Source organism: Serratia sp. M24T3 (assembly GCF_000257645.1).
In the GTDB taxonomy this organism is placed as follows: domain Bacteria; phylum Pseudomonadota; class Gammaproteobacteria; order Enterobacterales; family Enterobacteriaceae; genus Rouxiella.
In genome coordinates, this window is record NZ_AJHJ01000012.1 from 1 (window position 1) to 114,718 (window position 114,718).

The 114,718-nt window shown below is 50.0% G+C and carries 111 protein-coding genes and 1 other RNA gene (1 of these 112 cut by a window edge); 56 read left to right on the forward strand and 56 right to left on the reverse strand.

Annotation, left to right across the window (positions count from 1 at the left end; all coding sequences use genetic code 11):
• Positions 1-269 precede the first annotated feature (269 nt).
• Complete coding sequence (locus tag SPM24T3_RS11585) at positions 270-1,568, forward strand: MFS family transporter (protein ID WP_009636937.1); 1,299 nt, start codon at positions 270-272, stop codon at positions 1,566-1,568.
• 77 nt (positions 1,569-1,645) lie between these two features.
• Here the strand turns inward: SPM24T3_RS11585 and pssA are convergent, their stop codons facing one another.
• From pssA to trxC, 4 genes are all read right to left on the reverse strand, one after another.
• Positions 1,646-3,001: a CDP-diacylglycerol--serine O-phosphatidyltransferase gene (gene pssA, locus SPM24T3_RS11590; RefSeq protein WP_037378319.1), complete on the reverse strand. Its 1,356-nt coding sequence runs from the start codon at positions 2,999-3,001 to the stop codon at positions 1,646-1,648.
• Between the two features lie 127 nt (positions 3,002-3,128).
• Positions 3,129-5,777, reverse strand: a complete 2,649-nt coding sequence (locus SPM24T3_RS11595; RefSeq protein WP_009636939.1) for a bifunctional acetate--CoA ligase family protein/GNAT family N-acetyltransferase — start codon at positions 5,775-5,777, stop codon at positions 3,129-3,131.
• Between the two features lie 30 nt (positions 5,778-5,807).
• Positions 5,808-6,512: a tRNA-uridine aminocarboxypropyltransferase gene (locus SPM24T3_RS11600; RefSeq protein WP_009636940.1), complete on the reverse strand. Its 705-nt coding sequence runs from the start codon at positions 6,510-6,512 to the stop codon at positions 5,808-5,810.
• A 158-nt stretch (positions 6,513-6,670) separates the two neighbouring features.
• Positions 6,671-7,090: a thioredoxin TrxC gene (trxC, locus tag SPM24T3_RS11605; protein ID WP_037378341.1), complete on the reverse strand. Its 420-nt coding sequence runs from the start codon at positions 7,088-7,090 to the stop codon at positions 6,671-6,673.
• Positions 7,091-7,313: 223 nt separating this feature from the next.
• On the opposite strand from trxC, the gene SPM24T3_RS11610 reads away from it, so the two are divergent.
• Together SPM24T3_RS11610 and SPM24T3_RS25895 are read left to right on the forward strand one after the other, a co-directional pair.
• Entirely contained in the window at positions 7,314-8,450 is a 1,137-nt protein-coding gene (locus SPM24T3_RS11610) for a tRNA/rRNA methyltransferase (protein ID WP_009636942.1), read from the forward strand.
• Positions 8,451-8,610: 160 nt separating this feature from the next.
• Entirely contained in the window at positions 8,611-8,760 is a 150-nt protein-coding gene (locus tag SPM24T3_RS25895) for a hypothetical protein (protein ID WP_237713036.1), read from the forward strand.
• 57 nt (positions 8,761-8,817) lie between these two features.
• Here SPM24T3_RS25895 and emrB read toward each other — a convergent pair whose 3' ends face one another.
• From emrB to SPM24T3_RS11635, 5 genes are all read right to left on the reverse strand, one after another.
• Positions 8,818-10,356, reverse strand: a complete 1,539-nt coding sequence (gene emrB, locus SPM24T3_RS11615) for a multidrug efflux MFS transporter permease subunit EmrB (protein ID WP_009636943.1) — start codon at positions 10,354-10,356, stop codon at positions 8,818-8,820.
• A 17-nt stretch (positions 10,357-10,373) separates the two neighbouring features.
• Positions 10,374-11,552 carry a multidrug efflux MFS transporter periplasmic adaptor subunit EmrA gene (gene emrA / locus SPM24T3_RS11620; RefSeq protein WP_009636944.1) on the reverse strand — a complete coding sequence of 393 codons (1,179 nt, stop codon included), beginning with the start codon at positions 11,550-11,552 and terminating at the stop codon, positions 10,374-10,376.
• 26 nt (positions 11,553-11,578) lie between these two features.
• The gene (locus SPM24T3_RS11625) at positions 11,579-13,033 is read right to left on the reverse strand and encodes an efflux transporter outer membrane subunit (RefSeq protein ID WP_009636945.1); all 1,455 of its coding nucleotides are present in this window, start codon (positions 13,031-13,033) and stop codon (positions 11,579-11,581) included.
• A gap of 27 nt (positions 13,034-13,060) precedes the next feature.
• Positions 13,061-13,576 carry a transcriptional repressor MprA gene (gene mprA, locus SPM24T3_RS11630; RefSeq protein ID WP_009636946.1) on the reverse strand — a complete coding sequence of 172 codons (516 nt, stop codon included), beginning with the start codon at positions 13,574-13,576 and terminating at the stop codon, positions 13,061-13,063.
• A 566-nt stretch (positions 13,577-14,142) separates the two neighbouring features.
• A complete protein-coding gene (locus SPM24T3_RS11635; protein WP_009636947.1) occupies positions 14,143-15,345 on the reverse strand; it encodes an MFS transporter in 1,203 nt (400 codons plus the stop codon).
• A 124-nt stretch (positions 15,346-15,469) separates the two neighbouring features.
• On the opposite strand from SPM24T3_RS11635, the gene SPM24T3_RS11640 reads away from it, so the two are divergent.
• Positions 15,470-16,354, forward strand: a complete 885-nt coding sequence (locus tag SPM24T3_RS11640; protein WP_009636948.1) for a LysR family transcriptional regulator — start codon at positions 15,470-15,472, stop codon at positions 16,352-16,354.
• Between the two features lie 63 nt (positions 16,355-16,417).
• Here SPM24T3_RS11640 and proX (SPM24T3_RS11645) read toward each other — a convergent pair whose 3' ends face one another.
• From proX (SPM24T3_RS11645) to SPM24T3_RS11670, 6 genes are all read right to left on the reverse strand, one after another.
• Positions 16,418-17,413, reverse strand: coding sequence for a glycine betaine/L-proline ABC transporter substrate-binding protein ProX (gene proX / locus SPM24T3_RS11645; RefSeq protein ID WP_009636949.1), 996 nt, complete (start codon positions 17,411-17,413; stop codon positions 16,418-16,420).
• 90 nt (positions 17,414-17,503) lie between these two features.
• The gene (gene proX / locus SPM24T3_RS11650) at positions 17,504-18,520 is read right to left on the reverse strand and encodes a glycine betaine/L-proline ABC transporter substrate-binding protein ProX (protein ID WP_009636950.1); all 1,017 of its coding nucleotides are present in this window, start codon (positions 18,518-18,520) and stop codon (positions 17,504-17,506) included.
• An 11-nt stretch (positions 18,521-18,531) separates the two neighbouring features.
• Positions 18,532-19,725 carry a glycine betaine/L-proline ABC transporter permease ProW gene (proW, locus tag SPM24T3_RS11655; RefSeq protein ID WP_009636951.1) on the reverse strand — a complete coding sequence of 398 codons (1,194 nt, stop codon included), beginning with the start codon at positions 19,723-19,725 and terminating at the stop codon, positions 18,532-18,534.
• Positions 19,722-20,921, reverse strand: coding sequence for a glycine betaine/L-proline ABC transporter ATP-binding protein ProV (proV, locus tag SPM24T3_RS11660; RefSeq protein ID WP_009636952.1), 1,200 nt, complete (start codon positions 20,919-20,921; stop codon positions 19,722-19,724). The genes proW and proV overlap by 4 nt, the downstream gene beginning before the upstream one ends.
• Before the next feature lie 521 nt (positions 20,922-21,442).
• Positions 21,443-22,156, reverse strand: a complete 714-nt coding sequence (locus SPM24T3_RS11665) for a response regulator (RefSeq protein ID WP_009636953.1) — start codon at positions 22,154-22,156, stop codon at positions 21,443-21,445.
• Positions 22,149-23,807 carry a sensor histidine kinase gene (locus SPM24T3_RS11670; protein WP_009636954.1) on the reverse strand — a complete coding sequence of 553 codons (1,659 nt, stop codon included), beginning with the start codon at positions 23,805-23,807 and terminating at the stop codon, positions 22,149-22,151. Before SPM24T3_RS11670 ends, SPM24T3_RS11665 begins: the two co-directional genes overlap by 8 nt.
• Before the next feature lie 205 nt (positions 23,808-24,012).
• Here SPM24T3_RS11670 and SPM24T3_RS11675 point away from each other — a divergent pair, with 205 nt between their 5' ends.
• A complete protein-coding gene (locus tag SPM24T3_RS11675; protein ID WP_009636955.1) occupies positions 24,013-25,404 on the forward strand; it encodes a 2-hydroxycarboxylate transporter family protein in 1,392 nt (463 codons plus the stop codon).
• 74 nt (positions 25,405-25,478) lie between these two features.
• Here SPM24T3_RS11675 and nrdF read toward each other — a convergent pair whose 3' ends face one another.
• From nrdF to SPM24T3_RS11700, 5 genes are all read right to left on the reverse strand, one after another.
• Positions 25,479-26,462: a class 1b ribonucleoside-diphosphate reductase subunit beta gene (nrdF, locus tag SPM24T3_RS11680; protein ID WP_009636956.1), complete on the reverse strand. Its 984-nt coding sequence runs from the start codon at positions 26,460-26,462 to the stop codon at positions 25,479-25,481.
• Positions 26,463-26,488: 26 nt separating this feature from the next.
• On the reverse strand, positions 26,489-28,639 hold the full coding sequence (gene nrdE, locus SPM24T3_RS11685; RefSeq protein ID WP_037378324.1) for a class 1b ribonucleoside-diphosphate reductase subunit alpha: 2,151 nt from the start codon (positions 28,637-28,639) through the stop codon (positions 26,489-26,491).
• Positions 28,621-29,025, reverse strand: coding sequence for a class Ib ribonucleoside-diphosphate reductase assembly flavoprotein NrdI (nrdI, locus tag SPM24T3_RS11690; RefSeq protein ID WP_009636958.1), 405 nt, complete (start codon positions 29,023-29,025; stop codon positions 28,621-28,623). Before nrdI ends, nrdE begins: the two co-directional genes overlap by 19 nt.
• A 7-nt stretch (positions 29,026-29,032) precedes the next feature.
• Positions 29,033-29,272, reverse strand: a complete 240-nt coding sequence (nrdH, locus tag SPM24T3_RS11695) for a glutaredoxin-like protein NrdH (protein ID WP_009636959.1) — start codon at positions 29,270-29,272, stop codon at positions 29,033-29,035.
• 458 nt (positions 29,273-29,730) lie between these two features.
• Positions 29,731-30,042, reverse strand: coding sequence for a DUF883 family protein (locus SPM24T3_RS11700; protein WP_009636960.1), 312 nt, complete (start codon positions 30,040-30,042; stop codon positions 29,731-29,733).
• A 358-nt stretch (positions 30,043-30,400) separates the two neighbouring features.
• Here SPM24T3_RS11700 and SPM24T3_RS11705 point away from each other — a divergent pair, with 358 nt between their 5' ends.
• Both SPM24T3_RS11705 and SPM24T3_RS11710 read left to right on the forward strand, forming a co-directional pair.
• Positions 30,401-31,597: an MFS transporter gene (locus SPM24T3_RS11705; protein WP_009636961.1), complete on the forward strand. Its 1,197-nt coding sequence runs from the start codon at positions 30,401-30,403 to the stop codon at positions 31,595-31,597.
• Between the two features lie 141 nt (positions 31,598-31,738).
• A complete protein-coding gene (locus tag SPM24T3_RS11710) occupies positions 31,739-32,074 on the forward strand; it encodes a DUF2002 family protein (protein ID WP_009636962.1) in 336 nt (111 codons plus the stop codon).
• A 67-nt stretch (positions 32,075-32,141) separates the two neighbouring features.
• Here the strand turns inward: SPM24T3_RS11710 and SPM24T3_RS11715 are convergent, their stop codons facing one another.
• Positions 32,142-32,585 (reverse strand): DUF1198 domain-containing protein, encoded by a 444-nt coding sequence (locus SPM24T3_RS11715; protein WP_009636963.1) that lies wholly within the window; start codon positions 32,583-32,585, stop codon positions 32,142-32,144.
• Between the two features lie 147 nt (positions 32,586-32,732).
• Between SPM24T3_RS11715 and SPM24T3_RS11720 the strand changes: the two genes are divergently transcribed.
• Together SPM24T3_RS11720 and SPM24T3_RS11725 are read left to right on the forward strand one after the other, a co-directional pair.
• Positions 32,733-33,260, forward strand: coding sequence for a class IV adenylate cyclase (locus SPM24T3_RS11720; RefSeq protein ID WP_009636964.1), 528 nt, complete (start codon positions 32,733-32,735; stop codon positions 33,258-33,260).
• 71 nt (positions 33,261-33,331) lie between these two features.
• Positions 33,332-34,216 carry a PhzF family phenazine biosynthesis protein gene (locus SPM24T3_RS11725; protein WP_009636965.1) on the forward strand — a complete coding sequence of 295 codons (885 nt, stop codon included), beginning with the start codon at positions 33,332-33,334 and terminating at the stop codon, positions 34,214-34,216.
• A 1-nt stretch (position 34,217) separates the two neighbouring features.
• Here SPM24T3_RS11725 and SPM24T3_RS11730 read toward each other — a convergent pair whose 3' ends face one another.
• Positions 34,218-35,495, reverse strand: coding sequence for a lysine N(6)-hydroxylase/L-ornithine N(5)-oxygenase family protein (locus tag SPM24T3_RS11730; protein WP_009636966.1), 1,278 nt, complete (start codon positions 35,493-35,495; stop codon positions 34,218-34,220).
• 66 nt (positions 35,496-35,561) lie between these two features.
• On the reverse strand, positions 35,562-36,416 hold the full coding sequence (locus tag SPM24T3_RS11735) for a LysR family transcriptional regulator (RefSeq protein ID WP_009636967.1): 855 nt from the start codon (positions 36,414-36,416) through the stop codon (positions 35,562-35,564).
• A gap of 188 nt (positions 36,417-36,604) precedes the next feature.
• Between SPM24T3_RS11735 and SPM24T3_RS11740 the strand changes: the two genes are divergently transcribed.
• The 3 genes from SPM24T3_RS11740 (at position 36,605) to SPM24T3_RS11750 (ending at position 40,346) form a co-directional block, all read left to right on the forward strand.
• Complete coding sequence (locus SPM24T3_RS11740) at positions 36,605-37,792, forward strand: M20 family metallopeptidase (protein WP_009636969.1); 1,188 nt, start codon at positions 36,605-36,607, stop codon at positions 37,790-37,792.
• A 62-nt stretch (positions 37,793-37,854) separates the two neighbouring features.
• Complete coding sequence (locus SPM24T3_RS11745; RefSeq protein ID WP_037378346.1) at positions 37,855-38,652, forward strand: transporter substrate-binding domain-containing protein; 798 nt, start codon at positions 37,855-37,857, stop codon at positions 38,650-38,652.
• Positions 38,652-40,346, forward strand: coding sequence for a M28 family peptidase (locus tag SPM24T3_RS11750; RefSeq protein ID WP_009636971.1), 1,695 nt, complete (start codon positions 38,652-38,654; stop codon positions 40,344-40,346). The genes SPM24T3_RS11745 and SPM24T3_RS11750 overlap by 1 nt, the downstream gene beginning before the upstream one ends.
• A gap of 6 nt (positions 40,347-40,352) precedes the next feature.
• On the opposite strand, the gene SPM24T3_RS11755 is transcribed toward SPM24T3_RS11750, so the two are convergent.
• Both SPM24T3_RS11755 and SPM24T3_RS11760 read right to left on the reverse strand, forming a co-directional pair.
• Positions 40,353-40,823 (reverse strand): GNAT family N-acetyltransferase, encoded by a 471-nt coding sequence (locus tag SPM24T3_RS11755; RefSeq protein ID WP_009636972.1) that lies wholly within the window; start codon positions 40,821-40,823, stop codon positions 40,353-40,355.
• A 9-nt stretch (positions 40,824-40,832) separates the two neighbouring features.
• On the reverse strand, positions 40,833-41,387 hold the full coding sequence (locus SPM24T3_RS11760; RefSeq protein WP_009636973.1) for a helix-turn-helix domain-containing protein: 555 nt from the start codon (positions 41,385-41,387) through the stop codon (positions 40,833-40,835).
• Between the two features lie 74 nt (positions 41,388-41,461).
• Here SPM24T3_RS11760 and SPM24T3_RS11765 point away from each other — a divergent pair, with 74 nt between their 5' ends.
• Both SPM24T3_RS11765 and ada read left to right on the forward strand, forming a co-directional pair.
• On the forward strand, positions 41,462-41,983 hold the full coding sequence (locus SPM24T3_RS11765) for a GNAT family N-acetyltransferase (RefSeq protein ID WP_009636974.1): 522 nt from the start codon (positions 41,462-41,464) through the stop codon (positions 41,981-41,983).
• A 76-nt stretch (positions 41,984-42,059) separates the two neighbouring features.
• A complete protein-coding gene (gene ada, locus SPM24T3_RS11770) occupies positions 42,060-43,154 on the forward strand; it encodes a bifunctional DNA-binding transcriptional regulator/O6-methylguanine-DNA methyltransferase Ada (RefSeq protein WP_009636975.1) in 1,095 nt (364 codons plus the stop codon).
• Between the two features lie 59 nt (positions 43,155-43,213).
• On the opposite strand, the gene SPM24T3_RS11775 is transcribed toward ada, so the two are convergent.
• Positions 43,214-43,927 (reverse strand): GNAT family N-acetyltransferase, encoded by a 714-nt coding sequence (locus SPM24T3_RS11775; RefSeq protein ID WP_009636976.1) that lies wholly within the window; start codon positions 43,925-43,927, stop codon positions 43,214-43,216.
• A gap of 151 nt (positions 43,928-44,078) precedes the next feature.
• Between SPM24T3_RS11775 and SPM24T3_RS11780 the strand changes: the two genes are divergently transcribed.
• Complete coding sequence (locus SPM24T3_RS11780) at positions 44,079-44,858, forward strand: 2OG-Fe(II) oxygenase (RefSeq protein ID WP_009636977.1); 780 nt, start codon at positions 44,079-44,081, stop codon at positions 44,856-44,858.
• A 54-nt stretch (positions 44,859-44,912) separates the two neighbouring features.
• Here SPM24T3_RS11780 and SPM24T3_RS11785 read toward each other — a convergent pair whose 3' ends face one another.
• Together SPM24T3_RS11785 and SPM24T3_RS11790 are read right to left on the reverse strand one after the other, a co-directional pair.
• A complete protein-coding gene (locus tag SPM24T3_RS11785) occupies positions 44,913-46,016 on the reverse strand; it encodes a DUF2817 domain-containing protein (protein ID WP_009636978.1) in 1,104 nt (367 codons plus the stop codon).
• A gap of 59 nt (positions 46,017-46,075) precedes the next feature.
• Positions 46,076-46,855, reverse strand: coding sequence for an ABC transporter substrate-binding protein (locus SPM24T3_RS11790; RefSeq protein ID WP_009636979.1), 780 nt, complete (start codon positions 46,853-46,855; stop codon positions 46,076-46,078).
• Between the two features lie 210 nt (positions 46,856-47,065).
• Between SPM24T3_RS11790 and SPM24T3_RS11795 the strand changes: the two genes are divergently transcribed.
• On the forward strand, positions 47,066-47,542 hold the full coding sequence (locus SPM24T3_RS11795) for a GNAT family N-acetyltransferase (protein WP_009636980.1): 477 nt from the start codon (positions 47,066-47,068) through the stop codon (positions 47,540-47,542).
• A gap of 41 nt (positions 47,543-47,583) precedes the next feature.
• On the opposite strand, the gene SPM24T3_RS11800 is transcribed toward SPM24T3_RS11795, so the two are convergent.
• From SPM24T3_RS11800 to SPM24T3_RS24675, 5 genes are all read right to left on the reverse strand, one after another.
• Entirely contained in the window at positions 47,584-48,924 is a 1,341-nt protein-coding gene (locus tag SPM24T3_RS11800) for a histidine-type phosphatase (RefSeq protein ID WP_009636981.1), read from the reverse strand.
• 61 nt (positions 48,925-48,985) lie between these two features.
• Positions 48,986-49,420 (reverse strand): GNAT family N-acetyltransferase, encoded by a 435-nt coding sequence (locus SPM24T3_RS11805; RefSeq protein WP_009636982.1) that lies wholly within the window; start codon positions 49,418-49,420, stop codon positions 48,986-48,988.
• 388 nt (positions 49,421-49,808) lie between these two features.
• Entirely contained in the window at positions 49,809-50,573 is a 765-nt protein-coding gene (locus SPM24T3_RS11810; RefSeq protein ID WP_009636983.1) for an isocitrate lyase/phosphoenolpyruvate mutase family protein, read from the reverse strand.
• Positions 50,557-51,648: a bifunctional transcriptional activator/DNA repair enzyme AdaA gene (locus tag SPM24T3_RS11815; protein ID WP_009636984.1), complete on the reverse strand. Its 1,092-nt coding sequence runs from the start codon at positions 51,646-51,648 to the stop codon at positions 50,557-50,559. The genes SPM24T3_RS11810 and SPM24T3_RS11815 overlap by 17 nt, the downstream gene beginning before the upstream one ends.
• 214 nt (positions 51,649-51,862) lie before the next feature.
• The gene (locus tag SPM24T3_RS24675) at positions 51,863-52,111 is read right to left on the reverse strand and encodes a hypothetical protein (protein WP_071988427.1); all 249 of its coding nucleotides are present in this window, start codon (positions 52,109-52,111) and stop codon (positions 51,863-51,865) included.
• Positions 52,112-52,724: 613 nt separating this feature from the next.
• Here SPM24T3_RS24675 and SPM24T3_RS11820 point away from each other — a divergent pair.
• Entirely contained in the window at positions 52,725-52,985 is a 261-nt protein-coding gene (locus SPM24T3_RS11820; RefSeq protein ID WP_009636985.1) for a DUF1471 domain-containing protein, read from the forward strand.
• Between the two features lie 492 nt (positions 52,986-53,477).
• On the opposite strand, the gene ssrA is transcribed toward SPM24T3_RS11820, so the two are convergent.
• Positions 53,478-53,858, reverse strand: a transfer-messenger RNA (tmRNA) gene (gene ssrA / locus SPM24T3_RS24680).
• Positions 53,859-53,907: 49 nt separating this feature from the next.
• Positions 53,908-54,390 carry an SsrA-binding protein SmpB gene (smpB, locus tag SPM24T3_RS11825; RefSeq protein WP_009636986.1) on the reverse strand — a complete coding sequence of 161 codons (483 nt, stop codon included), beginning with the start codon at positions 54,388-54,390 and terminating at the stop codon, positions 53,908-53,910.
• 156 nt (positions 54,391-54,546) lie between these two features.
• Here smpB and SPM24T3_RS11830 point away from each other — a divergent pair, with 156 nt between their 5' ends.
• Complete coding sequence (locus tag SPM24T3_RS11830) at positions 54,547-54,981, forward strand: type II toxin-antitoxin system RatA family toxin (RefSeq protein WP_009636987.1); 435 nt, start codon at positions 54,547-54,549, stop codon at positions 54,979-54,981.
• Positions 54,974-55,258, forward strand: coding sequence for an RnfH family protein (locus tag SPM24T3_RS11835; protein WP_009636988.1), 285 nt, complete (start codon positions 54,974-54,976; stop codon positions 55,256-55,258). Before SPM24T3_RS11830 ends, SPM24T3_RS11835 begins: the two co-directional genes overlap by 8 nt.
• Before the next feature lie 81 nt (positions 55,259-55,339).
• On the opposite strand, the gene bamE is transcribed toward SPM24T3_RS11835, so the two are convergent.
• The 3 genes from bamE to nadK form a co-directional block, all read right to left on the reverse strand.
• Positions 55,340-55,681 carry an outer membrane protein assembly factor BamE gene (gene bamE / locus SPM24T3_RS11840; RefSeq protein WP_009636989.1) on the reverse strand — a complete coding sequence of 114 codons (342 nt, stop codon included), beginning with the start codon at positions 55,679-55,681 and terminating at the stop codon, positions 55,340-55,342.
• A gap of 112 nt (positions 55,682-55,793) precedes the next feature.
• Positions 55,794-57,455: a DNA repair protein RecN gene (gene recN / locus SPM24T3_RS11845; protein WP_009636990.1), complete on the reverse strand. Its 1,662-nt coding sequence runs from the start codon at positions 57,453-57,455 to the stop codon at positions 55,794-55,796.
• 98 nt (positions 57,456-57,553) lie between these two features.
• Complete coding sequence (nadK, locus tag SPM24T3_RS11850; protein ID WP_009636991.1) at positions 57,554-58,432, reverse strand: NAD(+) kinase; 879 nt, start codon at positions 58,430-58,432, stop codon at positions 57,554-57,556.
• Between the two features lie 137 nt (positions 58,433-58,569).
• On the opposite strand from nadK, the gene grpE reads away from it, so the two are divergent.
• Positions 58,570-59,157, forward strand: coding sequence for a nucleotide exchange factor GrpE (gene grpE, locus SPM24T3_RS11855; RefSeq protein ID WP_009636992.1), 588 nt, complete (start codon positions 58,570-58,572; stop codon positions 59,155-59,157).
• A gap of 90 nt (positions 59,158-59,247) precedes the next feature.
• Here the strand turns inward: grpE and ung are convergent, their stop codons facing one another.
• Positions 59,248-59,928: a uracil-DNA glycosylase gene (ung, locus tag SPM24T3_RS11860; RefSeq protein ID WP_009636993.1), complete on the reverse strand. Its 681-nt coding sequence runs from the start codon at positions 59,926-59,928 to the stop codon at positions 59,248-59,250.
• 441 nt (positions 59,929-60,369) lie between these two features.
• On the reverse strand, positions 60,370-61,686 hold the full coding sequence (gene srmB / locus SPM24T3_RS11865) for an ATP-dependent RNA helicase SrmB (protein ID WP_009636994.1): 1,317 nt from the start codon (positions 61,684-61,686) through the stop codon (positions 60,370-60,372).
• 160 nt (positions 61,687-61,846) lie between these two features.
• On the opposite strand from srmB, the gene SPM24T3_RS11870 reads away from it, so the two are divergent.
• Positions 61,847-62,590 carry a tRNA1(Val) (adenine(37)-N6)-methyltransferase gene (locus tag SPM24T3_RS11870; RefSeq protein WP_009636995.1) on the forward strand — a complete coding sequence of 248 codons (744 nt, stop codon included), beginning with the start codon at positions 61,847-61,849 and terminating at the stop codon, positions 62,588-62,590.
• On the opposite strand, the gene nadB is transcribed toward SPM24T3_RS11870, so the two are convergent.
• Positions 62,584-64,218 (reverse strand): L-aspartate oxidase, encoded by a 1,635-nt coding sequence (gene nadB, locus SPM24T3_RS11875; RefSeq protein ID WP_009636996.1) that lies wholly within the window; start codon positions 64,216-64,218, stop codon positions 62,584-62,586. The genes SPM24T3_RS11870 and nadB overlap by 7 nt on opposite strands.
• Positions 64,219-64,432: 214 nt before the next feature.
• On the opposite strand from nadB, the gene rpoE reads away from it, so the two are divergent.
• Genes rpoE through rseC form a run of 4 tightly spaced genes read left to right on the forward strand, consistent with a single transcriptional unit; the run spans position 64,433 to position 67,143 of the window.
• Positions 64,433-65,008 (forward strand): RNA polymerase sigma factor RpoE, encoded by a 576-nt coding sequence (gene rpoE, locus SPM24T3_RS11880; protein ID WP_009636997.1) that lies wholly within the window; start codon positions 64,433-64,435, stop codon positions 65,006-65,008.
• 30 nt (positions 65,009-65,038) lie between these two features.
• Complete coding sequence (gene rseA, locus SPM24T3_RS11885; RefSeq protein WP_009636998.1) at positions 65,039-65,686, forward strand: anti-sigma-E factor RseA; 648 nt, start codon at positions 65,039-65,041, stop codon at positions 65,684-65,686.
• Positions 65,686-66,642, forward strand: coding sequence for a sigma-E factor regulatory protein RseB (gene rseB, locus SPM24T3_RS11890; RefSeq protein ID WP_009636999.1), 957 nt, complete (start codon positions 65,686-65,688; stop codon positions 66,640-66,642). The genes rseA and rseB overlap by 1 nt, the downstream gene beginning before the upstream one ends.
• A 21-nt stretch (positions 66,643-66,663) precedes the next feature.
• Entirely contained in the window at positions 66,664-67,143 is a 480-nt protein-coding gene (gene rseC, locus SPM24T3_RS11895; RefSeq protein ID WP_009637000.1) for a SoxR-reducing system protein RseC, read from the forward strand.
• A 156-nt stretch (positions 67,144-67,299) separates the two neighbouring features.
• On the opposite strand, the gene SPM24T3_RS11900 is transcribed toward rseC, so the two are convergent.
• Positions 67,300-68,121 carry a DUF6585 family protein gene (locus tag SPM24T3_RS11900; RefSeq protein ID WP_009637001.1) on the reverse strand — a complete coding sequence of 274 codons (822 nt, stop codon included), beginning with the start codon at positions 68,119-68,121 and terminating at the stop codon, positions 67,300-67,302.
• 217 nt (positions 68,122-68,338) lie between these two features.
• Positions 68,339-68,725, reverse strand: coding sequence for a carboxymuconolactone decarboxylase family protein (locus SPM24T3_RS11905; RefSeq protein ID WP_009637002.1), 387 nt, complete (start codon positions 68,723-68,725; stop codon positions 68,339-68,341).
• 114 nt (positions 68,726-68,839) lie between these two features.
• On the opposite strand from SPM24T3_RS11905, the gene SPM24T3_RS11910 reads away from it, so the two are divergent.
• From SPM24T3_RS11910 to acpS, 8 genes are all read left to right on the forward strand, one after another.
• A complete protein-coding gene (locus SPM24T3_RS11910; protein ID WP_009637003.1) occupies positions 68,840-69,739 on the forward strand; it encodes a LysR family transcriptional regulator in 900 nt (299 codons plus the stop codon).
• A gap of 137 nt (positions 69,740-69,876) precedes the next feature.
• Positions 69,877-71,676, forward strand: a complete 1,800-nt coding sequence (gene lepA, locus SPM24T3_RS11915; RefSeq protein ID WP_009637004.1) for a translation elongation factor 4 — start codon at positions 69,877-69,879, stop codon at positions 71,674-71,676.
• Between the two features lie 30 nt (positions 71,677-71,706).
• The gene (gene lepB, locus SPM24T3_RS11920; RefSeq protein ID WP_009637005.1) at positions 71,707-72,684 is read left to right on the forward strand and encodes a signal peptidase I; all 978 of its coding nucleotides are present in this window, start codon (positions 71,707-71,709) and stop codon (positions 72,682-72,684) included.
• A gap of 212 nt (positions 72,685-72,896) precedes the next feature.
• On the forward strand, positions 72,897-73,577 hold the full coding sequence (gene rnc / locus SPM24T3_RS11925; protein WP_009637006.1) for a ribonuclease III: 681 nt from the start codon (positions 72,897-72,899) through the stop codon (positions 73,575-73,577).
• Positions 73,574-74,479 carry a GTPase Era gene (gene era / locus SPM24T3_RS11930; RefSeq protein WP_009637007.1) on the forward strand — a complete coding sequence of 302 codons (906 nt, stop codon included), beginning with the start codon at positions 73,574-73,576 and terminating at the stop codon, positions 74,477-74,479. The genes rnc and era overlap by 4 nt, the downstream gene beginning before the upstream one ends.
• Positions 74,480-74,490: 11 nt before the next feature.
• Positions 74,491-75,228 (forward strand): DNA repair protein RecO, encoded by a 738-nt coding sequence (gene recO, locus SPM24T3_RS11935; protein ID WP_009637008.1) that lies wholly within the window; start codon positions 74,491-74,493, stop codon positions 75,226-75,228.
• 100 nt (positions 75,229-75,328) lie between these two features.
• Positions 75,329-76,060: a pyridoxine 5'-phosphate synthase gene (gene pdxJ, locus SPM24T3_RS11940; RefSeq protein WP_009637009.1), complete on the forward strand. Its 732-nt coding sequence runs from the start codon at positions 75,329-75,331 to the stop codon at positions 76,058-76,060.
• Positions 76,060-76,440, forward strand: coding sequence for a holo-ACP synthase (gene acpS / locus SPM24T3_RS11945; RefSeq protein ID WP_009637010.1), 381 nt, complete (start codon positions 76,060-76,062; stop codon positions 76,438-76,440). The genes pdxJ and acpS overlap by 1 nt, the downstream gene beginning before the upstream one ends.
• A gap of 39 nt (positions 76,441-76,479) precedes the next feature.
• Here acpS and SPM24T3_RS11950 read toward each other — a convergent pair whose 3' ends face one another.
• The 3 genes from SPM24T3_RS11950 to SPM24T3_RS11960 all read right to left on the reverse strand — a co-directional run bounded on the left by SPM24T3_RS11950 (position 76,480) and on the right by SPM24T3_RS11960 (position 79,846).
• Positions 76,480-76,740: a YfhL family 4Fe-4S dicluster ferredoxin gene (locus tag SPM24T3_RS11950; RefSeq protein ID WP_009637011.1), complete on the reverse strand. Its 261-nt coding sequence runs from the start codon at positions 76,738-76,740 to the stop codon at positions 76,480-76,482.
• A gap of 125 nt (positions 76,741-76,865) precedes the next feature.
• Positions 76,866-78,845, reverse strand: coding sequence for an acyltransferase family protein (locus SPM24T3_RS11955; RefSeq protein WP_009637012.1), 1,980 nt, complete (start codon positions 78,843-78,845; stop codon positions 76,866-76,868).
• Positions 78,846-78,997: 152 nt separating this feature from the next.
• Positions 78,998-79,846: a MurR/RpiR family transcriptional regulator gene (locus SPM24T3_RS11960; RefSeq protein ID WP_009637013.1), complete on the reverse strand. Its 849-nt coding sequence runs from the start codon at positions 79,844-79,846 to the stop codon at positions 78,998-79,000.
• 123 nt (positions 79,847-79,969) lie between these two features.
• On the opposite strand from SPM24T3_RS11960, the gene murQ reads away from it, so the two are divergent.
• From murQ to tadA, 4 genes are all read left to right on the forward strand, one after another.
• The gene (murQ, locus tag SPM24T3_RS11965) at positions 79,970-80,863 is read left to right on the forward strand and encodes an N-acetylmuramic acid 6-phosphate etherase (RefSeq protein ID WP_009637014.1); all 894 of its coding nucleotides are present in this window, start codon (positions 79,970-79,972) and stop codon (positions 80,861-80,863) included.
• A gap of 21 nt (positions 80,864-80,884) precedes the next feature.
• Entirely contained in the window at positions 80,885-82,324 is a 1,440-nt protein-coding gene (locus tag SPM24T3_RS11970) for a PTS transporter subunit EIIC (RefSeq protein ID WP_009637015.1), read from the forward strand.
• Between the two features lie 4 nt (positions 82,325-82,328).
• Entirely contained in the window at positions 82,329-82,967 is a 639-nt protein-coding gene (yfhb, locus tag SPM24T3_RS11975) for a phosphatidylglycerophosphatase C (protein WP_009637016.1), read from the forward strand.
• 81 nt (positions 82,968-83,048) lie between these two features.
• Positions 83,049-83,630 (forward strand): tRNA adenosine(34) deaminase TadA, encoded by a 582-nt coding sequence (gene tadA, locus SPM24T3_RS11980; RefSeq protein ID WP_009637017.1) that lies wholly within the window; start codon positions 83,049-83,051, stop codon positions 83,628-83,630.
• Positions 83,631-83,651: 21 nt separating this feature from the next.
• On the opposite strand, the gene mltF is transcribed toward tadA, so the two are convergent.
• Positions 83,652-85,118: a membrane-bound lytic murein transglycosylase MltF gene (gene mltF, locus SPM24T3_RS11985; RefSeq protein ID WP_009637018.1), complete on the reverse strand. Its 1,467-nt coding sequence runs from the start codon at positions 85,116-85,118 to the stop codon at positions 83,652-83,654.
• A 281-nt stretch (positions 85,119-85,399) separates the two neighbouring features.
• Here mltF and purL point away from each other — a divergent pair, with 281 nt between their 5' ends.
• Complete coding sequence (purL, locus tag SPM24T3_RS11990; RefSeq protein ID WP_009637019.1) at positions 85,400-89,290, forward strand: phosphoribosylformylglycinamidine synthase; 3,891 nt, start codon at positions 85,400-85,402, stop codon at positions 89,288-89,290.
• A gap of 20 nt (positions 89,291-89,310) precedes the next feature.
• Here purL and SPM24T3_RS11995 read toward each other — a convergent pair whose 3' ends face one another.
• Positions 89,311-90,225, reverse strand: coding sequence for a hypothetical protein (locus tag SPM24T3_RS11995; protein ID WP_009637020.1), 915 nt, complete (start codon positions 90,223-90,225; stop codon positions 89,311-89,313).
• A gap of 160 nt (positions 90,226-90,385) precedes the next feature.
• Here SPM24T3_RS11995 and SPM24T3_RS12000 point away from each other — a divergent pair, with 160 nt between their 5' ends.
• The 4 genes from SPM24T3_RS12000 to agp all read left to right on the forward strand — a co-directional run bounded on the left by SPM24T3_RS12000 (position 90,386) and on the right by agp (position 94,466).
• Positions 90,386-91,342, forward strand: coding sequence for an extracellular solute-binding protein (locus tag SPM24T3_RS12000; RefSeq protein WP_009637021.1), 957 nt, complete (start codon positions 90,386-90,388; stop codon positions 91,340-91,342).
• Positions 91,343-91,373: 31 nt separating this feature from the next.
• Positions 91,374-92,141, forward strand: coding sequence for a molybdenum ABC transporter permease (locus SPM24T3_RS12005; protein ID WP_009637022.1), 768 nt, complete (start codon positions 91,374-91,376; stop codon positions 92,139-92,141).
• Positions 92,142-92,409: 268 nt separating this feature from the next.
• Complete coding sequence (gene pagP, locus SPM24T3_RS12010) at positions 92,410-93,018, forward strand: lipid IV(A) palmitoyltransferase PagP (protein ID WP_009637023.1); 609 nt, start codon at positions 92,410-92,412, stop codon at positions 93,016-93,018.
• A gap of 140 nt (positions 93,019-93,158) precedes the next feature.
• The gene (gene agp, locus SPM24T3_RS12015) at positions 93,159-94,466 is read left to right on the forward strand and encodes a bifunctional glucose-1-phosphatase/inositol phosphatase (protein WP_009637024.1); all 1,308 of its coding nucleotides are present in this window, start codon (positions 93,159-93,161) and stop codon (positions 94,464-94,466) included.
• A gap of 24 nt (positions 94,467-94,490) precedes the next feature.
• On the opposite strand, the gene SPM24T3_RS12020 is transcribed toward agp, so the two are convergent.
• From SPM24T3_RS12020 to SPM24T3_RS12035, 4 genes are all read right to left on the reverse strand, one after another.
• Positions 94,491-94,751 carry a hypothetical protein gene (locus SPM24T3_RS12020; protein WP_009637025.1) on the reverse strand — a complete coding sequence of 87 codons (261 nt, stop codon included), beginning with the start codon at positions 94,749-94,751 and terminating at the stop codon, positions 94,491-94,493.
• A 27-nt stretch (positions 94,752-94,778) separates the two neighbouring features.
• On the reverse strand, positions 94,779-95,618 hold the full coding sequence (gene sseA, locus SPM24T3_RS12025; protein ID WP_009637026.1) for a 3-mercaptopyruvate sulfurtransferase: 840 nt from the start codon (positions 95,616-95,618) through the stop codon (positions 94,779-94,781).
• A 33-nt stretch (positions 95,619-95,651) separates the two neighbouring features.
• Positions 95,652-96,215: a GNAT family N-acetyltransferase gene (locus SPM24T3_RS12030; RefSeq protein WP_009637027.1), complete on the reverse strand. Its 564-nt coding sequence runs from the start codon at positions 96,213-96,215 to the stop codon at positions 95,652-95,654.
• A gap of 67 nt (positions 96,216-96,282) precedes the next feature.
• Positions 96,283-97,110 carry a helix-turn-helix transcriptional regulator gene (locus SPM24T3_RS12035; RefSeq protein WP_009637028.1) on the reverse strand — a complete coding sequence of 276 codons (828 nt, stop codon included), beginning with the start codon at positions 97,108-97,110 and terminating at the stop codon, positions 96,283-96,285.
• 123 nt (positions 97,111-97,233) lie between these two features.
• On the opposite strand from SPM24T3_RS12035, the gene SPM24T3_RS12040 reads away from it, so the two are divergent.
• Entirely contained in the window at positions 97,234-98,004 is a 771-nt protein-coding gene (locus SPM24T3_RS12040) for a class I SAM-dependent methyltransferase (protein ID WP_009637029.1), read from the forward strand.
• A 95-nt stretch (positions 98,005-98,099) separates the two neighbouring features.
• Here SPM24T3_RS12040 and SPM24T3_RS12045 read toward each other — a convergent pair whose 3' ends face one another.
• Positions 98,100-99,023, reverse strand: a complete 924-nt coding sequence (locus SPM24T3_RS12045) for a DUF808 domain-containing protein (protein WP_009637030.1) — start codon at positions 99,021-99,023, stop codon at positions 98,100-98,102.
• Positions 99,024-99,395: 372 nt separating this feature from the next.
• On the opposite strand from SPM24T3_RS12045, the gene SPM24T3_RS12050 reads away from it, so the two are divergent.
• From SPM24T3_RS12050 to ppnP, 9 genes are all read left to right on the forward strand, one after another.
• Positions 99,396-99,671, forward strand: a complete 276-nt coding sequence (locus SPM24T3_RS12050) for a DUF1471 domain-containing protein (protein ID WP_009637031.1) — start codon at positions 99,396-99,398, stop codon at positions 99,669-99,671.
• A gap of 415 nt (positions 99,672-100,086) precedes the next feature.
• A complete protein-coding gene (locus SPM24T3_RS12055) occupies positions 100,087-100,665 on the forward strand; it encodes a class I SAM-dependent methyltransferase (protein WP_037378332.1) in 579 nt (192 codons plus the stop codon).
• A 122-nt stretch (positions 100,666-100,787) separates the two neighbouring features.
• Positions 100,788-101,312 carry a shikimate kinase AroL gene (gene aroL / locus SPM24T3_RS12060; protein WP_009637033.1) on the forward strand — a complete coding sequence of 175 codons (525 nt, stop codon included), beginning with the start codon at positions 100,788-100,790 and terminating at the stop codon, positions 101,310-101,312.
• A 105-nt stretch (positions 101,313-101,417) separates the two neighbouring features.
• Positions 101,418-101,609, forward strand: coding sequence for a YaiA family protein (locus tag SPM24T3_RS12065; protein WP_009637034.1), 192 nt, complete (start codon positions 101,418-101,420; stop codon positions 101,607-101,609).
• 338 nt (positions 101,610-101,947) lie between these two features.
• The gene (locus SPM24T3_RS12070; protein WP_009637035.1) at positions 101,948-102,712 is read left to right on the forward strand and encodes an IclR family transcriptional regulator; all 765 of its coding nucleotides are present in this window, start codon (positions 101,948-101,950) and stop codon (positions 102,710-102,712) included.
• 119 nt (positions 102,713-102,831) lie between these two features.
• Positions 102,832-104,427 (forward strand): OPT/YSL family transporter, encoded by a 1,596-nt coding sequence (locus tag SPM24T3_RS12075; RefSeq protein ID WP_009637036.1) that lies wholly within the window; start codon positions 102,832-102,834, stop codon positions 104,425-104,427.
• Positions 104,428-104,564: 137 nt separating this feature from the next.
• Entirely contained in the window at positions 104,565-105,494 is a 930-nt protein-coding gene (locus tag SPM24T3_RS12080; protein WP_009637037.1) for a DUF1177 domain-containing protein, read from the forward strand.
• Between the two features lie 4 nt (positions 105,495-105,498).
• Positions 105,499-106,176, forward strand: coding sequence for an AroM family protein (locus SPM24T3_RS12085; protein ID WP_037378336.1), 678 nt, complete (start codon positions 105,499-105,501; stop codon positions 106,174-106,176).
• A gap of 213 nt (positions 106,177-106,389) precedes the next feature.
• Entirely contained in the window at positions 106,390-106,680 is a 291-nt protein-coding gene (gene ppnP, locus SPM24T3_RS12090; RefSeq protein ID WP_009637039.1) for a pyrimidine/purine nucleoside phosphorylase, read from the forward strand.
• A gap of 160 nt (positions 106,681-106,840) precedes the next feature.
• Here ppnP and rdgC read toward each other — a convergent pair whose 3' ends face one another.
• The gene (rdgC, locus tag SPM24T3_RS12095) at positions 106,841-107,755 is read right to left on the reverse strand and encodes a recombination-associated protein RdgC (RefSeq protein ID WP_009637040.1); all 915 of its coding nucleotides are present in this window, start codon (positions 107,753-107,755) and stop codon (positions 106,841-106,843) included.
• A gap of 197 nt (positions 107,756-107,952) precedes the next feature.
• On the opposite strand from rdgC, the gene mak reads away from it, so the two are divergent.
• Complete coding sequence (mak, locus tag SPM24T3_RS12100) at positions 107,953-108,873, forward strand: fructokinase (RefSeq protein ID WP_009637041.1); 921 nt, start codon at positions 107,953-107,955, stop codon at positions 108,871-108,873.
• Between the two features lie 80 nt (positions 108,874-108,953).
• Here mak and eat read toward each other — a convergent pair whose 3' ends face one another.
• Together eat and SPM24T3_RS12110 are read right to left on the reverse strand one after the other, a co-directional pair.
• A complete protein-coding gene (eat, locus tag SPM24T3_RS12105) occupies positions 108,954-110,318 on the reverse strand; it encodes an ethanolamine permease (protein ID WP_009637042.1) in 1,365 nt (454 codons plus the stop codon).
• 113 nt (positions 110,319-110,431) lie between these two features.
• Entirely contained in the window at positions 110,432-111,745 is a 1,314-nt protein-coding gene (locus SPM24T3_RS12110; RefSeq protein WP_009637043.1) for an aspartate aminotransferase family protein, read from the reverse strand.
• Positions 111,746-112,015: 270 nt separating this feature from the next.
• Here SPM24T3_RS12110 and SPM24T3_RS12115 point away from each other — a divergent pair, with 270 nt between their 5' ends.
• From SPM24T3_RS12115 to SPM24T3_RS12125, 3 genes are all read left to right on the forward strand, one after another.
• Positions 112,016-113,026, forward strand: a complete 1,011-nt coding sequence (locus tag SPM24T3_RS12115) for a phosphotransferase enzyme family protein (RefSeq protein WP_009637044.1) — start codon at positions 112,016-112,018, stop codon at positions 113,024-113,026.
• Positions 113,027-113,271: 245 nt separating this feature from the next.
• On the forward strand, positions 113,272-114,309 hold the full coding sequence (locus SPM24T3_RS12120; protein WP_037378370.1) for an AraC family transcriptional regulator: 1,038 nt from the start codon (positions 113,272-113,274) through the stop codon (positions 114,307-114,309).
• Between the two features lie 328 nt (positions 114,310-114,637).
• A protein-coding gene (locus tag SPM24T3_RS12125) for an O-antigen ligase (RefSeq protein WP_237713037.1) crosses the window boundary here: on the forward strand, positions 114,638-114,718 show its start. Its footprint extends 984 nt past the window's final position; the window shows 81 of its 1,065 coding nt (coding positions 1-81); its start codon is at positions 114,638-114,640; its stop codon lies beyond the right edge, outside the window.

The window sequence follows — 114,718 nt, forward strand, 5'->3', positions numbered from 1 at the left end:
ATCGATGATGTAAGAAAAAAAGCGCGAGGGCGGGTCAAGAGCCGGTCATGAACGCAAAAAAAGAGGGCCCCTGTCTGACGACAGCGGCCCTTTTGCTGTTGCAATTTACGCCAAGATTGCTCACAAAACAGCTATTTAATCTAATAAATAGGCAATAATTCTCGCCTTTACCCCCTGTTTCCTGCTTAACTAGATACTCATATTGCATAAAAAATCATATAAAGAAGTCCTTTTATCCTTTGGACTGAGAAAAGCAGGAGATAATAATAATGACCGAAATTACACGTTCAACATCGCAGGAGTTAGCAGATAAGGATAAGAAAAGCCGAATATTTGCCATCGTCGGAGCCTCATCCGGCAACCTGGTAGAATGGTTCGACTTTTATGTTTATTCATTTTGTTCAATTTACTTTGCCGCATCATTCTTCCCAAGCGGAAATAGCACTACACAGTTGCTACAAACGGCAGGCGTATTTGCCGCTGGTTTTTTTATGCGCCCAATAGGCGGCTGGTTATTTGGTTATATTGCCGATAAACACGGCCGTAAAAGCTCTATGCTGATCTCCGTATGCATGATGTGTGCTGGATCGCTGGTGATCGCTTGCCTGCCAACCTACGAGGCGATTGGTGCCTGGGCTCCGGCCTTGTTGCTGTTTGCTCGACTGTTCCAGGGGCTGTCGGTTGGTGGCGAGTACGGCACCAGTGCAACCTATATGAGTGAAGTTGCCATCAAAGGACGCCGCGGTTTTTATGCCTCATTCCAGTACGTCACACTAATAGGCGGTCAATTACTGGCGTTAGTGGTACTGGTCGGCCTGCAACAGTTACTCTCCGGTGACGAGCTGAGAGCCTGGGGATGGCGTATACCTTTTGCTCTTGGCGCGCTACTGGCCGTCGTTGCACTATTTTTACGCCGTTCACTTAATGAAACGTCTGATGAAAAAACCCGAGCCCACAAAGACGCAGGCAGTTTAAAGGGCCTATGGAAACACAAGAAAGCCTTCCTGATGGTGTTGGGTTTCACCGCTGGCGGATCGCTGAGCTTCTATACTTTCACCACATATATGCAGAAATATCTGGTGAATACTGCTGGAATGAATGCAAAGACTGCCAGCGGGTTAATGACTTTGGCACTGTTCGTCTTTATGTTATTGCAGCCGATTGTCGGGGGATTATCCGATAAAATAGGTCGCAAGAACTCAATGTTAATATTTTCTGGCTTTGCAACGTTGCTGACAATTCCTATTCTATATACTCTGCAAAGTGTCACTAACCCTTATTTAGCGTTTACACTCATTGTTATTGCGCTGGCAATTGTGACCTTCTATACCTCTATTAGTGGCTTATTAAAGGCTGAGATGTTTCCTGCAGAAGTACGAGCATTGGGAGTCGGATTATCTTACGCGGTTGCGAATGCTGTATTTGGAGGTTCGGCCGAGTTTGTTGCACTAAGCCTAAAGTCATGGAATATCGAAGAAGTCTTTTTCTGGTATGTTTCTGGCATGAGCCTGATTGCGTTTATCGTATCGATGCGCCTGAATGCCAAAGGTAAAGAGATTCAGTTATAGTGCGTTAACTATATGATATAAAAGTATTTATAAAAAGGGCCTCTTTGCAGGCCCTTTTTAAATTGGAGACGGTTTTATTACAAAATACGGCTGATTAAGCGGTCAATACGGATACGACGCAGTCGACGAATCAACTTACGCACCTTAACCGGATAATTTGGAATACTCTCAAGCTCCATATAATGTGAAACAATCTCAGTATGTTCACGGATATTATCTAGTTCTTTCTGGCGTTGGACTCGCATCTCTTTATTAGGATCGTGGATTAAAATCGCATTTTCCAGATCGAGACGCCAGGCGCGCGGATTAAGGTTATTACCTGTAATAAGCTGCCAGCGGTCGTCCACCCATAGACCTTTAAGATGATAACTATTGTCGCCATCTTTCCACAGTCTGACAATTAATTGGCCGCTGTCGATAAAGCGTTGCAGTCGACTCAAGAAGCGGCGAAGGTTTATTTCATAAAGATAAGGCAGGGCACCAATAATCTTGAACGGCTGATCCTGAGGTATATAAAAATCATTAGCGGTTTTATCGCCGACGATAATTTCCACCTGCTTACCGCGACGCAGTAGGCCCATAATATTGCGAGCCAGCAAGGCGGGCATATTGAAGTAAGGCGTACAGAGCGTCAGTTTCTCGTCAGTACTGGCCATCAGATGAAAAATAGTCTGGTTAAGATTATTTTGTTTGCCTAAGCCTACCATCGGCGTGACTGCCAATTCATTCTCTGAGGCAGCATCTTTGAAATGATAGCTGCAATCGCGCAGATTTTGACGGAACTGGCGAGTCTCATTTTTGATCTCCGGACTTTTCGGACGATCTTCACGATCCAGTCGCTGCACAGCATTGTCGCTAAGTAATGACTTCTTGATATAGTCGACCATGCTGTTTGCCAGCTGCGGATTGGTCAGCAGGTGATAGCGGTCAAAACGGTATTTATCATGCCGATGAAGATAAACGTCATTCATACTCGCGCCGCTGTAAACCACGCAATCATCAACGATATTGCCTTTTAAATGCAGTACGCCCAGCGCTTCACGGGTATTGACCGGTACACCATAAACCGGAACGGATACGTCAGGATTTTCCTGCGCCATACGGCAATACCAGTCAGCATTGGTATTGGTTGCAGCCGCGCCGATACGGCCACGCTGGGCGCGATGCCAGTCAACCAGAATGCAGACCTCCAGCTCGGGACGCTGACGTTTTGCTTCATAAACTGCTGATAACACATCTCGCCCGCCGTCATCGTTCTCCAGATACAGAGCAACCAGATAAATCCGTTGGGTAGCGTTGGCGATGACCTCAAGCAGCGTCGTACGGAAATCTGTGGCACTGTACAGTGTTTTTACAGCATCAATCGATTGGGGGAGTTTGGGTAATTGAGCAAGATGTTGTTGATGTTTGTTTCGTTTAAATTTAGACAACATCACAGTGCGCTTCTTCTCTCTTAATGAATGGCAATTGCGGTGCAAAATTGATAAAACTGACCGCACAATCGGTCGATAATACCATTAGTCTCCACCGATGTGCGCAAGTTTTGCCTGCAACGCCGTCTTAAATCTGTAACGGAAGGGAAAGACTCACGATCCCCTCAGATAACTGGACGTCCACTTCAAAGCCTAATTTTCGGGCCAGCGCCAGCATGCCGCGGTTGTTTGGCATAGTGATTCCAGCTAAACGTTGGATTCCGTGCTCGGTGGTATAGGCAATCATTTTCGACAGCAGTCGACCGCCAAGACCCAGACCTTTTAAGTCGGAACGGACCAGTACAGAAAACTCGGCATCAATATTGTCGGGATCAGAGATGGCGCGCGTGACGCCAATAATCTCGATTTCGTGAGTCTGTCCGCGAACCGCAACAAACGCCATTTCACGATCGTAGTCGATTTGCGTCATATTCGCTAAATCTTCGTGGGTAAACTCATTGATTTCGCTAAAGTAGCGATAATAAAGATCCTCTTTGGTAACCTTCTGGATAAACGCTTTCAGCAGCGGCTCATCTTCCGGCAGAATCGGGCGGAACAGACAGGTCGAACCGTCTTTCAGCTCGACTCTTTCCTCAAGACGCTGCGGATAAGGTCGAATTGCCAGCCGCGACTGCTGGCGGTCGGTGTCCGGGCTGAGTTGCAGAGCCACATCAAGAAGAGTCAGTTCATTACCCGAGGCCAACAGAGGATGAATAGTCAATTCGGTGATTTGCGGGCAGTCGATAATCAGATTGGAAACCTGCACCAATAAACGGCTAAGTGCAGGAATATCCAAGGGACGCAGGGCGTTACGCTCGCGGATTTTGCCGCTTTTTAGCCCTTGAAGGACAAGATAACTTGCTAACGCCATATTGAGCGGCGGCAGCGCAACAACTGCGTGCTGTTCAGGAAGCCATTCGATGCCGCCTTCACCCAGCATAATTAGCGGGCCGAACACGGCATCATACTGCACAACAATTCTCAGCTCTTGAGCACCGGGCCTGTTAGCCATAGTTTGTACTAACAAACCATTGATACGTGCCTGCGGAAAAGCCCGCCTGGCCCGGTCAAATATGGCGTCTGCAGCCTGGCTAACCTCTTCAGGCGTACGCAGATAAAGCATGACGCCCTGCACCTCGGAATTGTGGTCAATATCCGGCGATCGCAGCTTCAGCGCTACCGGATAGCCCACGCGCCCGGCAATTTCTACCGCTTCGCTGCTGTCGCTGGCAATCCATGTCGGCAATACCGACATGCCATAATCTTTGAATATTGCCCGCACTTCGTGGGTATCAAGTCTGTTAGCGCCGTCTCGCAATGCCTGATCAATCAGCCTATGCGCGCCATCGGTGTTCTTATTAAGGTCCAGTGGCAGAGAAGGGGTCTCTTTTAACTGTTTCTGGTTGCGGCGATATTCAACCATGTGCATAAACGCCGTCACCGCGCCCTCGGGGGTGCGATAAGTTGGCAGACCGGCCTCGGTAAAAAGCTTACGGGCTTCGATGGAAGAAAACTCGCCACACCAGTTGGTCAACAGAGTGACCCGTTTACCGCGAGGATGCTGATTAATCGTCTCGATAGCTTTTTCGGCAGTGATCGTGCCCGGAGATGCCGCACTTGGGGCATGAATTACCAGCAGTGCGTCATAATCCTGGGAATCTAGAAGCGTAGTAAGCACTAACTGATAAAGCGCAGGGCTGGCGTCATCGCGCAGGTCTAGGGGATTCCCAACCACAATATTATCGGGTAACAGACTGTGCAGCCGTTGCACGGTTTCATCGTCAAGAGTCGCCAGCTTGCCGTGATTGCTTAACAGCTGGTCTAACGCCATTGCAGCCGGAGCAGCTCCGTTACTAAGGATAAGCAAGCGCTCACCTCGCAGCGGGCGCATGTGACTCAGCGTCTCTACTGCGGAGAACAGCTCATGTGTGTCTTGCACGCGCAGCAGGCCCGCACGTTGGATGGCCGCGTCGTAGGCGGCATCAAGGCTTAACGGGCTGTTCAATAGTTGTTGCGCCTGGGCGCTGCGCCCGCTTTTGATCACCAGAATCGGTTTATTGCGAGATGCGCTGCGGGAAGCCGAAAGAAATCGCCGCGCATCGCTGACATGTTCGACATAAAGCAGGATAGCGCTGGTTTTGCTGTCTCGGGCGAGAAAATCCAGCAGGTCGTCGACGTCGATATCCAGACTATCGCCGAGAGAAATAAAGTAGGAGAAGCCGACTGAACGCTGCTGTGCCCAGTCCAGAATAGTATTCGCCACCGCGGCTGACTGGGAAATAAACGCCAGTTTGCCGGGTAAAATCGGCACCGGTGAGAAGCTGGCATTAAGCCCCAGCCACGGTGCCAAAATGCCCAGACTGTTAGGCCCCAGCAGGCGCATTGAATAACGCTGAGCGGTGCTTTTCAGCTCGGCAAACTGCTGTTGATGGGAGGAAAGGACGATGACTGTCTTGCAACCGCGTTCGCCGAGTTGTTCGAGCAATGGCAAGTTTCTATCGGCGCGGGTACAAATCACTGCCAAATCGGGAGTCATCGGCAAACTGGCGACATCGGGATAGGCCAGCACGCCGCAAACCGCCTGCCATGAGGGAGTGACTGGCAACACCGGTCCTTTGAATCCTCCCGCCAGCAGGTTTCGCATCATCAGATAACCGGCGCGCCCGGGTTTATCCGATGCCCCCAGTACTGCAATCGATTTTGGTCGTAATAAAGCTTCTAACCCGCGCTGGCTCATCCTACCTCCTGTTAAAAATATAATGGGATTCTAGAGGCTTTCTTCGCAATTTGCTGTGAGTTGATGCACCGGATGATGAGGTTTTCCGGCTAAATATTTAGTCCTAAACAGTTCGAATAGCGCTGACATGCTCTCAGAGGCCTGAATATCACCGGATTTTTCCAGTAAAGCTGCTGCGACCTCTACCGTACAATGCTGATCTGCGCGCGGCGATTCGCGCAATACATAGTTAGATTTTGCGCTGACATCGAGTGAAAACACCGGTAAGCCGTCCAAATATGGACTTTTGCGAAACATTTTTCTCGCCTCGTTCCAGGTTCCATCAAGCATGATAAATAGCGGTGGCTTGCTGTTCTGAGGCAGTTCGGTAAATACCTGGCGTGGTGCTTCGACAAAAGAGGCCGGGAATACCACATAAGGCTGCCGCGCAGGATCGGCAATGGCCGCCAGCAAAGCCGGATCGGTTTCCATCCGTGACCACATAAATGCCTGAGTATTCGGCAGAATATCAGCAATCAAGCGCCCGGTATTGCTCGGTTTAAGCGGCTCGGTATCGAACATCACCAGACAAAAGCGGCTTTTCGCCTGCTGAGGTGCGATTGTGCCGCACAGGCAGTTGCGCATCGGAAGCAAACACGATTGACAGCGGATCACGCGTGAGCCACGGGCCAAATAGGGGCGAGTTGATTTTGCGAGGCGCTGGGCGCGCAAGCGCAGTACGGCATTGTCCGGCATTGAAGATCCTGCAGCGGTAAATCGGACTATTGTAATCGGATGTGGGGTTGACCGGTAGTGTCTGGCGACTTGGATGATAAAAATGCGAGGCTTCGCGGAGGATGGGGATAAAAAATGGCCCCGGCAGACAATGCAGGGGCCGAGCAGGTCGTTATGCGTTACAATGATTCATTGAGCCATTGGTTAAACGGCGCTTTAGGCATCGCACCGCTTAACTGATCAACCATTTTACCCTGGTTGAACACCATAATGGTCGGAATGCTGCGAATACGAAAACGCGCGCCAAGTTCAGGTTCGGCTTCAGTATTAATTTTGATAAAGCGCACTTTACCTGCACGTTCGCCTGCAACATCTTCAAAGATGGGCGCGAAGTTAACGCAAGGACCACACCACGGTGCCCAGAAATCAATAACTACCGGCAAATCATCTTGCAGGTATTTATCCAGAGTTGCCGCCGTGGCATGGACCACTTCACCTTCAAACAGCGGGTGACCACAACGGCCACATTTGGCACCGTCGTCAATGCGTTCTTCAGACAAGCGGTTAGTCGCCTGGCATGATGAGCAAATCGTATTAATAGTCATAGTTAAGCCTCTGTCATTGAGACCGTATCCTGTCACCAAAAAGCTTGGTTGATGTCTAAGATACGAAAATATTCTGATAATTATGCGGTTTGCCTGCAATGTGAACAATGCGATTTACCCAATGAATACGATAGTTTTAAGCTTTTGGTCCAAAGCAGGTGGCTTACCACTCAGACATCAGGTAATCTTCGCGCCCAGCGCGTAGGTGGAGAGAAAAATGAACGATTCATTCAGTGGAAAGAACGGCAAAGTCAAAGTGATGTACGTCCGCAGTGACGACGACGGCGATAACCGAAATAAAGATCAACGTCCTTCGAATAATAAAGGACGTCCAGGTGATAAAGCTCGCCCGGGTTCCCGTCCCTTTGAAGGTCGCAACAATGAACGTCGCGGCAGTGACTCACGCGGTGAATCGCGCGGTCCTGATGCACGTCGCAGTGACTCGCGTCCGAGTCGCCCGGCAAGCCGACCAGGCCGTGATACTGAAGGCTCAGGTTCATCTTCCCCGTGGGAAAATTCCTCACCGTGGAAAACCGTTTCTCGTGCACCTGATGATGAGTCAGTGCCGGATCACGGTGGCATCAGCGGTAAAAGCTTTATAGATCCTGAGCAGCTGCGTCGTCAGCGTCAGGAAGAAACCCGTGTCTATGGCGAAAACGCCTGTCAGGCACTGTTTGCAAGCCGTCCGGACTCAATCGTTCGCGCCTGGTTTGTGCAATCGGTCACGCCGCGCTTTCGTGAAGCCCTGCGTTGGATGGCGGCTAACCGCAAAGCGTATCACGTGGTTGAAGACGACGAGCTGGCAAAAGCATCAGGCACCGAGCACCACGGTGGCGTATGTTTCTTGATCAAAAAGCGTCAGGGTCTGGATGCAGAGACTTATCTGCAAACCGCACCGGCCAAAGACTGTGTGCTGGCGTTGGAAAACGTCGGTAACCCGCATAACCTCGGCGGTATCATGCGTACCTGTGCGCACTTTGGTATCAACGGAATGCTGGTTCAGGACCCTGCTCAGCTGGAGTCCGGTGCTGCAGTGCGTACCGCCGAAGGCGGCGCAGAACACGTTAAAGCGATTGTTGCAGACAACTTTATTGATGTGCTGGACAGCTTCCGTAAAGCCGGTTACACCATCGTAACCACTTCCAGCCACAAAGGGACTGCACTCGGTAAAGCCGAATTGCCGGCCAAAATGGTGTTGGTATTAGGTGAAGAGAGCGACGGTTTGTCTGATAGCGCATGGCAGCAGGGTGACCTGAACGTCGCTATCGGCGGCACTGGTAAGGTCGAAAGCCTTAACGTTTCGGTTGCGACCGGCATTTTGCTGGCCGAATGGTGGCGTCAGAATCAGGGCTGATTTTTCAATGGCCTGACTTAAAACCTCTCATCGTTTGATAGTGGCGAGGTAAATAGAATGGACGCCCTGTGCGTCCATTTTTGTTTTCTGCTCATGAGCTATTCTTGTTCTATGGCACTGACTGGCAATTTTAGGCCGAGCTGTTGGCGATATTCCCCCGGTGTTATTCCAGTCACTGCCTTGCAGTGAACGGCAAAAGACTATCTCGACATTCCTGCCTCAGTTGCCAAGCTTTGAAGATTCGCTAGAAGCCTGGCGCTATTTCGACAGTCGCCAGCAAACGGGCAAGGTAGTTATTTCGATTAATTAAAGCCAATAAAAAACGGACGCATCGCGCGTCCGTTTGTCGTTAATGCACAGAGAAAGATTAATGTGCGCCGCCGCCGTCGCCGCCTGCGGTAAAGGGTGCTCGGGCAAACCATACCAGAATCAGCAACAGCAGGAATACGCCGCCAGCCGCCCAGAAAACCTCATTGGCGGAAATAATCAGCCCCTGATTGGTTATCTGCCTGGCGATATAACCTGATGCTTGCTGGTGGCTCATACCTATGCCCTCTAGCTGGCTGTAAGCCTGCTGGGTTGCCGGATCAAACGGCGTAATGCTTTCCGTCAGATGCGAATGGTGCAGCGATTCGCGATTACTCCACATGGTGGTGGTGATCGAGGTGCCAATCGAACCCGCCAGCGTACGGGTAAAGTTCGACAGGCTCGACGCCGCCGCCATTCGTGAGGGCGGTAGTCCTGATAATATTATGGTTATCAGTGGCATAAAGAAACAACCTACCGCAAAGCCCTGAACAAACTGTGGCAAGGCCGAGGCAGCAAAGTCCATTCCTGGTTCAAACGTATAGGCGCGCCAGTAGAAGCACACTGCATACATAATGAAACTGAATGTCACCAGCCAGCGCATATCCAGCCGATGGGCAAAGCGGCCAATAATCGGTGACATCAATACCGGCAGGATCCCCACCGGTGCCGACGCCAGACCCGCCCAGGTTGCGGTATAGCCAAATACCTCCTGCAATAGCTGCGGCAAAAGCACAATCGAGCCAAAGTAGAGCATGTAGGCAAGGCTGATACACAATGTACCGATGGTAAAGTTGCGCGATTTGAATAACGATAAATCGACTATCGGGTTGTCGTCAGTCAGTTCCCAGACAATCAGGAACGCTATGCACACCACGGCGACAATGGTTAGGGTAATGATCTCCGGCGAGTTGAACCAGTCCAACTCTTTGCCTCGGTCGAGCATCACCTGCAAACAGCCGATCCCCAGCACCAGCAGGACCAGTCCCACACTGTCGATTGGCCTGATTTGAGTCTCGGTTTCGCGCCCCTTCAGCGTTCTCAGCGTCAGCAGCACCACCACAATACCGATCGGGATGTTGATAAAGAAGATCCATCCCCAGTGATAGTTATCGCTGATGTAGCCGCCAAGGATCGGACCGCAAATTGGCGCAACGATGACCGTCATCGACCATAGCGCCAGCGCGGTACTTCGCTTGGCGGGGGGGTAATTGTTTAACAGCAGACTCTGCGACAGCGGGATCAGCGGACCCGCCACCAGCCCCTGAATCACACGGAAGAAGATCAGCATTTCCAGGCTGTTGGACACGCCGCACAGCCAGGATGCAAGGGCAAAAAGCCCCGTCGCCCACAGGAAAAGCCTGACTTCACCGATACGTTTGGCCAGCCAACCGGTGATCGGAATCGAAATGGCGTTGGCCACCCCGAACGAGGTAATAACCCAGGTGCCCTGCGAGTTGGATGCCCCGAGGTTACCGGCAATGGTCGGGATCGCTACGTTGGCAATGGTCGAGTCCAGTACTTGCATGAAGGTGGCCATAGCCAGCGCCACCGTCATCCAGGCGAGTGGCGCGCCCTCCAGCGGTTTTCTAACAGCCATGAAGACCTCCGGACAGCTTAGCCCGCATTGGCATTGATAACGTCATTAATAATGGCGTTAACCGGTGCCAGATTTAATGTCAGGGCCGATGTCTGATACAGCGGTTCAGAACGCACTTTATCCTCCAGGACCAGGCCATCAAGATTCTGCGTGTCAACGGTTACCAGTGTGGATAATCCAATGCGCAGCGGATGCTTTTTCACTTCGTTGTTATCGAGTTCGATACGTACCGGCAGGCGCTGAACCACTTTGATCCAGTTACCGGTAGCATTCTGGGCTGGCAGCAGCGAGAACGCGCCACCGGTACCCATGTCCATGCCGACCACTTTACCGTGATAAGTCACGTCATCACCGTAGATATCGCTGACCACGGTTGCCGATTGGCCAATACGCATATTTGCCAGCTGAGTTTCTTTAAAGTTGGCATCGACCCAGATGTGATCGGCTGGCACCACGGCCATCAGTGCGACCGATGGGTTAATCTGCTGGCCGACCTGAACAGTACGGCGTGAAACATAGCCATCAACCGGGCTGACAATTTTAGTTCGTTGCAGTGCCAACCAGGCATCACGCACCTGCGCGGCGGCCTGCATCACCTGCGGCTGTTGGGCAACCGGCGTGTTCAGCACCATTGCCTGATTGGCATTAAGTTGCTGAATAGCAACGTCAAGCTGCGCCTTGGCGCTGTCTACCGCGTCATGGGCGTGTTGCAGATCTTCACGACCAATCGCATCGACTTTGCCCAGAATAACTCGGCGTTTCAGGTCGGCCTGCACCTGACTAAGCTGGGTCTGACGCAGCACCACATTGGCCTGATACTGTTTGCTATTGATCATCAGCTGATGTGTCTGGCGCACGCTGCTTGCCAACGCTGTTTTAGATCGTTCAAAAGCCTGCTCGGCATCGGTAGGATCAAGCTGAACCAGCGTATCGCCTTTTTTGACGAAGTCGGTGCTGTCGAAATTAACGTCGGTAACGCTGCCAGAAACCTGCGCCATCACTTGTACCTGATTGCCAGAAACGTAGGCATCATCGGTATCCTGGAAGTGACGCAGCACTAAAAACCAGTAGATCAGGTAAGCAATCGCAATGATCACAAAGATCCCGGTCAGAAGCAGCAAGGCAACTTTACGAGATTTCTTTTTCTTGTTCACTGGTGGCGGGGTAGGTTGTTGAACTTCCGCATTCGCGCTCATGTTTTTCTCCACGCTGGGTCTTGTTATTATGCTTTTGTGTCCGCAGCAGGGGCTTGATAACCACCACCTAACGCACGGATTAAACTGATTTTCGCCTGCAGTACGTTGCTCGATGCCGTCAGTGCAGCCTGCTGTTGTTGCAGTAGTGCAGCCTGACTGGTGAGCAACTGGTCGCGTCCGATGGTGCCAGCGGAATAACGAGCGTTGGCAACGCGATACACTTCTTGCAGGGATTTCTCAGCGGATAAAGACTGTTGAAGCTGTTGGGCAGAGCTTTTCTGCACCGTAAGAGCATCGGCAGTTTGCTGAATTGCGTTCAACAATGTCTGGTTATAGGACTCGACAGACTGGTCGTATAACGCAGACTCTTCACCCAGCTTGCTGCGCAATGCGCCCGCGTGGAAAATAGGCAGCGAAATAGCCGGGGCGAGGTTCCACGCCTGGCTTGCTGCTTCAAACAGATTGGGGCTGGTGCTGCCATAGTTGACCGTGCTCAAGCCTGCGAAAGCGCTAATCGACAGGCTTGGATAAAAATCTTTTTTCGCTGCGGCAATGCGCTGAGAGTAAGACTCGACCAGCTCGCGTTGCGCGACGATGTCTGGGCGTTTACCCAGTAAATCAATGGTTAAATCACCCTTCGGTGCCAGAATATCGTCACCTGGCAGCGCGACGGCGTGCAAATTGTTCATCGCATCCGGGCCTTTGCCTGCCAGTGCGGCCAACTGGTGTTTCTGCTGGTCGATCTGCGACTGTAGCTCAATAATTTGCTGCTTGGCTCCGTCGGCCTGTGCCTGAGTTTGTTGCGGAATATCTACGCCATAAACTCCTGCCTCATATTGCGCCTTGCGCAAATCAGCTAAATGTTGATTGTTGTCGACTTCTTGCTGCAGAACCTTTTGCACCGCAAAATTGGCCTGCAGCTGGTAATAGGTTGATGCCACCGAGCTGGACAGCGTCAGAGCTGCCTGCGCCTGTTCCGCACGTGCCGAATCGACCTGGGCCTTGGCGGCGTTGACCTGATTGCGATATTTACCCCACCAGTCAAACTCATAGCTCAGGTTGAGGCCCAAAGTATTGGTGGTCTCATACACCGGATTGCCAGGATACCCGTTGAGGAAAGGCTGGTAGGTATTCTGCGAAATTTTCTGGCGATTGCTTGAAGCGTTAAGATCAACGTAAGGGCCGTTAGCCGCATTGGCTTCACCCATCACGCTTTGAGCTTCGCGTACGCGCGCAGCTGCCTGACGTAAAGAGGGTGAATTTTGCAGAGTTTCAGTCATTAGGTTGTCGAGTTGCGAGTCTTGAAGACCACGCCACCACTGAGGGCTGATTGCTAATGAGCTGACTTGTTGCTGTTTCAGTTTAAGCTGTTGATTATTCAGCAGCGTAGACTGAGGGGCAATATTATTGCTGGAGGCGCAACCCGCCAGCAACAAGACTGCAAACAGCGGAGTAAATCTCCAGCTGAGTGGAAGAAACATGGGTAAATTACCTGAACAATTATTCGATTATAATGTTGAGGTTGCATCCATCTGGTCAAGGCGTGTCAGCAGTTTGCGGGTTAGTGTTTCCAGCTCTTTCTGTTCTTCTACATCCAGTGTGGACCAGAGGAAATGCAAACTTTTATGTTGAGGCGGCAAAAGCTTCTGAATAAAGGCTTCACCGTCCGCCGTCAGGTGTAAATGCAGGCAGCGACGATCGTTGTCGCTCTCACGCCTTTCAATCCATCCGCGCTTTTCTAACTCATCGGCAATACGGGTCGCGTTGGTACGAGATGACCCTAACGCAGCGCTTAGCTCTGAAGGTTGAATGCTATGCGATTCCCGAGCATCCAGCGTAATCAACGCCATAAACAGTGTCTCGTTGATCCCTTGCGCTTTCAGCATCTTGTTTCGATTTTCCAGCAACTTGCTATGCATGTGCATACATAGGCGAGTGAGCAGTATCTCCTGGTAAGGGAAATCTTTTTGCTTTTTCGCTCGGAAATTCAACATGTGTTCAATAGGTGCGAATGAACTTTCCATCGTAAGAAACCTCATTAGTTACATTTGAGATAGTAACCAGTGTAATTAATAATGTAAATGTCATAAGCCAGCAAATAGTTAGCTATTCGTGTGGTCCTATAACGGTTGCAGGTGTGAAATCTTTTTTATTGGCGGACAAGGTAACTGCCCGCTGGATAAAGCAAAGTTTTGCAGCCCAATCGATTGCGCAAAAAAACGCAAAAAGTTAGGCATGGGGATGGGTCATGTAGGGAAAAAGCAGTGGTTACGAAGGTAAAATTCGAGTTTTACCGCACCTGGCCGGAAGGTATAAGTGGCAGGTGGGGTGCCAATCACTGTTGGCATAGTTTTAAATGCAGCCGGGGCAAGATCTGCCCCAACGGCGACTAAAAAGTTTTCTAACAATGTGCGGCTGTGCATAAGAATTTTGTTGCTGAATAAAAGCAATATGTTTCGTTAGCGTATAATTTATGGAAAAAATAATATCAGACTGTTAGTAATCTTTATACCCTTTGGTTCAAATAAATTTCTCTCATAACTATTTGCACGCTAATTAGACGCGTTATCATCACGCCGGAAACACTTTCTCAGCCTATTCTGTGCTTGTGTCCAAAAAGCCAAACTAACAAGTTGATTGCACAGAAAATAGCCCCGGCTGTACAAACGCCATACCATCCGGCCATCTGAAAAGCCGACGCTGATACCACTGAGCCAATAGCACCGCCTATAAAATAGCTGGTCATATAACCGGCCGTAAGGCGGTTGCGCGCCTCGGGCATCGATTTGTAGATAACACTCTGATTAGTGATATGTACGCCCTGAACACAGAGATCCAGCACAATAATTCCCAGAATAAGTGCAATAATCGAGTGCTGGCCATAGGCGACAGGGAGCCACGAAAGTAGCAGCAGGATTAGCCCGCAGGTAGTCACTAAATGTGCCTTGCCTTTATCGGCAAGATGTCCCGCGCGGGTTGCAGCCAAAGCTCCGGCAGCACCAACCAGACCAAATAACCCAATCACGCCTTCGGAATAATGGTAGTTAGGGCCAGCCAGCAGGAATGCCATTGAGGTCCAGAGTGCGCTGAAGTTAGCAAAGATAAACATGCCTATTAGCGCACGAGTTCGCAGTACCGGGGTTGAGAAGAACAGGGTGAAAATTGATTTCATTAATTGCAGATAGTTGAGATGCGTTTCCTGCTTGTGACGAGGAAGCACACGCCACATTACCAGCGCCATTAATACCATCAGTACGCTGGCCACCCAATATACCGTGCGCCAACCGCCCAGCGAGGCGAGCAGCCCCGACACTGTTCGTGCCAGCAAAATACCCAGCAGCAGTCCCGACATGATCATGCCGACAATTTTCCCTCGGCGTGCCGGTTCGGCAAGCGTTGCAGCCAGAGGAACCAACACTTGTGCCACCACTGAGAACAAACCTGTCAGCGCGGTGCCGACCAGCATCATTGAAATTGAGGTCGAGTTGGCGGTGATAAGCAAACCTGCAGCCGCGAGCAGTGTCATCACCACAATCATGGTGCGACGTTCAAACATATCACCGAGTGGCACCAGGAACAGCAGCCCCATGGCGTAGCCCAACTGGGCGGTTGTCACAATAAACCCGGCCTGATTCACCGACAGGTGGAAGGCTCTGGCGATGGTTTCCAGCAATGGCTGGGCATAATAGTTACTGGCAGCAGCCAGTCCTGTTGCAATTGCCATTAACAGGATCAGGCCCGGACTGAGTACCGGATGCGACTTTTTATCAGAAGATATTGTTGAGGTTGTCATAAGATTCATTTTTATAAATTAAAGGATTTGATTTAAGTAAGTACTCAGGGGGAGTATCTGTTAATTAAAAGTTATAAACCAATGTATAATTAGCATCCCACCTATCTCATTTTGAGATGATTAAATGAATTTAAAGCAGATCCGTTTTGCTTTGGCAGTTGCGCATGAAAAGAATTTTACTCGAGCGGCCAGGCGTTGCCATACCGTGCAATCCGCCTTAAGTCACCAGATAGCAAGGCTTGAAGAAGAGCTCGGCAATCAGTTGTTCGAGCGCACATCCAGACAGGTGCAACTTACCGCCGCCGGAAGGGCATTTCTGGCACCTGCAGAACAGTTGCTGGCTGCGCATAACCACTTGCTTGATACCATGGAAGCATTGAAAGGTGAGATTGGCGGTACCCTGACGGTGGGGACGATATCAACACTGAAAACGATAGATCTTATCGGACAACTTGCACGATTCAATCAACGCTATCCGCTGGTAAATATTCGTTTATACGTGGCGATGAGCGAAAAATTGCTCGAGGATGTTCAGCAATCGCGGACCGATGTAGCATTTGTCGGACTTTGGCCCGGCGACAGAGCATCATTAAGCATGCCGTATAAATTATTGACCGATGAGCCTTTGGTTGCGTTAGTCAGTCGCGATCATCCTTTTGCCGGGCGTGAACGCCTGCGATTATCTGAATTGTCACAAGTGCCTTTGGTCGATTTTTACCAAGGTTCAGGAGCCAGGAGACAAACGGATAAAGCTTTTCTGGCCGAAGGCGTGACACGTCATGTCAGCTTTGAAATCGATCACGTTGAATGGCTGGAAAATATCGTGCGTAAATCGCTGGCGGCGGGAATAGTGCCGCTATCGACCGCCGAGCAGGCCAAAGGATTGGTGTCAATTCCGTTAGAAAGCGGCATTCGGCGTCAGGTGTTTTGCGTTTGGCAACATAGTCTGTCAACCGTGGCGGAGCGATTTATGGCTTTTTCGCAGGAAGAGCTGCGGGCGATTCCCTAACCCATAAAAAAGGGGCAATAAAAATATATTGCCCCTTGTTCGAGTCATTCAGCGCGGTGAATATTATTTCGCAGCCGCTGCCGCTTCATTCACCCAGCCATCGAAGGTTGCCTGATGTGCCTTGATCCAGCCGTCGGTCTGCGTATTAATATCCGCTTCCGAGCTTTGATTGTTGTGCATTGCGGCATTCTGCGCGTTGATGTCGGCCAGTGGCAGTTGCATGATGGCAAACAGCTTGGCAGCGGCAGGGTTGGCCTGCGCCCATTTCAGGTTGGCGACAATGTGCATGGTGCTTATCGGGAATCCAAAGTTTTTGCCGTCGGAAAGCTGGGTATTGGCATTCTTGTCGCCAGGCACTACCGAGAACGGCACCTGTAGCCACACGGTATCTTTGCCCGGAACCAGCACGTTGCTGACCCAGTAAGGCGTCCACGTGTAATAGAAGATCGGTTTGCCTTCCTTGTAGCGCGTGATGGTGTCAGCAATCATCGCCGAATAGTTACCCTGATTGTGTTCGACTGTATCTGACAGGCCATAAGCTTTAATCTGCTCGTTCAACGCAGCTTCACAACCCCAGCCCGGCGTACATCCTGTCAGATCCGCCTTGCCGTCGTTATTGGTATCAAAAAGTTTGGCGATTTTAGGATCTTTCAATTGCGCTATGTTGGTGATGTGATATTTGACGGCAGTTTTTTTGTCGATGAGGTAACCCTGGGCAGCACCGGTAACATAGGTACCTTGACGATAAAACACTTTATCGCCACCGGCAGCGGCGTACATGCTGTCATGCAGTGGTTGCCAGTTGGCGGCCATAAACGTGCCATCGCCTTCGGCAATGGTGGTGTACCCGACGTTGTAATCGACTTCACGAATGGGTTGCACGTTGTAACCCAGCTTTTCCAAAGCTTTATCAACCAGCAGGGTCTGGAAAGTTTCTTCGCTGATAGTGCTTTGAATGGGGGTAACAGTAACGCCTTTGCCCGGTAAGTCAGCGGCGAATGCAGAGGTAGAACCCAGAGTAGCCAGGGCGGTTAATGCCCAAATTGAAGTCTTGTTCATCATCATTATTATCCTTTTGATCCCCTCTCGAAACTCAGGCAGCCAGTTTTTCAGCCACACAAAATCGAAAGGGGATGAATTACTTTTTTATTATTTTTTCGCTGCGGCTTTCGCAGCATCGATCCAGCCGTTATAGGTGTCTTGATGCGCCTTGATCCAGCCACTGACCTGATCCTGAATATCTTGTGCCGAAGATTCGCCGTTGTGCATGCTCAGGTTCTGGGCATTGACGTCGTTCAATGGCAGCTTCATGAGCGCAAACAGTTTTGCAGCAGCCGGGTTAGCGGCGGCCCACTGTTTGTTGGCCACGATATGCTCGTCGTTAAGCGGGAAACCATAGTTCTTGCCATCAGGCAGTTTGGTATCAAGATCCTTTTGTGAGCCGCTATTGGCGGAGAACGGCACCGTCAGCCAAATCACATCTCGACCCGGCTTGAGCACATTGCTGACCCAGTAAGGCGTCCAGGTGTAATACAACACCGGTTTACCTTCTTGGAAGCGCGTCATGGTGTCTGCCATGATCGCCGCATAGTTGCCGGCGTTCTGCTGAACCGTGTTACTCAGGCCGTAAGCTTTGATCTGTGCGCTAATCACTTCACCGCAGCCCCAGCCCGGATCGCAGCTGACCATATCCGCCTTGCCGTCGCCGTTAGAATCAAACAGCCTGGCAAGTTTTGGATCCTTTAACTGCGACAGGTCGTGAATGTGATATTTGTCGGCAGTTTTCTTGTCGATCAAATAACCCTGAGTTGCGCCGCTGATGTAGGTGCCTTGACGATAAAACTTCTTGTTGCCACCGGCAGCGTTGTACATATCGGTTTGCAGCGGGTCCCAGTTAACGGCCATGTAGGTCGAGTCACCGCTGGCAATAGTGGTGTAGGCCACGTTGTAATCTACCTCGGCGGTAGGCTGCACGTCGTAGCCCAAATCTTTCAGCGCACGGTTTACCAGCTCGGTCTGAAACGTCTCTTCGGCCAGCGTACTTTGTGCTGGTTTGACCACCACGCCTTTACCTGGAAGATCTGCAGCCATCGCCTGAGCGCCCATGAGGGGGCTCAGAGTAAGAGCCAGCAGGCCAGCGCGGCATAATTTTTTTGAATTTGTCATCGGCGCGCTCCTCAGGCTTTTTTAATGAAAGGTTTGGTTAACAGACCCACAGGGCCGTGCGCGTACCAGTGCTGTACGCCTTTGCTACGGCGGTCGCGGCCTAAAGCCTGGGTCAGGCGGTCGAGAATGATCGCCAGAATAACGATACCGACACCGCCGATAGAGGCGAGGCCCATATCCAGTCGACCAATCCCGCGCAGCACCATCTGGCCCAAACCGCCTACGGCGATCATCGAGGCAATAACTACCATCGACAGCGCCAGCATCAGCGTCTGGTTAATACCGGCCATGATGGTCGGCATTGCCAGCGGCAGCTGAACTTTAAACAGCATCTGGCTCGGGCTTGAACCAAACGACTCAGCCGCTTCAATCAAATCTTCCGGTACCTGGTTGATACCCAGAATAGTCAGACGCACGATGGGGGGCAGGGCAAAGATGATGGTGACCACGACGCCCGGTACGTTACCGATGCCAAACAGCATCACGATAGGCACCAGATAGACAAACGCAGGAGTGGTCTGCATCGCATCCAGCAGCGGGCGAATAATTTTCGCCGCGCCTTTGCTGCGCGCCAGCCATATTCCCAAGGGGAGACCTATCAATACGCAGAAGAACAGCGACGTTAATACCAGTGCCAATGTCACCATGGCCTGCGACCAGGCACCGATTGCACCGATAATTACCAGCGAAACCAGCGTGGTGACACCCATGCCGAAGCCAGCCATCTGCCAGGCGATTAACGCGAAAATAATGATAGCCAGCGGAGCAGGCAGGGACTCAAGGCCGTGTTGGAAGCCGCTTAATATAAAATCGACGGGCACGCGGATCCCCTGAAATACCGGGCGGAAATGCGTAACCAGCCAATCGATCCCTTCAGTAACCCAGCGGTCAAGCGGGATCAGGGTATTGTGAAACGGATCGAGAATATCGAAATGCCGATGCTGCTCAGGCGCGATGTGCAGCCAGCTATCACCGGTCTGTGCTGCGGCCTGATGGCTGGCATCTGGCGTGCTGGTGGCGTAACTATTGTTGGCTGCGGTCCACGGATCGGTGGTTGCATTGTTGGTTGCCGAGTCGGCTGAAGCCGCAGCCTGGTTGGCAACATCGCTGCTGCCAGCGGCCCAGGGATCGCTCGCCGCATCGGTTTGTGCCGCCTGCGCATGTTGAATAATATCGTGTGCTGCATTCATTAACTGCTGAGTCATTCTGTCGCCCCTTCTTTATCCAACGCCTGCAACAGCATGGCCTTGGAGATAATTCCGATATAGTTGTTCTCTTCGCTGACGACCGGCACCGCGCACGGAGCGGCGGCTACCTGAGAAATCAGTTCGCTGAGTGGCATATCTGCCGGTACCGGAGCCGGTAACTCAAGCAGGGCACTTTCCAACGGCTGATTTTCTTTCAACGCGCGTTTCAGTGAATCGGCAGACACTACGCCGATAAACTTTTGACCACGCTCGAGGACATAACCATATTCGCGGTCTTCGTCTTCGAGCAGCTTCAGCGCGGCACGAGGACCAAAACCAGGGGTCTTGCGGATTAACGTCACCGGACGACGACGGGCAATATCTTTGGCGCTGAATACCTGACTGATATCCACGCCGCGGAAGAAAGTGCGCACATAGTCGTTGGCCGGATTATTCAGGATCTCCTCCGGCGTGCCGACCTGCACCACTTCACCGCCTTGCATAATGGCGATGCGATCGCCGATGCGCATGGCTTCGTCCAAATCGTGGGAAATAAACACGATAGTGCGCTGATGCCGGGATTGCAGTCTTACCAATTCGTCCTGCATTTCGGTGCGGATTAGCGGATCGAGGGCGGAGAATGCTTCATCCATCAGCAGAATATCGGGGTTATTAGCCATTGCGCGAGCAAGGCCGACGCGCTGACGCATACCACCGGACAGCTCATCGGGATAAGAATTGGCATAGTTTTCAAGGCCAACCTGGCGCAGTGCATCCAGCGCATTTTCTTTACGCTCGTTGGCGGGCACACCGGCCAGCTCCATTCCGAACGCGGTATTATTCAATACAGTAAGATGCGGCATCAGGGCGAAGGACTGAAAAACCATGCTGATTTTGCTTCTGCGCACCTGGCGCAGCTTGGAGGCAGAGATTTTGGCAATGTCTTCGCCATCAATCAGCACTTCGCCACGGGTTGGTTCTATCAGACGATTGAGAAGGCGTACCATGGTGGATTTTCCGGAACCGGAAAGCCCCATGATGACAAAAATCTCGCCTTCTTCAATGGCCAGACTGGCGTTCTTCACACCAAGTGACAGACCCGTTTTCTCGAAAATCTCTTCTTTACCCTTGCCGGAATCAATCAGCTTAAAGGCTCGCTCTGGATGCTCACCGAATACTTTATATAAGTTCTTAACTTCGATTTTAATTGCCATGCAATTTTTCGTTTCCTTGGTCGTATTTTAAATACTGTTATTTGAATGGGGACTATAAATTTTTCCTGTCGACGGAATATCAAGCGGCCTATACCCTAACACACTCAGAATCTGAGACAAGTCTCACGCCATAAGGCTTGTAATTAGGAGGGGTCCGATTATTATCGCAAATTTTCACGCTGAGCCCTTGTGGCTTAAGGGATATTTACACTCTGGTTGAGATAATTATTATTTGTCATATTTATATGAAAATAAGAACTTATTATAATAATTTTAACGGGTTTTAAATAATATTTCTCACCATTTAAATTATTGATTTTAAATAACTTATTGGTGGGTTTATTGCTCGTGATACATTCAGTGTAAACATTCATGACGAAGCTATTTTAAGACGATGGTGATTTTTAGGAATTTAACACTAAAATAATCATTATCAATGAAGATGTGACAGCGGGGAATTGAGCTGTGAGTAGGTGAAAAATAGCCAGTTGGCACGGTGCCGCGAGCGGAAAAATACGCCGCTATTCGGCGGCGTTTTTTGATGGATTAGCTTTGCGATACAAGCGGCGTGGATGGCCAATATTGCCGTACTGCATCTCGACCATAATGAAGGCGCTTTCGACGCAATATTCCAGATAACGGCGGCCGGTAGTTTTGCTGATCCCGACCTGCTCCACCACCTGATCCACGGACCAGTTACGCTCGGGGTGGTTAATAAAAACCTGCTTTACCAGCTCCAGCGTATTCGGCTCTATTCCCTTGGCTAGCGGAGCTTCGGGCTGTTCACTGCCAGGCAGATTAAACAGTTTGTCGAGACTCTGCTGGTCGATGGTTTTTACGTGGCGCAGCGTTTGGGCAAGTTGTAAAAACCGGGTCAAAGAACTTTGTAACCGTTGGAAGGAAACGGGTTTGATAATGTAGTCAAAAGCCCCGGCGCGCATCGCCTGGCTGCAGGTGCTCATATCGCTGGCGGCGGTAATGAAAATCACTGAGCAATCGATGCTCTTGAGCAACGAAGAGTTGATAAGCTCGATGCCCTGGCCGTCAGGCAGAAAATTATCCAACAACACCAGCCGAGGTTGGTACGCCTCCAGCAGTTTTTTCGCCTGTGCCAAGGTTGGGGCAATACCCACCACGCGCAGGTTAAAGTTTTGCTCGATAAATTCGCGGTGTAACTGCGCAAGATGACTTTCATCTTCGACGATCAGCACGTCCATCGCGATGGGATTATTCATTTACAGACTCCACGGTGTTCTGGGACGATGACGCTGACTGATAGGGAATAAACACAGAGAACACCGCGCCCGCAGGGCGGTTATCGGATATTTCTATCATCCCCTGCGCCTGACGGACATAACTCGCTACCACATAAAGGCCGATGCCATGTTCGCTGCCAGTGTGCTCAGAATGGCGGACAGGCTTGCTGCTGACGCCTTGCTCAAACAGCTGCGGGCGTATTTCAGCGTCGATCCCCGCGCCGCAGTCGGCAACCTCAATAATCAGCTGGTCGCTGGTCTGGGTCAAATACAGTTCCACCGGCGCGTGCGGCGCATCAAGTTTCAGCGTTGCTTCCACCGCGTTATCCAGCAAATTACCGACAATCGACATCAACTCGTTTTCGCCCAATCGTTCAGGTAGATAGGTCAACTGGCAGGCGGGATCAAAGCATAGCTCGATGCCTTTCTCGCGTGCGCTGACGTATTTGCCAAGCAGCAAACCGCACAGCGCCGGGGAATGAAAACGCCCGGAAACAAAATCCAGCACCGCCTGTGCGCCCGCCGACTGCGCCTGAATATATTCCAGCGCCTCGTCGTAACGCTGCATTTGCAACATTCCGGCCAGCGTCGCAGTCCAGTTAAGCTGTTCGTGACGCATTATACGAAGATTGTCGGCATAGCGTGTCACCTGGCTGAGCTGGCTGCTGAGAGTGTTGATATCATTTTTATCGCGAAAGCTATACACCCAGCCGTGCAATGCCGGAGCAGGCAGTCCAATAGGCACGCGGTTGACGATCACCTGTCGCTGATTGAACTGCGCGATTTCATCGTGATGTTCGTGCTGCACGTTATCAGAATTGAAAAAATCATCTTGAGTTACAATGACGTGATTAATCTGCTGGCCGATAAGCTGCTGCTCCGGCTGAGTCAGCCCTAGCAACTCGCGCGCGGCGCGGTTGATGGTTAAAATCTTCAGCCGATCGTCAATGGCGATCACCCCTTCATAAATCGCCTCCATCAGCGCTTTTTGCTGCCGCACCAGCAGTGCGATTTCGCGCGGCTCAAGCCAGAACATCTGCTTCTTGAGATTTTTACTGAACAGCCAGGAAAAGCCGAATAGCGCCAGCAGCAGCAAGACGCCAAACAACAGTGCCTGCGCCAGCTGGTCCAGCGTGATGTCATTAATATAAGAGGTGAGGTAGCCGACGGAAACAATACCGATCACTTTGCCGCTGGCGTCTAGTATCGGCGCCTTACTGCGTAGAGAAACGCCAATCCCGCCCTTTCGCTCGGAAATAATGGTTTTACCGGCGAGAACCTCGGCGTTATCGCCACCGATCATTGGATGATCAACGCTTTGCGGCTGGCTCGAATGGTAAAGGTGAATTTCGTGGCTGTCGCCAATGACGATATAGCTGGCATCGCTGTGATGGCTGAGCGGGTTGATTAGCCGGGCGATTGCGGCGGTGTCGCGGGTCGCGACCAGCGGCGGCAGGTCGGGGATTAGTGCGATTTCACTGGCCTGAACTTTGGCGCGATTGCCCAAATCATGGTGCAACTGCCTGTCGACAATGTGATAAACCAGGCCGCCCAATACGGCTAGAAGCACGCAGGAAAAGGCCACCAGGCAGAGGAATAATTTTATCTGGAAGCTAAGTTTTCTCTTCATTCATCTGACCTGATTTTTTCCATGGTTATTACCTATTTTTACTAAAAAACGCTAAAAATTATACGATTATTAACATTAACTCCATAAAAACCATTACAACCTTTAACACTGCGGTTTTAATTTGAATGCTGTCACAGCTCGGCGGCCCCTCGATTCATATCCTCTATCTCCATCAAGACCTACAACAAAAAAAGAGGACGAGGCTATGAGCACAACCGATGATTCCTACATTGTCGTAAAAGAGAAAGATCCTGCGGCAAAGGAGCTCGCTGCTGCCCGTCAAATCGCCGCTAAAACCGCCATGCGTGATAAATGGTGGCGCGTCTTGGACAACTACAAAGTCGGCATTATCCCGCTGCCGTTCTTTATTTTGGCCGGAGTATTGATTCTGCTGGACTGCCTCGGCGGCAAACTGCCCAGCGACATCGTGGTGATGGTGGCAACGTTGGCGTTCTTCGGATTTGCCTGCGGTGAGTTTGGTAAACGACTGCCGCTGCTCGGCAAACTCGGCGCGGCGGCGATTTGCGCCACTTTTATTCCTTCTGCCATGGTGCATTACGGCCTGCTGCCTGACGTTGTTGTCGAATCGACGACCAAGTTCTACAAGTCAACCAACATCCTTTACCTTTATATCTGCTGCATTATCGTCGGCAGCATCATGAGCATGAACCGACAGGCGCTAATCCAGGGTTTTCTGCGAATTTTCGTTCCGATGCTGTGTGGTGAAATTGTCGGCATGCTGGTGGGAATGGGCGTAGGCATGGCGATGGGTCTGCCGCCGTTTCAGATTTTCTTCTTCCTGATCTTGCCGATCATGGCGGGTGGCGTTGGTGAAGGCGCGATCCCACTGTCGATGGGTTACGCGGCTATCCTGCACATGGAACAGGGCGTGGCATTGGGCAAGATCCTGCCGATCGTGATGCTGGGTGGGCTAACGGCGATAGTACTGGCGGGTATCCTTAACCAGTTAGGCAAACGCTTCCCGCATTTGACCGGTGAAGGCTCTTTGATGCCGGCTAAAAAGGGCGCGATTGCCAACGGTAACGATGAGTTTGAAGGAACGCCGGGTGTGAATGCTTTGGCCTGTGGCGCGCTGCTGGCGATCCTGCTTTATATGGTCGGCATGCTTGGGCAACGACTCATTGGCCTGCCTGCTCCGGTTGGGATGTTGTTCGCCGCAGTGGCGGTCAAGCTGGTGCACGGAGTCTCTCCGACTATTCAGCACGGTTCAATGGCGGTGTATAAATTCTTCCGTACCGCTGTGACTTATCCAATCCTGTTTGCCGTCGGTGTGGCGATCACGCCGTGGCAGGAGTTGATGGACGCTTTTACTATTCAGAATTTGGTCGTGATCGTCTCGACAGTTTGCGCGCTGGTAGGGACTGGCTTTATTGTCGGCAAGAAAATTGGCATGCATCCTATCGACGTGGCGATTGTCTCCTGCTGCCAGAGCGGGCAGGGTGGAACCGGTGATGTTGCTATTCTGACCTCGGGTAACCGCATGACTTTGATGCCGTTTGCGCAAATTGCGACGCGCATTGGCGGGGCAATCAACGTTTCAGTCGGGCTATTGGTGCTGGCGAAATTCTTCTCCTGATCCTGACTTTAGGCAATAAAAAAACCGCCGCTCTGTGTTAATAGGGCGGCGGTTTTTTTTAAGGCGAGGAATAGTTAGAAATCCCAGTCATCGTCTTCAGTATTAACCGCTTTACCGATCACGTAAGAAGAACCAGAACCAGAGAAAAAGTCGTGGTTTTCGTCGGCGTTTGGCGACAATGCCGACAAGATAGCAGGGTTGACCTCTGCCATGCTGGCCGGGAACAGCGCTTCATAACCGAGATTCATCAGCGCCTTGTTGGCATTGTAATGCAGGAACTTTTTAACGTCTTCGCTCCAGCCTACGCCGTCATACAGCTCTTCGGTATAACGAATTTCGTTGTCGTACAAATCCTGAATCAGATCAAATGCCTGCTCTTTTACCTGGCGCTGACGCTCCGGGCTTTCCAGCTTCAAAGCCTGCTGGAATTTATAGCCGATGTAGTAACCGTGCACCGCTTCGTCGCGAATGATCAGGCGGATAAGGTCAGCGGTATTCGTCAGCTTGGCGCGGCTTGACCAATACATTGGCAGATAGAAGCCAGAATAGAACAGGAACGATTCTAAAAACACGCTGGCGACTTTCTTCATCAGCGGATCTTCGCCGTTGTAATAAGAAAGCACGATTGCTGCCTTGTTCTGCAACGCAACGTTTTCCTCACTCCAGCGGTAAGCATCATCGACGTCCGTTGTCATGCACAGCGTCGAGAAGATTGAGCTGTAAGAGCGGGCGTGAACGGCTTCCATAAAGCAGATATTCGAATATACCGCTTCTTCATGTGGCGTCACGGCGTCTTTCATCAGCGTCGGTGCGCCGATAATGTTCTGCACCGTGTCCAGCAGCGTCAGGCCGGTAAACACGCGAATGGTCAGCTGCTTCTCTTTGGCACTCAGCGTGGCCCAGGAAGGGATGTCATTGGATAGCGGCACCTTTTCCGGCAGCCAGAAGTTAGAGGTCAGACGGTTCCATACCTCTAAATCTTTATCATCCTGAATTTTGTTCCAGTTAATGGCTTTGCTGATTGGCTGTGCCGGCAGCAGTTGTTTAACCGAGCTCATGCGATTTCCTTAAATTGTCTCTTGAGTTACAGCGTGCACGAAACACAGCCCTGAACTTCGGTGCCTTCCAGCGCCATCTGACGCAGGCGGATGTAGTAAATAGTCTTGATGCCTTTACGCCAGGCGTAGATCTGCGCCTTGTTGATATCGCGAGTGGTGGCGGTATCACGGAAAAACAGCGTCAGTGACAGGCCCTGATCTACGTGCTGCGTGGCCTCGGCGTAGGTATCGATGATCTTCTCGGGGCCAATCTCGTAGGCGTCCTGGTAATACTCAAGATTGTCGTTATCCATAAACGCTGCCGGATAATAAACGCGGCCTATTTTACCTTCTTTACGGATTTCCACGCGCGAAACTATCGGGTGAATGCTTGAGGTCGAGTTATTGATGTACGAGATAGAACCGGTTGGCGGCACTGCCTGTAGATTCTGATTGTACAGCCCGTGCGTCATCACCGATTCTTTCAACGCGGTCCATTCCGCCACGCCAGGGATTGGAATGCCAGCCTGCTCGAACAGCTCACTTACGCGCTCGGTTTTTGGATGCCAGATATCCTGTAAATATTTATCGAAATACGCGCCGCTGGCATAAGTCGAATCTTCAAAACCTTTAAATGTCTTGCTGCGTTCGATAGCCAGCAGGTTTGAGGCGCGTACCGCATGGTAAACCACGGTATAGAAATAGATGTTGGTGAAATCCAGACCCGCTTCAGAACCGTAATAGATATGTTCGCGTGCCAGATAGCCGTGCAGGTTCATCTGACCCAGACCGATAGCGTGCGAGTCATTGTTGCCTTGTTCGACTGACGGTACTGAACGAATATTGCTCATGTCAGAAACGGCGGTCAGCGCGCGGATTGCCATCTCGACCGACATGCCGAGATCCGGTGAATCCATCGCGGCGGCAATATTCAGCGAACCGAGGTTGCAGGAAATATCCTTGCCCACTTGCTGATAAGACAAATCTTCGCCGTAAACCGTCGCCGAGTTGACCTGCAAAATCTCCGAACACAGGTTACTCATGTTGATACGGCCCTTGATCGGGTTAGCCCGATTGACCGTATCTTCGAACATCATGTAAGGATAGCCAGATTCAAACTGAATCTCGGCCAACACCTGGAAGAACTCACGGGCGTTGATTTTGGTTTTATGGATGCGCTTGTCGTTGACCATCTCGCGGTACTTCTCGCTGATGCTTATCTCCGACATCGGTTTGCCATAGACTTTCTCGACGTGGTAAGGCGAGAACAGATACATGTCTTCGTTATTTTTCGCCAGCTCAAAGGTGATGTCTGGAATAACTACGCCCAATGACAGCGTCTTGATGCGGATCTTCTCGTCGGCGTTTTCGCGTTTGGTATCCAGAAAACGCAAGATATCCGGGTGGTGCGCGTTTAGATAAACCGCGCCCGCGCCCTGACGAGCACCTAGCTGATTCGCATAGGAAAAGGCATCTTCCAGCATTTTCATAATCGGGATCACGCCCGAAGACTGGTTTTCGATACGTTTGATTGGCGCGCCGACTTCGCGAATGTTGGTCAGCATAAAGGCGACACCCCCACCGCGCTTGGACAGCTGCAGGGCTGAGTTCACCGAACGGCCAATCGACTCCATGTTGTCTTCAATACGCAACAGGAAGCACGAGACCAGCTCGCCGCGTTGTTTTTTACCACAGTTAAGGAAGGTCGGAGTCGCAGGCTGGAAGCGGCCACTGATGATTTCGTCTACCAGATGGCCAGCGAGCTTGATATCACCTTGCGCCAACGTCATTGCCACCAGGCAGACGCGGTCTTCATAACGTTCGAGATAGCGCTTGCCGTCAAAGGTCTTCAACGTGTAGCTGGTGTAATATTTGAACGCGCCCAGGAAAGTCTGGAAGCGGAATTTTTTGGCATAAGCCTGTTTGAACAAATTTTTGGTCGACTCAAAATCGTATTGGTCAAGCACGGCGGCGTCGTAATAGCCTTCTTCCACCAGATAACGCAGCTTCTCCGCAAGGTTATGGAAGAAAACAGTATTTTGGTTCACATGCTGCAAGAAGTACTGTCGCGCGGCCAGTTTGTCTTTATCAAACTGAATTTTTCCATCGGCATCGAACAGATTTAACATCGCGTTAAGTGCATGATAGTCCGGTGTGCCGACACCCGGATCGGTGATTGCTAGTTCTGTCGCTGCCAAAATTCAGTTACTCCCTGTTTGACCTTTGCAACGTCTTCCGGTGTGCCCAGCAATTCAAAGCGATAAAGGTATGGGACCTTACACTTCTGCGAGACGATTTCACCGGCAATGCAGTACGCTGCGCCGAAATTAGTGTTACCGGCGGCGATGACGCCGCGGATGAGTGAACGATTATGTTCATCGTTGAGGAAGTGGATCACCTGTCTTGGGACCGCCCCGGTGGCTGTTCCGCCGCCGTAGCTGGGAACCAGCAATATGTAGGGGCAATCCATCCGAAGCTTTTCGCCTTGTGCTGCTATCGGTATTCTGACGGCCGGCAAACCGAGTTTGCCGACAAAGCGATGGGTGTTTTCCGACTTGCTCGAAAAGTACACCAGGCTGTTCATTGCTGCCTCAGTGTGTTTCTTGCAGCTGGCGCAGTGCAGTAATTTTGTCTGGACGGAAACCTGACCAGTGATCGTCACCGGCGACAATTACAGGAACTTGCTGATAACCCAGCGCCCGAACCTGGCCCAATGCTTGCGCGTCCTGCGTCAAATCGATAACTTGATAATCGATGCCATGTTTGTCCATAGCGCGGTAAGTGGCGTTGCATTGCACGCAGTCTGGTTTGCTGTAAATGATTATGCTCATGATTCGCATTTACCTTTAGGGTAAGATGACTGAATTGTTTACGGCTCATGTTCTGCGTGTTATGCAGGAGATCAGCCGTAAGATGAGTATCGCAGGGTTATCCGCTGTCGATGGGTTGAATACTAGATGTAGTGTCATAAATTTTCAAGTCACCTAGATATAGGTATTTCCAATGACTGATTATCATTTGGGCGTAATGGGCCGCGAGGCCGCGTAGAATCTGGCTTAGCTTTTTTTCGATTTTTTAAAGAATTTTTGTAAAGGCGAGGTTGGTTGAATTTTGGACAAAATTCTTTGGAAAATAAAAAACTTGGCACGAAAAAATATTTTGAATAAAAAAACGCCCCAACGTGGCGTTAATCACATTGGGGCGTTTATCAGGAATTTTGACTGTCTTGCTGCTGACTTTTAAGGCCAGTTAGCGGATTTAATGCGCCAGGAAATCTGTGCCTGGTGGGTTATTTACGCCCCAGCAGAATACCTACGACCAAACCTACGGCAGCACCAACACCTACACCGTGCCATGGGTTTTCTTTCACATAATCTGTTGCCTGGTTGGCCGCATCACGTGCGTGCTGCGTCAAATTGGTGTTGCCGGTAAACCGAGCGCGAGCGTCGCGTAAAATGCCTTCTGCCTTGCCGCGAATTTTTTCAATTTCTTCTTTGGATTTTAAATTGCCTGATTTCAGCACTTCATCCAGAGTATCGGCCAGCAAAGAAATGTCCTCATCGGCATCACGTTCGATTTTATCTGTCTTTTTATTAAACATTAAGCTCTCCTTGTTTGAACATTTGGGGACATTTTTTCAATGAGCAATTAATATTTTCTTCACTCAGTGACGTCCTTCTAAAAGCATAGCCCAATATCCCGCTCTGTGACCGATATCACGTGTGATCGCGCATTATCTGCGCAATATGAAGTGGAAAATCATTTCTTTTAGCGATTGGTTAGTGTGATTTTCTTCAGAGCTGGCGCGGTTTGTTGGCGCGATGATCGGATTTGTCTGCAAAAACAGCGCCAGTGTGACAAATGATGACATTTTTATAGCGTATTTTTAATTTGCAGCGCGGGAAAACCTGTTTATGCTGTGAACTCCTCAAAACTGTGATCTATATCCAGGCTAGTCCATGTCACCCACTAAGTTTCAAACTAATTTACAGTTGAATAAACGCATACTGTCGATAGTTATTTTTACTTTCGTTTGCTATTTAAGCATCGGTTTACCTTTGGCGGTTTTGCCAGGATTTGTCCACGGCAAACTCGGATACAACTCCGTTCTCGCAGGCCTGATTATCAGCGTGCAGTATTTCGCCACGCTTGCCAGCCGTCCCCACGCCGGTCGATTTGCCGATAATATCGGCCCCAAAAAAGTCGTTATTTTTGGATTGGCCTGCTGTGGCATAAGCGGGCTGATGTACGTTTTGGCCGACCTTAGTGACTCTTCATCGCTGCTTAGCCTGATATTACTCTGTGTTGGCCGCGTATTTCTCGGGGTTGGTGAAAGCTTTGCCGCCACCGGAACCATTCTGTGGGGCATTGGCGCAACCAATCCTATTCACACTGGTCGCGTCATTTCTTGGAACGGTGTTGCTACTTACGGTGCCATGGCGGTGGGTGCGCCTCTGGGAGTTATGCTAAACGTGCATTTCGGTTTAATGGGCGTGGCTGTGACCATTCTGATTATTGCCGCGCTGGCTATCGCTTTGGCGACCTCGAAAGAGGCGATTACTGTGGTGACCGGCAAACGGATCGCCTTCCGCGCCGTGGTGGGTAAAATATGGATGCACGGGCTGGGGTTGGGCTTCGGAACCATCGGTTTTGGCGTGATTGCGACCTTTATCACCCTCTATTACGCCGACAAAGGCTGGGCTGGCGCCGCCTTTACGTTGACCCTGTTTAGCCTGGGTTTTGTAGGTATGCGCCTGATTTTCGGCAGCAATATCGCGCGCTTTGGCGGCTTGAAAGTGTCTATTGTTTCGTTTGCGATTGAGATTGTTGGTTTGCTGATGATTTGGCAGGGGCACAGCCCGCTCAGCGTCGAAATTGGCGCGTTCCTGACCGGTTCTGGCTTCTCGCTTATCTTCCCGGCTTTGGGGGTCGAAGCGGTTAAGCAGGTTCCACAGCAGAATCAGGGTACCGCGCTTGGCACCTATTCGGCGTTTCTGGATCTCGGCCTTGGCCTTACAGGCCCGATCGCCGGTCTGGTCATTTCGCATTTCGGTACGCCGTCGATTTATCTGGCCGCCTCTTTTATGGTGCTGCTGGCAATGATGATCACCATCAAAATGCTGCGCAACGAAAAACTGCAACAACAAAATCCATAACCCCTGCATTCCCGGCAGATTGAGATCTTGCCGGGAAAAGCTTAGATAAATCCTAAATTCCCCAGATTTGGACGTAAATGCATTGTTTGGCAGAGTTATTGCGGTAAGGTCGCCTTGCGGTTTTGAGAGCGAGGAAAAACTATGTATTTACGGCCCGATGAAGTGGCAAGAGTGTTGGAAACATCTGGATTTGAGCGCGATTTCGTTGATGACAAAGCCTATGGCTATCGTCGCGGCGAGCATTACGTCTATGTTAATCGTGAAGCGCGGTTTGGTCGCACGGCGTTGGTGATTCACCCTGCCATGAAAGAACGCAGTGAGCGTTTCGCAGAGCCGACGGCATCTTTTCGTAGCAGTCAGGTTTACACCCAGTTCCCTTTGGATTTGGAAAGTGAAACTGCTGCATATTATGGCATTTGCCACGGTTTCAGTTCACGCCAGTTGCTGACTAACTATTTGGATAATGTATTCAGATAATAGTCTTCTGTGCCTTCCCCCATTTTCGGGGGAAGCCAGTCATAGGCGATTGGTCAGCGCGAAGGAATTACGACACCAGATGCAGTTGGTTAAAGGTATCGTTATAACTGCGGCGAAACTGGGCCAGCTCGAAAGGTTCGATATCCAATTCGGAGAAATAAAACAACGCCAGCTCGGCGTGTTCGCTGGTCAAAACTGGATTCAAGTGCGCGCGCACCAGCACATTGCGCCAGGTTAAAATATTCTCGTCTGACGCATCTTTAATAAATGTCTGATAAATAAAAACGATATAGGCAGCCTTACGGATCTCCTCCGCATAGCCTCCGCTAATCGAGCGGATAAACATCGCACTTTGGCGTTTCCCCATTTCCAACAGCATTGACTCAATGTAAACCGGCTTGATTTTCAACAGGCTGGCAAGCGAATCGTTCGCCTTTCTGGTGTCCGCCGTCATAAACCAATAGCCAATGACAAAAACGACAACCAGTGCAGCAATCATAATCCATATCATTATTGACTCGGGCCTCCGGCCTTGGTGCGTAATGGCAAAGAGTTTATAGGGTTACTGAGCTTTATCAACTGCAAATAATTGTTGAAACTAATAGCATCATATTGCAGTAATAGACTAAACATCCCTTTGCTGTTTATGGAGTTTGTGATGGCTCGCAATGTTGAAATCAAAGCACGGATTGATGATTTTTCTGCCCTGTATGCAAAAATAGCCCTTCTGGCAGACGGCGCGCCTGACCTTATTGATCAAGATGATACCTTCTTTGTTTGCCCCCATGGACGACTTAAGTTGCGCAAGCTGGCGGCGGATCGCGGAGAGCTGATTTTTTATAAGCGTGATGATAAGGCCGGTCCGAAAACCAGTTTCTATTCTATTTCTGAAACCCAGGATCCCGACGGTCTTCGCGAAACTTTGACACTCGCCTATGGCAGCGCCGGAAGGGTAATCAAGCAGCGCACGCTATTTATGGTGGGGCAAACTCGCCTGCATCTGGACCGCGTCAAAGATCTGGGGGATTTTCTGGAGTTTGAAGTCGTGCTGGAGGAACATGAGACAGAGGCGCAGGGTATTGCTATTGCAGAAGAATTATTAGAATGCCTTGAAATCCAGCGCCAGGAACTGGTCGATCAAGCATATGTTGATTTGCTCAGGCAGCAGCATCATTCGTCTACGTAATTCAGTTTTATTGACGTAATTTCATTTCCCCATTTTCTCCATTTTCTCCATTTTTTCTAAAAGGCAAGTTTATGTCAGTTAAACGCCGTTTTAAGCAGGTCGATGTTTTTACTGCTCAACCATTGAAAGGTAACCCTCTGGCGGTAGTTCTTGATGCAACAGGGATGAGCGATGAGCAAATGGCGGCTTTTGCCCGCTGGACCAATTTGTCTGAAACGACGTTTGTTTTACCCGCCACCGAGGCGAACGCCGATTACTGGGTGCGAATTTTCACGCCGGGCGGAGAATTGCCTTTTGCCGGGCACCCTACGCTGGGTACGGCACACGCACTGCTTGAGTCTGGTTTGCTGCCAAAAACGGCGGGCCAGCTGGTTCAGCAATGTGGCGTGGGGCTGGTGAAAGTAAAATTGCTGCCCGAAGGAGGACTGGCGTTTGCCGCGCCGGATGCCACCATCAACGTTTTAAAAAACGAGCATTATCCGTTGCTTGACGACGCGATACAGCATGCGGCTCGTGCGGCAGACAGCGAGGCCTTTGTCGTTGATATGGGTATCCGTTGGCTAGTGGTGAGAATTAACAGCGCTGAAGAATGTTTGCAGGTTAAAGCCAACAGTGCGGCGCTGGCAGAGCTGCAAGAGCAGGCCGGAGTCAATGGACTGGCAATTTACGGCCCGCACCCGCAGGAAGCTGAACTGGACTATGAAGTCAGGGCATTGCTGGTTGAACAATCGCAGCTGGTGGAAGATCCCGTGACGGGCTGCGCCAATGCTTGTCTGGCCCGCGTGCTGTCACAGCAAAATTTCCCGGACGGTGGGTCAACCTCCAGTCAGTATCGCGTTCGCCAAGGTACGGTGTTACAACGCGATGGCCGGGTGTTCGTTAACTATGACTGTCAGGACCAGCCGTGGATTGGCGGTGAAACGCGTACCTTGATCGACGGCTCGCTGAATATTTAATTCATTTCCCCGGCCACCACTGCACCAGCGACTGGCAAGGGGTTATGTCATAGTAGGGCTTGCCGAGCAGGTGATTGACAATTTTTGCCGATCGCCAAGCGGTTAGAGTCAGTTGCCCCTCGGCACTGCCGTGGCTGTGAATTCCGGCATTAACCGCGTAAATTCGGTTGCAGTCCGGGCCATTCCAGCGCAGGTTAAAATTCGCCTCCAGCGGCAGGTGCTTCTCGTTATCATAGGGAATGCGGTCGAGCAGTGGTTCCAGATATTTCGGCAAAGCGGGGCGATAGCCGGTAGCTAAAATCACAATATCGGCCTCAAAATGCTCATCGCACTGACTTAATCCGTGAAGTGCCTCGAGGGTAAAGCGACTTTCGCCAATGCGGGTAATATTTTTCAGCGTGCGATGCGGCAACAGAGAAACGTTTCTCGGTTCCTGCAACACGTCAAACTTGTGGTAAAGATGGTGATAAATTTTTTCCAGCGTGTGATAGCTAATGCCGTCAGACGGCAGTTTCTGCGTTTTAATTTCGCGCTCCCGCACTTCAACCGGCAGGGTATAAAAATAGTTAACGTATTCTGGGGTGAAGTATTCGTTAGTGAAAATTGATTCATCCAGCGGCTGGAAGTTGGGGCGGCGCGATAACCAGCTCAGCTGCGCCGGTTGGCCCCAATGCCCGTCCAGCGTGTTAAGCATAATATCAGCACCGCTTTGTCCACCGCCGACTATCATCACCTGCTTGCCAGTAAAATCCGGCTCCAGCAGCTCAATTTCAGCAGCGTGGAAACAGTTTTTCCCTACCGCAGAACGTGCAGACAGCGGCGTCCACGGCGCGTGACCTGAGCCAAGGCAGATATGTCGCGACTGATATTCACCTTTGGCGGTCTGTACGCGAAAAAACTGCTGGCGATCGTCAAAGTCAATCTGTTCAACCGGCTGCGAAAAGTGCAGATTTGGCATCTTTTCACAGGCCCAGCGCAAATAGTCTGAAAACTCATCGCGGCTGATAATTAGCTGCTCGGTAGCTAAAAAACGATAAATCTTCTTCCGCTCCACCAGATAATTGATGAATGAAAATTCACTGCGCGGTGCAACGGTGGTCACCAGATCCTGCAAAACGTAAGTCTGCATTGTCGCGGTGGGTAACAACATGCCGGGATGCCAGCCAAATTCATGATGGGTATCAAAAAAAGTGCTTTGAATCAGGCCCGTCTCCTTCGCCAGAGCCGCGAGACTGAGGTTAAAAGGGCCAATCCCGACACCAATAAGATCAAGAGTCATATCCGTTGCTCGATGATTAAGATGACTTAAGCATAGACGATAGAAAACGGATTTCTTGGTGATTGTTTAAAGCTGATGCCCTTTGAGAATGTGCATAAAAGACTGCATCACCGGCGAAGTTTGCAGATTATGTCGATAAAGTAGCAGGGTGCGATTTTTAATGTTTTGCCCGTCAAGAGTAATGGGGCGGCGATAGAGGCTTTCCGGCAGCGGCAGATAGCTCGAAATGATCGCGTAACCCAGCCCGTGAGTCACCATGCCCAGGCACACTTCGAGTTTATCGACAGTCATGGCGATATTCGGCGTCTGCGAGAAATGAGCGTTCCACCAGCGCTCCAATAATTGGGTAACGTGCTGGCCGTGAATAATGCGGATCTGCGGCAAATGCGGTAAAAGTGCAAAATCAAAATCGTGCTGACTAATCAGCAGGTAATCGTCTTCATCAATTAATTCTTTGCCTTCTTTCCAGCTGTAATCATCTTTCACGATGGCGAAGTCAATTTCCCCGCGCTGCAATAAAGTAAAAATTTCCTCGCTGAGCCCGCTCATCAGATTAATGCGTATTCCCGGATGAAGCTGACGAAAACGATTTAACAGCGGCGGCAGACGATAAGCCGCGTAATTACTGGATACCCCAATTGAAATCTCCCCCTGCTGAGCATGATCCAGACTGTGCAGATTTTCTTTCAGCTGCTGTAAGTCGCGTAAAACTTTTTGGGCGTGCTGGGCCAAATATTCGCCCTGAGCACTGAACACCAGCCCTTTCTGATTTTCATCAAACAGCTTTACCGCCAGCTTGCGCTCAATCTGCTTGAGTCGATAACTCAGGGCCGGCTGGGAAGTGTAAAGCTGCTCTGCCGCGCGAGTGATATTTTTATGTTGATAGACGCTGTGAATAATCAGCCAATCTTTTTCATTCATGATCTTTTGCCACCGCCGGTCAGTACCATAAAAGAATTTTTGCATGAAACGCCGCGCAGATAAAAACACTTAATTGGACGTTGACGTGAAAATCTCCTATTTGTGGAGGTGCTAGCAAATAACTACCTAATTAATTGAGAGATAACTCGCAGTTTAAGGGTTTATCTGCACCAGCTCAGGGAAAAATCATGTCTGAATGCACCAAGATAGATCAAAAGAATAAAATTATTTATAGCGTCGACCAATTAGCACCAGCAATGAAAGCACTGGCACTAAATATTCATGCCAATCCCGAGCTAAGTTTTGAAGAGGTCAGATCGGCAGCTGCACTAATAGCTCCGCTGCGTGAAGCGGGTTTTGAGATTGAAGAACAGCTCGGTGACATGCCGACCGCTTTTCGCGCTACCTTCGACAGCGGAAAACCAGGGCCAACTATTGCGCTGCTCGCCGAGTATGACGCGCTGGTGGATCTTGGCCATGCCTGCGGTCATAACCTGATTGGCACGGCTTCAATCACCGCTGCCCTGGCGCTGAAAAACGGCTATGCGGATTTAACCGGGCGTATTGAAGTGATTGGCACTCCGGCAGAAGAAGAGGGCGGCGGCAAAATTATCCTGGCGAACAAAGGGTTTTTTGACCATCACGACGCGGTAATGATGTTCCATCCGCGTGATAAAACTATGGTGATCCGCGGCGGTCTGGCCTGCGTCGATGCAGTGTTGAAATTTTACGGCAAGGCAGCGCATGCTGCTTCGGCCCCGCAAAATGGCATTAGTGCGCTGGATGCCGTAATCCATACCTTTGTCGGCATCAACGCGCTGCGCCAATTTTTTACCGACGACGTGCGCGTCCACGGCATTATCACCAACGGCGGCAGCGCCACCAACATCGTGCCTGCCTACGCCGAAGCCAAATTCTTGCTGCGCGCCAATACGGTGAAAGGCTTGGGCGTGGTGCGCGATAAGGTCTTTGCTGCGGCACAGGGCGCGGCTGATATGAGCGGAGCGCGATTAGAGATTGAAGAAGGTCTGACTTACGCCGAACGCAACAACAACCTGACGCTGGCTGAGTTCTTCAAGCAGAATCTCGAAATTCTCGGCGTTGAAGTTGTGCCACCGCCACGCAGCGGCGGCATCGGTTCCTCCGATATTGGCAACGTCAGCCAAATCACCGCCGCTATCCATCCTTATCTGCGCATCGGCGATGTCATGCCACACACCCCAGAATTTGCCGCCGCTGCCGGTTCCGAAGCCGGATTAGAAGCGATGCTCAATGCGGCCAAGGCGCTGGCAATGACCGCGGTAGACTTGATTGCAAGCCCGGACATGCTCGCCGCGGTGCGCCAGGAATTCCTCAGCTGGAAAGCGCAGAACTAATTGCTTCATTCAGAGTGATATAAAACTAAAAACGACAAGACGGGAAATCAATAATGAAAACGATGCTGAAAAATTCTTTGCTCCTGACTGTGCTGGGCCTCGCCATCACCAGCGGTGCAGCCCATGCGGCGGGTGAAACCCTGCGCGTTGCGGCTGATTTAAGCTATCCACCTTTCCAGTTTCGCGATACTCAGGGCACGCCAAGCGGCTATGAGATTGACGTCACCAATGCGATTTGCAAAGAGATGCAGGTTAAATGTGATTACGTGGTGACGAGTTTTGACGCCGAAATCCCGTCGCTGATTGCCAAAAAAGTCGATTTTATCTCACCGCAGGGTGCGACAGAAAAACGCCGAAAAGTCATCGACTTCAGCGATTTCGTTTACCACATTCCAACCAAACTGGTCGTGCATAAAGGCAGTCCGCTGCTGCCGACGGCTGAATCACTGAAAGGCAAACGTGTTGCGGTACAACAAGGATCGATTCAGGAAATGTATGCAAACGCCTATTGGCTGCCGAAAGGTGTGGACGTGGTGGCCTATGCCGATCAGGACACCATTTATCAGGATCTGATTGCCGGTCGACTGGATGCGGCGCTCAGCCCGGCGGTAGCCGTGACTTACGGCTTCCTCAATAAACCAGAAGGCAAAGATTTCACCCTGACCGGCCCTGAAGTGCGCGACGACAAACTCTTCAGCATCGGTTCCTCTTTTGGCCTGCGCAAAGGCGACGAAAAAACCAGGGCATTGCTCGATCAGGGTCTGGCGAAGATTATCGCTGACGGCACCTGGGACAAGATCCGCATGAAATACTTTGGCGATTTAGATATCGCGGTACATCAGGCTGCGGTAAGCAAATAATGACTTTTGTCCCCCCACAGCACGATCAATTGATGCCGGTTATGAATGAGTTATTACTGGCATATTCAAAGCTGCACAGATTATCTGGCAGCGAAGACGCCGAGCAGGCGGCAGGTTTGTTGGTCGAGATGCTGCGCGCGCACGGGCTGGAGGCGGATTTGGAATCTTGCCCTCTGTTGCTGAGTGATCCGCTGGAAGGCAGCCTGTTGCTGCCGGACTTTCCCGAGTGGCAGGTTAGGGCGAAAACCCGTTCTTTTTCCGCGCACTGTCCGCAGGGCGTTAAAGCCCCTTTGTACTATGACAATGCTTCAACACAGACGCGCAGTGACCTGGAATGGCAACAGTGGTCGCAGCAGGTGCGCGGCAAGATTGTGATTGCCGATCAAGGCTTTGAAGACTATGTGCAACGCCTTGACGCCGCTCGGGCTGTGGGACTTATTCACCTTTGGGGCTCGGCTGAAACCGCGCTGCATGAAGAAACCGTTGGACCGATTTGGGGCACTCCGACGCCAGATGATCAGCAGCGCTATCCGCGATTGCCAGTGATTTCTATCAATCAGCGCGACGGCCAACGGCTGTTAAATCTTTACCACGGCGAGCAGCGGATTGAGGCACAAATGCGCACGGTACTCAACCGCCACGTCCGCCCCTGTAGTTTGCCGATAGTCGAGATTGGCGGGCAAACGCCAGAATTTGTACTGTTATCATCGCATTATGATTCCTGGCATGAAGGAGTGACCGATAATGCCACCGGCAACGCGCTGTGTCTGGCGATGGCGCTGCATTTTCAACAGCAGGCAGGCACTTTGCGACGCGGGCTGCGTATCGCCTGGTGGCCGGGGCATTCCAACGCCCGCTACGGCGGTTCGACCTGGTATGCCGACAATTATCGTCAGCAGCTCGGCAAACATTGTGTTGCGCATATCAATGTTGATTCGCCGGGCTGCCTTGATGCGGTTCAGGTGGTGATTAATGCCAGCGGTGCCGAGTCCAACGATTTCCTCAATCAGGCAGTGGCAGCGGTTACCGGAAAACCTGCGCTGCGCATCACGCCGTTGGGCAAGGGCGGCGATCAGTCATTCTGGGGCAGCGGCGTGCCAATGCATTTTGCCTTGCGCGAGGTGCCACTTGAGAAAACCAGCGATTCGCCGGGCAGCGGAGGCGGCTGGTGGTGGCATACTGAGGAAGATAGTTACGACAAGCTCGATCTGAATATTCTGTGGCGCGACTGCCAGATCCACGTGCATTGGCTGGATCGGCTGCTGCATCAGCCAGATTTGCCGCTGGCGGCTGGTGACTATCTGGAATCGATGCTGGCGGCTTTAGAGCAGCTCCAGGATCGATTGGATCCGCAATTTAGCCTTGAGCCAATTAAACAACGGCTGCTGAATTTATGTGAGCCGATAACGGCGTTAAATCGGCGAGCAGCGGCAGAACCCGCCAGCTGGCAACCGTTGCTTACCGATATTGTGGCGGATTTTCATCGGTTGCGTTACAGCTCCACTGACGATTTTCACTATGATTTAAGCTATCGCGGCGGCGCTTTTCCTGGTTTTCAGGAGCTTGCGGCGGATTTGCAGCAGACTTCAGCGGAAAGCCGCCTGATGATGATCACCCAATATCGACGTCAGCGGGATAGAGCAATAGCCCTGCTACAGCAGATTGGCGACGCGCTCCATCGCGCAGGTCTTTGAAATCACTCAGGCGCGTTGCTGATACGCCAGTGGCTTAACCATATAAACGCTTAACGGATCGTATGTGTATTCGCCAAAACAGTCGGTGATAACGAAACCACGTTTCTTATAAAGGCCGATAGCGGCAAGATGATCGACACCGGTTTCCAGATACAGGCTCGGCAGTTGCAGTTGTAGAGCCTGTGCTTCCACAGCGGCCATCAGCCGATCGGCAATGCCCAGTCCACGAAACTGCGGATTGACATAAACCCGTTTGATTTCGGCCAGACCGTCGTCGCAGATATACAGGCATGCACAGCCGGCCGCAACGCCGTTTACTTCGGCGATAAACGCGTAATGTTCATTGGCAAGCATCTCTTCCAGCGGCATGCTGTAATCACTTTCGGCGGGATACATCGCACTCTGATAGGCATCAAGCTGGCGGACCAGTTCAATAAAATGGGCATTATTTAGAACGGTAGGTTTGATTATCAGCACGTAGTTTCCTCATCCCTGATTGATAACTAACAGATAGCGACATGATTCGTTTCTGACATTATCAAAGGTCACGGCTAAATCAACGCCAAAACTTAATACGTCACCGGTATAAAGCTCATAATGTTCATCGCCATAGTGAATGGTTAATTCTCCTTCAACCAGCCATAACCGCTGCAAATAGGCCTTGTTTCCCCAACTCGGATAGCTTACCCGCGCCTTGGCGGGCAGCGTAACCTCGATCATTTCCAGCCCGCTTTGCGCCTCGGGTGGCAAGACCTGACGGCGCAGATAGCCGATATCAGGGTCTTGCCATACCTCTTGTTCATTGAAACGACGCAGACGGTTGGGCGTTGCACTTTCCTCTGACAATAACTGAGTCACCGAGACTCCTAAACCGGCGGCAAGTTTGCCAAGCAGGGTTGCGCTCGGACTGCTTTCCTGCCGCTCGATTTTTGAAATCATCGCCTTACTGACGCCCGCCAATTCAGCCAGCTGTTCCAGATTGAGACCTTTGCTCTTGCGCAGCAGCAGCAAACGGCTGGCGATTAATTCATCTATTGACATTGGGATACGCCTTTGTTTACTTTTGTGGAATTAATTCTACTATATTGGAAATTAAACCAGCAAGGGGAAATACCATGAAAATGATCGACTGCACTGAACAGCGTCACGCTCACGCTATACTTGAGATCTTTAACGAGGCGATCGTCAACTCGACGGCGCTGTACGATTATCACGAACGCTCGATTGCCTCGATGGCACCGTGGTTTGCCGCCAAGCGCAACGGCAATTTCCCGGTGATAGGCCTGGAAGACGACGATGGCAAACTGTTAGGTTTTGCCAGCTATGGCACTTTCCGCGCCTGGCCAGCCTACAAGTATTCCGTTGAGCATTCGATTTATATTCATCCGCAGCATCGCGGGCAGGGGCTGGGAAAAATCTTGCTCGATGCCGTTATTGTCGAAGCCCGGCAGCGACAGGTACATACGCTGATTGGCGAGATCGATGCCACCAATGCTGCCAGTATCGCGCTGCACACAAAGGCAGGATTTGCCGAGGCCGGGATCATCAAGCAGGCCGCCTACAAGTTTGATCGCTGGCTGGATCTGGCGTTCTATCAGCTTGTCCTGACCACGCCTGATCAGCCGCGAGCAGAATGAGAAAGCAAGCGGCAGAGTGCTGCGGTGGCGCAAAAGTTTTAGGCTGGGTTGAATTAATCAGACAAGTGAGAACACCATGAAACGTGATCCGAAAGACAGTGTGTTCGCCGACGAAGACGCGCGCTGGCAGGCAGTAATCGGTCGCAATCGCGAGGCGGACGGGCATTTCGTTTATGCAGTAAAAACGACCGGAATTTACTGTGCGCCCTCATGTCCATCACGCCAGCCGAATCGCCAAAACGTTGAGTTTTTTGCCGATGCCGCACAGGCCGAAGCCGCAGATTATCGACCATGCAAGCGCTGCCGACAGGGGCGAATATCTTTGCAGCAGCAATACAGTCAGCAGATTGAGCAAGCCTGTCGTTTGCTGGAAGACGCAGAGAAAACGCCGACTTTGGAAGAAATTGCCCAGCAGGTTGGAGTCAGTGCCTGGCACTTTCACCGTATCTTCAAAACTTTCACTGGTTTGACGCCGCGCGCTTATGCCATCGCCAAAAGACAACAGCGGGTGCGCGAGGCGCTGGCGGATAATCCATCGATCACTGATGCTATTTTAGATGCAGGTTATGCTTCCAATGGTAACTTTTACGCCAGCTCCCCTGCCAGTCTGGGGATGACGCCGAGCGCCTATCGGGCCGGTGGTAAGGGCATGGCGGTGTGGTTTGCCGTTGGGCATTGTTCGCTGGGGGACATTTTGGTAGCGGAAAGCTCGCGCGGGATTTGCGCGATCCTGCTGGGTGACAACCCGCAGACTCTGGTCGAAAGTTTGCAGGATAACTTCCCGCATGCGCAACTGCTGGGCAATGATCCTGATTTTGAGCAGCGCGTTGCAACAGTGGTTGGTTTTGTAGACCGGCCAACAGCAGGGCTAAATTTGCCGCTGGATATTCGCGGTACGGCTTTCCAGCAGCGGGTCTGGCATGCTTTACGGGCGATTCCGGTGGGCGAAACGCTGAGCTATTCCCAGGTTGCGGAAAAAATCGGCTCACCCAAAGCGGTTCGCGCCGTTGCCGGAGCCTGTGCCGCTAATTTGCTGGCAGTGGCTATCCCTTGCCATCGCGTAGTCCGCAATGATGGCAATATCTCAGGATACCGCTGGGGCGTGGCGCGCAAAAAGAGTCTGCTGGAGAAAGAGCAAAAACGCGAAGCGCAGTTAATCCAATCTCGTTAATTTAGTTAGCAAAGGCGCGGGTTGAACCGGGTATTTTACTGTTAAACCCGCGGGAAAAGTTATTCCGATCTGGTTCTGAATGCTTCAAGCTTCTGTTTTTGCTGGCCTTCAGGGGAGAAGTTGTCTGCACTTAACCATTGTTCAAATGCGGCTTTGATAGGCGACCATTCCTGATCGATGATCGAATACCAGCAGGTATCGCGGTTATTACCTTTGGTCAGCAGCGCCTGACGGAAAGTACCTTCATATTGAAAACCTAAACGTTTGGCGGCCAGATTCGAGGCATCGTTCAAACTGTTACATTTCCACTCGCAGCGGCGATAGCCAAGAGAATCAAAGAGATAAGTTAGCAGCAGAGAGATAGCTTCGGTGCCAAAGCGTGAGCGCTTCATCAGCGGTGACCAGTTAACCCAACCAATTTCCGCTACGCCGTTCACGGCATCAATACGCATTAATGATACGCCGCCGATGGCGCGCTGCGTTTCTTTATCAACCACTGCAAAGTACAGCGGGTCTTTAAGAGTAGAAATTTTTGTTATGTAATTGTCGCACGCTTGCTGAGTTGCAGGGCGGTCGATAGAGAAGTAAGTCCAGTCGCGGTCATCATTAATACTGTGCCAGGCGTTAAACAAGGATTCGCTGTGTTTATTAACCTCCAGCGGTTCCAGGTAACAGTACAAACCTTGCAGCGTAATGCGTTCCGGCAGTGGGCGAGGTTGCCATCCTTTAACTTCATCGCCAATCGGTTGTCCAAAATGATTCAAGGTTGTCATCTTAATTCCGTTTTACCTGTGTGGTTGATGAATGAACATTCATAAAATCAAAACTTTCGCGAATTCGCAATCGATTCTATTTCCCAGTATTGGGAAGCTTGGATAAAGTGAATGCAACTGAGTTTTTCCTGATTAATTCCTGAGGGCCGTCATGCAACATCTCGACAAGATCGTTAATTTCGCTGCTAACCCGATTAAGGACGCAGATTTCCTCGCTCGCTGCAAAGAGACGCTGGATAATAAAGGGGCATTGGTGCTGCATCGCTTCCTTAATCCCACGGCGCTCACGGAGATAAAACAGGAAGGCGATGAAAACCGGCATTTGGCTTATTACACCAGCAGCAATCACAATGTCTATCTGCTTAAGCCCGATGAAAGTCTGCCGGCTACGCATCCGCGCAATCGGCAGATAGTGTCTTCCAAAGGCTGTATTACCGACGAAGAGATCCCACCAAATTCTGCACTGCGGGCGCTCTATGATGCTCCAGAGTTTCGCGCATTTTTGTGTGCAGTATTGGGAGAGCAGCAGCTTTATCCGTATGCCGATAAACTTTCTTCAATTAATCTGCACTATGCCAGCGAAGGTCAGGAACTGGGCTGGCATTTTGATAACTCTTCTTTTGCCATCACCTTGTTGATACAAAAACCCGAAGCGGGCGGGGTGTTTGAGTACGTCGAGAATCTGCGCGATGCCGACAACGGCGACATGAACTACGACGGCGTCGAAAAACTGCTGGATAAGCAAATTCAGCCGAAGAAACTAGGCATTGAAGCCGGGGATTTAGTGCTATTCAGGGGACGCAACGCTATTCACCGCGTTACACCAACCGAGGGAAACACCACCCGTATGCTGGTGGTGCTGGCCTATAACTCGCAGCCCGACATCTCGCTTTCAGAAACCGCGCGACTGACTTTTTACGGCCGCGTCTGATAAAAAGGCTCATTCAGCCAGCGCAGAATGAGCCTTTTCGCTCATGGCAATGCCTTAGAGTGTTGCCAGCGCATTAAATCCGCGATTAAAAATCTGCTGGGTGCGCAGCTGAACCAACTGCTGCCAGTCTTTATCCTGCGGATAAAACCCTTCGAACAGCTCGCCTTTAATTTTCTTACCCTGTGGGCTTTGTGGATCGCCGTAAAGATGCAGCCAGTGATCGTCACGAACCAAATGATGCATGGTTTCACCGTCGTAAGTCCCGCATTCGATCACCAGCTGAATCAGCTGCGCGTCAGGCAGATTATCAAGCATAAATTGCGACAGGTAGCCGGTGGCCGTAGCCGTCACGCCAGTGTCACTGCCAATATTTTTGCCGGTTACCAGCACATACAGCCAGGGACCAAACACCTCGCGCGCCTGTTGCAGCGAAGGATAAGCCTGTTGAGCAATCGCCATGAGCATCGGATGGCCATAGGCGCCCGCACCCGTGTGCAAATCGAAGCTGATTATTGCCTTGGCGTGTGCCAAATGGGTGTGGATAATCTTCAGTAAAGTTTGATTAGACCAGCTTGCCTGCTTGCCGCCAAAAAAGATCCCGTCTTCATGCCGATACTGGCCGGCCTCGACTATTTTTTTCACTTCAGCCCAGCCCGCTTGTTGAGCGCGATGATCCATAAGATCGTCCGCAGCCGCGCGCTCAGGCCCATTCAGATCTTTACTCAGATAAATATCATGCAAATCTTCATAACGATCGTTGGCCGGAAGTGGGTTGCTGAAATCAACAAAGTTGCGATTCAGATCCATATTATCTTCATTGACCCGCCGCAGGTGCGCAGTCCCCCACGGGTTGATCAGATGGATCATGACCAATGCAGTGTCGGCAGGCAAGGTGTTGGCATGATTCACTTTCATCCAGTCTATCTGCGATTGCGAACCATAGTAGCCTTCAACGCCGTGCGTGCCCGAAACCACCACAAACAGCCGCGACGAAAGAGGATTGCCTAGCACCGCCACGTCAGTCGCCAGGTCCTCACCTTTTGGGCCTTTTAAGGGATGTGGATAATGAGTGATTGTCGCCCCGGCATCTTGTGCAGCGGCAAGAAAGCGAGCGCGTTGAAAGCTAAAATCGGGGAGCTGGGCATAACCTTGCAGCATCCTTATCTCCTTGCAATCAGGTTAAGATTACCGGCCATCCTAAGAGTAGCCGGCTGCTGTCATGGCTTTTTATTGTAGACTTCAAAGCTGAAATATTTTTTCTCAATCTTCTCAAAGGTGCCGTTCTGGTGAATAGCCGCCAGTGCATTATTGATCATTTCCTGATGTTCTTTATCGCCTTTACGCAGGCCAATTGCGGTCCCCGCGCCAAGATACTTCGGATCAGTCAGCATGCCGCCGCTGAAGGCAAAATCTTTTCCGGCGGCGGTATCAAGGAAACCGGACTGTGCTGCGGCGGCGTTGGTCAGGGTGGCGTCAACACGGCCGGACTCTAGATCCTGATTCACCAAATCCTGATTCTGATAGGAAACAACGTTGATTCCCTTGCTCTGCCACAGTGCCTGTGCATAAGCTTCCTGAATCGTCCCCTGCGCGACGCCAATAGTTTTGCCTTTCAGCGCTTCTGGAGTGGGTAAGATCCCGCTGCCTTTTTTAGCCACTAATACGCTTGGAATGTGGTAAAGCATATCGGAGAAATCAACCTGTGCCTGGCGTTTTGGCGTCACGGACATTGCAGAAAGTACTGCGTCGAATTTTTTAGCATCCAGCGCCGGAATAATGCTGTCAAAGCCGGTTTCGACCCATTGGCATTTAACTTTTAATTGCTGGCAGATAGCGTTTCCAAGATCAACGTCAAAGCCGACCAGGCTGCCGTCTGGCGCTTTGGTTTCAAAAGGAGCAAAAGTAGGGTCAACACCAAAGCGCAGTACTGATTCGGCGTTCGCCAATGAGCTAAACGAGGCCAGAGCCAGTAAGGTAAATAACGCGCTTTTTTTCATCAGATATTCCTCAGGGTAAATTTATGGTTCATCAGAGCAAGATGCGTACCATCTTTATCAATATCTAATGAGAATACCTGACAGACAGGGCTAACTAAACATGCAGAATGAAAACAGGTTAATGCACCAGTCTGTAGTGTTGCCACAACAGAAACATAGGGTTTACAGTGAAATGCAGGGCGACTTTGTCTGACATACTCAGGGGGATAAATGGAGATAAGAATAGCCAGCAGAGATGATGCGCTAGGGCTTTGGCAGTTGCGTAATCGGGCGTTAAGGCACGGTTGCGCGGGCGTTTATGAGCCAGCAATTTTAAGCGCCTTCACGCCTGAGAAAATGCCGGACGGTATGAATAAGGCTGTGGCTGAAAATCAGGTTTTTATCATAGATTCCTCAGACGATAATGTGCCTTGTGCCTGTGGTTATCTCGACTTGGTAACCGGGCACGTTGAAGCAATTTTTACCTTACCGGAATATCAGGGTAAGGGGCTGGCATCGTCGATTATTAATGCTATCAAACAGCAGTCTCGTAATTTAGGAATGACACAACTAACGTTGTCTTCGACGCCAAACGCCGTGGGGTTTTATCAAAAGCAGGGTTTCACGATTGTGTCGAAGGGAAAATATTTTTCGAAGTCAGTGCAAAGCGATCTCGATTGCTTCGAAATGATCTGGCTGGATAACTGAACTGCATAAGCGGCAGTGAGTTATCCAGCCATTACATAATTTTAAATTTTACACTGCGGCAACTGAGCTTTCTCAATCACTTGATGGAAAGTACCGATCGCACAGAGTTTATTATCACCAATATTCTCGCAGCCCGGAATACTTAGCGCCACGGTCATCGGCGGATGCTTGAGGGTTAGCTTGTGCTGCGTACGCATCTGATCTTGAGTCTGATAGACCATTCTCAACGAAATATATTGTTGATGCGTGGTCTTATCCTGCCAGCGTTCAAACATCAATGCGCCAGCAGGTGGCGTATGGTCAGGCTGGTCAGTTAGAGTCCAGTCAAGGCCTAACGCTCCAGCGACATTCTCAATATTAGTGTCGTGTCCGCCAAGGATTAGAACCTTGTTACCCGATGGCAGGCTAAACCCTGACGAGGCTGGAGCGGCGGCTCCGAATGCATTATCAATCACTTGCAAGACCGGCGTGCCGTTTGATTTGGCAATATAAGGCGTGCCCGACATCAGGCGGAATTGCAAATTATGCAATTCGAGCAGCGCCTGCCAGGTTTTTTGGTCTTTAATTCGCCCCCAGGCCACGTCCTGCATACCTTGAGCATCTTCCAGCAGGAAGTTTTCGGCAAAGGTAGACGACATTCCGATCCCACCTTCCAAAGTCGCCTCGGTGCCCTTTTTCTTCATCTTTATCGAGGAAGGTATGTCGATGACGGCACTGCAAGTTTGACCGGTTTGTTTCATCTGCTGGCAATAGCTAGATTGAGGATAATTCAATACCTGACTCATAAGCTTTAGCTGCGGAGCGTAGGTTTGATCTAATGCGTCCAGCGAGCCGCCAGCTTCTTTATCGATGGCCTTGATTGCGGTTGCCTTATCCAGCGTACAAATCCCGGCTTTTAAAGGATGAAATACAGGATCGGGCTTTTTAAGATCGGCCTGATTTTTAGCCATCACGTGGCAGTGCGGTGCGATGGCGCTTAACAGTGTTTGAGTCGTTAGGCGCGTGCGCTGGTCAGTATCACCCCAGCCGAATACTTCACTGTCCCCAGGGCATTGCTCAGACGAAAGTAGCCCCTCTTTTTTAAAATAATCACCATAATAAGTGCCCATCAGCGAGACTAATTGTTGACCTCGCGGCGTAAGATATCCCGGTTTTACAGGCCACTTAGGCCAGTCCTGACCTGCCAGATCCTTCATCTCTTTAGTTTGCTTGGTTGGCGAGCGTACACCGTGGCGACTTAAAATAACCGCCTGTTGCAGTTGAAGATCTTGTGGGGCTGGGATTACAGTTGTCACCGCATCACTGGCGGCAAAGGAGCTTGCCGGTAAAAACAGGCTGGTGATTACCGCTGAAAAAAGAAAGGTATAAGGCTTTACTGACATCGGGTGGGCATCCTTCTAAAATTTAGAATGATTTTCTCTTAAAAAAATGAGGAATATATGATTATTGTGTAATTAAGAGTTTGCTCATAAACACTCGACTGCTACCTGCTGGCAAACATGGAACCTCGCCAAAACGCTTCCAGCCATATTTGGCATAAAAATCAGGCGCCTGAAAGCTCAAGGTATAAAGTACCGCAGCGGAGCATCCGCGTCTTATCCCTTCCTGTTCAAACTGGCGCAGCATTTCGGAACCTAAACCAGAACCTCTCAACTCTTCAGGTAAGTAAAACAGTTCGAGAAATAGCAGGCCGAGGGAAGAGCGTCCAAGCATGCCGCCCAGCACTTTTCCTGTCTCGGGGTCTTTAACTACGATGGCTAATGCTTGTCGATCCTGGAGCCCGGCATTATCCACATTGAATTCGTCGAGTCCTTTTCCAATGATATTTCTCGTTTCTTCATCAATGATATCGGTCATTTGCAGCTGATACTTTTCCATCACTACCTCAGTCAGTACATCACGATTGAATTCTTGCCTGATGATGAGGTTGAGTCTGAGTGAAGGTCAAGTGAAACTAATGCGTCAAAGCAAGTTGAAAGTAGATGATATCGCTATCATTATTGAGCTATGTCTTCGCTGTGGTGGCAGAAAACGTGCGGTTTATTACCTTGTGGATCGAGAAAATAGGCGCCTTAAAAGCTCGGGTGATAACCCAGGCGCAGATCCGGTTTGCCTTAACAATTCACGCCTAATGAAATGGCCATTTCATCTACTTCATCTACTTCATTTACTTTGGTCATACAGCGCCGCAAATTTGTTTTATCTTTGTTACCTTTGCCACTCATTTTGGTTTGCTACTTTTCTGTATGAGGCATCTTTTAACAATTCATTCTGTGACTTGATACAGCACTCGCGATTGTTTCTTTATTTTTTCCATAAGGCTGATAAAAGGATAGGGGCCAAAACTGATGCGACTTACACCTAACTGAGTGAACTGTGACAAAGAGGTGTCGCGATCATTCATCATGATATTAATAGGTAAAGGTGAGAAGTCACAGAGTTCCGCAATTAACTGCGGGTGAGTAAGGCCTGGCACGAAAATACCATCGGCGCCGGCTTCCTGATAGGCCAAGATGCGTTTTTTCGCCTCTGTCATCAATTGAGGATGTACTGCCACATCTGGCTGTTGCAAGAAAACATCGGTTCGAGCATTTATAAATAAACCATTCCTTTCAAATTCCGCCACTTTTACCAGTGCGGTAATATCTCTGCATTGGTTATTTACTGAATTTAATGTTTGCTGACCCAGAAGCTGATCTTCAAAATTAATTCCGGACACCCCTACTTGCAGCAGCGCCTTCAGATTGTCGCACTTACTGGCCCCGTACCCTGTTTCAAAATCAATAGTTAGTGGGAGATTCACCGTTTCAGCAATTCTTTTAGCGGTTTGCAACAAAATGCTGAACGGCATCTCTTCACCGTCCTGATATCCCTGAGCGGCTGCTAAAGCCCAACTGCCTGTGGCGATGGCTTTGGCTCCGCCGGTTGCTACGGCCTGTGCGCTTCCCACATCCCAAATATTATACAAAATCAATGGATTGGCTTTACTATGCAAGTTCCTGAATTCAATTGTTTTATTTTCCTGATTCATTTCCCCACTCCTTTTTAGATGATTTCATGGCTATTCTTCTTTCATGTTCAATTAACCAACGCTTGCGCCATAGGCCGCCGCCATAACCCGTTAACGAGCCGTCAGCGCCTATGACTCGGTGACAGGGGATTAGAATTGAAATCTGATTAGCGCCATTTGCTCTTGCTACGGCTCGTGAAGCCGAAGGCTGGCCGATGTCTTTGGCTAAATCTGAATAGCTGCGTAATTCCCCTGTGGGGATCGCTCTGAGAGCATCCCAGACTTTTCGGGTGAATAAGGATCCAAACTCGGCTAAATGGGTCTTAAAAACCTGATTTTTTCCTGAGAAATAACTGATTAGTTCTTCATTAAGCAGTTCCAAAGCCGCGGTGCGGCCAAAGATAATTTCTGAACTTGTTAACTTCTTAAGCTTATCTATTGCATTGGCTAATGCTGGACGATCGACAAACTCCAGCAAATACAGAGTCTGCTCATCGGCAATTGCCAGCATCGTACCGATGGGAGTATCAAGCCATTCGGCCTTAAGAAACAGATGTCTATGGGCATGGCTTGGTTTAAGGCCTATTTGACGAGTTATCGCCGCCCTAAACCCACTGGAAGATTCATAGTTGGCATCAAGCTGAGCCTCTATGACCTGATTACCTTTGGTAAGTGCATCGACGCCTTTTCCTAATCTTCGTAATCGTGCAATTTCAAGAAAGGTAATACCGAATTGGCGTTTAAAGGCACGGCGGACTGTTGAAGGATCCATTTTCATTGCTTGAACATCATCTTCACTCCATCTTTTATCGGGGGAGTTTTCTAATGCGGTCAGTAAATTATCAATTAATGGATCTTTTTGCCCGCCGAGCATAAGTGGGCAGCATCGTTTACACGGTCGATATCCAGCTTCCATAGCGCTCGCGACTGACGAATAAAAGACAGAGTTTTCACGTTTGGGCTTTCGTGCGGGGCAGGTTAGGCGGCAAAAAATACCCGTGCTTTTTACGCCTACAAAGGCAAAACCGTCAAAGGAAGGGTCACGTTCAATTAGGGCACGGTAAAGGATATCGTCGTCGGGTAAATCGAAAAGCATGATTCAACTCTCAGCGGGGATAAGTGAGAAAAGCATAAGGGATTTATATCATTGAGTACGACGATTTTCGGGCGTTGATTTTGCTGATTTGGAATTAAAATTTACTATTGGAATAAAATCTAGGGCGGTATGGCTGATAGTTATTTCTGATATTTTTGAGCGATTAAAGCCGAGCCTGTGAGTAGTGGTTAATCAGGCTCCGGCTGTTGATTGATTAACGATCCTTAGTCGACTGTGAAACAACTGAACCTGCTAAAGTTTTTGTTACCTTATCTGATTTAGGGTCTCTTAGTGCCTTCGAAGCAATAGCCTGTAATTCTTCTCCTGTTTGATTCTCTGTTCCTGTTTGCGAAAGCACAGACCCCGCCAAACTTTTTTCAATAGGAGAAGCTAGAGGATTTGAAAGAGTTTTGGCTGCTAGATGTGAGGCAAGCCTTGATGATTTCTTGGTATTCTTCGACATATTCATTTCACCTATATAAATGAGGGAAAGATATAAAATATTTATATGTATTTGAATATTATAGATATATTCGATATTTAAGTTATAGGTGAAGGCGAGTGAGAGCAATCAGATGAGGGGAGTAAATTGAGCTAATTTATTCTTTTCAGATTAAATGAAGCTTGGTTAAATACTTTTAAATTCATAAGGTTAAAGTATTTTTAAAAAGATAAATTCAATTTCTCTTAAAAAAAGTATTTGGCGTGGATGTGATTGGAAGGTAAGGGAAAAATTTTTTGGCTGGCATCCTTCGCCGTCATACCGCTTTAGTTATGGTCCGTGGGTTTAGCTTTGCATATTTCTGGACGGGCAGAGGACGCGTAGTTCCTGACATGTACGAATCCTTTCATGATCAGGTTTAGGGTTTTGGGACAACATTTTCGCAATGCACAGCCATATCGCTAACAGATTGCATTCTTATGGTCAGAAAAATATAAGCACAATATGTTAACGACTGTTAAACAAACGCCTTGCACAGAATTCCTCCGAGGCATACCATTTGTTTAACGAACGATAAATAAATTTATCCACCCAAACCTGCAAGACTAAATTAAAGAGATTTGAAGGAATTATTATGAAAAGCCTGACTAAAGCATTTGCCGTTATCGCACTGACTACTGCTTCATTTGCAACATTCGCTGCTACCGAAGTGAATTCTGCTCCAGCTGGCGAGCACAGCATTGGTACAATAAGTGAGTCTGTAGACAGTGGAGATGTTGGTGTGCTTCACGAAAAATTAGCGGCTAAAGCGGCGCAAGAAGGTGCAAGTTCTTACCAAATCATCTCTACCCTTGGTCAAAATAACGTCTCTGGTTCAGCAGAAATCTATAAATAATTTTTTTGCCTAATCCATGAAGTATTGAGAGTAAAAATATGGCGAAAGACCGGCTTAGATATAATGTCTGTCTGATAAAAATCAGCTGATCGTTCCCCCATATCATGAAGAATTCCGGAGCAACCAATGTCTCCGGTTTTTTTATGGCAAAATCCCAATATATTGACATGTTTAACTCTGCAAACATTCCCTCTGCTAACATTTGTTGATGTTTTTCCCCGCACTAATTCAGCAGCTTCTCGCTGAAACCAGCAACGTGATTTTTGTAAACTCTGTCTTCGCTAAGGTTTGCCCTGCCACATTCGGATTTTTCAATTAATAGGCCTGCAGTTTTGAGAATAAATCGTAGCGTAGGCTTAAGGTGGGCTAATAAACGCTAGATATACGAGGAGGGTATTGGACTATTACGGACACAAAAAAGCCCGCAGACCTTGTGGGGTGCGGGCTCTTCGTACTTCTCCGGACTTATCTGGTAATAACCGGAGTACTATTTGGTGGAGCTGGGGGGATTTGAACCCCCGTCCGAAATTACTACGCCGTTGGCACTACATGCTTAGTCCAGTCATCACATTCACCGGTTAGCTGCGGACGGACACGCCACTAACAAACTAGCCTGATTGGTTTTAACGCTTTCACCCCAGGCAGGATGTCCACGCGAGCTCTTTTGGGTTTGACCTTTCTTGATCCCCGTCCTAAGAGCGGAGGCTAGGGAGAAAGGGAACCTTCAGTGTATTAGACTGATTAAGCTGCTAAAGCAGCAGATTCGAATTGCGAGTCGTTTGCAATTATTTTTTTTGCGGTTTTTTACGAGGCCTCCGCACCTCGGCATGCACCTTGGGTTTCGCAAATCCCGTCGAATCCAGAATCAGCCCCAAAGAACTGTTAGCAGTATATCAGAACTTTACCCCGATAAGCCAGAGACTTAACGGTTGGAGCCTTTCATAATACGTGCTTTATCTACTGCCCATTCGCGATCTTTGGCGGAATCGCGTTTGTCGTGATCTTGTTTACCTTTGGCCAAGCCGATTTTGACTTTAGTCCAGGCGTTTTTCCAATACATTGAGAGAGCAACTACCGTATAGCCATCGCGATTTACCTTGCCAAACAGCTTATCAAGCTCGCGTCTGTTCATTAAGAGTTTACGGGTACGCATCGGCTCGCAGACAACATGACTTGAAGCAACGCTCAGGGGTGTAATGGTAGCACCAAACAGGAAGGCTTCCCCGTCTCTGAAGGTCACATAACTATCAGCAATGTTGGCTTTGCCCGCACGCAGTGATTTTACTTCCCATCCTTGCAAAGAAATACCAGCCTCAATTTCATCTTCGATGAAATATTCATGGCGTGCGCGTTTGTTCATTGCAATGGTTGCGGAACCGGGTTTATGTGCTTTTTTCTTTGTCATAGTGACACTTATTATACTGTAAGCATTGCCGAATGAAATCCCCTGAGGGTTGAGAGTGACTGTTTTTCACAGCTTGTGCTGTATCTACCGTGAGATTTTTGCCGCAGGGGCGATAAATGATATGATCTGTATGTTTTATGACACTTGGAAAATGATATGCCTCATATAAGCCGTTCTGCGCTCGTCCCATTCAGCGCAGAACAGATGTACTCTCTGGTAAACGACGTGGATGCTTATCCTAAATTTCTTCCTGGTTGTACGGGGAGTCGCGTATTGGATAAAACTGATAACACAATGGTTGCTGCGGTAGATGTGGCAAAAGCGGGTATCAGCAAAACCTTTACCACTAAAAACACGTTAACCAGCAATCAGAGCATCGATATGCAACTTGTCGACGGGCCATTCCGTAAATTGTTGGGGGGCTGGAATTTTACGCCGCTTAGCCCTGAAGCCTGCAAAGTTGAGTTGAACCTGGATTTTGAGTTCACTAACAAATTAATTGAATTGGCATTCGGCAAGATTTTCAAAGAGCTTGCAGGCAGTATGGTTCAAGCTTTTACGCAACGAGCGAAAGAGGTTTACAGTGTCTGAAGTTTCCGTTGAGGTGGTTTATGCCTTACCTGAACGTCAGTATCTGAAAACGGTGCGCCTTGTTGAAGGCAGCAGTGTCGAGCAGGCTATTCAGGCTTCAGGTTTGCTGGAGTTACGTCGAGAGATAGATCTTAAAGTTAATAAAGTGGGTATCTATAGTCGACCTGTAAAGCTGGGGGATGCTGTCAGTGATGGTGACCGAGTTGAAATTTATCGGCCATTGATTGCGGACCCGAAAGAGCTTCGCAGAATAAGAGCTGAACGCTCTAAAAAATAAGGCGCTATGAGCGCCTTATTTTTTTACCCTGAAAAGGATCCTTGCCAGATGCCTTGGGGCATCAGTCTGGAAAATTCAGGATTACTGGTTGTCTAATTTTGGCTTGTTAACAATATTAATCAGCACGCCAGCCTCGTTGAAGGTCAGAGTCAGGGTCTGCTGAGTCACGCCAGAATGGCTTGGCTCCTGACGGAACACGTAGAACCAGGTATTGTTGCCGAATGGATCATCCATCAATGGAGTACCCAGAATATAAGCAACCTGTTGCTTGGTCAGCCCGGTGTGGATCTTCTGTACATCAGCAGGAGCCAGGTAGTTTCCCTGATTGATATCAGGACGATAAACTACCTTCTCAATAGTGGAACAACCGGCAGTCAGCATCAGTAGTACTCCAGCGACGGCAGTTAGCGTTTTACAGCGCATAGTCTTTACATTCCTTTAGGGCATAAGATGCCGATGATAATCGACCTTTCATCAGTTTGAAACCTTTGCAGGGCACCAGTATGACCGCTGAAATGTAAAAAAGTTGAGGTTTTTACGCTGCTAACAACTCTTTTGCATTGGCAAGGGTGTTCCTTGTCACTTCACTCCCGCCCAACAGACGAGCTAGTTCCTGCAAACGCGCTTTTTTATCTAACCGGTTCATCTGCGTTTCAGTTACTTCGCCATCGGTTTCTTTACTGACGAAATAGTGCTGATGTCCGCAACCGGCAACCTGAGGTAAGTGAGTAACACACATCACCTGCGTGGACTCACCTAACTGGCGCAGTAGTTTACCGACAATCGCAGCGGTTGGGCCACTGATACCGACATCGACTTCATCGAAAATTAGCGCCGGGGTTTCCATTTTTTGCGCGGTAATCACTTGAATCGCCAGAGCGATGCGTGAAAGCTCACCGCCTGAGGCCACCTTTGCCAGTGCCTGTAATGGTTGACCCGGGTTGGTAGTGACCTGGAACTCGATACGGTCAGCGCCTTCAATGCTCAAATTCTCTGGCACAAACTGTACCTGAATATTAAATTTCCCGTGAGGCATTGAGAGGGTTTGCATGCTTTGCGTAATCAGCTGGGTTAACTCGTCGGCAAAATGCTGACGCTGATCGTGCAGAGCTCGAGCAATTTCAATCGCCTGCTGATGGTGAACCTGCACGGCTTCGCTGAGTTCTGCCTGATTGGTTTCTTGATCGTCCAGCGCCTTTTGTTCTTCAAGCAGCTGACGATGCAACTCAGGTAACTCTTCGGCCGTGACATGGTGCTTACGCGCTAAAGCCATCTGGCGAGAAAGTCGCTGTTCCAGCTCGAATAAACGGTTTGGATCCATTTCCAGCCTTTCGCTGTAATGGCGTAGTTCATCGCTGGCTTCGCTGATTTGAATTGACGCATCATCCAACATGATGATCAAATCATTCATTTTTGGGTCAAGCTCTGCCAGTTCCGTCAGCTTGTTTTTAGCAGTGTAAAGCAGGCTGCTGATGTTTTGATTTTCACCGTCGCTGAGTAAATACAGTGCGCTCTGGCTGAGAGACAGTAGTTGTCCACTGTTAGCCAGAAGTTTGTATTCTTCGTCAATTTGCTCGTATTCCCCCTGAACTGGAGAAAACTCGTTTAGCTCTTTCAACTGATATTGCAGCAATTGACGGCGCGACTCACGTTCAGTGACTTGCTGCTGAAACTGCGCGAGCAAGCGGCAGCTTTGGTGCCAGTTTTGGTATGCGGTCCGCATCTGTGACAGTAAAAATGACTGTGCCGCGTAGGCATCCAAGAGCTGTTTTTGATGTTCAGGCTTAACCAGCATCTGATGAGCATGCTGGCCATGAATCTGAATCAGGTGATGGCCAAGTTCACGCAGCTGTGACAACGGGACTGGCGTTCCGTTAATAAAGCCACGGGAACGCCCGTCTGCACTGATGGTACGTCGCAGAATGCAGTCGTGGCCTTCATCAAGCTGATTATCGATGAGCCATTGTTTGGCGGAAGGTGTATCTGCCAGCGTAAAGCGCGCGCAAACATCTGCCCGGCTAGTACCCAGACGAACCGCATTGCCATCGGCTCTGCTGCCTAAACAGAGACCCAGAGCATCAATGGCGATGGATTTACCCGCACCGGTTTCACCGGTTATTGCCGTCATACCCGCATGAAAATCAATTTCTAACTCGCGAACAATGGCAAAGTTATTGATGGTTAATTGCGCTAGCATGATCACCTTCCTGTATATAACAACAGACCTGTAATTTCGTACAGTATAAACTGGTTTTATATACAGTAAAGCCCTGATCATCTGAAATCAGAAAAAAATCAGAATAATTTTTTAGACCAGCCAAGTTTTGTGCTCAATGTATTGAAATAGCTGTAGTCTTTTGGATGTATCAGATTCAGATGATAGTCGCTTCGCTTGATTATGACCTCTTCCCCTTGCTGGATGGGCAGGGCGATTTGTGAATCACAGCTGATTTCAAGATCTGTGCTCATGTGTGAAAAACGTAGGCAAATCGTACTGGTGCTGTTGATTACCAGCGGTCGGGCCGACAAGGTATGCGGGAACATCGGTACCAGCGCTATCGCGTCCAGAGTCGGCATCAGTATTGGGCCGCCACCAGAAAGTGAATAGGCCGTCGAGCCGGTCGGCGTTGAAATAATCAAGCCATCAGAACGCTGGGAAAACGCGAAGCGGTCATCGATATACACTTCGAATTCGATCATGTGCGCGACTTTGCCCGGGTGAAGTACAACTTCGTTGATAGCAGTGCTCACGCGGCACTGTTTTTCACCACAGCGAACCATCGCCTCAAGCAGGAAACGCTGTTCGCTGATATATTCGCCCTTCAAGACGTCATCAAGCTGCTGCAATGCGTTGTCGGGGTCCAAATCGGTAAGAAAGCCCAAATTTCCGCGGTTGATTCCAATAACTTTTATGTCATAACGCGCCAAAACTCTGGCTGCACCCAGCATATTCCCGTCACCGCCTACCACCACGGCGAGATCGGCAAGTTTGCCAATCTCAGCCAGCGTACCGGTTTGTGCGCCCTCCAGAGACAGCTCCTGCGCCACCTGACGCTCGACAATCACCTGATGACCTTTTGACACCAGCCAGTGATACAGCATCTCATGGGTAGCCAGAGCGGAAGGATGGCGAGGGTGTCCAACAATCCCGATACACTCAAATTTTTTATTCATTGCTTTGGTTATCCTCGATACCGCATGTATGACACCTGGAGTATGGCTTGTAAATGAGATAACAGGCCTTGAATCCCCGGTTTTGATCCCCATAATAAGCCAACTAGCAAGACTAAAGCTAAAACGCGGAGATATTCATGAGTAGTAAAGAACATAAGACGCCTAACGAGCAAGCCTCGGATGAACTGAATCAGGAACAAGAGCTGCATGCGGAAGCGGAAACTGAGGCGGCTGACGTCGTTGACCCGCGTGATGCACGTATTGCTGAATTGGAAGCTGAGCTGAAAGATGCCCAGCAACGCGAGCGTGATAGTTTGCTGCGTGCGAAGGCAGAAATCGAGAATCTTCGCCGTCGTACCGAGCTGGATATCGAAAAAGCGCATAAATTTGCCCTTGAGAAGTTTTCAGGCGAGCTGCTGCCTGTAATCGATAACCTCGAGCGTGCACTGGATCTGGCTGACAAATCCAACGCCGAACTGACTTCTCTTATCGAAGGTGTTGATCTGACACTGAAATCCCTGATCAATGCTGTGCGCAAGTTTGGTCTGGAAGTGGTTGCTGACGTTCATGTACCGTTTAACCCGGAACTGCATCAGGCAATGACGCTGATGGAGTCCGAAGAGCTTGCCCCAAACCATGTAATCATGGTGATGCAAAAGGGTTACACCCTTAACGGTCGCTTGCTGCGTCCTGCGATGGTTGCGGTTTCTAAAGCGAAAGCTTAAGTCACCAAAAGCTGGTTCATCGTGAGTTAGATGCGATCAGGCAAACACTAAAGGCACCCTCGGGTGCCTTTTTGCTTTCTCGCGGGGGGACTATTTCGGGAGCTGCGGCATCCAGTCGATGGGCTCCAGGCCTTGCTCTTCCAGCAGCTGGTTGGCAGTCGAGAAATGCTGACATCCCAAAAAACCACGATGTGCCGAAAGCGGGGAAGGGTGTGGGGCTTTCAACACTCGATGGCGAACCTGGTCGATAATGCTGCCCTTTTTCTGTGCGTGAGATCCCCAAAGCAGAAAAATAACCCCCTCACGATGAGTGTTGAGCATCGCAATGACTTTATCGGTGAAGGCTTCCCAGCCCAGTTTTGCATGGGAATGCGCCTGACCAGCTTCAACAGTGAGCACGGTGTTGAGTAACAAAACACCCTGATCGGCCCAACTTTGCAAATATCCATGACCAGGGCGCACGAAACCAGGAATATCCGTAGTCAACTCTTTGTAAATATTAACTAAAGATGGAGGTGCAGGGATCCCGGGTTTAACCGAAAATGACAATCCGTGAGCCTGATTCGGACCATGATAAGGATCTTGCCCCAGTATAACGACCTTAACCTGTGAGAATTCCGTCGAGCGGAAAGCGTTGAAAACCTCTTCCTGCGGTGGATAAATTGTTTTGCCTGCTGCACGCTCGGCAGCAACAAATTTAAGAGTATCCACAAAGTAATTCTGCTGTTTTTCCTGGCCAATTACATCGTGCCAGGTAAGTGGGGCCGCCATATGCGCTCTCCATCTATCCGTAATTTCAATGCGCGTAGCTTACCTTTTCAGGCCCGTCAGCGATACTATCTGTAACCCTGAATTGGTTTTTATCGACACTCTTTCTTTGTGTGCTGCTATTCAAGGGAAAATCGCGCAATATGGCCTGATAATCACAAAAACTCAGATTCTCCTCAGATTAAATATGAGCAAATTTAAGATCTCAGAACAAACTCAGAGTTAAATCATTTATTCATCATAGCGTTAACACGATGAGTTATTTATCTTGGCTGGGTCTACGCAGTTTAAGATATTCCATTGGTGTTAGCGCTATTATCGCGCGTCCCGGCTAGCTTAATATGGCCGGGATTTTTTTTGGCTTATTTTCAGTTTTAATTGCTCTAGAAATAGAAAACCCCGCCATGTGGCAGGGTTTTAAGTATGAGGCAATCTATTAACGCATTAGCTTGCTTCAGTATTCGGCTTGCGGCGCTTACCAACGTTTTTAGCATCACGATGGCGTACTTTAACCTTAACCTTGGATTTCTCGCTCTCTTGCTTCTGCTTCTCTTTACGCTTGGCCAGCACCTTCTTGGAAGGTTTGCCGGTTGTTTTCGCGCTAGGAGCCTTAGTTGTTGGGCGCAGCTCGTCGATGACACGAGATTTCAGAGGCTGATCGAGATAACGCTCGATTTTACCCAGCAGCAGGTGGTCATGCGCTTCTACCAGAGAGATCGCCGTGCCTTTACGTCCTGCGCGACCCGTTCTGCCAATGCGATGCAGGTAGGTATCTGCGGTCAACGGAATATCGAAGTTGAAAACGTGGCTGATATCGTTGATATCCAGACCGCGTGCGGCGATATCGGTCGCGACCAATACGTTAACGCGATCTTCAACCATGCGTTTAACTGCTTCGGTACGTTTAACCTGAACCATCTCGCCTTCAAGGTAGCAAGAGTTGATCCCAGCTTCACGCAACCAGCCTACCAGCTCGTGTACACGCTCGCGCTTACGCACAAAGATAACGGACTTGGTCACGTCTTCTTGTTTCAGTAAATGGCACAGCAGCGCGGTCTTATGCTTCAAATCATCTGCGCGATAATACCATTGCAGGATTTTCTTGCGCTCGCGGCGTGAGGGGTCAGCTTCAATCTCAACCGGTTCAGTCAGAATGCGTTCGGCAAATTCGCGAATAGCTTCGCCTTCCAGCGTTGCAGAAAACAGCAATGTCTGTTTGCGCCAGCGGGCTTCTGCAGAAATGGTTTCGATATCCTGCGCAAAGCCCATGTCGAGCATGCGGTCGGCTTCGTCGAGGATCAGTGTTTCAATCGCGCGGCAGTCGAAGTTTTCTTCTTTAATGTATTGAAGCAAACGGCCAGTGGTGGCGACGACGATATCCTGATTCTCGCTGAAGACTTCTGCGTGGTTCATATATGCTACACCGCCGGTAATTGTGGCGATGTCTAAATCGGTATGTGCTGCCAGTTCACGGGCCTGATCAGCCACCTGCATTGCCAGCTCGCGGGTTGGCGTCAGAATCAAGACCCGCGGTGGACCAGACTTTTTACGCGGAAAGTCCAGCAAGTGTTGCAGCGCGGGCAACAAAAATGCTGCGGTCTTGCCGGTGCCGGTAGGCGCCGAACCCAACACATCGCGTCCGTCCATCGCGGGCGGAATGGCCTCTGCCTGAATAGCAGTCGGGCGGCTATAGCCTTTATCGGTCAGTGCCTCGATTAGGCGTTCATCGAGTTCGAGTTCGGAAAAATTCGTTACAGTCATGGTCTACCTCTACTTGGGGCGCCGATTATAGACGTGTTGGCCGCGATCTTCACCTATTTAAGCGTAAAGGCTCGCTTTTACTCCGCAAGGCTTTGTCTTATGCTTACGCCATTATGACATTAGTACCCCGACTCTCGGGTAATTATCACAGGAAAGCGTAGTGACAGAAGCCGCCACCAACAAGCCTTTGCGCCGTAATGGGTTCACTTTTAAACAATTTTTTGTCGCCCACGATCGCTGTGCGATGAAAGTCGGAACCGACGGCGTACTGCTCGGTGCCTGGGCACCGATAAGTCAGGCTTCCCGCATTCTTGACATCGGTAGCGGAACGGGTCTGGTGGCATTGATGTTGGCGCAGCGAACTGCGGAAGAGGTATTGGTGGATGCCGTCGAGCTGGAAAGTGAGGCCGCCAGTCAGGCTCTGGAGAATTTCGCCGAGTCTCCGTGGCAACAACGCCTGAGAATTTTTGCCGAAGACATAAACCATTTTTCCCGGCGCAGTGCTCATCAATACGATTTAATCGTGAGTAATCCGCCTTATTTTGAGTCTGCGGTCGCCTGTCGTGATGAAGCACGCAACGCCGCGCGGTACACCGAAACGTTAACTCATGACGCATTGCTGCGCTGTGCCGAGCAACTTATTACCGCGGCAGGAACGTTTTGCGTGGTTTTACCCTTTGAAATTGGACTGGCATTTGAACAGTCAGCGCAGCAACGAGCTTGGCATACCCGGGCGCGGATAGATATTCGTGACCGGCCGGGAAAACCGTTAAATCGCATGCTGCTGGCTTTGTCAAAACAGTGGCGAGAGCCTGAGCATCACGAACTGGCTCTCCGCGAGCAGCTTAACGTCTACAGCACGGAGTTCCGAGAACTGATTGCTGATTTCTATCTGAACTACTGATTTTTTCCTGATTTATTCATGAGGATTAACGGTTGCAGAATGGTTGGTTGCGAGTTCTCCAACAGGTCAGGATAGTCGAGAGTAAAGTGCAATCCACGGCTCTCTTTTCTTGCCATCGCGCTGCGTACAATCAGTTCGGCAACCTGAACCAGATTACGTAGCTCAAGTAAATTATTAGAAATCCTGAAATTAGCGTAATACTCGTCAATTTCGTGTTGCAGAGTATTGATACGACGCAGGGCACGTTCCAGTCTTTTGGTGGTGCGCACAATGCCTACATAGTCCCACATAAATAGTCGCAGTTCGTGCCAGTTGTGCTGGATGACGACTTTCTCATCTGAGTTATCGACTTTGCTTTCATCCCATGCCGGTAAACTTTTCGGCATTTTTGTGCGCGGCAGCCGCTCCAGAATATCTTCGGCAGCCGACCAGCCGTACACCAGGCATTCGAGCAAAGAGTTTGATGCTAACCGGTTCGCACCGTGCAATCCGGTATAGCTGACTTCGCCGATAGCATAAAGCCCGTCGAGATCCGTTCTGCCGTGCTGGTCAACCATCACTCCGCCACAAGTATAATGTGCAGCAGGAACAATCGGGATCGGTTCGCGAGTGAGATCAATGCCCAACGACAGCAGCTTTTCGTCAATCATTGGGAAATGATGCTTGATGAACTCAGGCGGGCGATGGCTGATATCCAGATACATGCAGTCGGCACCCAAACGTTTCATTTCATGATCGATGGCGCGGGCAACGACATCACGCGGTGCAAGTTCGCCACGTGGATCAAAATCGGGCATAAATCGCGTGCCGTCAGGACGTTTAAGATAGGCCCCTTCTCCGCGCAGTGCCTCGGTCAGCAGAAAATTACGCGCCTGCGGATGAAAAAGACAGGTTGGATGAAACTGGTTGAATTCGAGATTGGCGACACGACAACCAGCACGCCAGGCCATGGCAATACCATCACCTGAAGCGACGTCCGGATTTGTCGTATACTGATACACTTTTGCTGCGCCGCCGGTTGCCAGAACTACCGCTTTGGCACGCAGCGTTTCAACTTGTTCGATCTCACGATTCCATACATAGGCACCGACTACTCGTTGAGTGCCGGGCAGTCCGAGTTTGCTTGAGGTAATTAAATCAACCGCGTTATATCGCTCTTTTACGCTAATATTGGGGTGGGACCTTGCTTTCCCCACTAACGTGGTTTCTACTTCTTTACCAGTAGCATCAGCAGTATGCAAAATACGTCGATGGCTGTGGCCCCCTTCCCGGGTCAGGTGATAGCGTTCATCTGAACTTTTGCCGGTTTCTGTGTCAAAGAGTACGCCCTGGTTAATCAGCCATTCAACGCAGTGTTTGGCGTTGCTGGCAATGAATTCGACGGCTTCTTTATCGCACAGTCCCGCGCCGGCGATGAGTGTATCGTCGACGTGAGAGGCGATGCTGTCGGTTTCATCAAAAACGGCAGCAATGCCACCCTGGGCATAGAACGTAGAGCCTTCATTCAGCGGCCCTTTGCTAAGTACGGTGACTTTACAGTGGTCGGCAAGGCGTAAAGCGAGTGACAAGCCTGCTGCGCCACTTCCAATAATCAATACATCACTAACAAAGTCTGATGAAGGTTGCATAACGTATGATGTTTGCGGAAGAAGAGGGAAATTCATGTTAGCCTAAATGGACTGGCAAAAGCCACGTGCGCAACCAACAGTTTAAAAACTTTGTGTTTTATGGAACTTAACATTCTGTTTGAACTCCAAGCAGGTACTTGCTCAGGAAAATAATGATGATAGCTGGCAGTACGACTTTTAGCGTGGAGATGGCTTTGGGGAGAGATTACCTCGAATGAGCGAGCAGTTAGCAGATCAGGTTCTGGTCGAGCGGGTCCAGAAAGGTGATCAAAAGTCGTTCAATTTACTGGTTGTTCGCTACCAGCATAAGGTGGCGAGCCTTGTTTCCCGCTACGTTCCACAAGGCGACGTGCCTGACGTGGTTCAAGAATCATTCATAAAAGCCTATCGTGCACTAGACTCTTTCCGCGGAGATAGCGCTTTTTATACCTGGCTTTACCGTATCGCCGTTAACACGGCCAAGAACTATTTAGTCGCACAGGGTCGCCGTCCACCTTCAAGTGATGTTGATGCCAATGAAGCTGAAAACTTCGAAAATGGCGGTGCGCTAAAAGAAATTTCGAACCCTGAGAACTTAATGTTGTCAGAGGAATTGAGACAGATTGTTTTTCGGACTATTGAAGCGCTTCCTGAGGATTTGCGGATGGCAATTACCCTGAGGGAGTTAGATGGTTTGAGCTATGAAGAGATAGCCGCCATCATGGATTGCCCGGTGGGCACGGTGAGATCGCGCATATTCCGTGCTCGAGAAGCTATTGATAATAAAGTTCAACCGCTGATTCAGCGTTAGCGATGGCGGATACTTAAAGGGTACTAAGGCATGCAGAAAGAAAAGCTTTCGGCTCTGATGGATGGTGAGGCTGTTGATTCCGAACTGTTAAGTTCGCTTTCAAATGATAAAAAGCTTCAGGAAAGTTGGCAGAGTTATCACCTGATCCGTGATTCAATGCGCGGTGACATGGGAACTGTTGTGCATCTGGACATCGCAGACAGAGTGGCTGCTGCTTTGGCAAATGAACCTGCCAAGCTTGTACCTGGTGCAACAAAAGAATCGCAACCGATGCCACACACCTGGCAGAAGATGCCTTTCTGGCACAAGGTCCGCCCGTGGGCGAGCCAGATAACTCAGGTCGGCGTTGCCGCTTGTGTATCATTGGCTGTTATCGTCGGCGTGCAACATTATGGTCAGCAGAATGCGACCGGCGCGTCGCCTGAAACTCCGGCTTTCAACACGCTTCCGATGATGGGGAAAGCTTCTCCTGTCAGTTTCGGTGTGCCAAATGAAGGCAGCACGGTTAGTGGCCCGCAAAATATGCAAGAGCAGCGTAAGCGCATCAATGCTATTTTGCAGGATTATGAGTTGCAGCGTAGATTGCATACCGATCAACTTCAGCTAGACTCGATTGTGCCACAACAGGCCGCTATTCAAGTCCCTGGTAACCAGTCTTTAGGAACGCAAACGCAGTAATGAAGCAAATTTGGTACGCTGTTTCCTTAATGACATGCAGTTTGCTCGCCACACACACCGCCTCGGCTGAGACTCAATCTGCTCCCGAGGCGTTGTTGCAACAGATGAGCAATGCCGGTCAGTCATTGAACTATGAAATTGCCTTTATCAATATCACAAAGCAAGGCATTGATTCATATCGTTATCGTCACGCAAAATCGCAAGGAGTGCAGCTCGGTGATCTGCTTCTGATGGATGGCCCTCGCCGCGAAGTTGTGCAGCGTGGCAAAGACATCAGCTATTTTGAAACGGGACTTCAGCCTTTCACTTTGACCGGCGATCATATTGTTGATTCTCTGCCAGAGCTGGCATTCAGCGACATTCCAACGCTATCTAAATACTATGACTTTATTTCGGTAGGCCGTGCACGAGCCGTTGATCGTAACTGTGAAGTGATTCGCGTAGTTTCCCGTGACGGCACTCGATTCAGTTATATTGTCTGGATTGATGAGGAAAACAAGCTGCCTCTGCGCGTTGATTTGCTGGATAAAGATGGTGAAACTCTTGAGCAGTTTCGCGTGATTTCCATTACCGTTGATCCCGCTGTTGCCGAGGCTTTCAACGGCCTTGATAAAGCCAAATTACCGCCAGTATTAAGTATCCCGGATGCAAGCAAAACACAATTCAACTGGGAGCCAAAATGGCTGCCAGAAGGGGTGAAAGAAGTTTCGCGCAGTAAACGAAACTTGCCAAATCTGCCCGTCAGCATCGAATCAAGACTTTATAGCGATGGCGTATTCAGCTTCTCGATTAACGTAAATGCTGCCACTGACGCGACCAGTGGGCAAATAGTCCGGCAGGGGAGAAGAACGGTTGAAACCGATGTTCGCAACGGCGATGAGATAACCGTAGTTGGCGAGTTGCCACCTTCCACAGCTAAGCGAATTTCTGATAGTATTGTCTTCTCCGGACAATAGCGTAACAGTAGGATAGCAGCGATGATGAAAGAATGGGCCACCGTGGTTTCGTGGCAAAATGGCGTTGCAGAACTGCGTTGTGAAACGCAGGCAGGTTGCAGCAGCTGTCATTCGCGTTCGGGCTGTGGTTCTCGCGTTCTTAACGAGCTGGGGCCGCAAACTGAGCATAATCTGCAAGTTAACAGTGCCGAACAGCTTGAACCTGGTCAGAAGGTTGAACTAGGCATCACTGAAGGCGCAATGCTTCGCTCTGCACTGTTGGTGTACATGACGCCGCTGTTTGGTGTGATTGTTGGCGGTGGTGTTCTGCAATCGCTGTTGAAGGCAGATGTTTTCGCCTTGATTGGCGCGATAGCCGGTGGGGCGCTTGGCTTCCTTATTGCGAGATTTTTTGCCGCCAAGGTTGCCGAAAAAGAAGCTTATCAGCCCGTAATACTGCAGGTTGGCTTACCTCCGAACGCTTTTCGCTTTCAGCCAGAATCAACTGAATTGCCGCGCTAGAACTGCTCAAAATTTTCTCTTCGTCTGAGATGAATTCAGCAGGAACTTATTCAAATCTGCCTGAAATCTCCGATGATACAAAAAACGCCTTGTGCTCTGCATGAGGCGTTTTTTATTGCTTCATTGTCGAGATAATTGGCTTGAGAAACGGGTTGCCTAGCTGCGGATTGGGATGCGGTTCTGGATCATATGTTCGATCAAGGCGATGAACAGATCGGCACTGAAAAGAGAAGTGTAGGGCACTGAAAATAGCGACCTGCCGTGCATATCCAGCAGCTTGATAGTTTGGCTGTTGCTGCCGCCGCTAATAAAATGTACTTCTTCAATCGGAATGTGGTGCCCATCGTCAGAATCTAGCGTACGTGCAGATAGCCGCAGCTTTTTCTCACTCATTAGTAAAAAATTACCACGAAGAAAGTGCCTGAAACGGCTCTTGCTTTCATTTATGTAGCTAAATCCTACCTCTCCGTCATGCGCCAGGGTAACGAGCGCTTGCGGGCCGCGCAATAGCAGTTGTTCATTTTTAATTACTTCAATCAGGCGATCGGCATGGGCGATATTCGGCGAGATTTTATACCACGGCTTTTCCGAACTTTCGCGAAATGCCATGGTGTTTAATATTTTTCGGGTATATTTTCCGGTACGGTAACGGTAAATATCACTTATTCTTTCGAACGGAATAAATTTATTTTTGTTGTCAGGTTTTGAAATAACTAAAACTCCATTTTCATAGAGTTGGAATATTTGTCTTGGCTTAATGAACTGCCGCAAAATAATAAGAATTGTGCCTAAAGAAATGCTGAAGATGGTTGACATTAGAATGGCGTGTTGTTCGAAATAGCCGGACTTTCCTAATGTTAGCAAAAAAACAAGCTGCACCGCCCCGGCTATCATAAGTAGCGTTGCGAGGACTAGGGTGATCCACGAGTTTGCTTTTGCAAAACCATGCCGGCTGAGCAGCCGACCTTCATTGATCATGACATTAACCTTGTGACCGATTGTTTTAAAATAGGGTAAACAGTTAAATTATTTAATAATTAATTTAAGCACTACGTCAGACAACTTTATTTTTTATAACAGTTAGTTAATGGTATTTCCCCCGCCCAGTAAATGAGCATTTTCCTAATCTGTTAAGAGTGCTTCCAGGGCGGAGGAATAGGATTAAATCTAATAATTCAAAATGATATAATTCAAGTTATTGGTTAGATTTCCCGACAATATCACGAATGTTGACCAGTGCATTTCGCACCGCAGCTCCTCCGGCATAGAATAAAATTTGCAGGATGGACTCGATAATTTGCTCTTTTGATGCACCCGCATTCAGTGCCGCCTGTGCATGAGCAAGCAACTGTGGCGTTGCGTGCCCCAGAGTGACGCAGGCCGCAATAACGACCAGCTCCCGAGTAATAAGATCGAGCCCGGGCCTCGCAAGAATTCCACCCATTGCCCATTCGATAGAAATATCGGTGAAATCCGGACATAAGTCTGCCATATCACTCCTTAAAGCCTCCCCCGCGCCATCGCCATAAAGTGAGTTAAATAACTCCAGCCCTTGCTGATACTGCTGTGGATTGATGATCATCTTTTTCTCCCGTTGTTGAGGTTTAATTAAACTCGGTTGGGCAGCGCAGATAAACGACGTTATAGTTGGATAATTACCAAGGATGGCTTGCCAATTGAGGTGTAATTATAAAGTATGAATAAGCTGGAAAGCATGATGGTGTTTGTTCAAGTTGTTGAGCGGGGGAGCTTTACGGCGGCTGCTAACGAGTTAAGCATCACCGGAACGATGGTGGGTTTACATGTGCAATCGCTGGAAAAACTGCTTGGCGTGCGCTTGCTCAACAGGACCACGCGTCGACAAAGCCTCACTGAGTTCGGGCTATTTTATTATGAGAAGAGCAAGCAAATTCTGTTGGAGATCAGTCATGCCGAGGCGATGGCTGAAAGCCAGACGCCCATACCCAGAGGCGTTTTACGGATCATTTCCCCTGTGTCATTGGGAGTGCATTCTATTGCGCCGATTTTGGAAAAGTATCGGAAACTTTATCCCGATGTAACGGTTGATCTCATTCTCAGCGACAAGCCGTTGGATATGATCGATGAGCGCGCCGATATGATGATTAGAATTGGTGAGTTGCAGAACGTATTTTCAATGATAGCCAGACCTTTGATGCCTTATCGATCAATAATCTGCGCCGCCCCCCACTATCTCGAAAAAAATGGGCCCTTGAGCGTGCCAGCCGATCTCGTTAATCATCGCTGCCTGGGGTTTGCTCACCCTGTTGCAGGAAATGAATGGCTGTTACAGGGGTTGGATGGGCCAATTAGTGTGCCGGTTAATCTGGCTTTGTCAGTTAACAATGGAGAAGCGCTAAGAACGGCCGCGATCAGTGGGTTAGGCGTTATTATGCAGCCTGAGATTTTACTGGCTGAAGATATTAATTCCGAACGATTGATTCCCGTTTTGCAAAATTATTCTCCATTGCCCAAGCCAGTTTATCTACTGACTCTTGCAGACCGGTCCCCTACACCTAAAATACGCACGTTTATCGATTTTTTAGTGTCACAACTTGCCGCTCGGAAAACACTGTAAAGCTATCGCATCCTTTCGTGTAACCGGCATACAGTGTAAGATGCGCCCATATTTGCGTGGGCAGTTTGGCAATTAAAGCTGATGCTGTGTCCATGAAAAAGTTTTAAGCGCTATCAATTAGAGAAAATCATCTATAAATGAAGAACATAAGAAACTTCTCCATTATTGCCCACATTGACCACGGCAAGTCGACACTTTCTGACCGTATCATCCAAATTTGCGGCGGTTTGTCCGATCGTGAAATGGCCGCTCAGGTCCTCGATTCTATGGATCTTGAACGTGAGCGCGGCATCACCATCAAAGCCCAGAGCGTAACGCTGGATTATAAAGCGCTGAACGGTGAAACCTATCACCTCAACTTTATCGATACGCCGGGACACGTGGACTTCTCCTATGAAGTTTCTCGTTCGCTTGCAGCCTGTGAAGGCGCATTGCTGGTGGTTGACGCAGGTCAGGGCGTAGAAGCTCAGACACTGGCTAACTGCTACACCGCGATGGAAATGGATCTTGAAGTTGTGCCGGTTTTGAACAAAATCGACCTGCCGGCTGCCGATCCTGACCGCGTTTCTCAGGAAATTGAAGACATCGTTGGCATTGACGCCACTGATGCCGTGCGCTGCTCGGCAAAAACGGGCGTTGGCGTGCCTGATATTCTTGAACGTCTGGTGCGTGATATCCCGGCTCCGGAAGGTGATCCTGAAGCACCACTTCAGGCGCTGATCATCGACTCGTGGTTTGATAACTACCTTGGCGTTGTGTCTCTTGTCCGTATCAAAAACGGCACGATGCGCAAAGGCGACAAAATCAAGGTGATGAGCACCGGCCAAACTTACAATGCCGATCGTCTGGGGATTTTCACTCCTAAACGTGTCGATAAAGACGTGCTGCACTGTGGCGAAGTTGGCTGGTTGGTCTGTGCGATTAAAGACATCCTCGGTGCTCCGGTGGGCGATACTTTGACTCTGGCCCGTAATCCAGCTGACAAAGCGCTGCCGGGCTTCAAAAAGGTTAAACCACAGGTTTACGCAGGCCTGTTCCCAATCAGCTCTGACGATTACGAAAACTTCCGTGACGCACTGGGCAAGCTGAGCCTGAACGACGCTTCGTTGTTCTATGAGCCAGAAAGTTCTACCGCGCTGGGCTTCGGCTTCCGCTGTGGTTTCCTGGGCTTGCTGCACATGGAAATTATTCAGGAACGCCTTGAGCGTGAATACGACCTTGAGCTGATCACTACTGCGCCAACGGTTGTGTATGAAGTTGTTACCACCGCGGGTGAAACCGTCTACGTTGATAGCCCTTCCAAGCTGCCAGCGCTGAACAACATCGAAGAGCTGCGCGAGCCTATCGCCGAGTGTCACATGCTGATGCCTCAGGAATACCTCGGCAGTGTGATCACCCTGTGTATCGAGAAGCGTGGCGTGCAGACCAACATGGTTTACCACGGAAACCAGGTAGCGCTGACTTATGAAATTCCAATGGCCGAAGTCGTGCTGGATTTCTTTGACAGACTGAAATCCACCTCACGCGGTTATGCGTCACTTGATTACAATTTCAAACGATTCCAGGCTTCTGACATGGTACGTGTTGATGTTTTAATCAACGGTGAGCGTGTTGATGCCCTAGCACTGATCACGCACCGCGACAACTCGCATTACCGTGGTCGCGATCTGGTCGAAAAAATGAAAGAGCTGATCCCGCGTCAGCAATTTGATATCGCCATTCAGGCGGCTATCGGCAACCACATTATTGCCCGTGCGACCGTGAAACAGCTGCGTAAAAACGTTCTGGCCAAGTGCTACGGCGGCGATGTTAGCCGTAAGAAGAAACTTTTGCAGAAACAGAAAGATGGTAAGAAACGCATGAAGCAGGTGGGTAACGTTGAGTTACCACAGGAAGCGTTCCTGGCTATTCTGCATGTCGGTAAAGACAGTAAGTAAGTCTTTGAATTAGTTTGTCAAGGAGTAGGAATGGCTAACATGTTTGCCCTGATACTGGCAGTTGCAACGCTGGTAACCGGGATAATCTGGTGTTTGGATCGTTTTAAACTGGCTCCTGCGCGTCGGGAGAAAATTGCTCGCCTAAAAGTTGAAACGGCGGGTGCGGTAGACGACAAAACCCTGAGCAAGGCTGCTAAACAGCCGGGCTGGGTTGAAACTTGTGCTTCCGTATTTCCGGTATTGCTGGTGGTATTTGTTGTTCGTTCCTTTATTTACGAACCTTTCCAGATCCCATCAGGCTCAATGATGCCGACGCTGCTTATTGGCGACTTTATTGTGGTCGAAAAATACGCTTATGGACTTAAAGATCCGATTACCCAGACCAAGCTTATCCCTACCGGTGAGCCGAAACGTGGTGATGTCGTGGTGTTTAAATATCCTCTGAATCCTCAAGTGGATTATATTAAGCGTCTGGTGGGTTTGCCGGGTGACCGCATAACTTACGATCCAATGAGTAAAGAAGTTACCGTTCAACCGGCGTGTGATAATGGTCAGGCGTGTGATAAAGCGCTGCCGATTACTTATACTCCTAATGAACCGAGCAATTTTGTGCAGACCTTCGGCCAGTCTTCTGGCAGTGAGGCCACCAGTGGTTTCTATGAAACGGATCCTACGGCTCCAGTCCCACAGGACGGCGTTCGTCTGATTGCGCGTAAAGAAAATCTGGGGGGTGTTACTCATAATATTCTTATTGTTCCCGGCGCTCGCGATCAGCTTGGTGCTTATTACCAACAACCTGGTCAACCGCTGGCAACCTGGGTTGTTCCCGCCGGTCATTATTTCATGATGGGTGATAACCGTGATAACAGCGCTGACAGCCGTTATTGGGGCTTTGTGCCGGAAAAAGATCTGGTAGGCAGAGCATCAGGTATTTGGATGAGCTTTAAGAAGCAAGAAGGCGAATGGCCAACGGGCATCCGGATTAGCCGTATTGGTGGAATTCATTAATAATATGCCCGTCCTGCAAGGGGCGGGCATATTAACGCAGCATTATTATTCCACTCGTTGTAGAATATCCCTTCGAGCGATAAAAGTTGGCGACCCTCTTTTTAAAATAAAGGGAGCTACTGCAAACGAAACAGCTTTGGATCGATTTTTGGTGAAGCAGGCCTGTTCCGTATGCTGAAGTTTTTGACGCATTCTTGATCTATTGGTAACTCATGAATCCCATCGTAATAAACAGGCTTCAGCGAAAGCTGGGCTACACTTTTCAACAGCAGGAGCTTTTATTGCAGGCACTGACTCACCGCAGCGCCAGCAGCAAGCACAACGAGCGATTGGAGTTTCTTGGAGACTCGATCCTCAGTTTTGTTATTGCAAATGCGCTGTATCATCGCTTTCCTCGTGTAGACGAGGGCGATATGAGCCGGATGCGTGCAACATTGGTGCGCGGTAATACCCTGGCTGAAATGGCGCGTGAATTCGATTTGGGCGAGTGTTTGCGTTTGGGCCCAGGCGAATTGAAAAGTGGTGGTTTCCGCCGTGAGTCTATTCTCGCGGATACGGTGGAGGCACTCATTGGCGGCGTGTTCCTGGATAGCGATATTCAGAACGTCGAAAGGCTGATCCTCGAATGGTACCGTAGTCGTCTCGATGAAATCAGTCCCGGTGATAAGCAGAAAGACCCGAAAACCCGTTTACAGGAGTTTTTGCAAGGTCGTCATCTGCCGTTGCCTTCTTATCTGGTCGTGCAGGTTCGCGGTGAAGCGCACGATCAGGAGTTTACCATCCACTGCCAGGTCAGTGGCTTGAGTCAACCGGTTGTAGGAACCGGATCAAGCCGCCGTAAAGCCGAGCAGGCGGCAGCGGAACAAGCGCTGATACAGCTGGAGCTTGAATGAGCGAAGAAAAGAATTACTGTGGTTTTGTAGCAATCGTCGGCCGTCCTAACGTCGGTAAATCGACCTTGCTGAATGAACTGTTGGGGCAGAAAATCTCCATCACTTCTCGCAAACCACAAACCACGCGTCACCGGATTATGGGTATCCATACCGAAGGTCCATTCCAGGCTATCTACGTCGATACCCCTGGGCTTCACATGGAAGAAAAACGAGCGATCAACCGCCTGATGAACCGTGCAGCCAGCAGTTCAATTGGCGATGTGGAGCTGGTTATCTTCGTCGTTGAAGGAACTCACTGGACCCCCGACGACGAGATGGTCGTCAACAAATTGCGTGACCTAAAAAGCCCGGTGATACTGGCTATCAATAAAATCGACAACGTCACTGACAAAGCCAAGCTGTTGCCGCACCTGCAATTCTTGAGCGAGCAGATGAACTTCGCCGATATCGTCCCTATTTCTGCCGAAAAAGGGACTAACGTTGACACTATCGCTGCTCTGGTTCGCAAGCAGCTGCCAGAAGCGATTCATCATTTCCCGGAAGATTACATCACCGACCGTTCTCAGCGCTTTATGGCGTCAGAGATCATTCGTGAAAAGCTGATGCGTTTCCTCGGGGAAGAACTGCCTTATTCCGTGACCGTAGAAATCGAGCGTTTCGTGACTAACGAACGTGGCGGCTACGACATTAATGGTTTGATTCTGGTTGAGCGTGAAGGCCAGAAAAAAATGGTTATCGGTAATAAAGGCTCGAAGATCAAGACTATCGGTATCGAGGCACGTCAGGACATGGAAAACATGTTTGAAGCGAAAGTGCATCTTGAGCTGTGGGTTAAGGTCAAATCCGGTTGGGCAGATGACGAACGTGCGCTGCGTAGCCTGGGTTACGTAGACGACTTATAAGGTCTGCGCCTATGGAAGGCTGGCAACGCGCATTTGTCTTACATGGGCGGCCTTACAGTGAAACCAGCCTGATGGTTGATTTGTTCACTGAAGGGCAAGGGCGGGTGCGCATACTGGCAAAAGGTGCGCGTGGCCGCCGATCCAATTTAAAAGGCTGTTTGCAGCCGTTTACCCCGCTGCTGGTCCGTTGGACCGGGCGGGGTGAAGTCAAAACCCTGCGCAATGCTGAAGCGGTTTCTCTGGCACTTCCTCTTTCCGGTTCAATCGTTTACAGCGGCCTGTACGTCAACGAGCTGGTATCGCGCGTGCTTGAGCAGGAAACTAATTACTCCTCGCTGTTTTTCGATTACCTGCACTGCCTGCAAAACCTGGCCGCGGCCTCAACCTCGCCTGAACATGCCTTACGGCAGTTTGAACTGGCGTTGCTGCAACATCTTGGCTATGGCGTGGATTTTTTGCACTGCGCGGGCAGCGGTGAAGAAGTCAGTGAAACCATGACTTATCGTTATCGTGAAGAGAAAGGTTTTATCGCCAGCCTGGTGATCGACAACACTAGTTTTACCGGTCGTGATCTGATGGCACTCGCTACCCGTGAATTCCCCGATGCCAATACTTTGCGCGCCGCCAAACGTTTCACCCGCATCGCATTAAAACCCTATCTTGGCGGTAAGCCGCTGAAAAGCAGAGAACTGTTTCGTCAGTTTGTATTGAAAAAACCCGCACCTGCTGCTGAAAATCCTACCGACTGATTTTGTCTGTGTGCGCGTAAGCGTGTAAACTGCCGCCTATATCTGCTAAGTTCTGCTGCGTTTCGAACCCTTATGGGTATCACAAAATTAGGAGTGTTTCATGGCTGAGTTACTGTTGGGCGTCAATATTGACCACATCGCGACCCTGAGAAACGCGCGCGGTACCGCGTATCCGGATCCTGTACAGGCGGCTTTCGTGGCTGAACAGGCTGGCGCTGACGGTATCACCGTACACCTGCGCGAAGATCGTCGCCACATCACCGATCGCGACGTGCGGATCCTGCGCGAAACTATCCAGACTCGCATGAATCTCGAGATGGCCGTGACTGACGAAATGGTCGGTATTGCCTGTGATATCAAACCGCATTTCTGCTGTCTGGTACCGGAAAAGCGCGAAGAAGTGACTACCGAAGGCGGGCTGGACGTGGCTGGCCAGAAAGACAAAATGACCTTTGCGGTTGAGCGCTTATCACAGGCTGGCATTCTGGTTTCTCTGTTTATCGACCCAGACGTGCGCCAGATTGACGCCGCTGTTGCTGTCGGCGCGCCATATATTGAAATTCATACCGGTGCCTACGCCGAAGCCCCAGAAGGCATTCATCGTGATTCTGAGTTTAAACGTATTAAAGATGCTGCCATCTATGCCGCATCGAAAGGCCTGAAGGTTAATGCGGGTCACGGTCTGACCTATAAAAATGTTCAGCCGATTGCTGCGCTGCCAGAAATGCACGAACTGAACATCGGCCACTCAATTATCGGTCAGGCGGTGTTTGACGGTTTAGCCGGCGCAGTCAGTGAAATGAAAGCCTTGATGCGGGAAGCGCGCCGATAATGGCGATTCTTGGGCTGGGCACCGATATTGTCGAGATTATCCGCATCGAAGCGGTAGTTGAACGCAGTGGTGACAGGCTGGCTAAGCGTATTTTAAGCGCCAACGAATGGCAGTTATACCTTAACCATCAGCAGCCGGTGCGTTTTCTGGCTAAGCGATTTGCGGTCAAAGAAGCGGCGGCAAAAGCGCTGGGAACGGGTATTCGCAACGGTCTGGCGTTTGAGCAGTTTGAAGTCGTTAATGATGCATTGGGCAAGCCGAGTCTGGTTTTTCACGACCGCGCGGCGGAAATGGTGGCTGAGTTCGGTGTTAAAGCGGTCCACGTGACGCTGGCCGATGAGCGTCACTATGCCTGTGCTACGGTTATCATCGAAAACTAGTGATTAACGATGATTTTATAGCTGCATCACTCTGCTGACTCAAAGCTTTGTGGAATGGTGCAGCAGCACAAATTTATCCCACAGCTGGTCATTGGCTTCGCGGCGTTGCGGGTCGATGATAATCGTATGGTCGATCGGGCAGACTATCTGGCAGGTCGGCGCATCGTAATGGCCGACACACTCTGTACAGCGCTCGCTGTCAATCTGGTAAAATTCATCGCCCATCGTGATAGCCTGATTCGGGCATTCCGGCTCGCACATGTCGCAATTGATGCATTTATAAGTAATTAGCAGCGCCATGACTTTCTCGGCATCAGAAGAAAAGGGCAGAGATTATAGCAACCCTATTTCTTCCTACGCCGATAGCTGACAGGAGTCTGATATAGATCAATAAAAACACCGGTTAACAGATGTCTAAAGGGAGTTTATTCCGCAACTTCTTTCAGTGGATTGCCTTTGAGCTGCAAATACAACTCGCCCAACTTCTGTGATGCATACGCGGTAATATGATTATCATCTGCAAAAAGCGGGATGCCATCGAACTCCATCAAGCATTTTTTGCCGTTACATCTTGCATCCTGTGGGTCGATAAATATAAGAGTAGGGTACTTGACCTGTAGCTGATTAAAAATAGGAATGAACCAATCAGTGTTTTGGTTTCTAATCGGCACTGTTTCACAGCTATTAGGAATATATTTTTTCCTTAAAACTGTATGTTGCTTTATACAGCCGGGATAGTGACTGTTTAGAGGAGCAATCTGTTTCATAATCACGGGAGTTGAACCCGCTTTGACGATAATATCTAGCGCCTCATTAAGCGCTGTAGAGATTTTTTCTCGAGATTCTATAACGGAATAAATTTTCCCTTTGTCATTAGTGCTGATATCAGCACCGTACAAGTCCCATCGTTGAGCAATAATAACATAGTTATATTTATTGTTTTTTACCTTTGCATAATATTTTTGTGACTCATCGTGACAAGATAAATTAATCTGATCGTATTGGCCACTAGTTTGAAACTGATAATAATTTGGCAGTGACAGACAGGCACCTCGGCTCAATGTCGTTATTGCCTGATGGGCATCTTTACCCAGGATGTTAAAGAAATTGAAGAAATGACCAGCATGGGAATCACCAATCAATAAGGCAGTTTTTATTGCCTTATTATCACCCATAATACATTTTTTATTATCCCCATCTGTTTTGATATCATAACAATATTTTCTTTGAGCAGAGTTGGGTTCATTGGATTTGGCCAGAACCGTAGCGTACTCCTTACCGAAGCGATCTGTAAATCCCTCATTGTTTCTTACTAAAGTGCGCAGCAGCATCGTTATAATAAGGGGAGTTAAGACTAGCAAGACGACCGTTTTTAATAAGCCGACTTTTTTAATACGATAAGGTTTTTCTATATAAATGAAAGACAGGTAAGCAGTGATGCCTGTTAGTACAAAACAAACTACTATAAAAGTGGCGTTTTCTCTGATATCTAAATAACGTGCTGTGGCAAAAATAGGCCAGTGCCAGAGATATAGTGAATAAGAAAGTGTACCAATAAATACCAGCACGGGATTAGACAGTAACTTGGTGGTAACTCCTTTCCCCGTACTGCCAATAATAATCAATGCGGCGACGGCTATTGATACGATAACACTCGTATAATTGGGGTAACCATAAACAATATTCGTTCGCGTGGTGCAATAAGCCAGTATGGCTAGCGAGGCCAGGCCAAGTAGAGAGCCAAGATGCTTGTTAAGTTTTAATTTTTGGTAATTTAGAACCGCTAAACAACTCCCCGTCATTAGTTCAAATAGGCGGCAGCTCAAGAAATAGTAGCTTTTGCTCGGATAGTGTGCAGAAAGGAATAGGCAAATTATCAACGCTAATAGGGTGAGGGCGATAGTTATGACACCAATGAATCTTTTAGGCACAAAGCGATGGACAAGTAATAGCCCAGGTGGCAGGAATAAATACCATTGCCATTCAATAGAAAGAGACCAAGTGTGCAGTAGCAAATGGGTCATGGTATCGCCAGCGCCATATTGCACAGCATTGCGGGCGGAATATATGTTAGACATAAATGAAGCAGCATATTTAGCGCTGGTCATGTATTCTTTGAAGTCGCTTGGTAAATACAGTATGACAGCGATAATCATGGTGAAAATGAGTGCTGCAATAAATGAGGGTTGCAGTCGCCAAAGACGACGGCTATAAAATTCGGATAATGAAAAATTACCATTGTTGATTGAAGTGTTAATTATTGAAGTAATTAAATACCCTGAAATCACGAAAAAGATATCGACACCGATAAATCCTGAAGAAAAAAAAGTAAATCCCGCATGAAAAAATAAAACAAATAAAACCGCGATGGCACGAAGCCCGTCGATATCAGAGCGATAATTCATTTCTACGCCTTGTTCAATAAATTGACAAATACAAAATATTTATTTAAGACGCAGATTATATCAGCAAGGCTTTTTTACATTGGTCAACACAAGCCACTTTTTCCTTATTTTACCCTGATGCAATCCTGATAATCCCTTAATTCATCTGAGTATTAACTGATTTTTTTAACTAAAGCCTCACTGTGTTTTATTCTTTCAGGCGCTTTTTCAGTATCCTGCTGAATTAACGCCATAAACAGAATGTCAGTTAATGAATACTGTGCCGTGCTGGCAGAAATTGCGGCGCCGCGCGTTACCGGTAATTCTGCCAGTGTATAAAGGCAGTGATCGCTCTGCTGTTGCAGCGTGTTGGGGGAGAAGCTGGTCAGTGCCAGCGTTTTCGCTCCAGCCTTGCGCGCCACCTCGGCGGCCAGATTAATCTCCCTCCGTTCACCGCTAAACGAAATTGCCAACAATAAATCCTCTTCACTGAGCGCCTGAACCGTTGCCAGCAGCACGTGAGTATCCGATTCGGCAATCGCCGTTAGCCCAATTTTTAACAATTTATAAGCAAAATCCTTTGCTACCAGACCTGAAGCGCCAATGCCGGCAATAATGATTTTTCGTGCCTGCGTGAGCATAAATAACGCCTGCTGCAAACGCTGCTCACTGTTGACATCCAGCGTGGCGCGAAGGGCGGCGTGTTTCTCTGCCAGCAGCTTTTCGCCTACCGTCAACAGACTATCAGTGCTAAGAATACGGTTATGTACAGTGACCGCTGCATCAGTCGGCGGAACAGACAGCGCCTCGCTCATTGCCAGTTTAAGCGCTGGAAAGCCTTTGTAACCCAGCTTCTGGGCAAACTTGACGACCCCGGACTGGCTAACGCCTGCCAACTCGGCCAATTTTTGCGAGCTTAAGTGCCGCGCCTTGTCCGGATGGGCGAGAAGGAAATCGGCCAGTTTCCTATCGTTTTCAGCAAACTGGGGGTACATCTGACGGATGCGGATCATACTGCTCATGATGCTGAGTCCTGTCGAAAGTTATGTCCTGATGTCTCTAAGCTAGCAAAAAAAACTCGCTTTGCTGAATAAACTATTCAAATATGAGAAATGAATTTCGAATTAAATATTCCAGAGGTCATGATGAATTTAGGCGCACTTGTATCTGAAACCCGTAACGCTGCCACGACCCGCCTCGACGAAATGTCGACGCTGGAAATGGTCACTTGCTTTAATGAGGAAGACAGTAAAGTCCCCTTGGCTATCAAGGCAGTACTGCCGGAAATCGCCGTGGCGGTAGAACTGGCCGCGAAATCCTTTATGGCCAATGGGCGACTGATTTACCTCGGTGCTGGCACTAGCGGACGCCTTGGCGTGCTTGACGCTTCGGAGTGTCCGCCGACCTTTGGCGTACCGCACGGCATGGTGATTGGGCTAATTGCCGGTGGGCCGGGTGCTTTACTGAAAGCCGTAGAAGGGGCTGAAGATAATGCTGAACTTGGCGCCGAAGATTTAAAAAGTCTCAATCTTACTGCCGCCGACACTGTGGTCGGGCTGGCTGCCTCTGGACGCACGCCATATGTGATTGGTGCGCTGCGTTATGCTCACAGTCTGGGCTGTGCCACGGTGGCTATCTCTTGTAATCCAGATTCGCCGATTGCCCATGAGGCGCAGGTTGCTATCTCGCCAGTGGTAGGACCGGAAGCGCTAACCGGTTCCACACGCCTGAAATCAGGCACCGCGCAGAAGTTGGTGCTGAATATGATTTCAACCGGCGCGATGGTCAAAATTGGCAAGGTGTATCAGAACCTGATGGTCGATGTGAAAGCGACAAACGTCAAGCTGGTGGATCGCGCCTGCCGCATTGTGGTCGAAGCTACCGGAGCGCAGCGCGCCGAGGCTGAAGCGGCCTTGCAGCAAACCGCGTTCGAGGTAAAACCGGCTATTTTGATGATCCTCGCGCAAATCAGTGCCGAGCAGGCGATCGTACGTTTGAGTCGGCATCAGGGCTTCCTGCGCGCGGCATTGGCGGAGTAAAAACCAGTTTCAGGAGAATAAATGGCAACGGATAAAACTCAGATATTGGCAACGCAGATCCTTAACGGCGTTGGCGGAGCAACCAATATCATTAAACTTGAAAATTGCATGACCCGGGTCAGGATTGAAGTTGAAAATGAGCAGTTGCTGGATCTCCCTGGACTTAAAAAGCTGGAAGGGATTAAGGGTTACGTCAAGCAGGGTCAACAACATCAGCTGGTAGTCGGGCCGGGCGCTGCGGGCAGGGTAGTTGAGGCAATGCAGAGTTTGTTGGCCGACGGCATTAAACAGCCAAAGACTTTCGATGCCAGTCAGCGGTTCACCAGCGCTGTTCTTGACAACGATGTCACTAACAAAGACTTCGTTAACAATGACATTACTCAGAGTAAAGCCCAAGCCAAGGCAAAATATTCAGCACCGATGAGTGGCGCGCTGCGCCAGCTCGCCAACGTTTTCATCCCTCTGATCCCGGCGTTTATCGCCTCGGGCCTTATCACTGGCATTATCAACCTGCTTAAGCGGCCTGATATCGCCGGGCATCTGGCGCTGGATTATCCCAACGCGCTCGCGCTGCTCGGAGTTTTCGGCGGTGCGGTGTTTGCGATCATGAATATTCTGGTTGGCGTTAATGCCGCTCGAGTCTTTGGGGGATCTCAGGCGATGGGCGGAGTGATGGCTGGTATTCTTTCCAGCCCGCAGCTGGCGCAAATTACGCTGTTTGGCGAGGCGCTGCAGCCGGGGCGCGGTGGTGTTATTGCTGTGCTGCTGGTGGTGGCGCTGATGTGCTGGGTTGAAAAACGTCTGCGGCGTCTGTTGCCGGAATCGGTGGAACTGATCCTTAATCCGCTGTTTACCACTCTGATTACTGCAACACTGGCGATAGTGATCCTCCAGCCGTTGGGTGGCCTTATCTCTGACGGGATTGCTCAAGGAGTAAATATCGCCATTGATCGCGGCGGTTTGGCCGTTGGAGCGGTATTGGCAGGATTGTTTCTGCCGCTGGTGCTTTCCGGTTTACATCAGGGGCTGGTGCCTATCCACGTTGAACTGATTCAGGCGCACGGTTCTAATCCTTTGTTGCCGATACTTGCCATGGCCGGTGTCGGGCAGGTCGGGGCGGCCATCGCGGTGCTCATTAAAACTCGCAATCCAAGGCTTAAAAAGGTCATCAAGGGCGCATTGCCGGTGGGGATACTGGGTATCGGTGAGCCGCTGATCTTCGGCGTCACGCTGCCTCTGGGGCGACCTTTTATTGCCGCCTGTCTGGGTGGTGCGGTTGGCGGTGCGCTAATATGTTATTGGAAAGTGGCGACAGTCATTACTTTCGGCATTTCTGGTCTGCCTTTGGCGTTGACCATTATCTCCGGTAAAGTCATGCTCTATCTCACTGGGGCCCTGATCACTATGGTGGCCGGTTTTATTTTTACCTGGATTATGGGGTTCAACGATCCCGAGGAGTAACGCATTGGGCGCGAAGACGGATCGACGAATAGTTTTTTTTGATCTCGATGGTACGCTGCATCAGCAGGACATGTTCGGCACCTTTATGCGTTTTCTATTATGGAGAATGCCACAAAATCTGCTGCTGGTGGTTCCGATGCTGCCGGTTATCGGCCTGGGAATGCTGCTCTGTGGGCGCGCGCAGCGCTGGCCGATGAGCCTGCTGTTGTGGTCAATTACCTTTGGCCATAGCGAGGCGCATTTAAAAGGACTTGAGCTGCGCTTCGTCAACTGGTTCCGCCAGAAAGTCGTGGCGTTTCCGGTGGTGCAAATGCGCCTGCGTGATTATCTCGACCGCGACAACGCCGAGGTGTGGCTGATAACCGGCTCCCCCGAAAATCTGGTGCAGCAGGTGTATAATTCCTCTCCTTTTCTGCCGCGTGTCAGGCTGGTTGGCAGCCGAATTGCGCGCCGTCATGGCGGCTGGGTCCTGGCTCTGCGCTGCCTTGGCGAAGAGAAAGTATCGCAGCTGGAACAGCGTATCGGCTCGCCGCTGAAACTGTACAGCGGGTACAGCGACAGCAAGCAGGATAACCCGCTGCTGTTTTTCTGCGAGCATCGTTTTCGAGTGAGCAAGCAGGGCGAGTTACAGCAGCTGGAATAATGCGCCGCTGTTTGCCCATTCCTCTTGCTTAAGTCTAACTTAATAAATCGGCTGGCTACACTGGGTCTGCGAGGGAGAGCAGTGTATGATGGCCGCCGTTTTGGAGAGGGTGAGGTTTACGTGACAGAGCAATACAGCGATCAATACTGGATGCAGCATGCCATGGCGCTGGCAGTTAAAGCGCAGGATGCAGGTGAAGTGCCGGTGGGCGCGGTGTTGGTGTTAGGTAATCAGGTTATTGGAGAAGGGTGGAACCGTTCTATTGGGTTTCACGATCCGACCGCTCACGCCGAAATCATGGCGCTGCGACAGGGCGGGCTGGTGGTGCAAAACTATCGGCTGCTCGATGCGGTGCTGTACGTCACGCTAGAACCCTGCGTAATGTGTGCCGGGGCCATGGTCCACAGTCGCATTAAACGCCTGGTCTACGGGGCCGCAGATTTAAAAACAGGTGCTGCGGGGTCGTTGTTGGACATCTTGCGCCATCCCGGGATGAATCATCACATGGAGATTACCTCTGGCGTGATGGCCGAAGCCTGTTCTACCCAGCTCAGTGACTTCTTTCGCCTGCGCCGAAGTCAGCAAAAGTCATTACGTCAGGCTCGGCGCATGGCAAAAAATTGCGCCGATCCCGCCTCTACCGATCCTTCATCTGCAGATTGATAATTTATTACGCGAGAGAACTCAGCCTCCCGCGTTTTTCAATTCATCAGCGCTGACTGCCGGATAACCTGCTGCAAGCTGCGCCTGTAATGCCAAAGCTTGCGCTTTCTGCTTTTCTTTCTCCATCAAATATCCCACCAGGCTTATCTGATATTTGCGGATGTTCTCGACGTAGTTAAACGCCTGAGTGCCGCTGGCATAGCCGTAAGTCGTTTTGCTGTAATAGCGTTTTTGGTTGAGCAGCGGCAGGCGCTGTTTTACGTCAACCCAACTGTCTGGATTACCTTTTTGCGCCGCAGTGATCGCCCGCGCATCCAGCATGTGGCCATAGCCCATGTTATAGGCGGCCAGTGCAAACCAGATCTTGTCATCGTCATCAATGGTGGCCGGCAGTGTATCTATAATGTTGTTGAGATACAGCGCGCCGCCGCGAATGCTTTCTTCGGTATCAAGACGATTCTCCACCCCCAGGCCCTGCGCGGTCGCGCGGGTCAGCATCATCATGCCGCGCACGCCGGTCGGCGAGGTTGCGCTCGGGTCCCAGTGCGATTCCTGATAAGAGATAGCCGCCAGTAAACGCCAGTCGATTTTGCCCGCATACTTCTCAAACATCGGTTGCAGAGTAGCGAGTTTGTCATCGATGCTATTAAGGAAGGCGCGGGTGTCAACAAAGTCAAAGCCTCCGACGTGGCCGAGATATTTTTCCTCGAGCCTTTCCAGCGTGCCGTCTTCGGAAATCTGGCTATAGAAGTCGAGCATCGCCGCATAGAGGCTGTCGTCATCGCTGGCTTTGTTGAAATACCAGGTCACCGGCTCGTCTTCGGTGGCGTCAAAGGCAACTGCCAGGCGTGGATAAACCCGCTGTAACAGTGCGACCGTCACGGAATCGCCCAGCGTATATTTCAGCTTGCCGTCAGCCACCTGCTGCATCAGTTCTGCCGGAGAATAGCGATGAGTAATGCCCCAGCCGAGGTTCGGGAACTTCTTTTTGGCCTCTTCCAGCGTGGTGATATGTGCCGCCCCGGCGGAAACCACCAGATTACCTTTGATATCATCATAGGTTTTTGGGCGCACCGAGCCTTGCCGATAAAGTACCTGCTGAGAGACGGTGTAGTACTCCGGCCCGGTACGAAATGACTTTAAGCGCTCGGGATTATAGATAAGCCCGGATGCCAGAATGTCGGCTTTGTTGCTTTTGAGATCGCCAAACAGGCTTTCAATGTCTTTGTGCGGTATCAATACCAGCTTGACGCCAAGGTAGTCGGCGAAACGGCTGGCTAATTCATAATCAAATCCCCGGTCACCGGTGGTGCCGTTAAAATATGTTTGCGAAGAATCGAGCGTGCTCACGCGCAACTCACCACGAGAAAGGATATTTTGTAGCTGATCTCCAGACCCACGTTGCCAGGGAATGCTCGGCCATAGGGCCAACGCCAGCAACAGGGTGATCAGACCTACAATTAAGTAGGTAAATTTTATGCGCTTCAAATAGTTATCTCTCTACCGCGCTATTTTTTTAATAAGATAAAACAGTGCTAAAAATGGGGTTAAGCCCCTGGTGCCGACGCATTTTGCTCAACAAATCGTCAGTCTGCAACTTTATTCCCAATAACCCATATTAACTGTAAGGTTAAAGGTATTATCAATATTCCCTGCGCAAACGGTTTCGTCGCGCTCGAGGATTCTCTATAATAGCCCGCGTTTTCCCCCCTGTTGCGCCCAATGAAGCACCTACGGTCAGTTGCTTCGAAGACGAGAGATATTTGATTATGGAAATACTGCGTGGTTCGCCCGCTTTGTCGGCTTTTCGCATTAACAAACTGCTTTCCCGTTTTCAGGAAGCACAGCTTCCAGTTAACGACGTCTACGCCGAATTCGTACATTTCGCCGATGTCAGCGCTCCTCTGACAACGGATGAACAAACCAAGTTGCAGCGCCTGCTCAAATATGGTCCTTCTCTCGCCGAACATGCTCCCGTTGGTCGACTGATTCTGGTTACTCCGCGTCCGGGTACAATATCCCCGTGGTCTTCAAAAGCCACCGACATTGCCCATAACTGCGGCCTGTCACAGGTTATTCGTCTCGAGCGCGGCCTGGCGTTTTACGTTCAGGCTCCACAACTGACCGAAGCCCAGTGGCAAACTCTTGGCGCGCTATTGCATGACCGCATGATGGAAACTGTCTTTACCGACCTTTCTGATGCGGAAAAACTGTTTGCCCAGCATCAGCCAGCACCGGTTCAGCACGTAGACCTGCTCGGTGAAGGCCGCGTGGCGCTGGAGCAGGCAAATATCAAATTAGGTCTGGCACTGGCAGAAGATGAAATTGACTATCTGGTCAACGCCTTCACCAATTTGGGCCGTAACCCGACAGACATCGAGCTGTACATGTTCGCGCAGGCCAACTCCGAACACTGCCGCCATAAAATCTTTAACGCCGACTGGGTTATCGATGGCGAAGTACAGCCAAAATCGCTGTTCAAAATGATCAAGAACACCTTTGAGCACACTCCTGACCACGTATTGTCTGCTTATAAAGACAACGCCGCGGTAATGGAAGGTTCGAAGGTTGGCCGTTTCTACGCCAATGCCGAGTCCGGGCTGTACAATTTCCATCAGGAAGATGCACATATCCTGATGAAGGTAGAAACCCACAATCACCCGACCGCAATCTCCCCATGGCCGGGCGCCGCGACAGGTTCAGGCGGTGAAATCCGTGATGAAGGCGCAACCGGTCGCGGAGCCAAGCCAAAAGCTGGCCTGGTCGGTTTCTCGGTTTCCAACCTGCGTATACCTGGGTTTGAACAGCCTTGGGAAGAGAACTTCGGCAAACCGGATCGTATCGTGACCGCGCTGGAAATAATGACCGACGGTCCTCTGGGGGGTGCAGCCTTTAACAACGAATTTGGTCGCCCGGCGCTTCTGGGTTACTTCCGTACCTATGAAGAGCAGGTCAACAGTCATAATGGACCAGAACTGCGCGGATACCATAAGCCAATAATGCTGGCGGGCGGAATTGGGAATATTCGTGCCGACCACGTGCAGAAGGGTGAAATCACCGTTGGCGCCAAACTGATCGTGCTTGGCGGACCGGCAATGAACATTGGCTTAGGCGGCGGCGCAGCTTCTTCCATGGCTTCTGGCCAGTCTGATGCCGACCTGGACTTCGCCTCCGTGCAGCGTGACAACCCGGAAATGGAACGTCGCTGTCAGGAAGTTATTGACCGCTGCTGGCAATTGGGCGAAGCCAACCCGATTCTGTTTATCCACGACGTGGGCGCGGGCGGTTTGTCCAACGCTATGCCAGAGCTGGTCAGCGATGGCGAACGCGGTGGCCGCTTCCAGCTGCGCGATATCCTTAACGACGAGCCGGGCATGAGCCCGCTGGAAGTCTGGTGTAACGAATCTCAGGAACGCTACGTGATGGCAGTTGCTCCGGCTCAGCTGGAGCAGTTCGATGCTATCTGTAAACGTGAGCGCGCACCTTATGCGGTGATCGGTGAAGCCACGGAAGAAATGCACCTTTCGCTGGAAGATAGTCACTTTGGCAACCAGCCGATTGACATGCCGCTTGACGTGCTGCTCGGCAAAACACCAAAAATGACCCGCGACGTGGAAACCTTGAAAGCGGTGGGTGACGAGCTTAACGGTGAAAATATTCAGATTGCCGAAGCGGTAAATCGCATTCTGCATCTGCCGGCGGTTGCCGAGAAAACCTTCCTGATCACCATTGGTGACCGCACCGTGACCGGCATGGTAGCTCGAGATCAAATGGTGGGTCCATGGCAGATCCCTGTTGCCGACTGTGCAGTCACCACTGCCAGCCTCGATAGCTATCACGGCGAAGCAATGTCACTGGGCGAACGTGCGCCGGTAGCCTTGCTGGACTTCGCTGCGTCTGGCCGTTTGGCCGTGGGCGAAGCGCTGACCAACATTGCGGCCACCGAAATTGGCAGCCTCAAGCGCGTGAAACTTTCTGCAAACTGGATGTCTGCAGCGGGCCACCCGGGCGAAGACGCAGGTTTGTATGCCGCGGTTAAAGCGGTTGGCGAAGAGCTGTGTCCGGCACTGGGCATTACTATTCCAGTGGGCAAAGACTCAATGTCGATGAAAACTCGCTGGCAGGAAGGCACTGAGCAGCGCGAAATGACCTCGCCATTGTCACTGGTGATTACCGCCTTTGCCCGTGTCGAAGATGTTCGCCACACTGTGACGCCTGAGCTGCGTACCGACAAGGGCGACAGCTCCTTGTTGCTGATTGACCTTGGTGTTGGCCACAACGCACTCGGTGCAACGGCGTTGGCACAGGTTTATCGCCAGTTGGGCAATACTCCGGCTGACGTGCGCAGCGCCGATCAACTGGCAGGTTTCTTCAACGCAATGCAGAAACTGGTTTCCGAACAGAAATTACTGGCTTACCACGACCGTTCAGACGGCGGCCTGCTGGTTACGCTGGCGGAAATGGCCTTTGCTGGTCACTGCGGCCTGACTGCTGATATTGCCTCTCTGGGTGATTCCGCGTTGGCAGCTCTGTTTAACGAAGAGCTGGGTGCGGTGATTCAGGTTCGTGACGAACAGCGCGCCGAGGTTGAGCAGATTCTGGCGCAGCACGGTCTGGGCGACTGTACACACTTCCTGGGCAGCGTAAATCAGGGCGATCGCTTCGTGATAACCTCTGGCGACAAGCCGGTTTACAGTGAAAGCCGCAGCACGCTGCGTACCTGGTGGGCGGAAACAACCTGGCAGATGCAGCGCCTGCGCGACAACCCTGAGTGTGCCGATCAGGAACATGAAGCCAAGAAAGACAACAGCGATCCGGGACTGAACGTCAAACTGACTTTTGCACCGGATGAAGACATTGCCGCGCCATACATCGCGACAGGTGCGCGTCCAAAAGTTGCCGTTCTGCGTGAGCAGGGCGTTAACTCTCACGTTGAAATGGCCGCTGCGTTCCACCGCGCCGGTTTCGATGCGGTAGACGTTCACATGAGCGACCTGATTGCAGGCCGTCGTGACCTGCAAGACTTCCACACTCTGGTAGCCTGTGGCGGCTTCTCCTACGGCGACGTGCTGGGTGCCGGCGAAGGCTGGGCGAAGTCAGTGCTGTTTAACGATCGCGTTCGTGACGAGTTCGAAGACTTCTTCCATCGTCCACAGACCTTGGCGCTGGGCGTGTGTAACGGCTGCCAGATGATGTCTAACCTGAAAGACATTATTCCAGGCACCGAGCATTGGCCGCGCTTCGTGCGCAACCTGTCCGACCGCTTTGAAGCGCGTTTCAGCCTGGTTGAAGTTACTGCAAGCCCGTCGCTGCTGTTGCAGGGGATGGCCGGTTCACGTATGCCAATCGCCGTATCGCACGGTGAAGGTTTTGTAGAAGTGCGTGATGCAGTGCATTTGTCTCAGCTGGAGCACGCGAATCTGGTCGCACTGCGCTTTGTGGATAACAACGGACGCGTGACCGAGAATTATCCGGCGAACCCTAACGGTTCACCGAACGGTATCACGGCGGTAACCAACCTCTCAGGCCGCGTCACCGTGATGATGCCGCATCCTGAGCGCGTATTCCGTAGCGTGAGCAACTCCTGGCACCCGGAAAACTGGGGCGAAGACAGCCCTTGGATGCGCATATTCCGCAACGCCCGTAAGCAGCTTGGCTAATTAATGCCCTCAGGCTGACTCTAAAAATCCACAGTACTTCGGTCTGTGGATTTTTTTTGCCAAATTTCCGTATTGGCCAACTCGATATGCTCGATGAGCATTTCGCGGCAGGTGCCGATCAGGTTGCCGCGATGCACACTTACTCCGTCATAGGCAGTATCTGCCAACGCAGGAAAGGTCGGATATTTAATATCGCTATTAAACAGAGGTCGGCAATCGTTATTGAAGCGATTTTTTTTAAGATTTGAACTGGCAATATTTTTCGCTTCTTTATCCAGCACTGAATCACACTCATCCTGAAGTTGATAAATCTCGTCACGCGTTTTTTGCACTACCGCCAGTTTGCCGTCAATAATGTTGCGAACCTGCTCGGCGTCGTCAGCAATAGGCAGATTATTTTCCAGCGTCCGAAGTTCGAAATTTAGATGACCCTCGCGAAAGCCCAGATTGTCCAAATTCTCATTAAGTTGCCTGTTTGTTTCTTCACAGAACTTCAGGCAGCTGGTGGGAGAAATCTCGGCGAGTTTGATTGACAGTTTATTCTCGGCGGCGCTATTTATCTCGGCCATATGGCTGCAGGTTTCGCTCTCAAATATTTGAGGTTTAATAATTTCGTCCAGTGAATACAGGTCGTTAATGACCTTTTTTAGGCATTCGCGCTGACCCTGATATTTTATTTTACTTGGCGAAATGCCTCGTCTGGATTTATTCCCGTCATATTCTTGATGATCTAAAAATGAAAAATCATGGAACTCGAGCAGCTCGCTGATTTTGTTCTCCAGATGAATGACATTATCCATCGAAGATGGAACAAGCGTATTATTCTTGATTGCACTGAGATGTTTGGTCGCAGAAAAATCGGGTGCGGTTAATACAGATGAAATTGCAGGCAATGCGAAGATGCATTTTATAACGTTTTCAACAGATATTTGCATGATAATCCTCGCTTTAATTGATTCGGCTATTAAAATTTAGAGCGAGTAAAATATTCCCCTTGGTAAAAATTTAATATTAATTTTCGCTCAAAAATGTTGCTTGATTTCTTTCAGATCAAACCCTATCGTTGTGCATCAAACTACATAACGGTGGCTAATCGTGCGTGAATTCTCGAATAAAAAGCTTAATAAAAAATTTAAGAATCTTGGTTCCGGGCTGTTACTGGCTTCAATGACTCTGGGCAGTGCGTCGGCGTTTGCAGCGGATAATATTAATGTCACCTATGCCGGTTCGATGGGCGTGGTAATGGACAAATATCTTGGCCCCACCTTTGCCAAACAGCATAACCTTAATTACCAGGGCCAAGGTCAAGGGGCTTACGGAATGGCGAATCTGCTGGCTTCAAAAAAAGTGGTCGCTGACGTATTTGTTTCTATTACACCCGGCCCGATTGAGGTCTTGAAGAAGGCTGGTTTGGTCGATACTTCGATGCCGGTTGCCAGCACGCGCATGGTGATCGCCTATAACCCAAAAGGGAAATTTGCGCAGCAGTTCGAGGCTATTAAAGATAACAAAGCCGGGGCTGCACCTTGGTGGAAAGTGCTGCAAACGCCGGGCCTGCATTTTGGTCGCACCGACCCGGCGACCGATCCGCAGGGTCAAAATATTATTTTCACCATGATGCTGGCCGAAAAGTACTATCATCAGCCGGGCTTGACCAAAAAAGTGCTGGGCGAGACGACCAATCCTCAGCAGGTTCTGGCTGAAGGGGGCTTGCTGACGCGTCTTGAGGCAGGGCAGGTCGATGCTGCTTCGGGCTACGAAAGTGCCACCCGTTCCGCTAAACTGCCTTACATCGTGTTGCCGGATGAAATTAACCTCAGTAACCCGGACATGTCGGCGCAGTGGTACGATACGGTAAGCTTCACCATCAAAGACAGCGCGGGCAAAGATAAAACACTGCATACTCAACCGCTGGTGTTCTATGCTGCGGTGTTGAAAAATGCCCCTAACCCTGCGGCCGCGAAAGAGTTTATCTCGTTTATGAAGAGCGCCGAAGGGCAGAAAATATTCCGGGAAAATGGCTACGACAAACCCAAGGGCCATGATTACTAAGCAAAACAGCCTAAACATAAGGTAACGCCGGATGATCAGTCTGTGGCTGGCCATTCCGGCCCTTGCCCTATTAGCTATTCCATTTATCACGCTTATTTCCATTACACCATGGCGAGGTTTCCATCTCGCCTATGGTGACTGGCATTCGGTCAGCATTTCATTGGGGCTGAGTGCGGTTTCCATCCCGATTATCATCATTTTGGGCATTCCGCTGGCCTTGTGGATGGCGCGTAGCCAGAGCCGCTGGCGTTCGTGGGTTGAGGTTGCCGTCATGGTGCCTCTGCTCACTCCGCCACTGGCGATGGGCATCTTGCTGGTCTCAGTTTATGGCCCTTATGGCAGTGTTGGCGAGGGGCTTTCCCGTATTGGTGTGTCGCTGACCAATAACGCGGGCGCTTTTGTGTTGGCGCAGGTCTATGGGGCATTGCCGTATTTTGTGATGTCGGCCCGCGCTGCGTTTGAAGGCGTCCCGGCAGATGTTGAAGAAGCCGGCAAAACGCTGGGTGCCTCGCGCTGGAATATTCTGACTAAACTCACATTGCCTATTGCTGGCAGAGGGTTAGCCACCGGATTGGCGATCGCCTGGGTCAGAGTGATCGGCGAATTTGGTATTGTGATGGTGTTCTGCTATTTCCCACAGGGCATTCCGGTAAAACTGTTTATCAACCTACAGAATGACGGCGTTAACTCTGTATACACACTCATGTGGATATTACTGATCACTACCTTGCCTTTCCCGCTGTGGTGTTTTTCTCGCATGGGTAATCGCCGTAAGGGGAATATGACTCTGGCCGAATAAATTAATGTGAAATAATATTAATTAATAAGATTCCTATTCTCGGCTTCATTAGGGTTGCTTTTTTTAAATGTTAAGCAACCTGTATTTTTAAGGCATTTCACCTTAATTTATTATTAATTTCCTTAATTACCTTCCCATTAAAGTCTTCCATATCAATTAGTTATTTAAAAGGTTTTCTTTATTAAGGCGACGTTTAATATTTCATAACGAAAGTTGCGTTATTATTGCTCATCGAAATTATTTTACTAAATATAAAGAAGACTGTTTTATGCGTAACTTTAAAAAAACACCTCTGGCTCTGATTCTTGGGCTTTGCCTGCTCGCATCTCCGGTATTGGCAGAAAATTCCATACCCGGTGTCACATCCGAGAGCTCTACCGAACAACCCTCCGGATTCAGCGGCTGGTGGTCATCGTGGAAAAATGATGTCTCCACTACCTGGAGTGCGCCGCAACGGCACGACCTGTATTTGCCAGTCATTACCTGGCATAACCGATTGACCTACGATCGTGCTCATACAGACAACTATAATGAGCGGCCTTGGGGCGCAGGCTACGGTATTTCTCGCTACGACGAAAAAGGCGACTGGCATGGCCTTTATATTATGGCTTTTAAAGACTCTTTCAATAAATGGGAGCCGATTGGCGGTTACGGTTATGAGAAAATCTGGCGACCGTTACAGGATCAGGGATTTAAATTAGGTCTGGGATATACAGCTGCGGTTACCGCGAGGAATAATTATAATTATATTCCGATCCCGCTGGTGCTGCCGCTTGCCTCAATCGGCTATGAGCGTTTGACCTTACAGGCGACCTATATTCCGGGAACCTATAATAACGGCAACGTGTTCTTTGCGTGGCTACGATTCGATTTTTGATCATGTCTTTTGTTAATACAGCGCTGTGAGCTAGATCCCTCTCTGCCACAGCCTGATCCCTTATGCTTGATTTTCCTTGTTTTACTTAGCTTTAACCCGTTATAAACATGAGAAGTCATTTATAACATCAGGAGAATCATGTGAAAAGATCGACCCGTCTTGCACTTTTAACTACCCTGGCATGCGTAATCTCATCCACTCTGCCTGTGATGGCGGCAGAGAATAATCTCGAGCTGGAACAGGTACTTATCTTCAGCCGTCATAGTATTCGTGCTCCTTTGGCCAATTATAATAATGCGCTGGGTAACGCGACCACGCACACTTGGCCGGTGTGGAGCACTGAAGGTGGCCTGCTAACGCCGAAGGGCGGTAAGGTCGAAGAGCACGTGGGTCAGTATTACCGTCTGTGGCTTGCGCAGAACAAACTGTTGCCAGCCAAAGGATGTCCACAGGCGGGGGAAGTGTTTACCTATGCCAACAGCCTGCCGCGGACCATCGATACCGCGAAGCATTTTCTGGTCGGGGCGTTTCCCGGCTGTGAACTTCCGGTGGTTAATCGCGTCGAGGTCGGCAAGATGGACCCCGTGTTTAACCCGATTGTTACCGCTGAAGTTACTGATCAATTTAACCAGGCAGCGATCGATGCAACCAATAAGTCTGCCGGTGAAGGTGGGCTAGATGGGATGAATAAGCGCCTGAAAGCCAATTACGCGCTGATTGAAAAGATCCTCGATTATAAAAACGGGAAAACCTGCCAGCAGGATAAAGTCTGCGATTTGGCCTCTCAGCCTTCAAAACTGGTGCTCAGTCAGGGTAAAGAGCCAGGTATTTCTGGTCCGCTAGGTTTAGGTACCGGCGTCAGTGATGCCTTCATGCTGCAATACTATGAAGGCTTGCCAGAGAAGGACGTTGCCTGGGGGCAGGTTAAAACGCCAGAGCAATGGCGTCAGGTAGAAGAATTCAAGAATGCCGCGCAGAAAGCCCTGTTTAGCTCGCCGCAAGTGGGAAGAAACACTTCTGCCACCACGCTGCAATTTATCTCTGGCGTGCTGGATAAGTCGCAGGCGAAAACTGCCGATCAGCAGGCTGGGCAGAAAGCTCGTGTGACTCTGATGGTTGGACACGATTCAAATATTGCAGCCTTTGTCTCGGCGCTGAAGATTAAGGATTTCACTCTGCCGGGCCAGTATGAGCGCACGCCAATCGCCGGAGCAGTGGTTTTCCAGCGTTGGCATGACAAGAAAACGGATAAAGATCTGATTAAGATCGAGTATGTTTATCCAACGGCGAAACAAATTCGCAACAACAGCACGTATAGCTTAAAGCAGCCGCTGCACAGAACTGTTTTACAATCTGCAGGCTGTCCTATTGATAATAAAGGTTTTTGTTCATCTGACACCTTTAATCAATTGCTGCAGGAAACTTTGAAAAACCAAGTTGTTAACTAATAAATCATAACAGGTCTTATTTTATTACATTTTAATAACAATCTTGTGGGCAATTAGATCTACACTGGTTTCAGTGATACCCCAGAAGAAATAAAGAAAGACTCTCTCTGATAGACCAGTTTGTTCTGCCCGTACCTCTGTGCGGGCTTTTTTTTGCCTGTCGATCAGGCCATGCTCTGCGCCTTTATTACCCCAGATAACAATATCCTGCGCGCCTTTACCGCTTAAATCTTCATCTGAAACTGCAGCAGTTTCATCACGGTGGGCTGCAAGGGCGAAAGTCATCACAGCCGTTGCGGAAAGGCAGACCGATTACTGAGTTTCGATCGGGTAATCTTCGTTAATATCACCCCATTCAGCCCAGGAACCGTCATAAATCAGCACATCTTCGAACCCAATAAGATGCAGGCCGAACAGCAGTGCGGCGGCGGTAACGCCAGAACCACAGCTGGCAATGGTCGGCTCGGCGATATTCACACCCAGACGATCGAAAGTTTCTTTTAGCGCCTGAGGAGATTTAATTTGGCCATCCTGCGTCAGTTCGGTAAACGGCACCGATAGGCTGCCAGGAATATGGCCGCCGTGCAGGCCCGGACGCGGTTCAGGCTGCTCGCCTTTAAATCGGCCCAGCGAACGCGCATCGATAATCTGCGTTTCGCCCAACGACTGTTTAACCTGCGCCGCAGTGACGACAACTTCACGCTCAAGTTTCGCGTGGAAAGAGGCTGGTTCGAGGGTGTTTATGCCACTTTCAGTGATTTTCTGCTCTTTTACCCAGGCGTTTAGGCCGCCGTCGAGAACTCGCACGTTAGTTGCGCCAAAGCGGGTCAGCATCCACCAGACACGTGGTGCGCTGAACAAGTCACCTTCGTCATACAAAATAATCGTGCTGTCATTGCTGATACCGCGCTCACTCATTGATAGGGTGAATGCTTCGGCGCTTGGCATCATATGCGGCAAGCCGGTGCTGCAATCCGAAATATCATCGACCTCGACGTAAATTGCTCCAGGAATGTGTGCTTCCTGATATTTACCACAAAAATCAATGGGTGGTGTGATGCCAGGTTTTGATTTACGGCAGTCGATAACGATAAGACCAGGCTCGTCGAGATGAGAAGCCAGCCAGTCGGTTGAAACGATAGATGAACTCATTAGTTCCTGATCCTGTGATAAAAGGGTTTAGGGTTAGACCAACTTTTGCGGCAAATCGCCGGGTATCAGCGAGTAAACCCAGGCATCCTCGGGCGTTCCCTGATAGTAAAGGCGATTGCGGTGACAGCCCTCGTCAAAGGCACCGGATTTTTCAGCAACTCGACGGCTGCGCTGATTTTTGGCCAACGCCACGATTTCCAATCGCGTCAGGCCCAGCTCTTGAAAAGCAAAGCGAGAAATAGCCTGCACGGCGGTCACCGCCAACGAACGGCCGGTAAAATCGCTGCGTATCCAGTAGCCTATATTGGCAGTTTTATACTCTTGAACAATACGGTTTAGCGCGATAGAGCCAATTATTTTGCCGCTGGCAACGTCAAACAGACAGAAGCGGTATTCCAGTCCACGCTGACGTTTAACATAAGATTCAATCAGATAGGTGCGGCTGTCCTCAAGACTATAGCCCGCATCGCACCAACTCTCCCAAGCGGAGATTTCCTTGACTGACGCCTGAATCGCCTCGAAATGCAGAGGCGCTTCAAGCTCGGTAGGAACGCGAATTTCAATATGCTCATCCCGAAAGATCAGACGGCTTGTCATATTATTATCTCCTGATGATCGATTCCCGCAGGGTAAGAATTAGACTCACATATTCAAGCAGATAAAGTCAATCGGGCACCGGTAAGCCAATACTCTTTTCTAAATCAAACGGTTGTTCCACCAATATTACCAATTTTAATTCATTATTTCCGGCTGGGAAAAACGTTTGCTGGCGATAGCGTACCGCGCCTTTTATCGGATGCATAAAACGCCGTTCGCCGCCTTCACGCGACAGCACTTCCTGCTGCGCCCACCATTGATTAAATACGCTGCTTTCATCTCGCAAACTTAATACCAGCTGGCGGATGTCCTCTGAATGGGCAAAATGGCTGGTTTCGGCGCGGAACTCAGCGACAATGCGCTTGGCTCGCGCATCCCAGTTAACCAGCAGCGTGCGGGCAAGTGGATGCAAAAACATAAAACGTAGCAAGTTAGGCTGCGGATCCTGTTCCAGCCAGCCGTGGAACAGTTGCTCGGTCTGGACATTCCACGCCAGCATATTCCAGCAGCTATCCAGCAGGTAGCCCGGGCAGCCAAGCTGGTGAACACACTGCGCCAGATATTCGTCGGGGTTCACGCCTGTCGCTCGGGCCTGAGGATCTTTAATCCCCGCCAGACTAAACAAATACTCCTGTTCTGCCGGCTGCAAACGCAGCGCTTGTGCCAGACGGCCCAGAGTGGCGGCAGAGATAGACACTTCGCGTCCTTGCTCGATCCAGGTATACCAAGTGGTGCTGATACCACTAATCTGCGCCAGCTCCTCGCGGCGTAACCCGCTGGTGCGTCGGCGCGGTGACTTTGGCAGCCCCACCATCTCCGGAGTGGTTCTTTCGCGATGCGCGCGTAAAAATGCGCCCAACGCCTTGGGGCCAGTTAACGGGTCAATCGTTGACATCATTACACTCGCTAATTTATCAGGGGGGTAACTCATACCAGTATAAATGGTCATATTGTACCCGTATATAACTCGGTATAAAGTTAAATTCTGTTGCCCACACGTAGAGAAAGGAAATTTGAAATGGAAAACAAAAACAGCCATGCAGAAAGTGTCAGCCAGCAATTTAGCCCGAATGCCAGTAACTATTTAACCAGCGCGGTACATGCGCAGGGGCCAGACCTGATTAAGCTGGAGGCGATACTGGCATCTTATCCGCAGGCAGTGGTGGTTGATTTGGGATGTGGTGCAGGGCATGCCAGTTTTAGCGCGGCGAAAGCGGTGAAGAAAGTCGTGGCGTATGATTTATCCGCCGAGATGCTGGCAGTCGTTAAGCAGGCCGCTGTCGATAAGCAATTAAATAATATCGAAGTAAAGCAAGGCTATGCCGAATCGTTGCCATTTGAAGATGAAAGTGCTGATATCGTGATTAGTCGCTATTCCGCTCACCATTGGCACGATGTCGGCCAGGCGTTGCGTGAAGTTCGCCGCATTTTAAAGCCGGGCGGTAAGGTAATAATGATGGACATCGCCTCGCCGGGTCATCCGATTCTGGATGTCCATTTACAGACCATCGAGAAATTGCGTGATACCTCTCACGTCAGAAATTATTCTACCGGTGAATGGCTGCAAAAATTTAATGACGCAGGATTACGAATTGAAGCCCTGAACAGCGGCAAATTACAGCTGGAGTTTAGTAGCTGGGTTGCCAGGCTGAAAACGCCTGAGCATTTTGTGATAGCCATTCGTGAACTGCAAAAAGTGTCTTCCGAAGAGGTCATAGAATATTTTTCCATTCTCGCCGATGGGACTTTCCAGGCCGATACAGTCTTTATAGAGGCAAAGAAAATCTGATAGTGGAAGATTCTGCTATTAGCGGGTTCTCAGACCGATGAAGATAAATGAAAAACGGGTCGTACTTAGACCCGTTTTAATTATTTAACTGATGGTTATTTCTTGAAAAGTTTGCTGCCCAGTGCAACGACTGCCAACACAATCGCGCCAACCAGCATACCGACCACTAAATCGGTTGCACCGGTTATCAGCGAATTAACCCAGCCCTCATGTCCTGTTGTCAGGCTTTCAAGCAAGCTATGCATGAATGGCAGCCCGTGACTGATAATGCTGCCGCCGACCAGGAACATGGCGAAAGTCCCGACGACAGAGAGTGTTTTCATCAGCAGTGGCGCGGCGTTGACAATCCCGCCGCCGAATGCGCGTACCGCACGCATAAATCCGCTTTCACCATTGAGTTTGCTCAGATAAAGCCCGGCATCGTCGATTTTTACAATACCAGCAACCAGCCCATAAACCCCTAGCGTCATGACGACGGCAATGGCGACCATCACCATGACCTGATCAATAAACGGCGCGGATGAAACTGTGCCCAGCGAAATTACGATAATTTCGGCCGAGAGGATAAAGTCGGTGCGCACGGCGCCTTTAACCTTTTCCTTTTCAAGTTTGGCAACGTCTTCCGGTGATTTGGTGGCGGCATTTTTTTTAGCTTTCTCTTGTTGTTCCGCAGCCTTGTCGTGAGGCATTAATTTATGCGCCACTTTTTCAAAACCTTCATAACAAAGATAGGCACCGCCGACCATCAACAGGGGAGTGATGGCCCATGGCGCAAAGGCGCTGATTAAAAGAGCTAAAGGTACCAGGATAGCTTTGTTGAGTAATGAGCCTTTCGCAACGGCCCAGACGATGGGTAACTCGCGGTCGGCCTTAACCCCCGATACCTGCTGGGCGTTAAGTGCCAGGTCGTCTCCCAGCACGCTGGCCGTTTTTTTGGCTGCTACCTTACTCATTGCCGCGACGTCGTCGAGAATAGAGGCAATGTCATCGATAAGTGCTAACAGGCTGGTTCCGGCCATAAAGTTCCCTTTGGTTTAAGAATTTGGTTATCTGTTTATTGTTGTAAAAGAATCATAACAGCGTTTGCTATAGGGAGTCGATTTGTACGAATCTGAACGCGCAAGCCAACTGTATAGTTTCTTCATTTTCTCATTCTGCACCATTAAAGCGCCTTTTTATTACATTCTAGCCAGCTGTTTCAATTTATGTAATGTTTGTTAATTTTTTCTCCTCATTTTCATCATAAATCTTAATTATCTTTACTCTCAATTACGCCGGCTTTCGATTAATGATCGATAATTAATACATGTGAACGTGAATGCACGTTCTGAAAATTAAGCATCATCGAAAATTTTATCTACAGAATAAATTCAAAAAATAAGGCGCATATCATGAAACTATTACCTCTGTTTGCAGCAGCATTGATTAGTACCGCTTCTTTTTCGGCATTAGCCGCCAGTGAAATTAGCGCAGCTCAGGTACAAACTCATAATTATCAATCATTGGGCGTGGTAGATGTTCGTCAGGACAATACTTCTGACTTCAATCTTAAAGCCGCAGTGAACGAAAAAGCCAATCAGGAAGGGGCCACACACTATCGTGTAATCGGTGTGAGTACTCCGGGTGACTCAAGCCTGGCGCGTGCCAGCGTTGAGCTTTACCGTTAATCAAGGCTTTTAAAAATACACCGTCGAGTGTGGGGATACCCTCAAATAGAAGTTGCGCCAGCGGCTTCTGTCCCCTGTGTCTCACTCGACGGTTCCCTACCGCCTAAACGTTCTGAAAATTTTCCAGATTATTAATCAAAACTCCGCTATATTTCCTTCATCTTGCCAATATTCCAAGATTGATATTCTGTATTGCCCATTTTGTGGAAACTTCCAGCCTGAATTGGCGATAACAATTATATAAGATTGGCTTCTCACTTCTACATTATTCCGGAATTTTCTTGTAATACAGGAATTAAGACGTTTCTTATTTGAATAAAATAATTAAAGTTTTTTTAAAATAAACAGTACAAATAATTATTCCTTAAGAATTTTTCGGTGTGATAGTGGTCTACTTCTCCAGGGGGTTATAAACATGCTGAATGCTACAAGACTAACTATCAATGCAACGAGATTAACTATCAAAAATCAATTTTCCTACTTGCAGAAATTTATCTCTTCACCCCGCACATTCGGGACGCTCGCGCCATCATCGCCTTGGTTGTGTCAGGCTATGGTAAATCAGCTCGACTGGAGCAAGACCCTAAAGATTGCAGAATTCGGTGCGGCAGATGGCGTGCTGACCAAACGTATTCTCGATAAAATGCGCGCAGATGCGCAGTTGCAGGCTTTTGAAATACAACCGAGTTTCATTCATCAGCTGAATAGAATCGACGATCGCCGTTTGCAGGTGTTGGGTTATTCCGCCGAGCATCTTGAGGGGGAGTTTGACGCGATCTTCTGCTGCCTGCCTTTACTGTCTATTCCAACGCGAATTAGCATGAAAATTTTGCAGCGTGCGCAACAGCGGCTTAAAGAGAAAGACGGTACGCTGATCCTTTTCCAGTACAGCCGCCTTTCTGAAAAGATGCTGTCCCGTTATTTTACCTGGAAAAAAATTCGTGTAGTTAAAAACTTTCCACCTGCCTTGGTCTATGTATGTAAGCCTTTATAATTAAAGGAGTAAGTGGTGTAATTTTTTCTTTACACCATGTTTACAGGGATTGCCAATTTATTTTTTATCGGTATGATGCCCAGCAGGTTAAAAGATGTCCCAGGCACATAAGGATAGCGGTGATGACGCAACCCATTTTCATGATCGGCGCACGCGGCGCAGGTAAAACCACCGTCGGCAGGGCTCTCGCTCAGGCGTTGGGCTATGATTTTGTCGATACGGATATTTATTTGCTGCAAACTTCGCAACTGAGCGTTGCGGAGATCGTTGCTCGTGAAGGTTGGTCAGGTTTTCGTCGTCGTGAAACGCAGGCGCTGCAAAATATCAGCGCGCCGCATACCGTGGTGGCCACTGGCGGCGGTGTGATCCTCGCCGAGGAAAATCGTCTGTTTATGCGCGAAAAAGGCCAGGTTATTTACCTGCGTTCGCCGGCCAGCACTCTGGCGCATCGCCTTGAAGACTCTCCTCAGGAAGATCAGCGACCAACATTGACCGGCAAGCCAATTAACGAAGAAATTTCTCAGGTTTTGCATGAGCGCGAAGCATTTTATCAGTCTGCTGCGCACTTTGTTCTTGACGGTACGCATCAACCTTCAGTGGTTGTTGATGACATTCTGGATGCGCTGGCGCTGCAAATCGCTCGTTAAGTTTCGCTTTATCCCGCCTTTTAGGAGGCTTCCTAGCCTCCTGCTCCCGTAATAATCCCCTGTTGTCTATACTTAAATACACGTGATTCATTACAGGAGTTCCCTATGCCGTCAAAACCACCGTATCCACGCACTGCTGAAATCATCGCAGTCGAGAAAGGTCTGCCAGGTCAGACCGAAACCTGGTATGAGCTTCGCGCCGACCATCCAAAGCCCGATACGCTAATTAGCGAGCATAAAACCAAACAAGAGGCCGAGGATTCAAAACGCCGTTATGAAGACGACAGTATCAGTTAGGTTTACAGCACTGCCGAGCCTTTCCCCGGCAGTGCTCTCTCTTTCCTCTCAATAAATCTCTCATTGCTAACTTTTTGCTTTCTGAATGAAAGCCATTAACCAGCGAAACGTTTCTCTGAAATACAGAGTAACCGTCTGCACAGACTTGGCTTGAAGACATTTTCCACTAATTTTAGGTGATTCCTTAAGCAAAATTTCCTCCAAAGCCGTGGTGTTAAATATCATCCACTGGTTTCATTGACCTGTTAAAAAATAAACAACTTGACGATAAATCGTATCAGCATTAGTTTTTAAGTTATCTTAATCAGGAACTGAGTTCCTAATAATGGAACTAGTCTGTGACAACATTAGAAAATGCTTCCGCAGTGCTTAAGCTTTTTGCGCAAAAGGGGATCAGACAGGGTCATCCCGGTCTTTCCTTCAGCGATGTTGTCGAGCAGTTGGGCCTGCCGAAAAGTACCGTGTCACGGCTGTTGATGACTATGGAGACTCAGGGGCTGCTGGAAAGAGATCCGGAAACGCGACTTTACAAGATTGGGCGATTATTGCTTGCGGTAAGCAGCCATTATCTTTCAACGCCGCTGGTCGATGCCTGCTCGCCTTATATGGTGCAGTTAAGCAAACAGACCCAGTGCACCGGCTATATTTCGTTGCTGGAAGGCCAAGACATTATGGTCATGCGTATGTTCCCGGGGCGCACTTATTTACAAGTAGTGACGCCAGCCGGAAGCCTGTTACCAGCAGCTGAAACGGCAATTGGTCGTGCAATATTAGCGCGAGAGACTGATCAGCAGATTATCGGGCGCTATCAGGCTGGCTACCGGGTTAATTCCCCAAATTCGCCGCAAACGCTGGATGAGTTACTGACCTGGTTGGCCGAAGTTCGCGAAACCGGCTGGTCATCGGCTAATAATGAAACTTTGCAGGGGATCAGTACGCTGGCCACCAGTATTGCCAACAAGCATCGCAGTGAAACGGTAGGGCTGTGTTTGTCCTTCCCATCACCTTACGAGGGCGATGCTGTGCCTGCTGGAATACGCGAAGGAATAATGACTGTCACCCGACAGATTGCAGAAAAACTCGGTGATGAATATTGGCAATAGACCAATAACGGACCGATTAAAACAATAATAATAGTTCATAAAAAAGCGCAGATACTTAAAGTAATCTTCGCGCCAACACTAGGGAATCATTGCATTTTTCGCCAACATCAGGGGATTTTATGACAGGCAATACCGGCAGTGAGAATAAGGTGACAGACGGAAGTTATAATCCGTTAAAAGAAATCGGCACGCTGGCAGTAATGGTTCTACTTTCTATTCTGGGCGCGATTATTGGCGTCCAGCTTATTACCACACTCGGCGTTACCCCCAATACTTCCATAATTGGTGCGCTGTTTGCCATGCTGTTGGCGCGCATCCCGTTAAAAGCTTTTCAGCGTTATCGCTCTATTCATACCCAGAATCTCGCACAAACCGTGATCTCTTCGGCCACTTTTGGCGCGGCTAACAGTTTGCTGATGCCAATCGCTATCCCTTACGTGATGGGGCAGCCGCAGCTGATTTTGCCAATGTTCTTCGGCGTTTCGGTCGCTATGCTGCTTGATGCCTACCTGCTCTATCGCATGTTTGATACCAAAGTGTTTCCGGCGAGCAATGCCTGGCCACCGGGCGTGGCAGCGGCAGAGGCCATCAAAGCGGGTGACAAAGGCGGGCGTCAGGCGTGGTTGTTAGTGGTCGGTGTGGTTATCGGCCTTGGCGGCGCGATGCTAAAAATTCCGATGGCTGCCTTTGGTACCGCGTTTATCGGCAATATCTGGGCGCTGGGTATGTTCGGAATCGGCCTGTTGATTCGAGCCTACACGCAACCGATTGCTGGTGTTGATATCAATGCATTGTACATTCCACACGGCATGATGGTCGGTGCAGGATTGGTGTCGTTATTCCAGGTGATTCAAGTCATTCGCAGCACCCGTGCCGATGCCAAAACCACCTTTACCCAATCTGGAACTGAAGTGCGTAAGGCTCTGGGTCTTGGCGCTGTTGGCTATATCGCGATTGCTGCCCTGCTGGCGTTGGCGGGGGGTATTTATACCGAAATGTCGGTGACAATGTTGGTGTGCTTTATTTTCTACGCTGCCTTTGCGGCTTTCTTCCACGAGCTAATTGTCGGCATTGCGGCAATGCACTCAGGCTGGTTCCCGGCCTTCGCCGTGGCATTGATCACCCTGATTATCGGCATCCTCATCGGCTTCCCGCCGGTCGCGCTGTGTATTTTAACCGGCTTTACCGCCGCGACCGGCCCGGCATTTGCCGATATGGGCTTTGACCTTAAAGCCGGATTTATTCTACGCGGCTATGGCAAAGACTTGCAGGTTGAATTGGCCGGACGCCGTATCCAGCTGTTTGCCGCGTTAATCGCTTTCATTATCGCCATCCCAGTAGTTTGGTTTGCCCACATCGGTTATTTCGCTCAGGATTTAGTGCCGCCGGTCGCGCGTGTTTACGCCAAAACCATTCAGGCAGGAGCCCAGCCGGGCATTGCCCACAGCCTGCTGATTTGGGCGATACCTGGCGCCATTATCCAGCTGATTGGCGGGCCCAAACGCCAGCTCGGCGTTCTGTTGGCTACGGGCTTGCTTATCAATAGCGTGATGGCGGGTTATGCCGTGGTGCTGGGGATTGTGCTACGCATCTTGATTATACGTATCTGGGGCGAAAAGGGCCGCACGCCAATGGAAATTCTGGCCGCCGGATTTATCGCCGGAGATGCGTTGTACAGCTTCTTCAGTTCGATTTTTACCACTAAAACCAAATAGATACTCAGAATATTGCGTCAACACCAGGGCTCATCAGAGCCACATAAATAAGACGGCTTTCTAAGAAAGTCGATAATACGCGGTTGTTTCGATGTTGCGCCTTGGGCGTCAGCCGCGCCGATTTAGAGGAAAATGACATGAGTTTGCTCCAGACCCTTACGGTTTTTGAATTGATCGATAACGCCCACGTCACTGGTCAGGACGTTGTGAACCTGTTTGCCGATTACCCAGGGATCACCGCCAGCACTCATCGTGTAACGGGTACAAAAGGCGCGACCGATTTCGTTCATATCACCATTCCGGGCAGCGCCGGTAAAAGTCAGGGCGGCAATGCGCCAACGCTGGGAATTATCGGCCGTCTTGGCGGGATTGGCGCACGTCCAACCCGTATTGGCGTAGTGTCGGATGCTGACGGCGCAATTGCGGCGATTAGTAGCGCGCTCAAGCTGGCGGAGATGCAGCGTAAAGGTGACATATTGGCAGGCGATGTGATAGTCACTACGCACATCTGCCCAAATGCCCCGACCCGTCCGCACGATCCGGTAGACTTTATGGACTCGCCGATTGACGACGTGACCATGAATGACAATGAAGTTGTTGCGGGTGTAGATGCAATTCTGTCGATCGATACCACCAAAGGCAACCGCATCATCAACCATAAAGGCTATGCGCTTTCTCCAACGGTGAAAGAGGGCTATATCCTGCGCGTATCTGAAGACTTGCTGCGCATTATGGAAATGACCAGCGGCCGTCCGGCAGTGACCTTCCCGATCACCACTCAGGACATCACGCCTTATGGCAACGGGGTTCATCACCTCAACAGTATTTTGCAGCCTTCGACCGCGACCACCGTGCCAGTTGTTGGCGTGGCAATTACCGCCGAGTCAGTCGTGCCAGGCTGCGGCACCGGCGCAAGTCATGAAACGGACATTGCTTTAACGGTTAAATTTGCCGTTGAAGTTGCCAAAGAGTTTGGGCGCGGCACCTGCCATTTCTACGATGCCGAAGAATATCAACTGCTGTTGTCGCTATATGGAAGTTTGCGCCACCTGCAAAGTCGAGACTAAAACCATGCTCAAATCCTTCGCTACGCTGACCATCGGACAGGCACCGCGCACTGACATTATGCCGCTGCTCGATAAATATCTTCCTCGCGACAAAGTGACGCACACGGGGTTGCTGGATGGCTTGACCCGCGAGCAGATCGAGCAGCGTTTTGCTCCCGAGCCGGGAGAGGACGTGCTGGTATCGCGCTTGCTTGATGGAACTCAGGTTCGGCTGGCATCGTCTCGCGTCGAGAAAGCCTTACAGCTGAAGATCGACTGGTTGGAGAGTGAAGGGTGCGAGACGATTTTGCTGCTGTGCACCGGTGAATTTCATCATCTCAAGGCTGACAAGGCGATACTGCTGGAGCCGGATCGCCTTATCCCACCGTTAATCAATGGGATAGTCGGAACACATCTGGTTGGCATAGTCGTGCCTGTTGCTGAGCAGATTGAGCATCAGGCGGGAAAATGGCTGAAGTTGGCCAAAAAGCCGTGCTACGCCACGGCTAGCCCGTATCAGGCCAATGAACAAACACTGATCGAAGCCGCTTTGTCTTTGAAAGAGCAGGGCGCTCAGGTGGTGTTGCTCGACTGCATTGGCTATCACCGCCGCCATGCAGACATTATTCAGCAACATATTGATGTTCCAGTGTTGATCTCAAATTCGCTGGTGGTAAAGCTGGCAGCCGAATTATTGAAGTAGCCACAATCTTACAGGCTAACCCTGGCAAAATTATTTAACAGTTAATGAACCAGAATCGCACCTGCGCCACCTAAAATCAATCGGTCAGTACGCGCTTTGCGGGCTGTATCGACAGACGCTCATCCCGCAATAAAAATCAGTGACAGAAGCTCGCCTGTACCCATAATATGGGGCTTCTGTATTTTGAATATTTATCGCGAAGGACCAATCTTTATGTTGAAAAATAATGAGTATTTCGAAGGCAAAGTTAAGTCGATTGGTTTCGACAGCGACAGTCTTGGTGCGCTGAGCGTGGGCGTGATGGTTAAGGGTGAATACACCTTTGGTACCGGCAAACCGGAAGAAATGACTGTGGTAAGCGGTTCATTGACCGTGCTTCTGCCAGGTTCAGACGGTTGGCAAACCTTCACGGCGGGTGAGACTTTCTACGTGCCGGGAAACAGCGAATTTAATCTGCAAGTGCCAGAAACCAGCTCCTATCTGTGCAAGTACTTGTCCAAGTAAATCTTGCGGTTGAGTTGCAGGTGTTGCGTGCAGGATTTAGCTTCGCGCAACACCTAAATTTCTTATCGGCATGAGAGCAATAAGGTGAAAGCCTTTGCCATCACCTCATCAGCCGCTGTTTATGATTCTTGCTGTATTCAATCCTTGCTGCAAGCTTGCCTTAACGCTGGGCTTCGCCACCCAAAGCTTCGATCAGGTTACTTATCAATGCTGCCAATTCGCCGGTCATCAGGATAAAGTCTGCATCGAAACGCGCCGCAAAGTCTTCACGGTCGATATCTTCATTCTGCTCGCGGATTGTATCGGCAAATTTCAAACGCTTGATACTGCCATCATCGGCCAATACCACCTGAATACGCTCCTGCCAGTCAACCGCCAGCTTGGTAACCAGTTTGCCATTCTCGATGTGATTGGCAATTTCGTCGCTGACCAGTGCCTGCTTCTTGCAGCGGATCACGCCGCCTTCTTCCAGAATCGCCTTTAGCTCTGCTTCATCCTGCAGCGCAAAACCGGCTGGCGGTTCGCCGGAGCGCACCCATTCGGTCAGCGTCAGTTCGATCGGGCTTTCCATAGTCAGTGGTACCACCGGCAGTGAACCCAGGCTTTTACGCAGCAGCGCCAGCATGTCTTCGGCTTTTTTCGCACTACCGGCATCAACCATGATCAGGCCGTTAACCGTGTCGATCCACATAAATGTCTGGCTAAAGCGGCTAAAGGCGCGTGGCATCAGAGTGTGCAGCACTTCGTCTTTTAGCGAATCTTTTTCGGTCTTCTTCAGTTTGCGATGCTGTTCGCCTTCAATCTGATCGATTTTGGCATTCAATTCTTGCTTAACGACTGAGGAAGGCAGGATTTTTGCTTCGGTGCGCGCACAAATCAGGATCTGGCCGCCGCTGCTGTGGGTCAGCGCATCGCCGCCCTGAGAACCCATTGGCGATACCCAGCCAGTTTTTGCCATATCCTGGCTGCCGCAAGGGGTAAAGGTGAACAAGCTCAGCTGTTTTTCCATCTCGTCAGCAGACAGTGAGATTTCACGGCTTAAGCGGTAAACCAGTAAATTTTTAAACCATAACATGATGTTATCCCTGTCTCGTCACGCTCGCGGCGTGCAAATAAATGGTAAGCAGGGCGGCATGATAACCAATTGAGCGGCATCAGTCCCTAAGAAAAATGCGCTTGTGCATACGGAGCCTTTTCGGAGCAGTGAACACTCTAACGGGTGAATATTGTTATAGACTTAAGAAATAAAAATAACCGGCAATGGAGAGACCCGTGCGTATTGGAATTGATCTTGGTGGCACTAAAATTGAAGTGATCGCTCTATCAGAAGAAGGCCATGAATTGTTTCGCAAGCGCGTTGACACGCCGCGTAACGATTACCAAAAAACATTGAAGGCGATTGAAGGACTGATCCACGATGCCGAAAAAGAAACCGGTCATCGCGGCAGCGTGGGGCTGGGCATTCCAGGCACGCTTTCCCCTTTCACCGGTAAAGTTAAAAATGCCAACTCGGTGTGGTTGAACGGCCAGAAGCTCGACGAAGATCTGGCGCTGCTGCTGGGGCGCGAGGTGCGAATCGCCAATGACGCCAATTGTCTTGCGGTATCAGAAGCTACTGATGGCGCAGGCGCAGGCAAAAAAACCGTGTTTGCAGTGATTATCGGTACCGGATGCGGCTCGGGTATTGCGCTGCACGGCGAAGCGCATGCTGGCGGTAACGGCATTGCCGGCGAGTGGGGGCATAATCCGCTGCCGTGGCAGGACGAAGATGAAATTCGCTTTCAGCAGGAAGTGCCTTGTTACTGCGGCAAATCGGGATGCGTGGAGACCTTTGTTTCGGGAACCGGTTTTACCGAAGACTATTTCCGCCTGTCAGGTCAAAGGCTTAAAGGCAATGAGATCATGGATTTAGTCGATCAGGACGATCCGATCGCCGAGTTGGCGCTGGGTCGCTATGAACGCAGGCTTGCGAAGGCACTGGCGGTAGTGATCAACACGCTGGATCCTGATGCAATCGTGCTTGGCGGCGGGATGAGTAACGTCGATCGTCTGTATAATACGCTGCCATTAATGATCCGGCAGTGGGTGTTTGGCGGTGAGTGTGAAACGCCGATCCTCAAGGCAAAACACGGTGACTCAAGCGGCGTGCGCGGTGCTGCCTGGCTATGGCCAGCGGACCGTTTCTCGCTGTAATGTCTCAACGTTAATTATGACGTGTCATGTCAACGAAAAAGGCCTGCATTGATAGCAGGCCTTTATGTTCACAGTAAAAGTTACTCGCCTGACAGCATCGCGTCCGGCGCTGCTGCATTACGTTGTGCCTTGGTGGCACCAAAGTAAATGTAGGCAACCAGCATAAACACCACGAAAATACCGGCAATTTCCAGATTGAACCACACCATGGCAATCAGGCATACCACGGCCAGCACTAGCGCAATCCCCGGCACAATCGGATAGCCCGGCGCGCGGAAGCTGCGTGCTAAATCCGGTGCAGAGCGACGCAGTTTGAACAGGCTAAGCATGCTCATGATATACATCACAATTGCGCCAAATACCGCCATAGTAATCATCGCTGCGGTCAGAGACATGCCCTGCAGGTTAACGACTCCGTCACTGAAAATCGCCGCAATGCCGATCACGCCGCCGAGAATAATGGCGCGATGGGGCGTCTGAAAGCGTGACAGTTTTGCCAGCCCAGATGGAAGATAACCAGCACGAGCCAGTGCAAAAAACTGACGCGAGTAGCCGAGAATAATGCCGTGGAAGCTGGCGACCAGGCCGAACAGACCAATCCACACCAGCATGTGCATCCAGCCAGAATGCTCGCCGACCACCATCTTCATTGCCTGTGGCAGCGGATCGTTGATGTTCGACAGCTTGCTCCAGTCACCCGCACCACCGGCCATGATCATCACGCCGATCGCCAAAACGACCAATGTCAGGATCCCGCTGACATAAGCTTTAGGAATGGTGCGTTTCGGATCTTTGGCTTCCTCGGCGGCCATCGCTGCGCCTTCAATTGCCAGGAAGAACCAGATTGCAAACGGAATGGCGGCAAAAATCCCCGATACCGCAGGCAGACCAAAATGCTCACCGCCGGACCAGCCATTGAGCACGAAATTGCTGAAACTGAAGCCAGGCGCGACGACGCCCATAAATACCAGCAATTCCAGTACCGCCAGGACAGTGACCACCAACTCAAACATCGCCGCCAGTTTTACGCCCAAAATATTCAGCGCCATAAACACGACGTAAGCGCCAAGCGCTGCAACTTTTGGATTAAGGTGTGGGAACTGCACATTGAGATAGGCACCAATCGCCAGCGCAATTGCCGGTGGCGCAAAGACAAACTCAATCAGCGTCGCCATACCGGCAATCAGGCCACCGGTCTCACCAAAGGCGCGACGACTGTAGGCAAAGGGTCCACCTGCGTGCGGGATCGCGGTGGTCAGCTCGGTAAAGCTGAAGATAAAGCAGGTATACATGGTAGCAACTAGCAGAGTGGTCACTAAAAAGCCCAGTGTACCGGCTACGCCCCAGCCATAGCTCCAGCCAAAGTATTCGCCGGAGATAACCAGCCCGACGGCAATGGCCCACAGGTGTAGCGTACCGAGCGTTGGTTTAAGCTGTGTTGACATGTTGCTCTCCTGAAGATTAATGAACAGCACGCCGCCGGAATCGGCGGTGAAAGCGGCCCGTATCGCCATCGACAGGGCCGGTAACTCGTTTTTTTGATGGTTTTTGCAGCAAATTAGAACAGCTTGCTGAGTACTTTTTCCAGACTTTCCACCAGGATCAGGCTGTGCTCGGCAGTGAAGACCAGCGGCGGGCGAATCTTCAGAATATTGGCGTGAGGCCCCGATGCGCCAATCAGAACACCTTCTTCACGCAGCGCATTGACCACTGCCAGCGCGGTCGCAGAATCCGGTTTGCCCTCTGGGGTGGTGAAATCGACAGAAACAAACAGCCCCGCACCGCGCACGCTGCCAATAGCCGGGAAGCGGGTCGCCAGCTCGCTGATGCCGTCGAGAATCGCCTTGCCGGCTCGGCCTACGCTCGGGATCAGATTTTCCTGCTCGATCACTTCCAGCACTGCCAGACCCACCGCAGATGACACAGTATTGCCACCGAAGGTATTGAAATAGCTCGATTCACTGCCGAAACGTTCAAGAATGTGCGGCTTGATGGTGATTGCCGCCATTGGATGACCGTTGCCCATTGGTTTGCCGAGGCTGACGATATCCGGCAGTACGCCGTGGCGCTGGAATCCCCACATATGTTCACCGGAACGGCCGTAGCCTGGTTGCACTTCATCGGCAATATACAGCGCGCCAGCCTTGTGGATTTCGTCGATCGCCTCTTTAAGGAAGCCTGCCGGATCAAAGAAACCGCCGTCGCTGGTAAAGAAGGTATCGATCATCAGGGCCGCGGGTTTGATCCCGTGGCGGCGCATGTCGGCCAGAGCAGCACGAACGTCGGCGGCAAATTTTTTGCCCACCGCGGCAGGATTGGCCGGGTCATGGATTGGGGCAGGGATTACTCGCGCGTCACCATTAACTTTGACGTAAGGACCCATTGAAGCAGACAGGCCGGCAATCGCTTTGGTCATGCCGTGATAGCTGAATTCGGTGATGATTACACCAGTGCCGCCTGTAAAGTCTTCGGCGATACGCAGCGCAAGATCGTTTGCTTCGCTGCCGGTACAGGTAAACATTACCTGGCTCAGCTCAGGCGGCATGGTCGATACTAACTTTTCGGCGAAGTTGAGCACATTATCGTGCAAGTAACGGGTATGTGTGTTCAGGGTTGAGGCCTGACGAATCATTGCTTCCAGTACATAAGGATGGCAGTGGCCGACTGACGGCACATTGTTGTAAACGTCAAGATAGCGGCGACCGGCGTCGTCATAAACCCACACGCCTTCGCCGCGTACCAGGTGTACCGGATTCTTGTAAAACAGCTGGTAGGCCGGACCGAGCAGGCGACGGCGGCGTTCGATCATTTCCAGCGCCTTTGGGGAAACGTCGGAACTGGCGGCGGCATCAAAAGCGTTTGTTTTCAGCATAATAGTTAATCTCCTGACGGATGCGGCTAAATTTTTTCCGGCTGACTTAAATCATCCGGCGAGTGAAGTTGATTCGATAATGCACCGCGTGCCGCCACAAAACTTGACCGCAGAGCGCTCACTCCTGCACTGCAAAGTCAACTTGACCCGCTTAAGGGGTTTTAAGTCATCTGCAGTCAACAATTGCTGTTCCCGGGTCAAGCGCGGAAGCGTCGTCGCTCGCATTCTGATAGCACGAACTCACAATGACTTGCCCCGGAGTGAACCCTGATGAATGCAAAACAGTCTGATACCCTGGACGAACAGAGCCTGCACCAGCTCGCTGAACAGGCACTGCGTCAATATCCCCAAGAGCTACAAGGGGAAATTGCCCTGATCTGTCGTTCTGAAAATGCCACTTTTGTGGTGCGCCTGGCAGATGGCAGTCGGCTTGCGCTGCGAGTGCATCGCGATGACTATCATCAACGTAATGAAATCGAGAGCGAGCTGTCCTGGCTCGACAGCCTGCGTGAAACCGGCATTCAGGTGCCCGAAGCGCTGGTGGGCAGTAACGGTCTGCGAGTGCAGACGCTGGCGCTGGATGAGCATCACAGCCGACACGTGGTGTTATTTAAGTGGATAGCAGGTGAAATGCCGACTACCGAGGTCGATCCGCGCGCCTTTGCCCAACTCGGTGAGGTGACTGCGCGATTGCATCAACACAGCCAAAACTGGGAAAAACCTGCCGGATTCAAACGAATCGTCTGGGATCATCAGACCATGACCGGCGATAAAGGGCATTGGGGCCGCTGGCAGGATGCACCGGGCTTGCGCGAAGAAGATCATCCGCTGGTGGAAAGGACACTGGCCCGCGTAGATCGGACCCTGCAAAAATATGGTAAAAATCCTCGCCGCTACGGGCTGATCCACGCCGATCTGCGCCTGACTAATCTGCTGTTGCACAAAGGCGAGACGCGAGTGATCGATTTTGATGACTGCGGCATGGGCTGGTATATGCACGACGCGGCAGCGGCCATCAGCTTCGTTGAGCATCATCCCCGAGCGCAAGAGTGGGTAGAACATTGGCTGGCCGGTTATCAGCGTATCTGCCCACTGAGCGAGGAATGTCTGGCGGTGATCCCGACGATGATTATCCAGCGGCGCATTCAACTTTTGGCCTGGGTAGGCTCACATGCCACTACCGAGATGGCGATAAGCCTGGGCGATCGCTGGGTTGCCGACAGTATCAAACTCTGTGAAGCCTATCTGGCGACAGAAGAGTGCGCACTGGCGGTGAGTTAGGCGCGACTTAATGACACACTGCACGTCGGTATGCACGCTTTACGTGCAGTGTGTTTCTTGCGGTGTTTAGCCCTGAGGCGATGCTTAACTCACGGTAACGCCTCGCTTCATTCCTTAAAGTCTGTGATTTTTTCCTGATAATCTCCTGATTTTTACCCCTCTGGTACAAAACTTGCAGTAATGACCTACCTAAAATAATCACAGTGGAAGCTTTGATGCAGACTGACGTATTACGGCAATCATTTATGTCCGGCCATCGCGAGACGGAAACCTACAGCAATCGGGGCGTATTGGCGGCAGCGGCCAGCGGGCTTAGCGATTTTATTATTACTAAAGGGGCAGACGTTGATCGCGTACTCGGGCTTTGTCATATCGACCCCGAGCTTTTGCAGCGGCCGACTCTGAGTCTGGGGCTGACCAACTATTGTCAGGTGCTGGAAGAGGCGGCCAGACAGTCGGGTTGTGATAACTTCGGTTTGCATTACGGCAAGCAATTCAAACCACAGTCATTAGGCCTGATCGGCTATATCGGTCTCTGCTCGTCATCGGCGGAAACTGCTTTACAAAATGTCGTTAATGCCTTTCCTTTTCATCAACATAACACACTTACTCGCCTGATTGATAAAGGCGAATACTATCGCTTTGACTATCAGGTGCGTCACGGCGGTATTTTATGTAAACGTCAGGATGCCGAGCTGACACTAGGGATGATCCTGAACCTTCTGCGCCACGGTTTAGGTAAAAATTGGGCGCCGCGTGAGGTGCATTTTGAGCATCCGCGCCCCGAGCAGTGGCATGAGCACTGCAAGATCTTCGATGCACCGGTCTATTTTGATCAACCCTTCAACTCGCTACTGATCGCCAAGCGCGATCTCCAGCGATCGATGCCGGAGCAAGATCAGACTTTGCTGCTAGTGATGCAGGATGCGATCCGCCGGCTGAATACCGACAGTCACTCGCAGCAGTCTGTAGTCGATCGCGCGCGATCGCAGGTTCGCCAGGTGTTAACAATGGGTGAGCCGGTTCTTGATGACGTCGCCGATAAGATGGGCATGTCGGTAAGTTCGCTCCAGCGCAGGCTGCGTGAGCAGAATCTGACCTTTACCGTACTGGTGGATAAAGTGCGCTGCGAGTTGGCTACCCACTATCTGCAGCAACAGCAGCTACCTATTTCAGAGATGGCCCTTTTGCTGGGTTATTCAGAGGTCAGCGCCTTTTCGCGCGCCTTCCGCCGCTGGTTTGGCGTCAGCCCTCGTCAATGGCGTCAGGAGCGACAACATTAATAAATACCTAGATAAGTTACGAAATTTTAACCGGGGACAAATTAAATCGATTAACCCCCACGATTATGGCAGTCTACTGGGTTTTACAGCTTAAAATTTGATAGTTGCACGGGAAACGAGCATGGCGTCAGGCTTAATTGGACGGGAAAAATTTAATCACTATCTGTTTATTTTCGTAGTTGCGCTTTTAATCTTTATTTTGCCTTACGGTTATACGCATGAAAAAACCAGCAGAGAACTTTTCTACTTTTGTAGCTATTTGTCTATAACGGGCATCGTTATAAATTACAGAGAATTTAAAAGGATATTTAGCTCCACGCGATTTGCCATGCCTTTGATTGCATTGGCCATCCTCTATTTTTCCTGGTCACTTTTCGCGACGGTTGCCACCCCGGATAAAGCGGATGAA

Coding starts and splice junctions, on each gene's coding strand:
- SPM24T3_RS11585 (WP_009636937.1), top strand. CDS start 270: ATGACCGAAATTACACGTTCAACATCGCAGGAGTTAGCAGATAAGGAT.
- pssA (WP_037378319.1), bottom strand. CDS start 3,001: ATGTTGTCTAAATTTAAACGAAACAAACATCAACAACATCTTGCTCAA.
- SPM24T3_RS11595 (WP_009636939.1), bottom strand. CDS start 5,777: ATGAGCCAGCGCGGGTTAGAAGCTTTATTACGACCAAAATCGATTGCA.
- SPM24T3_RS11600 (WP_009636940.1), bottom strand. CDS start 6,512: ATGCCGGACAATGCCGTACTGCGCTTGCGCGCCCAGCGCCTCGCAAAA.
- SPM24T3_RS11610 (WP_009636942.1), top strand. CDS start 7,314: ATGAACGATTCATTCAGTGGAAAGAACGGCAAAGTCAAAGTGATGTAC.
- emrB (WP_009636943.1), bottom strand. CDS start 10,356: ATGGCTGTTAGAAAACCGCTGGAGGGCGCGCCACTCGCCTGGATGACG.
- emrA (WP_009636944.1), bottom strand. CDS start 11,552: ATGAGCGCGAATGCGGAAGTTCAACAACCTACCCCGCCACCAGTGAAC.
- SPM24T3_RS11625 (WP_009636945.1), bottom strand. CDS start 13,033: ATGTTTCTTCCACTCAGCTGGAGATTTACTCCGCTGTTTGCAGTCTTG.
- mprA (WP_009636946.1), bottom strand. CDS start 13,576: ATGGAAAGTTCATTCGCACCTATTGAACACATGTTGAATTTCCGAGCG.
- SPM24T3_RS11635 (WP_009636947.1), bottom strand. CDS start 15,345: ATGACAACCTCAACAATATCTTCTGATAAAAAGTCGCATCCGGTACTC.
- SPM24T3_RS11640 (WP_009636948.1), top strand. CDS start 15,470: ATGAATTTAAAGCAGATCCGTTTTGCTTTGGCAGTTGCGCATGAAAAG.
- proX (WP_009636949.1), bottom strand. CDS start 17,413: ATGAACAAGACTTCAATTTGGGCATTAACCGCCCTGGCTACTCTGGGT.
- proX (WP_009636950.1), bottom strand. CDS start 18,520: ATGACAAATTCAAAAAAATTATGCCGCGCTGGCCTGCTGGCTCTTACT.
- proW (WP_009636951.1), bottom strand. CDS start 19,725: ATGACTCAGCAGTTAATGAATGCAGCACACGATATTATTCAACATGCG.
- proV (WP_009636952.1), bottom strand. CDS start 20,921: ATGGCAATTAAAATCGAAGTTAAGAACTTATATAAAGTATTCGGTGAG.
- SPM24T3_RS11665 (WP_009636953.1), bottom strand. CDS start 22,156: ATGAATAATCCCATCGCGATGGACGTGCTGATCGTCGAAGATGAAAGT.
- SPM24T3_RS11670 (WP_009636954.1), bottom strand. CDS start 23,807: ATGAAGAGAAAACTTAGCTTCCAGATAAAATTATTCCTCTGCCTGGTG.
- SPM24T3_RS11675 (WP_009636955.1), top strand. CDS start 24,013: ATGAGCACAACCGATGATTCCTACATTGTCGTAAAAGAGAAAGATCCT.
- nrdF (WP_009636956.1), bottom strand. CDS start 26,462: ATGAGCTCGGTTAAACAACTGCTGCCGGCACAGCCAATCAGCAAAGCC.
- nrdI (WP_009636958.1), bottom strand. CDS start 29,025: ATGAACAGCCTGGTGTACTTTTCGAGCAAGTCGGAAAACACCCATCGC.
- nrdH (WP_009636959.1), bottom strand. CDS start 29,272: ATGAGCATAATCATTTACAGCAAACCAGACTGCGTGCAATGCAACGCC.
- SPM24T3_RS11700 (WP_009636960.1), bottom strand. CDS start 30,042: ATGTTTAATAAAAAGACAGATAAAATCGAACGTGATGCCGATGAGGAC.
- SPM24T3_RS11705 (WP_009636961.1), top strand. CDS start 30,401: ATGTCACCCACTAAGTTTCAAACTAATTTACAGTTGAATAAACGCATA.
- SPM24T3_RS11710 (WP_009636962.1), top strand. CDS start 31,739: ATGTATTTACGGCCCGATGAAGTGGCAAGAGTGTTGGAAACATCTGGA.
- SPM24T3_RS11715 (WP_009636963.1), bottom strand. CDS start 32,585: ATGATATGGATTATGATTGCTGCACTGGTTGTCGTTTTTGTCATTGGC.
- SPM24T3_RS11720 (WP_009636964.1), top strand. CDS start 32,733: ATGGCTCGCAATGTTGAAATCAAAGCACGGATTGATGATTTTTCTGCC.
- SPM24T3_RS11725 (WP_009636965.1), top strand. CDS start 33,332: ATGTCAGTTAAACGCCGTTTTAAGCAGGTCGATGTTTTTACTGCTCAA.
- SPM24T3_RS11730 (WP_009636966.1), bottom strand. CDS start 35,495: ATGACTCTTGATCTTATTGGTGTCGGGATTGGCCCTTTTAACCTCAGT.
- SPM24T3_RS11735 (WP_009636967.1), bottom strand. CDS start 36,416: ATGAATGAAAAAGATTGGCTGATTATTCACAGCGTCTATCAACATAAA.
- SPM24T3_RS11740 (WP_009636969.1), top strand. CDS start 36,605: ATGTCTGAATGCACCAAGATAGATCAAAAGAATAAAATTATTTATAGC.
- SPM24T3_RS11745 (WP_037378346.1), top strand. CDS start 37,855: ATGCTGAAAAATTCTTTGCTCCTGACTGTGCTGGGCCTCGCCATCACC.
- SPM24T3_RS11750 (WP_009636971.1), top strand. CDS start 38,652: ATGACTTTTGTCCCCCCACAGCACGATCAATTGATGCCGGTTATGAAT.
- SPM24T3_RS11760 (WP_009636973.1), bottom strand. CDS start 41,387: ATGTCAATAGATGAATTAATCGCCAGCCGTTTGCTGCTGCTGCGCAAG.
- SPM24T3_RS11765 (WP_009636974.1), top strand. CDS start 41,462: ATGAAAATGATCGACTGCACTGAACAGCGTCACGCTCACGCTATACTT.
- ada (WP_009636975.1), top strand. CDS start 42,060: ATGAAACGTGATCCGAAAGACAGTGTGTTCGCCGACGAAGACGCGCGC.
- SPM24T3_RS11775 (WP_009636976.1), bottom strand. CDS start 43,927: ATGACAACCTTGAATCATTTTGGACAACCGATTGGCGATGAAGTTAAA.
- SPM24T3_RS11780 (WP_009636977.1), top strand. CDS start 44,079: ATGCAACATCTCGACAAGATCGTTAATTTCGCTGCTAACCCGATTAAG.
- SPM24T3_RS11785 (WP_009636978.1), bottom strand. CDS start 46,016: ATGCTGCAAGGTTATGCCCAGCTCCCCGATTTTAGCTTTCAACGCGCT.
- SPM24T3_RS11790 (WP_009636979.1), bottom strand. CDS start 46,855: ATGAAAAAAAGCGCGTTATTTACCTTACTGGCTCTGGCCTCGTTTAGC.
- SPM24T3_RS11795 (WP_009636980.1), top strand. CDS start 47,066: ATGGAGATAAGAATAGCCAGCAGAGATGATGCGCTAGGGCTTTGGCAG.
- SPM24T3_RS11800 (WP_009636981.1), bottom strand. CDS start 48,924: ATGTCAGTAAAGCCTTATACCTTTCTTTTTTCAGCGGTAATCACCAGC.
- SPM24T3_RS11805 (WP_009636982.1), bottom strand. CDS start 49,420: ATGGAAAAGTATCAGCTGCAAATGACCGATATCATTGATGAAGAAACG.
- SPM24T3_RS11810 (WP_009636983.1), bottom strand. CDS start 50,573: ATGAATCAGGAAAATAAAACAATTGAATTCAGGAACTTGCATAGTAAA.
- SPM24T3_RS11815 (WP_009636984.1), bottom strand. CDS start 51,648: ATGCTTTTCGATTTACCCGACGACGATATCCTTTACCGTGCCCTAATT.
- SPM24T3_RS24675 (WP_071988427.1), bottom strand. CDS start 52,111: ATGTCGAAGAATACCAAGAAATCATCAAGGCTTGCCTCACATCTAGCA.
- SPM24T3_RS11820 (WP_009636985.1), top strand. CDS start 52,725: ATGAAAAGCCTGACTAAAGCATTTGCCGTTATCGCACTGACTACTGCT.
- smpB (WP_009636986.1), bottom strand. CDS start 54,390: ATGACAAAGAAAAAAGCACATAAACCCGGTTCCGCAACCATTGCAATG.
- SPM24T3_RS11830 (WP_009636987.1), top strand. CDS start 54,547: ATGCCTCATATAAGCCGTTCTGCGCTCGTCCCATTCAGCGCAGAACAG.
- bamE (WP_009636989.1), bottom strand. CDS start 55,681: ATGCGCTGTAAAACGCTAACTGCCGTCGCTGGAGTACTACTGATGCTG.
- recN (WP_009636990.1), bottom strand. CDS start 57,455: ATGCTAGCGCAATTAACCATCAATAACTTTGCCATTGTTCGCGAGTTA.
- nadK (WP_009636991.1), bottom strand. CDS start 58,432: ATGAATAAAAAATTTGAGTGTATCGGGATTGTTGGACACCCTCGCCAT.
- grpE (WP_009636992.1), top strand. CDS start 58,570: ATGAGTAGTAAAGAACATAAGACGCCTAACGAGCAAGCCTCGGATGAA.
- ung (WP_009636993.1), bottom strand. CDS start 59,928: ATGGCGGCCCCACTTACCTGGCACGATGTAATTGGCCAGGAAAAACAG.
- srmB (WP_009636994.1), bottom strand. CDS start 61,686: ATGACTGTAACGAATTTTTCCGAACTCGAACTCGATGAACGCCTAATC.
- nadB (WP_009636996.1), bottom strand. CDS start 64,218: ATGCAACCTTCATCAGACTTTGTTAGTGATGTATTGATTATTGGAAGT.
- rpoE (WP_009636997.1), top strand. CDS start 64,433: ATGAGCGAGCAGTTAGCAGATCAGGTTCTGGTCGAGCGGGTCCAGAAA.
- rseA (WP_009636998.1), top strand. CDS start 65,039: ATGCAGAAAGAAAAGCTTTCGGCTCTGATGGATGGTGAGGCTGTTGAT.
- rseB (WP_009636999.1), top strand. CDS start 65,686: ATGAAGCAAATTTGGTACGCTGTTTCCTTAATGACATGCAGTTTGCTC.
- rseC (WP_009637000.1), top strand. CDS start 66,664: ATGATGAAAGAATGGGCCACCGTGGTTTCGTGGCAAAATGGCGTTGCA.
- SPM24T3_RS11900 (WP_009637001.1), bottom strand. CDS start 68,121: ATGATCAATGAAGGTCGGCTGCTCAGCCGGCATGGTTTTGCAAAAGCA.
- SPM24T3_RS11905 (WP_009637002.1), bottom strand. CDS start 68,725: ATGATCATCAATCCACAGCAGTATCAGCAAGGGCTGGAGTTATTTAAC.
- SPM24T3_RS11910 (WP_009637003.1), top strand. CDS start 68,840: ATGAATAAGCTGGAAAGCATGATGGTGTTTGTTCAAGTTGTTGAGCGG.
- lepA (WP_009637004.1), top strand. CDS start 69,877: ATGAAGAACATAAGAAACTTCTCCATTATTGCCCACATTGACCACGGC.
- lepB (WP_009637005.1), top strand. CDS start 71,707: ATGGCTAACATGTTTGCCCTGATACTGGCAGTTGCAACGCTGGTAACC.
- rnc (WP_009637006.1), top strand. CDS start 72,897: ATGAATCCCATCGTAATAAACAGGCTTCAGCGAAAGCTGGGCTACACT.
- era (WP_009637007.1), top strand. CDS start 73,574: ATGAGCGAAGAAAAGAATTACTGTGGTTTTGTAGCAATCGTCGGCCGT.
- recO (WP_009637008.1), top strand. CDS start 74,491: ATGGAAGGCTGGCAACGCGCATTTGTCTTACATGGGCGGCCTTACAGT.
- pdxJ (WP_009637009.1), top strand. CDS start 75,329: ATGGCTGAGTTACTGTTGGGCGTCAATATTGACCACATCGCGACCCTG.
- acpS (WP_009637010.1), top strand. CDS start 76,060: ATGGCGATTCTTGGGCTGGGCACCGATATTGTCGAGATTATCCGCATC.
- SPM24T3_RS11950 (WP_009637011.1), bottom strand. CDS start 76,740: ATGGCGCTGCTAATTACTTATAAATGCATCAATTGCGACATGTGCGAG.
- SPM24T3_RS11955 (WP_009637012.1), bottom strand. CDS start 78,845: ATGAATTATCGCTCTGATATCGACGGGCTTCGTGCCATCGCGGTTTTA.
- SPM24T3_RS11960 (WP_009637013.1), bottom strand. CDS start 79,846: ATGAGCAGTATGATCCGCATCCGTCAGATGTACCCCCAGTTTGCTGAA.
- murQ (WP_009637014.1), top strand. CDS start 79,970: ATGAATTTAGGCGCACTTGTATCTGAAACCCGTAACGCTGCCACGACC.
- SPM24T3_RS11970 (WP_009637015.1), top strand. CDS start 80,885: ATGGCAACGGATAAAACTCAGATATTGGCAACGCAGATCCTTAACGGC.
- purL (WP_009637019.1), top strand. CDS start 85,400: ATGGAAATACTGCGTGGTTCGCCCGCTTTGTCGGCTTTTCGCATTAAC.
- SPM24T3_RS11995 (WP_009637020.1), bottom strand. CDS start 90,225: ATGCAAATATCTGTTGAAAACGTTATAAAATGCATCTTCGCATTGCCT.
- SPM24T3_RS12005 (WP_009637022.1), top strand. CDS start 91,374: ATGATCAGTCTGTGGCTGGCCATTCCGGCCCTTGCCCTATTAGCTATT.
- pagP (WP_009637023.1), top strand. CDS start 92,410: ATGCGTAACTTTAAAAAAACACCTCTGGCTCTGATTCTTGGGCTTTGC.
- SPM24T3_RS12020 (WP_009637025.1), bottom strand. CDS start 94,751: ATGACTTTCGCCCTTGCAGCCCACCGTGATGAAACTGCTGCAGTTTCA.
- sseA (WP_009637026.1), bottom strand. CDS start 95,618: ATGAGTTCATCTATCGTTTCAACCGACTGGCTGGCTTCTCATCTCGAC.
- SPM24T3_RS12030 (WP_009637027.1), bottom strand. CDS start 96,215: ATGACAAGCCGTCTGATCTTTCGGGATGAGCATATTGAAATTCGCGTT.
- SPM24T3_RS12035 (WP_009637028.1), bottom strand. CDS start 97,110: ATGTCAACGATTGACCCGTTAACTGGCCCCAAGGCGTTGGGCGCATTT.
- SPM24T3_RS12040 (WP_009637029.1), top strand. CDS start 97,234: ATGGAAAACAAAAACAGCCATGCAGAAAGTGTCAGCCAGCAATTTAGC.
- SPM24T3_RS12045 (WP_009637030.1), bottom strand. CDS start 99,023: ATGGCCGGAACCAGCCTGTTAGCACTTATCGATGACATTGCCTCTATT.
- SPM24T3_RS12050 (WP_009637031.1), top strand. CDS start 99,396: ATGAAACTATTACCTCTGTTTGCAGCAGCATTGATTAGTACCGCTTCT.
- SPM24T3_RS12055 (WP_037378332.1), top strand. CDS start 100,087: ATGCTGAATGCTACAAGACTAACTATCAATGCAACGAGATTAACTATC.
- aroL (WP_009637033.1), top strand. CDS start 100,788: ATGACGCAACCCATTTTCATGATCGGCGCACGCGGCGCAGGTAAAACC.
- SPM24T3_RS12065 (WP_009637034.1), top strand. CDS start 101,418: ATGCCGTCAAAACCACCGTATCCACGCACTGCTGAAATCATCGCAGTC.
- SPM24T3_RS12075 (WP_009637036.1), top strand. CDS start 102,832: ATGACAGGCAATACCGGCAGTGAGAATAAGGTGACAGACGGAAGTTAT.
- SPM24T3_RS12080 (WP_009637037.1), top strand. CDS start 104,565: ATGAGTTTGCTCCAGACCCTTACGGTTTTTGAATTGATCGATAACGCC.
- SPM24T3_RS12085 (WP_037378336.1), top strand. CDS start 105,499: ATGCTCAAATCCTTCGCTACGCTGACCATCGGACAGGCACCGCGCACT.
- ppnP (WP_009637039.1), top strand. CDS start 106,390: ATGTTGAAAAATAATGAGTATTTCGAAGGCAAAGTTAAGTCGATTGGT.
- rdgC (WP_009637040.1), bottom strand. CDS start 107,755: ATGTTATGGTTTAAAAATTTACTGGTTTACCGCTTAAGCCGTGAAATC.
- eat (WP_009637042.1), bottom strand. CDS start 110,318: ATGTCAACACAGCTTAAACCAACGCTCGGTACGCTACACCTGTGGGCC.
- SPM24T3_RS12110 (WP_009637043.1), bottom strand. CDS start 111,745: ATGCTGAAAACAAACGCTTTTGATGCCGCCGCCAGTTCCGACGTTTCC.
- SPM24T3_RS12115 (WP_009637044.1), top strand. CDS start 112,016: ATGAATGCAAAACAGTCTGATACCCTGGACGAACAGAGCCTGCACCAG.
- SPM24T3_RS12120 (WP_037378370.1), top strand. CDS start 113,272: ATGTCCGGCCATCGCGAGACGGAAACCTACAGCAATCGGGGCGTATTG.